This is a genomic window from Pseudoalteromonas sp. CST2 (assembly GCF_028599385.1).
Taxonomy (GTDB): domain Bacteria; phylum Pseudomonadota; class Gammaproteobacteria; order Enterobacterales; family Alteromonadaceae; genus Pseudoalteromonas; species Pseudoalteromonas atlantica.
Genome location: NZ_JAQREO010000001.1, coordinates 346,029 through 461,371, shown reverse-complemented (window position 1 = coordinate 461,371; position 115,343 = coordinate 346,029). Strand labels below are relative to the sequence as shown.

At 41.6% G+C, this 115,343-nt stretch carries 102 protein-coding genes (1 of these 102 only partly in view); 44 read left to right on the top strand and 58 right to left on the bottom strand.

The features are described from left to right. Positions 1-197 precede the first annotated feature (197 nt). Positions 198-605 (top strand): hypothetical protein, encoded by a 408-nt coding sequence (locus PSH41_RS02105; RefSeq protein WP_273588737.1) that lies wholly within the window; start codon positions 198-200, stop codon positions 603-605. Between the two features lies 1 nt (position 606). Then, the gene (locus PSH41_RS02100) at positions 607-921 is read left to right on the top strand and encodes a helix-turn-helix transcriptional regulator (protein WP_273588736.1); all 315 of its coding nucleotides are present in this window, start codon (positions 607-609) and stop codon (positions 919-921) included. 87 nt (positions 922-1,008) lie between these two features. Here PSH41_RS02100 and PSH41_RS02095 read toward each other — a convergent pair whose 3' ends face one another. Next, complete coding sequence (locus tag PSH41_RS02095; protein ID WP_273588735.1) at positions 1,009-3,888, bottom strand: M16 family metallopeptidase; 2,880 nt, start codon at positions 3,886-3,888, stop codon at positions 1,009-1,011. Between the two features lie 259 nt (positions 3,889-4,147). On the opposite strand from PSH41_RS02095, the gene PSH41_RS02090 reads away from it, so the two are divergent. After that, positions 4,148-5,104: a methylenetetrahydrofolate reductase gene (locus tag PSH41_RS02090; RefSeq protein ID WP_273588734.1), complete on the top strand. Its 957-nt coding sequence runs from the start codon at positions 4,148-4,150 to the stop codon at positions 5,102-5,104. A gap of 77 nt (positions 5,105-5,181) precedes the next feature. Here the strand turns inward: PSH41_RS02090 and PSH41_RS02085 are convergent, their stop codons facing one another. The 3 genes from PSH41_RS02085 to PSH41_RS02075 form a co-directional block, all read right to left on the bottom strand. Then, positions 5,182-6,159 (bottom strand): sensor domain-containing diguanylate cyclase, encoded by a 978-nt coding sequence (locus PSH41_RS02085; RefSeq protein WP_273588733.1) that lies wholly within the window; start codon positions 6,157-6,159, stop codon positions 5,182-5,184. 55 nt (positions 6,160-6,214) lie between these two features. After that, entirely contained in the window at positions 6,215-7,465 is a 1,251-nt protein-coding gene (locus tag PSH41_RS02080) for a DEAD/DEAH box helicase (RefSeq protein ID WP_273588732.1), read from the bottom strand. Positions 7,466-7,791: 326 nt separating this feature from the next. Next, entirely contained in the window at positions 7,792-8,493 is a 702-nt protein-coding gene (locus tag PSH41_RS02075; protein WP_096739166.1) for a DUF3581 domain-containing protein, read from the bottom strand. A gap of 167 nt (positions 8,494-8,660) precedes the next feature. On the opposite strand from PSH41_RS02075, the gene PSH41_RS02070 reads away from it, so the two are divergent. Then, entirely contained in the window at positions 8,661-9,053 is a 393-nt protein-coding gene (locus tag PSH41_RS02070; protein WP_029773896.1) for a hypothetical protein, read from the top strand. A 4-nt stretch (positions 9,054-9,057) separates the two neighbouring features. On the opposite strand, the gene PSH41_RS02065 is transcribed toward PSH41_RS02070, so the two are convergent. The 5 genes from PSH41_RS02065 to proB form a co-directional block, all read right to left on the bottom strand. Then, positions 9,058-9,357: a hypothetical protein gene (locus PSH41_RS02065; protein WP_024033163.1), complete on the bottom strand. Its 300-nt coding sequence runs from the start codon at positions 9,355-9,357 to the stop codon at positions 9,058-9,060. Between the two features lie 161 nt (positions 9,358-9,518). Then, on the bottom strand, positions 9,519-11,003 hold the full coding sequence (gene gltX, locus PSH41_RS02060) for a glutamate--tRNA ligase (protein ID WP_273588731.1): 1,485 nt from the start codon (positions 11,001-11,003) through the stop codon (positions 9,519-9,521). Positions 11,004-11,048: 45 nt separating this feature from the next. Next, entirely contained in the window at positions 11,049-11,408 is a 360-nt protein-coding gene (locus PSH41_RS02055; protein ID WP_004586118.1) for a glutaredoxin domain-containing protein, read from the bottom strand. A 55-nt stretch (positions 11,409-11,463) separates the two neighbouring features. Beyond that, positions 11,464-12,438, bottom strand: coding sequence for a GGDEF domain-containing protein (locus PSH41_RS02050; protein WP_273588730.1), 975 nt, complete (start codon positions 12,436-12,438; stop codon positions 11,464-11,466). A 330-nt stretch (positions 12,439-12,768) separates the two neighbouring features. Continuing rightward, complete coding sequence (proB, locus tag PSH41_RS02045) at positions 12,769-13,872, bottom strand: glutamate 5-kinase (protein WP_273588728.1); 1,104 nt, start codon at positions 13,870-13,872, stop codon at positions 12,769-12,771. 116 nt (positions 13,873-13,988) lie between these two features. Here proB and PSH41_RS02040 point away from each other — a divergent pair, with 116 nt between their 5' ends. After that, positions 13,989-14,954, top strand: coding sequence for a DMT family transporter (locus PSH41_RS02040; RefSeq protein ID WP_273588727.1), 966 nt, complete (start codon positions 13,989-13,991; stop codon positions 14,952-14,954). Here PSH41_RS02040 and PSH41_RS02035 read toward each other — a convergent pair. The 3 genes from PSH41_RS02035 to pdsO are packed head-to-tail and all read right to left on the bottom strand — an operon-like array spanning position 14,843 to position 18,199. After that, positions 14,843-15,442 (bottom strand): class GN sortase, encoded by a 600-nt coding sequence (locus tag PSH41_RS02035; RefSeq protein ID WP_273588726.1) that lies wholly within the window; start codon positions 15,440-15,442, stop codon positions 14,843-14,845. The genes PSH41_RS02040 and PSH41_RS02035 overlap by 112 nt on opposite strands. Beyond that, positions 15,439-17,421 (bottom strand): marine proteobacterial sortase target protein, encoded by a 1,983-nt coding sequence (locus PSH41_RS02030; RefSeq protein WP_273588724.1) that lies wholly within the window; start codon positions 17,419-17,421, stop codon positions 15,439-15,441. The genes PSH41_RS02035 and PSH41_RS02030 overlap by 4 nt, the downstream gene beginning before the upstream one ends. Before the next feature lie 46 nt (positions 17,422-17,467). Further along, positions 17,468-18,199, bottom strand: coding sequence for a sortase-associated OmpA-like protein PdsO (gene pdsO, locus PSH41_RS02025; protein WP_273588723.1), 732 nt, complete (start codon positions 18,197-18,199; stop codon positions 17,468-17,470). A 200-nt stretch (positions 18,200-18,399) separates the two neighbouring features. Between pdsO and pdsR the strand changes: the two genes are divergently transcribed. The 3 genes from pdsR to PSH41_RS02010 all read left to right on the top strand — a co-directional run bounded on the left by pdsR (position 18,400) and on the right by PSH41_RS02010 (position 21,530). Continuing rightward, a complete protein-coding gene (gene pdsR, locus PSH41_RS02020; RefSeq protein ID WP_004586111.1) occupies positions 18,400-19,089 on the top strand; it encodes a proteobacterial dedicated sortase system response regulator in 690 nt (229 codons plus the stop codon). After that, positions 19,089-21,224 carry a proteobacterial dedicated sortase system histidine kinase gene (gene pdsS / locus PSH41_RS02015; protein ID WP_273588722.1) on the top strand — a complete coding sequence of 712 codons (2,136 nt, stop codon included), beginning with the start codon at positions 19,089-19,091 and terminating at the stop codon, positions 21,222-21,224. Before pdsR ends, pdsS begins: the two co-directional genes overlap by 1 nt. 141 nt (positions 21,225-21,365) lie before the next feature. After that, positions 21,366-21,530: a hypothetical protein gene (locus tag PSH41_RS02010; protein ID WP_024033174.1), complete on the top strand. Its 165-nt coding sequence runs from the start codon at positions 21,366-21,368 to the stop codon at positions 21,528-21,530. Positions 21,531-21,538: 8 nt separating this feature from the next. Here PSH41_RS02010 and PSH41_RS02005 read toward each other — a convergent pair whose 3' ends face one another. Beyond that, positions 21,539-22,789: a multifunctional CCA addition/repair protein gene (locus tag PSH41_RS02005; protein ID WP_029773901.1), complete on the bottom strand. Its 1,251-nt coding sequence runs from the start codon at positions 22,787-22,789 to the stop codon at positions 21,539-21,541. Positions 22,790-22,914: 125 nt separating this feature from the next. On the opposite strand from PSH41_RS02005, the gene PSH41_RS02000 reads away from it, so the two are divergent. Further along, positions 22,915-23,142, top strand: a complete 228-nt coding sequence (locus PSH41_RS02000; RefSeq protein WP_004586108.1) for a hypothetical protein — start codon at positions 22,915-22,917, stop codon at positions 23,140-23,142. Positions 23,143-23,150: 8 nt separating this feature from the next. Here the strand turns inward: PSH41_RS02000 and PSH41_RS01995 are convergent, their stop codons facing one another. Genes PSH41_RS01995 through PSH41_RS01980 form a run of 4 tightly spaced genes read right to left on the bottom strand, consistent with a single transcriptional unit; the run spans position 23,151 to position 27,001 of the window. Beyond that, positions 23,151-23,651: a DUF1543 domain-containing protein gene (locus PSH41_RS01995; RefSeq protein WP_024033177.1), complete on the bottom strand. Its 501-nt coding sequence runs from the start codon at positions 23,649-23,651 to the stop codon at positions 23,151-23,153. Positions 23,652-23,671: 20 nt separating this feature from the next. Further along, positions 23,672-25,021 carry a sigma 54-interacting transcriptional regulator gene (locus PSH41_RS01990; RefSeq protein ID WP_055252807.1) on the bottom strand — a complete coding sequence of 450 codons (1,350 nt, stop codon included), beginning with the start codon at positions 25,019-25,021 and terminating at the stop codon, positions 23,672-23,674. A 2-nt stretch (positions 25,022-25,023) separates the two neighbouring features. Beyond that, the gene (locus PSH41_RS01985) at positions 25,024-25,545 is read right to left on the bottom strand and encodes a hypothetical protein (protein WP_024033179.1); all 522 of its coding nucleotides are present in this window, start codon (positions 25,543-25,545) and stop codon (positions 25,024-25,026) included. Positions 25,546-25,549: 4 nt separating this feature from the next. Continuing rightward, positions 25,550-27,001 carry a sensor histidine kinase gene (locus tag PSH41_RS01980; RefSeq protein ID WP_273588721.1) on the bottom strand — a complete coding sequence of 484 codons (1,452 nt, stop codon included), beginning with the start codon at positions 26,999-27,001 and terminating at the stop codon, positions 25,550-25,552. Between the two features lie 301 nt (positions 27,002-27,302). On the opposite strand from PSH41_RS01980, the gene PSH41_RS01975 reads away from it, so the two are divergent. The 5 genes from PSH41_RS01975 (at position 27,303) to PSH41_RS01955 (ending at position 30,368) form a co-directional block, all read left to right on the top strand. Next, entirely contained in the window at positions 27,303-27,536 is a 234-nt protein-coding gene (locus PSH41_RS01975) for an EF-hand domain-containing protein (protein ID WP_273588720.1), read from the top strand. Between the two features lie 25 nt (positions 27,537-27,561). Continuing rightward, the gene (locus tag PSH41_RS01970; protein WP_004586102.1) at positions 27,562-27,789 is read left to right on the top strand and encodes a hypothetical protein; all 228 of its coding nucleotides are present in this window, start codon (positions 27,562-27,564) and stop codon (positions 27,787-27,789) included. Positions 27,790-28,078: 289 nt separating this feature from the next. After that, positions 28,079-28,315 carry a calcium dependent protein gene (locus PSH41_RS01965; protein WP_024033183.1) on the top strand — a complete coding sequence of 79 codons (237 nt, stop codon included), beginning with the start codon at positions 28,079-28,081 and terminating at the stop codon, positions 28,313-28,315. Positions 28,316-28,323: 8 nt separating this feature from the next. Next, entirely contained in the window at positions 28,324-28,560 is a 237-nt protein-coding gene (locus tag PSH41_RS01960; RefSeq protein ID WP_029773906.1) for a calcium-binding protein, read from the top strand. 131 nt (positions 28,561-28,691) lie between these two features. Continuing rightward, on the top strand, positions 28,692-30,368 hold the full coding sequence (locus tag PSH41_RS01955; protein ID WP_273588719.1) for an amidohydrolase: 1,677 nt from the start codon (positions 28,692-28,694) through the stop codon (positions 30,366-30,368). Positions 30,369-30,386: 18 nt separating this feature from the next. Here PSH41_RS01955 and PSH41_RS01950 read toward each other — a convergent pair whose 3' ends face one another. Beyond that, on the bottom strand, positions 30,387-30,629 hold the full coding sequence (locus tag PSH41_RS01950) for a uroporphyrinogen decarboxylase (protein WP_273588718.1): 243 nt from the start codon (positions 30,627-30,629) through the stop codon (positions 30,387-30,389). Between the two features lie 489 nt (positions 30,630-31,118). Between PSH41_RS01950 and PSH41_RS01945 the strand changes: the two genes are divergently transcribed. After that, positions 31,119-31,775 (top strand): Crp/Fnr family transcriptional regulator, encoded by a 657-nt coding sequence (locus PSH41_RS01945; protein ID WP_004586096.1) that lies wholly within the window; start codon positions 31,119-31,121, stop codon positions 31,773-31,775. A gap of 143 nt (positions 31,776-31,918) precedes the next feature. Here PSH41_RS01945 and PSH41_RS01940 read toward each other — a convergent pair whose 3' ends face one another. Both PSH41_RS01940 and pepB read right to left on the bottom strand, forming a co-directional pair. Next, complete coding sequence (locus PSH41_RS01940) at positions 31,919-32,485, bottom strand: phosphoribosyltransferase (protein WP_004586095.1); 567 nt, start codon at positions 32,483-32,485, stop codon at positions 31,919-31,921. A gap of 182 nt (positions 32,486-32,667) precedes the next feature. Further along, positions 32,668-33,963 (bottom strand): aminopeptidase PepB, encoded by a 1,296-nt coding sequence (pepB, locus tag PSH41_RS01935; protein WP_054982768.1) that lies wholly within the window; start codon positions 33,961-33,963, stop codon positions 32,668-32,670. 120 nt (positions 33,964-34,083) lie between these two features. On the opposite strand from pepB, the gene sfsA reads away from it, so the two are divergent. From sfsA to PSH41_RS01895, 8 genes are all read left to right on the top strand, one after another. Continuing rightward, positions 34,084-34,800: a DNA/RNA nuclease SfsA gene (gene sfsA / locus PSH41_RS01930; RefSeq protein ID WP_256851166.1), complete on the top strand. Its 717-nt coding sequence runs from the start codon at positions 34,084-34,086 to the stop codon at positions 34,798-34,800. Between the two features lie 226 nt (positions 34,801-35,026). Next, positions 35,027-35,470: an RNA polymerase-binding protein DksA gene (dksA, locus tag PSH41_RS01925; protein WP_004586092.1), complete on the top strand. Its 444-nt coding sequence runs from the start codon at positions 35,027-35,029 to the stop codon at positions 35,468-35,470. Positions 35,471-35,486: 16 nt separating this feature from the next. Further along, complete coding sequence (gene gluQRS, locus PSH41_RS01920; RefSeq protein ID WP_273588717.1) at positions 35,487-36,431, top strand: tRNA glutamyl-Q(34) synthetase GluQRS; 945 nt, start codon at positions 35,487-35,489, stop codon at positions 36,429-36,431. A 234-nt stretch (positions 36,432-36,665) separates the two neighbouring features. Next, a complete protein-coding gene (gene pcnB / locus PSH41_RS01915; protein ID WP_004586090.1) occupies positions 36,666-37,997 on the top strand; it encodes a polynucleotide adenylyltransferase PcnB in 1,332 nt (443 codons plus the stop codon). Positions 37,998-38,001: 4 nt separating this feature from the next. Beyond that, positions 38,002-38,487 carry a 2-amino-4-hydroxy-6-hydroxymethyldihydropteridine diphosphokinase gene (folK, locus tag PSH41_RS01910; RefSeq protein WP_029773910.1) on the top strand — a complete coding sequence of 162 codons (486 nt, stop codon included), beginning with the start codon at positions 38,002-38,004 and terminating at the stop codon, positions 38,485-38,487. A 30-nt stretch (positions 38,488-38,517) separates the two neighbouring features. Further along, positions 38,518-39,312, top strand: coding sequence for a 3-methyl-2-oxobutanoate hydroxymethyltransferase (gene panB / locus PSH41_RS01905; protein WP_138611548.1), 795 nt, complete (start codon positions 38,518-38,520; stop codon positions 39,310-39,312). Continuing rightward, positions 39,312-40,160: a pantoate--beta-alanine ligase gene (panC, locus tag PSH41_RS01900; RefSeq protein ID WP_064384724.1), complete on the top strand. Its 849-nt coding sequence runs from the start codon at positions 39,312-39,314 to the stop codon at positions 40,158-40,160. The genes panB and panC overlap by 1 nt, the downstream gene beginning before the upstream one ends. Positions 40,161-40,190: 30 nt before the next feature. Continuing rightward, complete coding sequence (locus tag PSH41_RS01895) at positions 40,191-40,427, top strand: hypothetical protein (RefSeq protein WP_024033192.1); 237 nt, start codon at positions 40,191-40,193, stop codon at positions 40,425-40,427. A 93-nt stretch (positions 40,428-40,520) separates the two neighbouring features. Here PSH41_RS01895 and PSH41_RS01890 read toward each other — a convergent pair whose 3' ends face one another. From PSH41_RS01890 to PSH41_RS01830, 13 genes are all read right to left on the bottom strand, one after another. After that, complete coding sequence (locus PSH41_RS01890) at positions 40,521-41,486, bottom strand: PstS family phosphate ABC transporter substrate-binding protein (protein ID WP_004586085.1); 966 nt, start codon at positions 41,484-41,486, stop codon at positions 40,521-40,523. A 115-nt stretch (positions 41,487-41,601) separates the two neighbouring features. Continuing rightward, the gene (phoR, locus tag PSH41_RS01885) at positions 41,602-42,909 is read right to left on the bottom strand and encodes a phosphate regulon sensor histidine kinase PhoR (protein WP_004586084.1); all 1,308 of its coding nucleotides are present in this window, start codon (positions 42,907-42,909) and stop codon (positions 41,602-41,604) included. Positions 42,910-42,967: 58 nt separating this feature from the next. Continuing rightward, positions 42,968-43,657, bottom strand: coding sequence for a phosphate regulon transcriptional regulator PhoB (phoB, locus tag PSH41_RS01880; RefSeq protein ID WP_004586083.1), 690 nt, complete (start codon positions 43,655-43,657; stop codon positions 42,968-42,970). A 635-nt stretch (positions 43,658-44,292) separates the two neighbouring features. Next, positions 44,293-45,357 (bottom strand): class II fructose-bisphosphate aldolase, encoded by a 1,065-nt coding sequence (fba, locus tag PSH41_RS01875; protein ID WP_004586082.1) that lies wholly within the window; start codon positions 45,355-45,357, stop codon positions 44,293-44,295. Between the two features lie 203 nt (positions 45,358-45,560). Further along, positions 45,561-46,736: a phosphoglycerate kinase gene (locus PSH41_RS01870; protein ID WP_004586081.1), complete on the bottom strand. Its 1,176-nt coding sequence runs from the start codon at positions 46,734-46,736 to the stop codon at positions 45,561-45,563. A gap of 63 nt (positions 46,737-46,799) precedes the next feature. Beyond that, positions 46,800-47,810, bottom strand: coding sequence for an erythrose-4-phosphate dehydrogenase (gene epd / locus PSH41_RS01865; RefSeq protein WP_004586080.1), 1,011 nt, complete (start codon positions 47,808-47,810; stop codon positions 46,800-46,802). A gap of 178 nt (positions 47,811-47,988) precedes the next feature. Next, a complete protein-coding gene (locus PSH41_RS01860; RefSeq protein WP_264390037.1) occupies positions 47,989-48,651 on the bottom strand; it encodes a peroxiredoxin-like family protein in 663 nt (220 codons plus the stop codon). 79 nt (positions 48,652-48,730) lie between these two features. Then, a complete protein-coding gene (locus PSH41_RS01855) occupies positions 48,731-49,459 on the bottom strand; it encodes an SIMPL domain-containing protein (protein ID WP_273588716.1) in 729 nt (242 codons plus the stop codon). 82 nt (positions 49,460-49,541) lie between these two features. After that, positions 49,542-50,234 carry a hypothetical protein gene (locus tag PSH41_RS01850; RefSeq protein ID WP_029773917.1) on the bottom strand — a complete coding sequence of 231 codons (693 nt, stop codon included), beginning with the start codon at positions 50,232-50,234 and terminating at the stop codon, positions 49,542-49,544. Positions 50,235-50,292: 58 nt separating this feature from the next. Continuing rightward, the gene (locus PSH41_RS01845) at positions 50,293-50,916 is read right to left on the bottom strand and encodes a 3'-5' exonuclease (protein WP_273588715.1); all 624 of its coding nucleotides are present in this window, start codon (positions 50,914-50,916) and stop codon (positions 50,293-50,295) included. Positions 50,917-50,931: 15 nt separating this feature from the next. Next, on the bottom strand, positions 50,932-52,770 hold the full coding sequence (locus tag PSH41_RS01840; RefSeq protein ID WP_055252794.1) for a DUF294 nucleotidyltransferase-like domain-containing protein: 1,839 nt from the start codon (positions 52,768-52,770) through the stop codon (positions 50,932-50,934). Positions 52,771-52,883: 113 nt separating this feature from the next. Further along, positions 52,884-54,608 (bottom strand): sodium:solute symporter family protein, encoded by a 1,725-nt coding sequence (locus PSH41_RS01835; protein WP_004586075.1) that lies wholly within the window; start codon positions 54,606-54,608, stop codon positions 52,884-52,886. Positions 54,609-54,618: 10 nt separating this feature from the next. Next, positions 54,619-54,882 (bottom strand): DUF4212 domain-containing protein, encoded by a 264-nt coding sequence (locus tag PSH41_RS01830; RefSeq protein ID WP_004586074.1) that lies wholly within the window; start codon positions 54,880-54,882, stop codon positions 54,619-54,621. A gap of 392 nt (positions 54,883-55,274) precedes the next feature. Between PSH41_RS01830 and PSH41_RS01825 the strand changes: the two genes are divergently transcribed. Continuing rightward, positions 55,275-58,715 carry a PAS domain-containing hybrid sensor histidine kinase/response regulator gene (locus PSH41_RS01825; protein WP_273588714.1) on the top strand — a complete coding sequence of 1,147 codons (3,441 nt, stop codon included), beginning with the start codon at positions 55,275-55,277 and terminating at the stop codon, positions 58,713-58,715. An 80-nt stretch (positions 58,716-58,795) separates the two neighbouring features. On the opposite strand, the gene PSH41_RS01820 is transcribed toward PSH41_RS01825, so the two are convergent. From PSH41_RS01820 to PSH41_RS01805, 4 genes are all read right to left on the bottom strand, one after another. Further along, the gene (locus PSH41_RS01820) at positions 58,796-61,501 is read right to left on the bottom strand and encodes a DUF2339 domain-containing protein (RefSeq protein ID WP_273588713.1); all 2,706 of its coding nucleotides are present in this window, start codon (positions 61,499-61,501) and stop codon (positions 58,796-58,798) included. Between the two features lie 175 nt (positions 61,502-61,676). After that, the gene (locus PSH41_RS01815) at positions 61,677-63,038 is read right to left on the bottom strand and encodes a DUF4397 domain-containing protein (RefSeq protein WP_121637898.1); all 1,362 of its coding nucleotides are present in this window, start codon (positions 63,036-63,038) and stop codon (positions 61,677-61,679) included. A 153-nt stretch (positions 63,039-63,191) separates the two neighbouring features. Continuing rightward, complete coding sequence (locus PSH41_RS01810) at positions 63,192-64,049, bottom strand: GGDEF domain-containing protein (protein WP_273588712.1); 858 nt, start codon at positions 64,047-64,049, stop codon at positions 63,192-63,194. Positions 64,050-64,325: 276 nt separating this feature from the next. Beyond that, on the bottom strand, positions 64,326-64,910 hold the full coding sequence (locus tag PSH41_RS01805; RefSeq protein WP_029772950.1) for a YqaA family protein: 585 nt from the start codon (positions 64,908-64,910) through the stop codon (positions 64,326-64,328). 190 nt (positions 64,911-65,100) lie between these two features. Here PSH41_RS01805 and PSH41_RS01800 point away from each other — a divergent pair, with 190 nt between their 5' ends. Continuing rightward, positions 65,101-66,336 (top strand): TMEM143 family protein, encoded by a 1,236-nt coding sequence (locus PSH41_RS01800; protein WP_273588711.1) that lies wholly within the window; start codon positions 65,101-65,103, stop codon positions 66,334-66,336. A 74-nt stretch (positions 66,337-66,410) separates the two neighbouring features. On the opposite strand, the gene PSH41_RS01795 is transcribed toward PSH41_RS01800, so the two are convergent. The 5 genes from PSH41_RS01795 to PSH41_RS01775 form a co-directional block, all read right to left on the bottom strand. Then, positions 66,411-69,545, bottom strand: a complete 3,135-nt coding sequence (locus PSH41_RS01795) for an efflux RND transporter permease subunit (RefSeq protein WP_273588710.1) — start codon at positions 69,543-69,545, stop codon at positions 66,411-66,413. Positions 69,546-69,553: 8 nt separating this feature from the next. Continuing rightward, positions 69,554-70,813 carry an efflux RND transporter periplasmic adaptor subunit gene (locus PSH41_RS01790; protein ID WP_273588709.1) on the bottom strand — a complete coding sequence of 420 codons (1,260 nt, stop codon included), beginning with the start codon at positions 70,811-70,813 and terminating at the stop codon, positions 69,554-69,556. Then, positions 70,810-72,072, bottom strand: coding sequence for a TolC family protein (locus PSH41_RS01785; protein WP_273588708.1), 1,263 nt, complete (start codon positions 72,070-72,072; stop codon positions 70,810-70,812). Before PSH41_RS01785 ends, PSH41_RS01790 begins: the two co-directional genes overlap by 4 nt. A gap of 148 nt (positions 72,073-72,220) precedes the next feature. Next, a complete protein-coding gene (locus PSH41_RS01780; RefSeq protein ID WP_273588707.1) occupies positions 72,221-72,529 on the bottom strand; it encodes a hypothetical protein in 309 nt (102 codons plus the stop codon). Between the two features lie 80 nt (positions 72,530-72,609). Further along, positions 72,610-73,428, bottom strand: a complete 819-nt coding sequence (locus tag PSH41_RS01775) for an AraC family transcriptional regulator (RefSeq protein ID WP_273588706.1) — start codon at positions 73,426-73,428, stop codon at positions 72,610-72,612. Positions 73,429-73,540: 112 nt separating this feature from the next. Between PSH41_RS01775 and PSH41_RS01770 the strand changes: the two genes are divergently transcribed. After that, on the top strand, positions 73,541-76,639 hold the full coding sequence (locus tag PSH41_RS01770) for a beta-galactosidase (RefSeq protein WP_273588705.1): 3,099 nt from the start codon (positions 73,541-73,543) through the stop codon (positions 76,637-76,639). A 73-nt stretch (positions 76,640-76,712) separates the two neighbouring features. Here the strand turns inward: PSH41_RS01770 and PSH41_RS01765 are convergent, their stop codons facing one another. Next, the gene (locus PSH41_RS01765; RefSeq protein WP_273588704.1) at positions 76,713-77,171 is read right to left on the bottom strand and encodes a DoxX family protein; all 459 of its coding nucleotides are present in this window, start codon (positions 77,169-77,171) and stop codon (positions 76,713-76,715) included. Positions 77,172-77,465: 294 nt separating this feature from the next. On the opposite strand from PSH41_RS01765, the gene PSH41_RS01760 reads away from it, so the two are divergent. Continuing rightward, positions 77,466-79,052 (top strand): sensor domain-containing diguanylate cyclase, encoded by a 1,587-nt coding sequence (locus PSH41_RS01760; protein WP_273588702.1) that lies wholly within the window; start codon positions 77,466-77,468, stop codon positions 79,050-79,052. 25 nt (positions 79,053-79,077) lie between these two features. On the opposite strand, the gene PSH41_RS01755 is transcribed toward PSH41_RS01760, so the two are convergent. Continuing rightward, entirely contained in the window at positions 79,078-79,863 is a 786-nt protein-coding gene (locus PSH41_RS01755) for a hypothetical protein (RefSeq protein WP_273588700.1), read from the bottom strand. Between the two features lie 153 nt (positions 79,864-80,016). After that, entirely contained in the window at positions 80,017-80,436 is a 420-nt protein-coding gene (locus PSH41_RS01750; protein ID WP_273588699.1) for a VOC family protein, read from the bottom strand. Between the two features lie 270 nt (positions 80,437-80,706). On the opposite strand from PSH41_RS01750, the gene PSH41_RS01745 reads away from it, so the two are divergent. Together PSH41_RS01745 and PSH41_RS01740 are read left to right on the top strand one after the other, a co-directional pair. Then, positions 80,707-81,012 (top strand): hypothetical protein, encoded by a 306-nt coding sequence (locus PSH41_RS01745; protein WP_036963831.1) that lies wholly within the window; start codon positions 80,707-80,709, stop codon positions 81,010-81,012. Continuing rightward, a complete protein-coding gene (locus PSH41_RS01740) occupies positions 81,009-81,392 on the top strand; it encodes a hypothetical protein (RefSeq protein WP_004586056.1) in 384 nt (127 codons plus the stop codon). Before PSH41_RS01745 ends, PSH41_RS01740 begins: the two co-directional genes overlap by 4 nt. 1 nt (position 81,393) lies before the next feature. Here PSH41_RS01740 and PSH41_RS01735 read toward each other — a convergent pair whose 3' ends face one another. Then, positions 81,394-82,221 carry a sterol desaturase family protein gene (locus PSH41_RS01735; RefSeq protein WP_273588698.1) on the bottom strand — a complete coding sequence of 276 codons (828 nt, stop codon included), beginning with the start codon at positions 82,219-82,221 and terminating at the stop codon, positions 81,394-81,396. Beyond that, positions 82,218-82,664, bottom strand: coding sequence for an SRPBCC family protein (locus PSH41_RS01730; RefSeq protein WP_273588697.1), 447 nt, complete (start codon positions 82,662-82,664; stop codon positions 82,218-82,220). Before PSH41_RS01730 ends, PSH41_RS01735 begins: the two co-directional genes overlap by 4 nt. A gap of 97 nt (positions 82,665-82,761) precedes the next feature. Here PSH41_RS01730 and PSH41_RS01725 point away from each other — a divergent pair, with 97 nt between their 5' ends. The 4 genes from PSH41_RS01725 (at position 82,762) to PSH41_RS01710 (ending at position 86,836) form a co-directional block, all read left to right on the top strand. Then, positions 82,762-83,757 carry an AraC family transcriptional regulator gene (locus PSH41_RS01725; RefSeq protein WP_273588696.1) on the top strand — a complete coding sequence of 332 codons (996 nt, stop codon included), beginning with the start codon at positions 82,762-82,764 and terminating at the stop codon, positions 83,755-83,757. 94 nt (positions 83,758-83,851) lie between these two features. Next, positions 83,852-84,622, top strand: coding sequence for a substrate-binding periplasmic protein (locus PSH41_RS01720; protein ID WP_126008777.1), 771 nt, complete (start codon positions 83,852-83,854; stop codon positions 84,620-84,622). Positions 84,623-84,668: 46 nt separating this feature from the next. Further along, complete coding sequence (locus tag PSH41_RS01715) at positions 84,669-85,619, top strand: alpha/beta fold hydrolase (protein WP_248530574.1); 951 nt, start codon at positions 84,669-84,671, stop codon at positions 85,617-85,619. A 128-nt stretch (positions 85,620-85,747) separates the two neighbouring features. Continuing rightward, positions 85,748-86,836, top strand: a complete 1,089-nt coding sequence (locus PSH41_RS01710) for a polysaccharide lyase family 7 protein (RefSeq protein WP_273588695.1) — start codon at positions 85,748-85,750, stop codon at positions 86,834-86,836. Here PSH41_RS01710 and PSH41_RS01705 read toward each other — a convergent pair. Beyond that, complete coding sequence (locus PSH41_RS01705) at positions 86,826-87,230, bottom strand: nucleotide triphosphate diphosphatase NUDT15 (RefSeq protein ID WP_273588694.1); 405 nt, start codon at positions 87,228-87,230, stop codon at positions 86,826-86,828. The two genes, PSH41_RS01710 and PSH41_RS01705, sit on opposite strands and share 11 nt — an antisense overlap. A 184-nt stretch (positions 87,231-87,414) precedes the next feature. Between PSH41_RS01705 and PSH41_RS01700 the strand changes: the two genes are divergently transcribed. From PSH41_RS01700 to PSH41_RS01690, 3 genes are all read left to right on the top strand, one after another. Continuing rightward, positions 87,415-89,298 (top strand): AMP-binding protein, encoded by a 1,884-nt coding sequence (locus PSH41_RS01700; protein ID WP_273588693.1) that lies wholly within the window; start codon positions 87,415-87,417, stop codon positions 89,296-89,298. A 429-nt stretch (positions 89,299-89,727) separates the two neighbouring features. After that, on the top strand, positions 89,728-90,585 hold the full coding sequence (locus PSH41_RS01695) for an MBL fold metallo-hydrolase (RefSeq protein WP_273588692.1): 858 nt from the start codon (positions 89,728-89,730) through the stop codon (positions 90,583-90,585). 107 nt (positions 90,586-90,692) lie between these two features. Further along, positions 90,693-91,640 carry an alpha/beta hydrolase gene (locus tag PSH41_RS01690; protein ID WP_273588691.1) on the top strand — a complete coding sequence of 316 codons (948 nt, stop codon included), beginning with the start codon at positions 90,693-90,695 and terminating at the stop codon, positions 91,638-91,640. Positions 91,641-91,795: 155 nt separating this feature from the next. On the opposite strand, the gene PSH41_RS01685 is transcribed toward PSH41_RS01690, so the two are convergent. The 7 genes from PSH41_RS01685 to PSH41_RS01655 all read right to left on the bottom strand — a co-directional run bounded on the left by PSH41_RS01685 (position 91,796) and on the right by PSH41_RS01655 (position 100,540). Then, a complete protein-coding gene (locus tag PSH41_RS01685; protein WP_024033228.1) occupies positions 91,796-92,140 on the bottom strand; it encodes a PDZ domain-containing protein in 345 nt (114 codons plus the stop codon). A 77-nt stretch (positions 92,141-92,217) separates the two neighbouring features. Continuing rightward, complete coding sequence (locus tag PSH41_RS01680; RefSeq protein WP_248451228.1) at positions 92,218-92,676, bottom strand: hypothetical protein; 459 nt, start codon at positions 92,674-92,676, stop codon at positions 92,218-92,220. Positions 92,677-92,885: 209 nt separating this feature from the next. Beyond that, on the bottom strand, positions 92,886-94,172 hold the full coding sequence (locus PSH41_RS01675) for a sensor histidine kinase (RefSeq protein ID WP_273588690.1): 1,287 nt from the start codon (positions 94,170-94,172) through the stop codon (positions 92,886-92,888). Further along, entirely contained in the window at positions 94,169-94,852 is a 684-nt protein-coding gene (locus PSH41_RS01670) for a response regulator transcription factor (protein WP_029772931.1), read from the bottom strand. Before PSH41_RS01670 ends, PSH41_RS01675 begins: the two co-directional genes overlap by 4 nt. Beyond that, a complete protein-coding gene (locus PSH41_RS01665) occupies positions 94,852-98,037 on the bottom strand; it encodes an efflux RND transporter permease subunit (RefSeq protein WP_273588689.1) in 3,186 nt (1,061 codons plus the stop codon). Before PSH41_RS01665 ends, PSH41_RS01670 begins: the two co-directional genes overlap by 1 nt. Next, the gene (locus tag PSH41_RS01660) at positions 98,037-99,182 is read right to left on the bottom strand and encodes an efflux RND transporter periplasmic adaptor subunit (RefSeq protein ID WP_273588688.1); all 1,146 of its coding nucleotides are present in this window, start codon (positions 99,180-99,182) and stop codon (positions 98,037-98,039) included. The genes PSH41_RS01665 and PSH41_RS01660 overlap by 1 nt, the downstream gene beginning before the upstream one ends. Further along, positions 99,179-100,540: a TolC family protein gene (locus PSH41_RS01655; protein WP_273588687.1), complete on the bottom strand. Its 1,362-nt coding sequence runs from the start codon at positions 100,538-100,540 to the stop codon at positions 99,179-99,181. The genes PSH41_RS01660 and PSH41_RS01655 overlap by 4 nt, the downstream gene beginning before the upstream one ends. A gap of 153 nt (positions 100,541-100,693) precedes the next feature. Between PSH41_RS01655 and PSH41_RS01650 the strand changes: the two genes are divergently transcribed. From PSH41_RS01650 to PSH41_RS01635, 4 genes are all read left to right on the top strand, one after another. Next, entirely contained in the window at positions 100,694-101,386 is a 693-nt protein-coding gene (locus PSH41_RS01650) for a hypothetical protein (RefSeq protein ID WP_273588686.1), read from the top strand. A gap of 194 nt (positions 101,387-101,580) precedes the next feature. Next, complete coding sequence (locus tag PSH41_RS01645) at positions 101,581-104,325, top strand: Ig-like domain-containing protein (protein ID WP_273588685.1); 2,745 nt, start codon at positions 101,581-101,583, stop codon at positions 104,323-104,325. A gap of 16 nt (positions 104,326-104,341) precedes the next feature. Further along, positions 104,342-107,020, top strand: coding sequence for a porin (locus PSH41_RS01640; protein WP_273588684.1), 2,679 nt, complete (start codon positions 104,342-104,344; stop codon positions 107,018-107,020). Then, positions 107,013-108,080 carry a cytochrome-c peroxidase gene (locus PSH41_RS01635; protein WP_273588682.1) on the top strand — a complete coding sequence of 356 codons (1,068 nt, stop codon included), beginning with the start codon at positions 107,013-107,015 and terminating at the stop codon, positions 108,078-108,080. Before PSH41_RS01640 ends, PSH41_RS01635 begins: the two co-directional genes overlap by 8 nt. Before the next feature lie 15 nt (positions 108,081-108,095). On the opposite strand, the gene PSH41_RS01630 is transcribed toward PSH41_RS01635, so the two are convergent. Beyond that, a complete protein-coding gene (locus tag PSH41_RS01630; RefSeq protein WP_024033246.1) occupies positions 108,096-108,623 on the bottom strand; it encodes an acyloxyacyl hydrolase in 528 nt (175 codons plus the stop codon). A gap of 167 nt (positions 108,624-108,790) precedes the next feature. Further along, positions 108,791-110,128: an MATE family efflux transporter gene (locus PSH41_RS01625; protein ID WP_273588681.1), complete on the bottom strand. Its 1,338-nt coding sequence runs from the start codon at positions 110,126-110,128 to the stop codon at positions 108,791-108,793. A 172-nt stretch (positions 110,129-110,300) separates the two neighbouring features. Between PSH41_RS01625 and PSH41_RS01620 the strand changes: the two genes are divergently transcribed. The 3 genes from PSH41_RS01620 to PSH41_RS01610 all read left to right on the top strand — a co-directional run bounded on the left by PSH41_RS01620 (position 110,301) and on the right by PSH41_RS01610 (position 113,997). Further along, entirely contained in the window at positions 110,301-111,197 is an 897-nt protein-coding gene (locus tag PSH41_RS01620) for a LysR family transcriptional regulator (RefSeq protein ID WP_039972407.1), read from the top strand. Positions 111,198-111,496: 299 nt separating this feature from the next. Next, on the top strand, positions 111,497-112,792 hold the full coding sequence (locus PSH41_RS01615; RefSeq protein ID WP_273588680.1) for a YHYH protein: 1,296 nt from the start codon (positions 111,497-111,499) through the stop codon (positions 112,790-112,792). Positions 112,793-113,229: 437 nt separating this feature from the next. Continuing rightward, positions 113,230-113,997 carry a DUF6515 family protein gene (locus tag PSH41_RS01610; protein WP_121637922.1) on the top strand — a complete coding sequence of 256 codons (768 nt, stop codon included), beginning with the start codon at positions 113,230-113,232 and terminating at the stop codon, positions 113,995-113,997. A 31-nt stretch (positions 113,998-114,028) separates the two neighbouring features. Here the strand turns inward: PSH41_RS01610 and PSH41_RS01605 are convergent, their stop codons facing one another. Further along, a complete protein-coding gene (locus PSH41_RS01605; protein ID WP_004588872.1) occupies positions 114,029-114,502 on the bottom strand; it encodes a VOC family protein in 474 nt (157 codons plus the stop codon). 170 nt (positions 114,503-114,672) lie between these two features. Here PSH41_RS01605 and PSH41_RS01600 point away from each other — a divergent pair, with 170 nt between their 5' ends. Further along, positions 114,673-115,343, top strand: the 5' portion of a protein-coding gene (locus PSH41_RS01600) for a substrate-binding domain-containing protein (RefSeq protein WP_248462268.1). The gene runs 346 nt beyond the window's last position; the window shows 671 of its 1,017 coding nt (coding positions 1-671); it begins with the start codon at positions 114,673-114,675; its stop codon lies off the right edge, out of view.

Sequence of the window (115,343 nt, the reverse complement as noted above, 5' to 3'; positions counted from 1 at the left end):
AATGTTAAGTAATACACCATATGACAGTTAAATGATCTGCCTCAAATATAAAAAATTACTTTTACATTAAAAATCAGCAGGTAACAGTGCATGACACAGTTACTGTCATATGCCAAACTAGCTACTGGCATACTACTGACGGCGTAAAAAATAAAAACAAACGCTAAATTAGCATCATCAACTCAACAAGGATAACGATGATGAAAAACGATATATTAAATACAAAAAAGCTTGGTTATAAATTTTACTTTCAAGATGGCGACAATCAAATAGCCTGTTTTGGAAGCTACTTTACTGGTAAAGAAGAAGTATTTGTAAACGATGACCTATTCAGTAAAAAACGAAATATCAACTGTGCAAGCACACACTCTTTTGCTTTTGAGAGCTCTCATTATCAAGTAAAATATGACATGCTTAATATACTTACAGGGCGCATGGAGTGCACTCTTTATAAAAACGGTAACGTGATAGACAAACAAGTTCAAAGTAGTCTCCCGAACGATCCTAAAAAGGCAGCATTTTTTATTGCTGGCTGTACATTAGGTGGGGCGGTGTTTGGCTATGCAACGGCAACTATTGTTGAACTATTTGTAGGGAAGCTTTAACGTGCAATTAAATCCTACAATAGTTAAATCGCTTAGAAATAAGTTAGATTGGACGCAGCAACAACTCGCAGATGCCTGCGATGTAAGTTTGCGGACCATTCAACGGGTAGAAAAAGAAGGCGCCGCTTCTAAAGAAACTACTATGGCGCTTTGCGCGGTACTTGAAGTACGCCAAGGCGAGCTAATTAAACTTGATGAGCCTATAAATAATGACGTTAAAAGTACGCCAACTAAAAGCTTTTTAGCGGGAGTGGTTATTAGTTCCTTAATAAGCTTTGCTCTAGGCGCAGGCTCAGTGCTTTTAGCGACTAACTAATATTACGCTTTAATAGCACTAATTAAATAAAAATGCCCCAGGCTATAAGCACTGGGGCATTTTTTATATGTTAGAAAAAGAGATTAATTACTGAAACACTTTTTCAACAGCCATTACTTCAATGTTGTTAGCTGGAATAGCTAATTTATAATCGGCAATGACTTTATCCTCAGCAACAAGCGCTGCTGGTTTTTCTGTATTGTAAACCATAGGCGATGTTTGCTCTGACACTAAACGTTTTTTCATGTCTTCGCCGTCACCGGTAATAAACACGTACTGTACGTTATCTGTTTGCAGATTATCTTTAATCACGCGATTAACATCAGCAAGCGTTAGCTTTTCAAGTTTACTTGTCACGTATTTTACAAACGACTCTGTGTTATAAAATTCACTATCAAGTGCATAACCTAATTGGCGGTTTTGACTTGCGACAAGCTGCGGTACGTAGTTAATTAAAAAGTTACGTGTTGCTTCAAAGTCTTTTTCGGTTAAGCCATTTTTAATAAGCTTATCCAGCTCAAACAACGCGGTACGTGTTGCAAAGTGTGCATCGTTATTAGAGCGCAGCGGGCGTAACCAAATTTGGAATATTTGCTCAGAGCGCCCTAAGTTTGCATCAGGCTTCGTTTGAAACATGCCACGCGGGAAGTATTCAATATACGAGTAATCGCCGTAGTTCATACCACGTGTTTGACGAATTCGCTCATACAAGTATGAGTTAGAACTACGATGCTCACCAAAGTACGAACGCACCAACCAAAGGGCTGTCCAATCTTCACTACTACGAATAGTATCAATTGGGAAACCAAACGATACCGCGGTAGATTGCGCCGACTTTTCTACAATCGTTGCATGGTGACCTTTGAGCTCTGGCGCATCAGGAATACTTAAACGGCTTTGCTCGCCTTTAGGTAAGGTTGCTAAGTCGCTCATGATTTCTGCTTTAAGCGCTTTTGGCACAGCGCCAATTAAACCAAGTGTTAGTTTAGATTGGGTAAGCTCTGTGTTGTAAAATGCTTTTACATCATCAAGCGTTAGTGCTTCTAAATCCGAAATATCACCGTAATTGTAGCTTTCGTATGGGTGGCCTTTGTAAAGCGTGCTGTAAAGTACTTCTTTACCTAGCTCTTCATCGTTAGAGGCTTTTAAGCCAGACTTAATACCGTCGATCATTTCTTTTTTAAGGCGCTTAAAGTCATCGTCTCTAAAACCTGGGTTAAGTAACTGATCGCTTACAAGCGCATACCATGTGGCAGCGTTATCTTTATGAATGCGCCCTTGGAATGACAGCATTTCTTTATCTATTTGATAACCAAAGCTGCCAGCAAGCGGATAAAGCGCTTTTTGTATGTCTTTGTAACTCGTACTTTGCGAGCCACCTTGAGCAAGCATAGCGGCTGTGAGCGCAGCAACCCCTTTTTTACCTTGCGGGTCTGCAGCAGCCCCTGTATTGAATAAAAAGTTTACATCAATCAGCGGCGAGCTATTCGTTTTATCAAGCACTTTAAATACGGGTGCCTCTGGCGCTTTATCATGCTTAGCGACTAATGCGTTTAAGCTTGTTTCTTGTTCAAACCCTGGCGCTTTATCAAGTGCCGACATAGTTACGGTAGTACGCGCGTCATCTACAAAATATTTATTAGCCACGGCTTTAATATCTTGTGCTGTGATGTTGTCGGCCGATTTATAAAGCTGGTTGATAACCTCTGGGTCGCGCTCAAAATGCATATAACTTGCAAGGGTTGATGCAATCGCTTGTGATGAATCTAAGCCGTTAATAAAGCTGTATTTAAGGTTAGACTTTAAATCACTTAGTTTTTGCTCATCAACAAGTTCGGTACGTGCTTTTGCATAAGTGCGGTTAATTGCATCACGTGCTTTTGCTAAATCATCTTCGTTTTCTACTTTTACAAACACATGCAGTAAGCCAGGATCTTTTGTCTCTGGATTGTAGGTAAACATTTGACTCGCTATTTGTTTATCAACAACAAGCTCTTGGTATAAATCGGAGTTATTAGAAAAATAAAGCTGTGAGATTAAATCAAGTGCGGCTCTGTCCTTTTTAGCAGGCTCCCATGCGGCACCTTTGTAAGATACAAGCAACCAATGACCAGGCAAACCTTCGTTTTTCTCATGTACATATTTAGGTGCTTGCTGCTTTGGCTCGGCTTTTATATCGGCAACGTAATCGCCTTTTTTCCAGCCACCCCAATGCTTTTTAACCATAGCCATTGTAGCTTTAGGGTCAACATCGCCCACAATCACTAGCGATACATATTCAGGCTTATAAAACTTATCAAAAAATTCTTTACCATACGCCATTTGATCTGGCATGGCTTCTATATCTTCAAAAAAGCCCATGGTGGTATGTTTATAAGTGTGCGTATCAAACGCTTCTTCGCGTACTGCGCTCAATAACTTACGAATTGGGCTGGCGTTATTTTTTAAATACTCCCCTTTAACCGTTAGCGCTTCGGTTCTAAATTGCTCTTCGGTGTAGGTTAAGTTTTGAAAAATATCGGCTTCAATTTCAAGTACTTTATCAAGGTGCTGCTTTGAAAAGTTTAAATGGTAGTTTGTGTAATCGTTAGTGGTGTAAGCACGGTTATCGACCCCTGCATTTTTAAATATGGCAGTGTATTCGTCTTGCGGAAATTTTTTAGAGCCTTTAAACATCATGTGCTCAAAAAAGTGAGCAAAACCGGTCTTACCTGCTTTTACTTCATTACGCGAGCCAACCGATACCGGAATTTGCAGCGAGACGACATCGGGGTAATCAGTTTTAACAACCATTACGCGTAAGCCGTTATCAAGCTCTTCGATTAAGTACTCTTGCGAAAATACACGTTCGTCAGCTTTTGTTGTTTGCTGTTGTTGTGCCGTTTGGGTGTTTTCGCTTTGCTGTGTTGCGCAGCCTGTTAGTGCCAGCGATACCGCTAAGCTTGTTGCTAGTAATTTAAATTTCATTGTTGTCCCTTTTTAAATTGAGCAAATTTGTTATTAGGTTTAATACTAACTCGCTTAGATTATGCCCCAAAGCCACTAAATATAAGAGCCCATCGGCTATTTATAATGTAAACAACTGTGTCAATTCCCCATTTTAAAAACATTTAAGTATGAAAAAAGCTCAAGTTGATTGAAAAACTTTCACTAAATAAATCTATCTAGACGTCTAAATGGCTGCTATATTAAATTACATACATTGGACTAAGCTGGAATGAGGATTATGGCTTTATCACTACAAGAAAAAATAGAAGACACCAATCAAGGTGTTTATCTTATTGGTACTACTCCACCTAAAATTGGTACTGATAAAGCGCAACTAAAAATCATTGCAGAAAAACTACTTGCTCGCTTACACGAAATTGAATACGACGGCGTGATAATTTACGACATTCAAGATGAAAGTAGCCGTACAGATAAAGCACGACCATTTCCGTTTAAACAAACTGTAGACCCACGTGAATACAGCCACTTACTACGTAATTTATCTGCTCCAGATGTCATTACTTACAAAAGTGTGGCACAACGTGGTGTAGAGGAGTTTAAAGGCTGGTTGGATGAAACTAAAAACGACTACGATTTAAAAAATGTCGTTTTAGTGGGTAGCCCCTCATCGGTAGGTGATATAAAACTAAGCTTGCCCGATGCCTATAAAACGCTTGCAGAGCAAAGTGATGGCTTCTTTTTAGGGGGCGTTACCATTGCTGAGCGACATTCAAGTAAGCGAAATGAGCATGAGCGCCTTATAGAAAAAACAGCACAAGGTTGTCAGTTTTTTATATCGCAAGCTGTTTACGACGCGCAAGCAACTATAGAGCTAATCACAAGTTACGCGCGTACCTGTAGAGCACAAGGTATTACACCAAAACGGATTATTTTAACGTTTACTCCATGCGGTGGCGATAAAACCTTAGAGTTTATGCAATGGTTGGGTATCTCAGTGCCAGAGGCCACTAAATGGCGCATGCTTGATGCAGACAATACCTTAAGTGAATCCGTACGTATTTGCCGAGAAAATCTCGACCTAATACTCAAAAGCTGTGCGCACCTAGATGTGCCACTGGGCTTAAATATTGAAAGCTTAACAAACCGTAAAGAAGAAATTGACGCATCAATAAACTTATACCGTTTATTAAAAGCCATTATGGAATTAAACCTAGCCGAAAAACAAATCGCTTAACGCCTTATTCACACCCTTTATAGCAAGCCTAATGGCTTGCTTTTTTGTTGCTATGTTTAAGTGTATTACTTTTATTATTATGCTTTTTTAGCCAATTTATACGCTTGTTTATTTTTATACATTTGGTGATCGGCCAAATTTAATAACGTATCAAAAGGTTGCTTTTGTTTGTTAGTAAAACTTTCGCCTATGCTAAGTGTCAGCGCGCATACGTTGTTTTCTAATAGTGCGTTTGTATACTCAATTTTTATTTTATCAATAATATGGCTAAGCTTACTTCTATCACTAATTTGCATCACTGCTACAAATTCATCGCCGCCTAAACGCCCTACTATATCAGCCTCTCTTAAATGTGTTTTTAAGGTATTTGCTAAGAGGATTAACGCTTGATCGCCTATTTCATGGCCATAAGTGTCGTTTAGTTTTTTAAAGTCGTTTATATCAATAAACAAGCAACACACATCAAAACCTAAACGCAGCGCTAAATTAAGTTTGTGTTGGGCAAGTAAGCTAAGTGCACGGCGATTATAAATATTGGTAAGCGGGTCAAGCATGGCTATTTCGCGCATTTGCTCAAAGCTATAAATAAGCGCTAAATCGTCTTCAATTAAATCACGAAGCTGCTCTATTAGCTCAAAATATTCATCGGTGTAGCTGGTTTTTTTTGAATCTTTTAAACACAAGGTGCCAAATACTTCACCTTCAGGCCAGTGAATTGGCAAGCCTAGGTAGGATTCAACGCCATCTTCAATAACCTCGGGCATGGTATTCCACTGCGTATTGCTGCGGGTATCGCTAACATACAAAGTGTTGTTGTTTTCGGCTACATATTTACAAAATAAGGGAGTTTCGGGAGGGAGTATAGGGTTGGTTTCAAAGTGTGAGCCACCTTCATTAGCTCTAATAACTACACGATAACCTTTACTAGTAGCCTGAACTATATAACCAGAGGGGGCCGAAAAAAGCCCCGTAATAAGATCAATGGTTTTTTGCCATTTATGTAATGATATTTGGCCATCGACACCAGAAAACGCCCATTGATCTGTTTCAAACATAACTATACCTCAGCTATTTAATGGCCTTAGTATAGCCAAATAAATATGTTTAAGGCTACTTTCTGCGGCGTTTACTTGGTGCTCTTTGCCCGGTAATGCGCTTTTTATCGCGATCTTTACGCGCTTTGTTGGTGTTTTTACGGTTATCTTTAGGGGGCTTGTTTAAATCAGGCTCGTAACCTTCTAGCCATTGTGGTGCTAAGCGGGTATCCAGTAGCACTTCAATTTCTTCCAGTAACCACTGCTCGTCAATACTTACCAGCGACATGGCAAGGCCTTGCTCGCCAGCGCGTCCCGTACGGCCAATTCGGTGTACGTAATCTTCTGCTATGTAAGGTAGCTCAAAGTTTATTACATATTTAAGCGCTGGAATATCTAAACCGCGGGCAGCTACATCGGTGGCAACTAAAACCCGCGTTGTGCCTTCTTTAAAGTTTTGTAATGCACGGTCGCGTGCACCTTGAGATTTATCGCCATGGATAGACTCAGTTTTTAAGCCGTCTTTACACATTTCTTTGGCAAGTTTATCGGCCATTTGCTTTGTGCGTGTAAATATAAGTACTTGGCGCCAGTTTTTCATGCCAATCATGTGCGATACAAGCTCACGCTTTCGCTCTTCATCAACTGCGTAAATAACTTGCTCTACTTCAACGGCGGCTGAGTTACGTTTATCAACTTCAATCAGCTCGGGGTTTTTAAGTAGTTTTTTACTCAGCTCAAACACGCTGTCATCGAATGTGGCTGAGAACAATAAGGTTTGGCGATCGCCTGGAATGTGGCGCAAAATACGTTTTATTTCATCAATAAAGCCCATATCCAGCATACGGTCGGCTTCATCAAATACTAACGAATCAACATTTGAAAGCACCACACTGCCTTTAACAATATGATCAAGTAAACGCCCAGGCGTTGCGACTATCACTTGCGCCGTTTTAAGCGCTTTAATTTGCGGGCCAATACTTGCACCGCCATACGCTAAAGCGCCTTGAATATTTGTGCCTTGGGCGTATTTTTCAAAGCTTGCAAACACTTGCTGAGCAAGCTCACGCGTGGGCGTTAAAATAACCACTCGAGCTATGCCTGGCTCATCTTTTTTTGGTGTATTTAAAAGCTTATGTAGTAGTGGTAATACAAAGGCGGCTGTTTTACCTGTGCCTGTTTGCGCGCTGCCCATTACATCGCTGCCCGCTAATATGTGCGGAATAGTTTTAACCTGAATTGCGGTAGGCGTGGTGTAATTATTTTGCTCAATTGCGGTTAGTAATAACGAATCGAGTTTAAGAGATGAGAACGATGTGGCAGACATAGGCTTAGCTTTAAAATAACAAAGAGCGCTATTGTACGCATATTACGGTACTGCGTAAATTAACCAGCTCAGAAAAGTATTCAGCCTAGCTGCATTCGCTAACCAATAAAAAAGGCGCTAAATAACAATGTATTTAGCGCCCTTTTTATACCAATCCGCTTAATTAAGTGATCTATTTTGAGGGCAGATAAACGTGTTGATAGCTAGGTAAAAAATTCGCTATTTAGTTGTTCTAAATGAGAATTTTTTAACGCAGATAGCAACACTTTTAGCCTCTAAAAATGATTAAGTATTATTGCGGATTGGTATTATAATTTAATAACGTTTTAAACCGGTTTTAAGGTGGCTTTTCGCTCATTATAAAATGCGATTAAGTCATCAACCGTTGCCTGGCAGTATTCACGAATACCCGACACTACCATGTGCTTTTCACCAAAACCCACTTTTTCGCCGTTTTCTAGTAAATTAAAGCGCAAGGTAATTTTGCCGCGCTTACCCGTGTACTCAAAACTTGGCTCAGCAAACTCAAGCGTTGGCGTTTGAATATTAATGTTATCAAGGTTAATGATCATCGACTCGTAAATAACCATAGGGCGCGCTGGGTTAATCATTACATTTTGCTTACCCATTAGCGGAATAATTACGTGCGGAAATGCAGCACCAGAAAACTCAACATAGTTTTTTATTAAGCTATTTGTAAGTGTTGGGCATTTGCTGGTTTTACCTTCGCGTTTTACCTTTAAAATTACTTTGTCGCCGTTGGTTACATCAAACTCGTCATCCCCTTCTGGGAAGTTAAGTTTGGTGTTTTCATCAACCATACCGGCAAAGGTAAATTCCATTCGCTCACTTATACCGTAGCGGTCTAACACTAAAGAAAAAAGTAAGTCTCCTGGCGCGCAAAACTTTTTGGCATCTTTATCATGAAGTGGGTTGTAATCATCGGCAACGCACTTTGCGAAACGACACCCTTGCTCACGAGAGATAGAAACATAATCAGCATGCTGCTGAAAGTAAGGACTTAACATAGATTGTTCACTGCTTAAACTGCTTATAACCTGCCCATACTACCAGAAAAAATTTAAAGAGAGGTCGAATCACTTACAAATTCATACAATTAACTTAAGAGTAAATGTTGCACACACCTGTTTTAGTTAGTAATTTAGGTACCAAACTAAATAAGGGACTAATTATTATGTTACGTGTTTTTGCAGTAATAAGCGTACTCACTACTTTGGCTGGATGTTCTAGCGTGACTTTTCATACCGATATAGATAACGATGTTTTATCTGAGGAAATTGGTACGTACGTTAAAAAACGAGATTTACAACAGTTTTATAGCGACCAAGAAGCACACGAAAGTGGCGCCACACTTTTAGGCCGAATTGAAGGCGAAAGCTGCAATGGCGACGGTAGAGGCGACAATAATATAAGCTACAATCGCTTAAAATCAAATGCTATAGATTTACTTAAAGCAGATGCAATGCGCAGAGGCGGTAACGCCTTTACTATAAATTCTTGTAGCGAAATCTCTGTATCGTATTGTGACCTGTCTGTTTTATGCAGCGGACAGGCCTACGACTATTAATAAATTATATATTAAGCGCAAAGCTAAGTAGTACGCGCTTTCCCGACTCAATTTTAGAAACGCTATGCTCGTATTTGTCGGGTCTAAATAAGTACACGCGGTTAAACCAATTAATAATGCATTTTGAGCATTTAAAAACCCCACCTGCTTTAGGTTTTACTAGTACAAAATTAAGTTTGTAGTAGCGCCCTTGCTGTACTGGATCTATATGGTTCATCACACTGTGATGTGTAGGGTAAGTAACTAGGTTTATTGAAAAGGCATTACTGCTAAATAAAGCTTTGTTTTTTACAGGTGCAATCATGCTGCCTCCTTTAAATTTACATGCAGCATTATAGCATTTTCTAAAGCGCCACTGCTTGCGCGAAACAATATCAAAACGCGATGACATATAGCCAAACAGCCTGAAACAAAAAAGCCGAGCTTAATTAATAAGCTCGGCTTTTTATAAAGTATGACTAAAGATTATGCACTTGGGTATGTGCGGTACGCACGCTCAATATTTTTAGCCTGCTTTTTAGAAATGCCTAAATGAGCAAGCGCTACACGTAAACGCGCACGTGATAAATCTGAGCCCAAAATTTCCATAGCATCAAGCACAGAGGTAGATGATGTTTTACCCGTGATTGCTACAAATATTGGCTCTAAAAAGTCTTTAATTTTAAGCTCGTGGAATGTAGCAACTTCTTTTGCAATTGCAAAAATAGCTGGCTTATCAAAACTACGTAAACCTTCAAGCTGCCATACAAAAAACTGTAGCGCTTGGCGTATTACGTTTTCGTCAGCTTTGCCCGCCGTTAACAGGGCTGGGTCGTAAGTTGGAATGCCGCCTACAAAATGCCCTGCTAAATCAACCATGTCCGAAAGCGTATTAATGCGCGTTTTAGCTTCTGGTAATACTTTAGCTAGCATTTCGCCATTAAACTTCCAATCAACAAAGCGCTGTACAAGCTCTTCGTCTGTTAGGTTTTCGCGGATCCACATGCCGTTTAACCAGCTTAGCTTATCAACATCAAATACTGGGCCGCCAAGTGATACACGCTTCATATCGAAGTGTTCAATCATCTCGTTAAGAGTGAATTTTTCACGCTCATCTGGCATTGACCAACCCATACGGCCTAAGTAGTTAAGCACGGCCTCTGGTAGGTAACCCATTTCTTTATAGTAATTAATAGAAGTTGGGTTTTTACGCTTAGAAAGCTTTGATTTATCAGGATTACGCAGTAGTGGTAAGTGCCCTAGTACGGGTGCTTCCCAACCTAAATCTTCGTAAAGTTTTAATAGTTTAGGTGCTGAGTTAATCCACTCTTCGCCACGGAAAATATGGCTTATTTGCATGTGGTGGTCATCCACTACGTTTGCTAAAAAGTACGTAGGGAAACCATCGGCTTTTAATAGCACTTGCATGTCTACGTTTTCCCACCGGATCTCAATTTCGTCGCGTAGGTAGTCGTTAAATTTAAAAGTGCCTTCGCTTGGTATTTTCATACGTATAACGTAAGGCTTGCCTGCGGCTAGGTTTGCTTTAATTTCATCTTCGGTGAGGTTTAAGCCACGGCCGTCGTATTTAGGGCGCAGACCTTCTGCCATTTGCTCTTCACGCATTTGGTCAAGCTCTTCGCTGGTTGCAAAACAGTAAAATGCTTTACCTTGCTCAACTAATTGGTGTGCGTATTTTTTGTATAAATCGCTACGCTCTGATTGACGGTAAGGGCCAAATTCGCCACCTACGTCAGGGCCATGATCCCACTCAAGACCTAACCAACGTAAGCTATCCATAATCGCTTGTTCTGACTCTGGCGTGCTACGAACTTGGTCTGTATCTTCAATACGAAGCACAAACTCGCCGCCTTGTTGTTTAGCAAAACAGTAGTTAAATAAAGCAATATAAGCGGTGCCAAGATGCGGGTCACCTGTTGGAGATGGGGCAACACGAGTACGGATTGTCATGATAATGTCTCTTTTAATAAGTGAGATAAAAATTAAGGGGGTCGTTTAAGCCGCTACTTTGTTTAAGTAAGCAATAATATCGTTAGATTCGTATAGCCACTCTACTTGGCCATTTTTTTCTATACGAAGGCATGGCACTTTAATTTTGCCGCCTTGCTCTAACAGCTCTTGACGAAATTGTTGATTATTTTTTGCATCACGCGTTTCTATTTTTAAGCCTTCGCGCTTAATTGCACGGCGTACTTTTACGCAAAACGGGCATGCTTTAAATTGATAAAGTTTAAATTGTGAGGTTTGCTGATCAAGCTGCGCTTGCACATCGCTTGCACGCTTTTTACTGCGAGGAGTAAATACAAAATTAAAGAATAAAATTATACAACCTAAAAACCAACGAACGAATTTCATGTTTTGTGCCTGCCTACAACAATTTAAGGAGCCAGATATTAGCACAAATTTACAATCAAAAAAGCTCAATACTATTATCGGTGGTCACTTCTTCATTTACCTCAAGCTCGCTATAAGCAGTCACTTTATTACGGCCGCTATTTTTAGAATGATACAGCGCCATATCGGCTTGGTTTACGATACTAGATACAGTATCAATACTTGCCAGCTCTAAAAAGCCAATACTTATTGTAAGCTGCCCAACTTGCGGAAAAGGATACTCAGCAATATTTGAGCGTAAACGGTTAAGTGCTATATGTGCTTGTGCCTCGGTTTTGGTTTGAAATAACACTGCAAACTCTTCGCCTCCATATCTGAATACGTAGTCTTCTAGCCTAAAGTTATTTTTTAACAACCGCGCCACAAGTAAAATAACTTCATCGCCTATTACATGGCCGTAGCTGTCGTTTACGCGTTTAAAGTGATCGATATCTGCAATGGCTAAATACCATCGTCGCTTTTCGTTGGTATCATCACGGGGCAATAAAAAGCCTTTGCCTGAGACAATTTCGATCACTTTTTTATCAAAGGTTTGTCTATTTAAAAGCTCGGTTAAAGGGTCTAATCGCGATTTATGTAATAGCCCTAGCTGGTTGGCATAAATATTTAAAATATGCACGGCGAGCATTGTGGTGGTTTGCGCTAACTCTTTTGTGGTTTCTATTAGTAATATGCCAATTACTTTACCAAAGTAATACACTGGCACATACGTAGTTACTACACCTAAGGCGCGGCTTACTCTTATTTTGTTTTGGGTTACTTTATTAAGCAGCGCTAAGGCTTCGTTAGACTCTAATACTTCAAGGCGGGTGTGGGTGTTTATTAGCGTAGGCGGTAATTGCGCACTAAAGTGCTTATTAATATAAATAGCAAAATTTTCAATTTCGAGTAGGTCGCCAATAATCTGCACTAATGATGCATCTAAGTCACTTTCTTCTTCTTGCTGAGTTAGACTGATTATCCATTCGTGCCCGCAATTGTTTGCCTTCATTAGTTTGCCTAAACTGTTTTAACTTCAATCAGTTTAGACAAAATCATCAACTTTGCTAATTAATTAACCAATACTTTTGAATTAGGTCGCATTGAGCTATGTGGATTAAAGTTTGTTTTAGCTAAGCGCTATTAAATCGTAGCGCGAGCTTTGTAACTTAGTGAGCTCAATAACTACTGCGGTATTATTTAATAACTTACATACAGCAGAGCCTAAAACAGCCTATGCTTTGCATTTATGTTTTTGTACAACCAGTTATTCTAAACACAACATAGGCTCTGCCTTGCTTAAATACCGAATATACGGCCGCAACACGCGCTATTTAAAAAGCTAAAGCAAAACTAAGTCGTCTCTGTGTAGCACCACAGCGCCACTATCAAAGTCGAGTAGCTCGCCTATTTGCTCTGAGTGAGCGCCTTTAATTTTATTTACTTCAACTTGGTTAAAACGTGTTAACCCTCGTGCAATAACTTGGTTATTGGCGTCTATTAAATCTATTAAGTCGCCCCGCTCAAAACGGCCAAACGCATTGGTTATGCCTTTTGCCAGCAGGCTTGCCCCTTTGTTTTGTAGCGCCGAAATAGCCCCTTTATCAATCATAATTTGGCCGGTACTTTTAGGCCCAGCCATTAGCCATTTTTTACGGCCATCTTTTGGCGCAGTAAGTTTTAAAAACCGCGTACCGGGTAATTGCTCACTCATGCATTTTAAAATAACGTTGTTGCCAGCGCCTTTTGCAATAATAACCTCTACCCCTGCGCGCCTTGCTACGTCGGCGGCTTGTAGTTTTGTAGCCATACCGCCGGTGCCTAAACTTGTACCGCTACCACCAGCCAGTTGGCGTAACTCATCGTTTATATGAGTGACTTCGTCAATCAGTTTTGCATCGGTATTTGTGCGCGGATCGCTGGTAAATAAACCTTCTTGATCGGTAAGCAGTAATAGCTTGTTGGCATTAGCTAAAATAGCCACCAGCGCTGATAAATTATCGTTATCGCCTACTTTTATTTCGGCGGTTGCTACCGCGTCGTTTTCATTAATAATAGGCACCACCTCGTGGCTTAATAACGCATTTAAGGTGTCGCGCGCATTTAAATAGCGTTCGCGGTCATCTACGTCTGCACGGGTAAGCAGCATTTGCCCTACGTTTATGCCATACAAGGCAAATAAGCTTTGCCAAATATGTATAAGCTGGCCTTGCCCAACGGCTGCCAACATTTGTTTATCTATTAGGCCGCGGCCACAGGGTTTAATAAGTTGTTCGCGCCCCGCAGCAACCGCGCCACTTGATACTAATATAACTTGGTGGCCTTGCTTTTTAAGTTCGCTACATTGGCGAACCAGCTCAACCATATGGGCTTTATCTAACTTATCGGTGCCGCCGGTCAGTACACTTGTACCAAGCTTAACAACAATTACCTGTTCCCTATGCATTATTATTTACTATTAAAATGAAAGATAAATAAACTTATACCAGCTCGGTATTTTTGAACAAGTTAAAATTATTCATGCTAGGATCGGCGTTAATTTAATTTGATAAAATTTCATTTATGCCAGCCAGTTTATGCCTAATTATTGCCACCTTTTTATGGGGTAGCTCCTTTATTGCACTTAAGTATGCTATTGCCGTTTACGACCCAGCACTAGTTATATTTTTACGCATGCTAACCACCTTAGTTTTATCGCTGTGTTTATGGCGTTACGTAATTAGGTTTGAGTATTTAAAAGGCGATTGGAAGTACTTATTAGGTATGTCGCTCGCAGAGCCATGCTTGTACTTTTTATTTGAAGGCCACGCAATGGAATACACCTCGGCCTCTCAGGCGGGAGTTATTGTTTCGTGTTTGCCTATTATTGTGGCGTTGATGGCGTTTTTTATGCTTAAAGAGTATATAAGTAAAGCCATTGTGATTGGGTTTACCCTGTGTATTGGCGGCAGTATTTTACTTACTTTGCTTTCACCAAATACCGATCAGGCCCCTAATCCATTATTGGGTAACTTTTTAGAACTTATGGCCATGGTATGCGCGGCGTTTTACACCATTAGCATTAAGCACTTGGCCAATCGCTACTCGCCGTTAACACTAATTGCTTTACAAGGCATAAGCGGCAGTGTGTTTTTTGCACCGTTTTTGTTTTTTATCGACTTACCCAGCGAAAACCAGCATGACCTAACCGCCCTTATGAGTATTTTGTATTTAGGCTCGTTTGTCACCTTAGGTGGCTATGGTATGTATAACTATGCAATTGGCAAAGTGTCGGTATTAACGGCTGCAGCTTATTCAAATTTAATTCCTATTTTTACACTTATTTTATCGGCCATTATTTTGGGTGAAGTACTCGATTTTTGGCAATGGGTGAGTATATTTGTTGTTTTTGCAGGGGTGATGATAAGCCAACGACATCAAGAGCTGGTGGTAGATATACCGCTTAATGAGGCTGGCGATGACTCTATCAACTCAGCCGATACAATCCATCTTAAATCAGTACCTGATGCCAGCGAGTCAAAAGGGTAACAGGTTAATAAATAAAGGCCTGGGGTTTGTAAAAACGCCTGCTGGGATCGATGAATAACCTCAATCCCCTTCACTTTATAATGCTGTATTACGCCGCTTTGCAGCTGCAGCGTAAACGTTTCACCCACTTTGGTGTGTTTTAAAAATGCAAAGTGGGTATCGTTGTGACCCGCTATTAACGCACCGCCATGTTTATCTCCAAGCTTTGCCCCTGGTAAAAAGTGGCTTGGTGCAAATGCTAAATTACGACCACTTGCCCCAGCTAAAACGCTAAGCACTTTCTTATACTTAGGCCAGTTAAGCTGCGCGGTTACAAAGCTGTCGGCGTAAAACCACGGTTTAACACGAGCGTGTGGCGTAATAAGCGCCTCTTGCCAGGCCTGCTCTATTAATACTTGGGCAAGCCATGCCTTGGCTTGCATATAAGCACCATGAGAAAACAGCCCCAGCCCGGCGATTAATAAGCCCGCACTTAGCCACTTTTTCATTTAAGCCCTCGGTTTATTTTAAACGCGCCATAGCCAAGTAATAAAATACAGCCCAGCAATATGTACAGTCGGCTTTGCCCATCGGTTTGTGGTAAACGCATAGCCAGTCCTTGTGGCGCTGCGTTCTTGGCCTGTGCAGTTTGCTTTGCAGGCTCGTTAATTTGAGTGTGTTCAATAGCTATAAAAGCAGTAAATGGGCTCAGTAGTTGATGTGTGAGCGCAAGCCCCTGCACCTCATTTTTAACTGACTGTCGGTCATTATACAAAAGTAACGATTTAATTTTTTGGCGCGCCCACAGCTTATCAATCCCTTTTGCGTTGGCGCTATTTTGTGCGCTTAGTTTTATATTTAAAGAGCCTTGAGCGGTTTGCCCACTAAGCGTAATTTGATTCGTATCATTTAATTTTATAGCCACCATTATTGGCTCGCCAAAATATAAATCAGGCAAAGGTGATGGCCAAAAATCTAAACTGTGAGTGCTTTCATCGCGAAGTGCTAAATTAGTGATAGCGGGATGAGCAAGCTTATCAAATAACTGCTGCATTTTAGGCTGCACCTCATTTGTGCTGCCAATAAACGTAAATGACCCTTTACCTATATCAGCTGCGCGGCGCATAAAAAAGCTATTGGGTGCACTACCAATGCCTACAGTAAATAAGCGGCTATCACCCAATTTACGCTGAATATTTTTAAATAAGGCATCTTCGTTACTTACACTGCCATCCGTTAAAAACACCACTTGGCGTACAAAGCCTTCAAAGCTGCTGCCATCAAGTACCGCATCAAGTGCACCTTGTATTTCGGTACCACCGTCGGCCTCTAGGCTATAAATAAAGCGCTCAGCGCGGCGTAAGTTAAAGTCACTAGCAATAAGGGGTTTATCGCTCATGGGGGTAACCACGTTATCAAAGCCAATAATGTTAAAACTGTCGTCGCTATCAAGCAAAGACAGCGCATAAAACAGGGCCTTTTTAGCTTGCTCCATAGATTGCCCGTGCATAGAGCCAGAGGTATCTACAACAAACACCATTTCGCGTGGTAGGCGCTGCGTTTGTGTAAAGTGATCTGCTGGCGGCATTAGCATAGCAAGCCCGTATCGGTCGCCATTTTCAAACTGCTGGGTAAAAAATGCTGCTTGTGCGCTTTCTTTTTGCAGCGGTTTAAACTCAAGTACAAAGTCGCGATTGGCCCCCGCTTGCTCATTTAAAGCAACCGTATATTGCCCAAAGGCCGGGTTTTGTACTTCTACACGATGAAATTTAGACGTTATATCTACAAGCTCTAAGCCTACATCTATATCAATATTTAAACTAAATTGGCTGTTTGGCGCCTCACTGTGCTGCGTTTTGCTATACACAGGGCTTAACCACCCCTGAGGAGCATGGGTTAGGCTAGTTTGCTCAGCTTCAATATTTGCGCTTATTGTGTGATAGCGCGGCGTAATGGTACTTGGGAAGCGAATAGCAAATGTGCCATTGCTGTAATCAATGATCTCTTGGTATTCAAGCTCTATCACAATTTGCTCGCCAGGGCCTATATTTGCCACGTTAGTAATAAACATATTAGCGCTCTGCTGGCGTATAAGTGCGGCTTGCTTGCCTGCATTTTTAGCTGCCTGATACTTTTTTTCGGCCTCTACTTTTTTATCTATTTGGCCTTTTATGACTCGCTCTCCTATGCGCATCGTCATCGCATGTACGGCGCTTTCATCAGGTAGCGGAAACACATAACGCGCATTTACCGCAAACGGATTATCGTTTTGATAAGTTTGCTTAACGACCACGTGATTTATCAGCCCGGTTAGGGTCATGTTAGCATCGCTTTTTAATATAATTGCCGGCGCGACAGGTGCACCACTGCTGTCAAAAAGTTCAAGTTTGGGCGACTGTGCACGGCTATTAAAACTAACCAGAAGCACAGCCATTAAGAAAATAAAAATGCTTACTTTAGTAAGCATTTTGGTTGGGTTACTCAACATAAAATCACTCCATCGAACGCTTAACTTTACTCAAATAAAAGTGGCTTTAGTTACTTGCCGTTTGGCCATTTACTGGGTTTATTGAGCGGGTAGTCAGTGTTACGCGTCGATCAAAAAAGTTATCTTCTACGATATTGCTGCGCGCTAATGTTTGCTGCTCGCCAAAAGCGTGCGCACTTAAACGTGTATGGCTAATACCGTGCTTTATAAGGTAACTTTGCACTGCGTTTACACGTTTTTTAGACAATAAAAGGTTCGCTTGCTCATCACCGCGCTGATCGGCAAAGCCACTTAAATCTAATGCTAGTTGCGGCTGATTTTTTAACAGCACCACAAGCTGGTCTAACTGTGTAGCAAAGTGCGGGGCAATAGCACTTGAGCCGGTTTTAAATTGTACTGTCATGGCAAGTAAGTTATTTATTTGCGATTGTGTTAACTGCTCATTTTGATTAGTCAGTACATCTAACTGCTGCTCTAGCCTATTGTTTTGATTAAGCACCTGTTGGTAGTCGCTGGTTTTTTGCTGCATCACTGTTATTGCTCTCTGCTGCTGGGCAATTTTGTCATCGGCTACTTTTGAATCACCAATTAAGCCCCCGGCAAATGCGCCAATAAAAGCACCAATTGGCCCACCAACGACACCACCAATAATGGCGCCAGTACCTAAGCCGATGGCAGTTTCTTTATGTGCTTCTTTAGAAGGGGTGTTAGCGGCTGCTGCAAATGCAGGTGTACACACTGTGGCTACTAGCGTTAATGCGATTAATGTCTTCTTCATAATGTAATCCTTAAACTTGTTTTAATTTGTGATGTTTTGTTTTGATGGTTGTATTAAAACAGCTGCAAGTGGCAACAAAGGGGAGCAAAAATGGCAAACCGCTGAGCAATTGTGGCAAAAAAATGGCAATCGCCTTTTTAAGCGTACATAACTGAAAAACTTCGATATAGTGCGTTTTAAAATAAATAAGGGTGAGTAGAATGAAAAAAATAGCCATCATTGAAGATGAAACCGCCATCCGCGAAAACTATATTGAAATGCTTAGCGCCCAAGGTTACCAGGTAAGTGGTTTTGCTAACCGTGTCAGCGCAGAGATTGCATTTAAAGATGCCCTACCCGATTTAGCCATTGTTGATATTGGTTTAGGTCACGAAATAGACGGCGGTTTTTTACTTTGCCAAACCTTGCGTACGCTTTCTAAAACACTGCCTATTATTTTTTTAACCGCCCGCGATAGCGAAATAGATACCGTGTGTGGCCTGCGTATGGGCGCCGATGACTACCTAACAAAAGATATTAGCTTAGCCCACTTGGCTGCCAGAATAGGCGCGCTATTTAGACGCATGGAAGCGCTTGAGCAACCCGCCGATGCCAATGCATTAATTACACGCGGCCAGTTAACGCTCGACACCCAGCGCATGCAAGTATTTTGGCAGCAGCAATTGGTTGATTTAACCGTGACCGAATTTTGGATGTTGCACTCACTTGCGCAGCGCCCAGGCCATGTAAAAAGCCGTAACGATTTAATGAGCGATGCAAAAATTTACGTAGACGACAGCACTATCACCTCGCATGTAAAACGCATTCGTAAAAAGTTTATCGCCCTTGATAACAACTTTGACTGCATAGATACGGTGTACGGCATGGGCTACAGGTGGGAACAACGCTAATGTTACGATTTGGCCTGCGCAGTAAATTTATATTACTGTCGTGTTTTTTGTTTTTACTGCCTTGGCTTGGCTACGAGTACGTGTGGGAAATGGAAAAATTTTTACGCCAAGGCCAAGAAAAAACCCTCGTAGGCACCACACGGGCGCTCGCCACCGCCCTGCATGAACGCCCAGCCCTTTTTGATGAGCAAACCAACTTTTTAGACCAGGTAGTAAAAGGGCGCGACTTATATGCGTACAATCTTAAAAATGCCATTCAACTCGATGGCAAACTGAGCGACTGGCAAAGCTATCAACCACTCTTTTGGCATTACGATAAACGCTATTTACAAAAAGCAGACAAGGAGCATAAAGCTGAGGATTTATCGTTTGATCATATGGTTGGAAAATTTGATAACTATTTATATGCCGTGTTTAAAGTAACTGACGATCACCTTGTATATCGTGCTAAAAATAGTTTAAGCATTACTAATAACGACCATTTAATAATTGGCCTAAAAAGCCCAGCCGGAGATTTTAATACCTACATTATTGCCCCACGCCAAGATGGCTGGGTAAATGCGTTTGATGCTAATACCAAAACACCGTTTACAAAAATTCAGGGCTATTTTATACGCACTGAATCGGGATACAACGTAGAGCTGCGCTTTCCTATAAATATGCTTGGTAACAAGCTAGGCTTTGCCGTGGTCGATATTGACACAAAAAAAGCGCTGCTCGATTTTAAAACAATGTCGACCTCTAATTTAAATAACCCAAGCGATTTAGGCTCGGTATTGGTGCCTTCACCAGAAATTAACCGAATTTTAAAAGGTATGGGTCACAGTGGTAGCCGTATTTGGGTGGTTGATAATCATCATCGCGTATTAGCGCAGTCGGGCACAATTCAAAATGCCGATGGCGTATGGGCCGACGGCCTTAAAAACCAGCCGCCTAAAAATGCCTGGCAACGCTTTGAGCAAACGTATCTGCACCCGCTTTATTATAAAATTTTAACTCGCCCAGAAAACGAATTTTTAGATACCCTGCACGATGTTGCCTCAATGCAGGGCACACATTTAGCTAAGGCACTGAAGGGGCAACCAGCGTCATCTTGGCGATTAACGCCCGACAGTAAAGCCGTTATTTTATCGGCGGCTTACCCTATTTGGATAGAAGATAAAGTGATTGGCGCAGTAATCGCCGAGGAAACCACTAACGGTGTACGCACCCTGCGTAATAAATCGCTAGAAAAGCTTTTTAACGTTATTTTAGCGGTGATGCTAATTGGTACCGTTACGTTGTTCTTTTTTGCCTCGCGTATTTCGAGCCGCATTAGGCGACTGCGCGACACCGCAGAGCAAGCCATTGATGCCCAAGGGCGCATTACCGGCAGTATTAATTACAGCGACTCAAACGATGAAATTGGCGACCTTTCACGAAGTTTTGCCAATATTGTTGGCCGCTTAGGCGGGTACACTAATTATTTAGAAAATATGTCATCGCGGTTATCTCATGAGCTACGTACACCGGTGGCTGTGGTTCGCTCTTCTTTAGAAAACCTACAAAGTTTAGAGCAAAATGAGCTTAGCCAAAAATACCTAGAGCGAGCAAGTGAAGGGGTTGAGCGCTTAGGTAAAATAATAACCACCATGAGCGAAGCCACGCGCCTTGAACAAAGCATTCAAAGCAACGAGAGCGAGCCGTTTGATTTACAAAAAGTAATTAATGGCTGTATGCAAGGCTACCAGCTTACTTACCCAGAGCAGTTATTTGAGCTTGATGTATGCCAAAGCGCTTTACCCATGCAAGGTGCCCCCGAATTTATAGCTCAGCTACTTGATAAGCTTATTAATAATGCGCTGGAATTTAGTGAAGCAAATACGGCTATTAATGTAGGTCTTAAGCAGAGCGAAAATAAAGCAATATTAACAGTGAGTAATACAGGCCCCGCCCTGCCTGAAGGGCTAACTGAGCATATTTTTGATTCTATGGTGTCGGTGCGTAGCCAGCAAATGCAGCAACAACCGCACTTAGGCTTGGGACTTTATATTGTAAGGCTGGTGTGTGATTACCATAAAGGCAGTGTCACTGCACAAAACAACGAGCGCGGTAATGGCGTGGTGTTTAAAGTAACCCTGCCTTTACAAAGCTAAGCTGTGCATAAAGTGGCGCCCTACTGAGTCGCCCTTATTTTTTGCACATCGATTACAATTTACTACAACTTAAAATGTAACTATTCACTTTTAATTCAGTCAAACGGCCATACCCTGAACGCTAATTAAGGAGAATAGATCATGAACAACCCACTTGAGCGTGAAGAGATCGAATTTATTTTTGATCTATACAGGCCCCAAGAGCAAGCACCTAGCTTGCCTTCAGAGCCCGCCACCTCTACATATAAAAACTTACGACAGCCAGAACAAGTTAAAAACGAAGGCGTGTCTGAATACCTCAGCTAGGGTATTGCCTATTGCGTTGCTTGCTCGTTTTGTAAAAATGCTTTGATGCAGTTTATTTCTGCCAGTTTTACCTCTTCGCCTATTTCTGGGCCTTTTTTGCCATTTTTAAGTGCAGTTTGCACTACCTGTTTTTTATCCATTTTTTGTAATTCATTAAAAATTGCACGCAGCTTAGCCCCTTGCGGATAGGGCTTATTTACGAGCGTTTCTCCACGCCCTTGCGCATCACATTGGCATGCTTGGGTAAACGCAATAAATCGCTCTGGGTGCACTAAAGCATTTAAATTAGTAACAATTAATTTATGAATCGTTTGTGGTCTTAATTGCTCCAGCGTATGGCATAAGGTGTGATTATCGCTGGTGAGTACACCAATATCGCGAAAACGATTAGGCACTTTTAAACGCTCACAAAACTTTTCTACTACGGCTACCCCTTCGCGTTCATGGCCGCGTAAATTACCGCGTTTTTTAAAGCTCAGGGCCTTACCAAAATCATGAGTGAGTGCCGCAAACCGTGTTTCTAAATTAAAGTTTAAATCGGCAGCGCGCCTAAGTACCAACATAGTATGAACAAATACATCACCTTCGGGGTGGTGGTTTGCAGGTTGCGGCACCCCTTGCATACTCTCTATTTCAGGGAAAATACCTAAGCCATGTAATGCTTGAAAATACAGTTCAGGGTGTTTTTCACCCAGTGCTTTTTCGGTTTCGAGCCATACGCGCTCGGGCACTAAATGATTAAGCTCACCTTTGTTTTTAAGCTCGCGCATTAATGCATAAGTACTTGGGTGAATACGCCATTCACTTCCGTAGCGTGCTAAAAAACGGGCTATGCGTAATACCCTTACCGGGTCCTCTACAAAGGCTTCTGTGGTGTGGCGCAGTATTTTATTGTGTAAATCGCTTTGGCCATTGAAAGGGTCAATAACGGTGCCGTTTTCATCAAGTGCCATTGAGTTTATGGTTAAATCGCGCCGTGCTAAATCTTCTTCAAGGGTGACATTAGGGCTGGCATCTACCACAAAGCCGGTATAGCCTTTACCGCTTTTTCGCTCGGTGCGACCCAAGGCGTATTCTTCTTTTGTTTTTGGGTGTAAATAAACCGGAAAATCACTTCCTATAGGCACAAAACCAAGCGACTCCATAGTTTGGGGTGTTTCGCCTATAACAACATAGTCGTTATCTTTTGATGCTATATTAAGTAGCTGGTCGCGTACCGCGCCACCAACAAGGTAAACTTGCTTAAGGTTGTGTTTCACTGTTTATCCTAATCACACTGGGTGGTTATTTGATGTCGATCATACCATTAAAATCACCATAGTTTGCCAAGCTTAAATAAGCTCATTACAATAGCGCTTTATTTTAAGCCATAGCCTTACATTCAATGAAAAATCATTCATCAAAAAAAGAACTTATGCTACTGCCTATATTACTTGTGGTTATTGTAATGTGCGTGGCGGGTCACTTTTTACTACAGGCTAACTTTCAAGATAGCAACATGGTTGAATACATGTTGGCAGCGCTGCCCTTTGCGATGTTTGGCCTAGTTATTGTGGCATTTAAAATGGCAGCTAAAAGCGAAGCCAATGAGCAAAGCGAGCAAGACTCTTAATTTTACTGTTAAAGAATATAATACCCAAACCAATCTGGTTTTATTGGTTGAGCATGCCCACTTGGCGTAAGCTTAATATTTAGTTGGCTGTCGAGCAGGTCTATAGCAAAGCAGTCATCTACATCATGTAAATCATCTTTATGAATATGGCTAAGGCCTGCAAGCAAATCGCTTTTAGCGCGCTGCTTGGCCTCTGCAGCACTACTGGCAACATACAATGCAAAGTCGTGTTGCTCAGCCATAGAGTCGCTTCTGTAAGCGCCTAAATTAACAAAATACAGCTGCTTATTTTGCTCAACGTAGGTATCAACAACTTCTACTTTATAACCGTCGATATGGTTAATTGCCATGTAGCTGTCCATATGCACATTGTTTTTATCGCCCACCCATTGGCTTTTTAGCTTTGAATAAGTTTGCTCAATGCTTTGCCCTACGACAAAGCGAATATCGTGCATTTCTATGTGGCAGCCTTGAATTCGCCCGCCCAGATACACCATAAATAACTGCATTTAATAACCTTACTCTTAAATTACACTAAATTATCGACATCAATATTGTGTTTTTTTATTAACTTATAAAAATCCGAACGATTACGTTTGGCAAGCTTTGCGCCTTCGGCTACGTTACCGCCGGCCATTTTTAGGGTGTTTATTACATAATCGCGCTCAAACTCTTTTTTGGCATCATTTAGAGAAAGCGGCTCTGCACTGGCTTGGTTTGAGTTAAGTGCGTTTAACACTAAGTGCGCAGAAATTACCTCGCTGGCGCTCAATGCGACCACTTGCTCTACAACGTTTTGTAGCTGGCGAATATTCCCAGGCCAGTCGTAACGTACCAGCGCATGCATGGCATCGTTTGCAAAGCGCTTTTCTTTTTGGTTCATACGTTTAGCAATACTTGCGCTAAAGTGCTGGGCAAGCAGGCTTATGTCTTCTCGGCGCTCACACAGCGGCGGTAATTTTAAATTAACAACATTTAGGCGGTAGTATAAATCTTCCCTAAATTGTTGATTGCTAATCGCATCGGGTAAATTTTTGTGAGTGGCCGATACAATGCGCACATCAATAGGAATCTCTTCTTGAAAGCCCACCGGGCGTATGGTTTTTTCTTGTAGTACACGCAGTAACTTAACTTGTAAATTAAGCGGCATATCGCCAATTTCATCTAAAAATAAGGTGCCGCCTTGAGCTTGCTGAAATAAACCTTGGTGATCTTTCACCGCCCCTGTAAAGGCGCCTTTTTTATGGCCAAATAATTCTGACTCTAAAAGCTCCCCCGGCACTGCGCCACAGTTAATAGCCACAAAAGGCCCTTCACTTACATGACTGTGTTGATGAATCGCCTGAGCCAGCAGCTCCTTACCGGTACCGCTGGCGCCAGAAATAAGTACATTTACTTGGGTTGGCCCCAGTAATTTTACTTGCTCAAGGAGGTGCAACATAGCGCCACTGCGCGTTACTATATTGCTTTTTTGGGGCGATTCTTCTGCGTTTACGCCATGTATTTCAATGGCTTTGGCTAGGCTGTCAAACAGCTCGTCTTTATCAACCGGTTTTGTAATAAACGCAAAAATACCTTGTTTTGTCGCCTCCACCGCATCGGGTATAGAGCCATGCGCTGTCATCATTATAACCGGCAGTGCTGGGTAACGGCTTTGTAATTGGCGATGTAAGGCCATGCCGTCCATTTCATCCATACGCAGATCTGTTATAACTGCATCAAACACTTGGTTTTTAAGAATTTGTAGTGCAAGTATGCCGCTTTCACAGGTTGTTACGTCATACCCTTTAGACTCGATTCTTAGTGCAAGTAATTTAAGTAAACTTGCATCGTCATCAACGAGTAATACTTTTGCACCTTGTGGTGTGTGTGTTGCCATAATTACTGCTCCTTAGTGTCTTCGCGTAGTAACAGCTGCTGCTCTATGGTGGCTAAAGACGATAACGTTTGCTGCATTTTGTCATTTAACGCCTGCTGCTCTTTTAGGGCATTTATTTGCCGAGTAACATGTTGCTTTTGAAGCCATAAATATTGTTTTATTGGCTCAGGCCAAAAGTAGGCTAAATCGAGTTTTTGTAATCGTGTCATCACCTCCTCTGGTGCACTTGAGGTGTTAACACACATGAATTTAAAAAAACGTTTTAGCTCTTTTTCACCTAAATAAGTATGTAGGCTTGGCTTTACTTTAAAACCGCCACATTGATTAGCATGCCATGCAACAACACGTTCTGCGCTGGGGTAAACGGGGTCACTTTTAGGGCGCTTTTTAGGATTTGGCACCGTATTTTTTGCAGGCTCTACCTCCTGCGACACTGCTGCTGTTTGTGTGTTATTTGTTTCACACCCAGCTAAAACAACCGTACTACTGAGCACACATAAAATAGCTATTAAACGCGTACGCATGCTATTAAACTCCTTGATTAGTTAAAGGTATTTTTATTGTAAATAAGCAGCCTTGGGGCTGGTTATGCTCAACACTAAGCTGGCCTTGTAACTGCTCAACCGACTCTTTTACTATGGTTAAACCTAAGCCACTGCCTTGCAGCGTAACATCTTTATTATGCTTGCCTTGGTAAAATGCGCTGAATATCTGGTTTTTTTCTTGCTCTTTAATACCACAGCCTTCATCGTGCACTTGTATTGTTAGTAGCTTTTGCTCAAGTGCTAAGGTTACATCAACACTTTGCCCTGTATTTGAAAATTTTAACGCATTAGAAATGAGCTGAATGAGGGTCATTTCTATCAGCTCTGCGGGTAATGCAAGTGGCTGTTTTGTTATGCTGTTGTGCCAATTTAAGCGTTGCTGCTTGGCCGTTAAGCGGTGCTCAAAATGGCTGTTTATTTTATTTATTAAATTGCCAAATTCGACTTCGCTAACGCTGTCTTTACTGGTTCTGATAGCGTTATAACTAAGTAGGCTGTCAATCATAGTGCGCAAACGCACCATAGATTGGCTAATAAGCTCAAGCACAGCTTGCTGCTCTTTTGTAATGGGGCCGACTATTTCATCGCTAAGTAAATCGGTGCCCTCGACCATTGAAGCCAACGGCGTTTTAAGCTCGTGGGTTACATGGCGTAAAAAGGTATCTTTTTGTTGCTCAAGCATATGTAGCTGCTCTTGCACCCATTGTAGTTTTTCGCCTAATTCCACCAGCTCACTTGAGCCTTGCACTGCAATTTTTTGCTGCCAGTGGCCTTGCCCTAGTTTATCTATTACCGACGTAAGCCCTTTTAAACGCTTACTTATGCGCCATAAAAAGCCTCCACCCACTAGTAAAGTAAGCGGAATAAGCGCTACTAACCAGTTAATAAACGAGCTTTGTAAAGTACTTAATTCACTTTGGTTATTTTGTATTTGCGCTGCATTCGTATCGCGCAACCACACAGTAAGTTCAGCCACTAAATCGCTAATAGGCACAAACAATGCAGCATCTTGTTGGTTATTTTCAATTAAAGCTTGATGAGTACTACGCAATGTTGTTGCTAAGCGACGCCACTGCATAGTGTATTGCTGTGTGGCACTGGCTTGGCTGAGCGTGTCGATTGTTTGTAAGGAGGATTGCCATTTTTCGTTTATTAACGTGTCGAGCGACTCGCTTTTTAACACCCAGTTTTGTCGCGTTGCCCGCTCTAGGCTATTAAGCTCTTGCTTTAAAAAATTAAACGACTTAGTAACTTGGTAATTATTACTGACGATAAGCTGGGTAACAGCGAGCTGTTTGTTTAACGCATTTAAAAAAACAATAACCACTAAACTAAGCGGCAGTAACGACAGCAACATACTAATTATAAACTGACCTATTAAGTTAGGCCGCCAATTAAGCATTGCACGATACTTTTTAGCCAACGTTACAGGCATTATCATTTCCTTTTATTATTTTAAGCGCCCTATTTTAGTTACTTACCTTATACTCTCGCTGAATCAACTTCTATATTTAACCCAATATATCCACCTGTTGCCATTTAGCAACACACTAAGCTATTGATAACTCTATTAACTACTAATAGCACGTACCGCCTGTTGCAAAAATAACACACATTTAAGTAAAAAATTCCGACCAGCGCCCCTCAAACAATATAAACCATTGATTTTAAACACTTATTTAAATTGGCATCATTTTTGTAATAGTGAGTGCAACTTTAATCAATAAGGAAATTAAATGAACAACCGCTTTTTAGTAATTTTACCCATGCTGGCTTTTGGGTTTATGGGCACAGATGCAATAGCTATGGACGTTCAAGCTACATTTAATGAGCTAGATAAAGACAGTAACGGCACACTTAGCGAATCAGAAGCGGGTGAAGATGCCGTACTACACGAAAACTTTTCACAAATAGACACTAACCAAGATAGCCAGTTGTCGCTAAGTGAATTCAAAAAGTTTATTCAGTAAATTCATTTAATTAGGGAACATGATTATGAAACAACTTATCGCAGCATTTGCATTAATGTTTTTAGCCATTAGCGCCACGGCTTTAGCCTCTTCTGTCAACATTCGCTTTGCTCATTTAGACAAAGATATGGATGGAGCAGTATCGCTTGCAGAAGCCAAACAAGATAAAGAAGTAATGAGGCAATTTGCCGATTTAGACGAAAACCAAGACAAGAAAATTTCTAAAGAAGAGTTTCAAAATTTTAAACCTTAATTTTGATTAAGCGCTTTAATAACAAACTCAATAGTAACGATGTTTAAATCTTTTTCTGTGGCTAGAAATTTTAAGCCGTTAGCGCTAAAACGAGCTGCTTAAAATAGATTTATTATCCACAGCTGAAGTTAATTAAGTTTTACTTAAGCTTTTACCTAGTAAGGTAGGTTTCAAAAGCATTTGCCATAATCCCTGAGGGAATGTGTAAACGGATTTAATGTTGGGAAGTTAAATTATGGCAAGTGTTTTTTTTATTAATCTACAAGCACTGTATGTTGGAAGGAAAACCATGAAGTGTGTTTTTTTTAGTGTTATCGCTATTACTATGATCAGCTTTAATGCTGTTGCGTTAGATGTTAAACAACGTTTTGATCACCTTGATGCCAATAAAAGCGGCTTCTTAACAGAAGACGAATTAGAGCCACAGCCTCAGCTACTCAGCACCTTTACTCGCTGGGATAAAAACCAAGACAAACAAATCTCGCTTCTTGAGTTTAAAGACTATTTAACCAATAACCTTTACTGAGTATAAGTATGAAGACTGTAAGCTATTTAGCGCTTGTTGCGCTGGGCCTTTTTAGCGATGTAAGCCTTGGCCAAAGTACAGAAGTTGCCGATAAATTTAAAAAGTTTGACCGTAACCACGATGGCTTTTTAACCCGTTCAGAAACCGCCATTGACCCCGCCCTTTGGTCGCGTTTTTCAAGTTATGATAAAGATAAAGACGGCAGACTTACCCTTTCGGAATATGGCATATACGCCAGTAAGTAACTCTTTTTTATAAGCGTAAGCGCTAAATTTTTAACAGCCCTTACGCTTTTAAGCTATCTACCTCAACATATTGGTATTCTAAAAGTGAGTTTGCTAGTGTTATTTTACTAACAATAAAAAATAACCAACTTATGCAACTCAAAAAACTATTTAACCCACTACTGCTTGCCGGCTTATTTGTAAGCAGCACTGCGATTGCGCAAACGCAGGTCATTTACAACGCTAATGGTTACACTCCCTTATACCAAGGTGGCATACAAACGTTTTCTACTTTAGTGATTAAAAACGGTAAAGTTGTTAAAACTGGAGATGATACGCTTAAAAACACTTTTCCTGATGCCACACTTATTGATGCCAAAGGTAATACGTTACTGCCAGGGTTGATTGACGCTCACGGGCATGTAATTGGCCTTGGCGATAACTTATCGCAACTTGATGTACGCGGCGCTAAATCGGTCGATGAAATAACCACAAAGTTAGAGCAATTTGCGAAAAATAAACAAGGCTGGATATTAGGGCGAGGCTGGAACCAAGAGCTGTGGAGCGACACGCGCTTTCCTACCGCCAAAGACTTAGACAAAGTAGTCAATGACCGTCCAGTGGTACTTTCGCGCGTTGACAGCCATGCAATTTGGGTTAACAGCAAAGCCTTAGAGCTGGCCGGTATTACTGCAGCAACTCAAGCCCCTGACGGCGGCGAAATTATTAAAGATGAATTTGGGAATCCAACTGGTATTTTTGTTGATAAGGCCGAGTCGTTAATTACCCTGCATATGAGCGCCCCTTCAAAACAAGCTATAAGCGACTCGTTAGATGCCGCAGGCGCGCACTTATTAAGCTTAGGCATTACCTCTACTCACGATGCCGGTATTGATAAAACCACCTGGGAAGTTTACAAAGAGCGCAGCGAGCAAGGTAATTTGCCACTAAGAATTGTCGCTATGCTAAGTGCTGCTAGCCCTGATTTAAAGCACATGCTTAAGGCAGGGCGCTATCAAGATGCTGCATCGTTTATGTCTATCCGCAGTGTAAAAGTATATGCCGATGGCGCATTAGGCTCGCGCGGGGCTGCGCTAATTGATGACTACGCAGATAGAAAAAACCACCACGGCCTAATGCTAGAAACCCAAGCTAAGCTTGAAGAATTATTTACTTTAAGCTTTAAAAATGGCTTTAGCGCCAACACCCATGCAATTGGTGATAAGGCAAATAAAGTGGTACTTGACGCGTATCAAAACGTGTTTAAGCAAACAGGCGGTATGTTACTGCGTAACCGTATTGAACACGCGCAAATAGTCACCCCTGATGATATTCCACGTTTTAAAGCACTTAAAATCATTCCATCTATGCAGCCTGTGCATGCCACCTCAGATATGCATATGGCTCAGCAGCGCTTGACCGATAACCAATTACAAGGTGCATATGCATGGCAAACATTTTTAAAGCAAGGCTCTGTGATTGCAGCAGGCTCTGACTACCCAGTAGAGCTGGCAAACCCTTTTGATGGCTTGTATTCAGCCATTACCCGTATGGATCATAATATGCTGCCTGAGAACGGCTGGCGCGCAAGCGAAGTGCTAAGCCGCGAACAAGCCCTAAGAGCGTTTACCCTCGGCGGCGCGTATGCAGCACACCAAGAGTTTAAAATAGGCAGCTTAGAAAACGGAAAATGGGCAGACTTTATTTTAATAGACAAAGACTATTTTAAAGCCCCTGTCGATGAGATTTATAAAACACAGGTTTTACAGACTTGGGTAGCTGGAGAGTTACGCTATGAAAAAGAAATCGAAGAAGAGAAAATAGATTAAGCCTAAAAAAGGGAATGCTTATGCGTTCCCTTTTTTAATATTAACTTTGGGCTGTCGGTAGAGCTTTACAATATGGTACATATTTACCAGCGCTAATAAGCCATTAGTAAACGCAACAGGCACTGCACCAATAGCCACACCGTAAATAGTAAATACAATACAACCAAACATATTATACCAACGCAGTTTTACTACATCGGTCATTGTTAACGATGCAACCAAGAAAGCTGATGCAATATAACCTAAATATTCCCAACTCAATTGTTCTCTCCTACCCTTTAGGTTAGCATTACGCTAATGCTAACGTGTGGCACTTGTCAGTGTTACAACGTTTAATACCAATGCGCAATAATACTCAATCATTTTGCGGGGCTAAACGTGTCGCTACCTGTGTTAAAAAATGCTCATTTACGACTGCATGGATGCAGAAGGTAGAGCAATGCAGGAGCAATTGCCGAGAACGACTAAATAGCTATTTTTTGCCTAGCTATCAACACGCTTTCCTAGCCTTAAAATTGATCACTTAATTATTAGGCAGATTGGTATAAAATAAAAAAACTAACTTGCTTAAAAAACCTTAAAAAGTATATTGGTTGTAGCCAATAGCTTCCTAAATCATTACACGGGAAATGAAGGTATTACGTACTTAGCAAGGCTAAATACAGTAGCAAGTTAGCGTAAATTCTTAGAGCCTTAATAATATCGTCATTAAGGTGTAATAAATAGGACAATTGTCCGAAGAGCATATTGATGTTTCAATACCATTTTTCTAGTTACCTTGTTGAACAATTACTCACTTTTGCAGGGAGTAGCTATCAACAATCAAAAAAAGAAGTGCTGATCCACCAAGATCAACCACTTAGTAAACTTGTGCTGGTGCGCAGCGGTACTATTTCATTTAGTTATGATGTAGGTAACGGACGCCGCCTATTATTAGGCCAATTAGATTGCAACAACACCCTAATTGGTGAAATAGAAGCATTAAACAATAACCCATGTATTTATACGGTCACCTGTTTTAGCGATGTAACCTATAATTTAATAGAGCTTCGCCACTGGCGAGCATTACTACTCGAAAAGCCAGAGCTGAGCTTATATACCGCGCAAACCATTGCGGCTAAGTTTCAAGAAAACCAAAAAATTAATTTAGATAAGTTACTGCTGCCTTTAAGCTACAACATAGCTAAAGACTGCTTACTACGCGCCGAGAACAATAACCCAACGCTACTGCGCGCATACCCAACCGTTAACGCCGAAGCAGAGCGCTTTGCAACCACTGAGCGAGCTTATCGCCGCGTAGTTACCGAGCTTGTTGAAAAAGGCTTAGTGCAGCGCAGCTCCCATGGGCTAAAAGCGGTCGATACACAAAGTTTAAGTGATTACGTAGACAGTTTTGCGCAGCTGTAAAAAATCAGACACAAAAAAAGGCCGTAATGGCCTTTTTTAGTTTTTGTGGTATTTATTAGCACTGCGCTATAGCAGCAATTTATTTAAAACGAGTACACAAACACGCTCCCGCGCAAATAAACTCCTACTTAACGCTTTGGCAATTACTTATCTAATAAAATATCTTGGATATTTACTAAATCAGATTTACCTTCAATTATTTCATCTGGCGTTAAACCCGATAACTCATGCGGGAACACTAACCACTCTTCTGACTCATGAATAAAGTAATCTGGCACCATCTCTACTTTTGAGTTTTTAGGCTTATAGTACGGACATGCCACACGAATATCGCGTGGTAAGTTTAAGCGCATAAGCTCAGAAAGCTTTTCTTTTAGTGCAAATATACTGCGGCCAGAATCAAACACATCATCAACAATAAGCAGTGAGTCACCTGCATTAGCGTTTTCTACAATGTAGTGTAGGCCGTGTACTTTTATTTCTTTAGATTGCTTGCCAATACCGTAATAAGACGACGTACGCACCGCAATGTGATCAGTCTCAATGCCTTTGTAATCGTAGTATTCTTGCACAGCAATACCAATAGGTGCACCACCTCGCCAAATACCAATTATAAAGTCTGGACGAAAGCCATCTTTATAAACTTGTGCCGCTACGCGGAATGAATCTTCAAGTAGCTGTTGAGCTGTGATGTAGCACTTATCTGACATAGTTTAGAACCCCAGTGGTGAGTATAACATTTGAGTGTAGGCACTTTAGCCAATAATTAAACACCCAAACAGGTATTGGCGAAGGATTTTACCGTAAATAAAAATAAATTGCTTGCCTGCAAATAGCAAAATAGGCACCAATTGGTGCCTATTTTATGTATTAAACGCCTAGTTACGTACTATTAAGCTTTTTCTAACAATGTACGTGCCACTGTGCGCATACCTTGCGTAGTTGCACCTGCAGCCCATTGGCTAGTGCTACCCATATTAAATGCTGCAGCTAAATCAATGTGTACCCAACCTTTACCATCGTTTGGTACAAAGCGAGATAAAAAGCCTGCTGCATTTGATGCGCCGCCGTAACCGCCACCTTTTTGAGCGCGGCTATTTGCCGTATCAGCATATGGAGATGGGCAGTTTTGCTGGTGCCATTTTTCAAGCGGAAGAGGCCATGCAGCTTCCATTTCTTGCGATGCAAAGTCTTCTACTTCGCGAACCAGCTCTTTATCAAGGGCAAATAATGCGTTGTACTCTTGCCCTACAGCAACGAGTGCAGCACCTGTTAGTGTTGCCGCATCGATAATTAGCTCTGCGCCAGTTTCGCCTGCAGCCATTAGACCATCGGCAAGCACTAAACGCCCTTCAGCATCGGTGTTTACAATTTCAACGGTTGTGCCATTTTTGTAGGTTAAAATATCACCTAGTTTGTAAGCGTGGCCCGAAATTAAGTTCTCTGCACAGCATAAAAATAGCTTAATGCGTTTTTCTATACCGCGGTTAATAGCCAGTGCTAAACCCGCTGTTACCGTTGCCGCGCCACCCATGTCGCACTTCATTCCTAGCATACCTTCGCTAGATTTAATTGAGTAACCGCCAGAATCAAACGTAATACCTTTACCTACAAGCGCTGCGCTTACCGGTGCGTTTTCATCGCCTGTTGGGTTGTAATCAAGCTCAAGTAAAACAGGTGGACGCTCAGAGCCACGGCCCACAGCATGAATACCAATCCACTGTTGCTCTAATAACGCATCGCCTTTAATAATTTGGTAGCTTACGTGTTCAGGCGCTAACGATTGAATAAATTCGGCGGCTTTTTCAGCAAGGCTTTCAGGGTAAATGTCATCGGCTGTGCCGTTTACCATTTCTCGTGCCCACGTAGCTGAGGCTTTTAAATGCGCCAGCTCGTTTAGATCTGATTGTGCGTTATCAACAAATTCAACACCATGTAATGATTTAGGTGTTACAAAACCTTGGTAAAAAGCCCATTGGCTTTCTGTACACCATGTATCGCCCGCAAGCTCAACCTGTTTAACACCTTGGCTTGCAATTGTTCGCGCCGCTTTTTGAACATTTTTTAATGTTTCTTGCTCAGATAAATGAACCGTTGCGCCTTGCTCGTTAAAAGACAACGCCGCGTTTTCGCCCCAATGGCTTGGTGCTGCTTGCTCGCTTAGTTGAACAACAAATTTTTCACTCATGTTAGAATACCCTTACACTTAAATGTGCCACCGAGTTTACTATAGTGAGTACAAGTTCCCAACAGCTTGAGATAAATAACATAAACCAACGCATCTGCAGCGTTTAGCATTGGAATTTAAATGAAATACACCCCAGCTTTACAGCCCGCCACGTTATTAAAACGCTATAAACGCTTTTTAGCCGATCTCCAACTTAACGATGGAACTGAATTTACCGCCCACTGCGCCAACACCGGTAAAATGACAGGTTGCGCAGAGCCTGGCTTTAGCGCTTTTTATTCAACCAGCGATAACAGTAAACGAAAATACCCTCAGTCGTTAGAGCTCACTCAAAACTCCCTCTCGCAGTTAATATGCGTTAATACCGCCGTGGCAAATAAAGTGGTCGAAGAGGCTATCAACAACCAGGTTATTACAGAGCTTAACGGCTACGAGCAGCTTCAAAGTGAAGTAAAATACGGCAGCGAAAACAGCCGTATCGACTTTTTACTCACCGGCGACAATAAACCCGCTTGCTATGTAGAGGTAAAGTCAGTCACCTTGTTAAGCGAAACCGCACCACAAAGTGGGCAAGGCTACTTTCCGGATGCGCAAACCGTGCGTGGGCAAAAACACATTCGCGAATTAATAGAAATGATCGAACAAGGCCACCGCGCAGTATTACTGTTCGCTGTTTTACACCAAGGTATTAATACGGTGAGTGCAGCAAGCCACATAGATAAAAAATACAGCGACTTATTAAACCACGCGATTAAAAAAGGCGTGGAGGTATACGCTTATAAGGCATCTATTTCGCCAAGTGAAGTAACGCTTAGTGAGAAAGTGGCCTTTAAATAAAAAATTTAACTTGCTTTTAAACTTTATGCCCATATAACTAGGCAAGTTTAAATACCGAAATAACGATTAATAAAGCATCAAAATCAAAATATGAGCCTTTTTAGTCAACACACTGGTTGAAGCTAATTCGATTAATTAAAAAATAAATTTGCCTAGGGTATAAGATTCTGCTATTTATACCGCCGGCTAATGCTGAGGCATTAAATTAAGGATTTAGGAGAGAGTTATGCCAGACCAACAAAGACATGGTTTATTGGCTCAAGCCGGTTTAGAACCATACCAAGAAAAGCCGGGCGAAGAGTATATGAATGAAGCACAACGTGCTCATTTTAAAGCGATTTTAGAAGCGTGGCGTAACGACTTACGTAATGAAGTTGACCGCACGAAATCGCATATGCAAGACGAAGCTGCCAACTTTCCTGATCCAGTTGACCGCGCTGCGCAAGAAGAAGAGTTCTCTTTAGAACTTCGTACTCGCGACCGCGAACGTAAACTGATCAAAAAAATTGAAAAAACAATTATCTTAATTAAAGAAGATGATTTTGGCTTTTGTGAGTCATGCGGAATCGAAATTGGTATTCGTCGTTTAGAGGCGCGTCCAACTGCAGATTTATGCGTAGACTGTAAAACCCTTGCAGAAATTAAAGAAAAACAAGCTGGGCGCGGTTAATTAAAATTAGTTAACTATGTCTCCTACAGCCGTTACCACGCCAAAGCGTGACTATCGCGGTCGATTTGCACCGTCTCCTTCTGGGCCACTTCATTTTGGCTCACTTGTGGCGGCTGTGGGCAGCTACCTTGATGCTAAAGTAAATCAGGGTAAATGGTTAGTGCGCATTGAAGATATAGACACCACCCGCGTGGTTAAAAATGCCGACACCCATATTCTAAATACCTTACAAGCCTACGGCCTTTACTGGGACGAATCCGTTGTTTATCAAACTCAGCGCCTACCTCTTTATCAAGAGATAACAAACAAGCTGATCCACCAACAATGTGTGTATGGTTGTCGCTGTTCTCGCAAACAAATAAAAGCCATGGGTGGCATTTACCAAGGTCACTGCAAAACGCTTAACTTATCAACAGAGCAAGGCGCACTTCGTCTTAGCCAGCAGCACCCAACATGCCATTTTAACGATTTGATTCAAGGCGATATTACTGTAAATAGTGCATTAGCCCATGAAGATTACATAATAAAGCGCAGCGACGGATTATTTGCCTACCAGCTAGTGGTGGTTATTGATGACATTGAGCAAGGTATTAATCGTGTGGTACGTGGCGCCGATTTAATCGAGCCTACAGCACGGCAAATAAGTTTATTTAAACAGCTTAATGCGCCCATTCCCCAATACGCACATTTACCCCTTGCGGTGGCCGAGCCTGGTTTTAAACTCTCTAAACAAAATTATGCGCCCGCTATTAGCACAGACAACCCAAAGCCCGCGCTTATTGATGCGTTTGAATTTTTAAACTTACCTGTGCATAGCCAATTGAATGATTTGTCTGTGGAGCAATTAATGGCGTGGGCTATTAACGAATTTAGCTTAACAGCGGTGCCAAACATACCCGAAATTAAAATTTCGCAAGGTCAGCATCCAAACAGCACTAAATTTACGCATTTAAGCAAATAAAAAACTTAAAAACGGCTTAATTTCAGTCCATCAACTTAATTTTTATACCGCGCTGGTATATGATAGCCGCCTAAATAGAGGCTATTTACAATAAATACAAAGCACCGCACTATAATACCTAATTTATGTGCTTTTTGATTGCGATGACCAGCCAATCATCATTTCTGTAGGAGACAGATTATTATTTCCAAGCTTTTTCAATTTTGCAGGCAAATAATCGGCCCTAATGCCGATGTGCAAAGCACTCAAACAAGTGATGAACCGGTTGTTGTAACACGCGGCGAACATGGTATTTCACGTAAACAATTTAGCCCAAATGCAATCAAAGTACTTTACCGTTTAAAAGACGGTGGTTACGACGCTTACCTTGTAGGTGGTTGTATTCGCGATATATTGTTAGGTCAACAACCAAAAGACTTTGACGTTGTTACCAATGCCACCCCAGAGCAAGTAAAAAAACTATTTAGAAATTGCCGCCTAATTGGCCGTCGTTTTCGCTTAGCACATATTGTTTTCGGTCGCGAAATTATAGAAGTAGCCACCATGCGCGGGCACCACGAAGCGCAAGAAGACAAAAACCAAATTAGCCAATCAAGCGAGCACGGGCAGTTACTGCGCGATAACGTGTTTGGTAGCATTGAAGAAGACGCCGAGCGCCGTGATTTTTCTATCAACGCGCTGTATTACTCTATTAACGATTTTTGTATATACGATTACGCCAATGGCTTAGCGGCCATACAAGCAAAACAAATTGAGTTAATTGGCGACCCAGAAACACGCTACCGCGAAGACCCTGTACGTATGCTACGTGCGGTACGCTTTGCAACTAAGCTTGATATGAGCATAGCGCCAAAAAGCGAAAAGCCAATTACTGCGCTTGCCAGCCTACTTGATAACATACCGCCAGCGCGTTTATTTGAAGAAGTTCTAAAGCTGTTTTTAAACGGCAAAGCCGAAGCTAACTATTTAATGCTACGCCAATACGGCTTGTTTAAGTCGTTATTCCCGGTGCTTGATAAAATTTTAGATAAAAACCCTGACGGCTTAGAAGCGGCGTTTATTCAACAAATGTTTCAAAACACCGATAAACGCATTAATGCAGATAAAAAAGTAACGCCTGCGTTTATATTTGCTGCTTTAATGTGGTTTCCGCTGCTTGAGCGCACAACTAAAATTAAACAACAAGAACAGCTATCTTACTTTGATGCCTTTGCTCAAGCCATGAATAAAGTTCTGAGCGAAAATGCCCAGCATATAGCAGTACCTAAACGCTTTACCTTAGGCGCACGCGACATTTGGCATATACAGCAACGTTTAGATAAACGTGCCGGCCAACGCGCTTACAGACTTACCCAGCAGCCACGATTTAAAGCCGCTTATGACTTTTTATTATTACGTGTTGATGCCGGTGAGCACCAACATAGTGAGCTTGCCCAGTGGTGGACACAATACTTGAGCCTAGATATTAATGGCCAAAAAGAAATGGTAAAAAACCTGGGCCACCAAGGTGGGCCTAAACCACGTAAACGTCCGCGCCGCCGCACCACTAAAAAGCCAGCCGAGTAATTGCATGCAGTGTGTATATTTGGGTTTAGGTGCCAACCTAAACTCACCCAAAGAGCAGCTTGATAACGCCGTTTGTGCGCTTAAAAAGCTGCCTCATTGTGAATTTATAAGTGTATCGCATTACTATGCAAGCAAACCAATGGGCCCACAAGATCAACCCGACTATGTAAATGCCGTAGCGTGTATTAAAACCGCGCTTGAACCTGAGCAATTACTTGATTTAACTCAAGCCATAGAGCTTGAACATGGACGGGTAAGAAAAGCCGAACGTTGGGGGCCGCGTACGCTCGATATAGATACCTTACTGTTTGGTCAGCAAGTGATTAATACCCAGCGCTTAACTGTGCCACATTATGGCCTGTGCGAACGTGAGTTTGTAGTTTACCCTTTACTTGAGCTTGCCCCAGAACTGATTTTACCAAGCGGCATTGCATTAAAAACCATTGCGCAAGACTTACCGCTCAACGACTTACAACAATTACCTCTGTAATTAACCAAGGCTTATGCCTGCGAGGATATTATGTCTAAAATAACCGTTTCTACTTTAAATAAAATGAAAGCAGAAAATAACAAAATCACCGCATTAACCGCTTACGATGCCAGTTTTGCTAAGTTATTTCATGATAACGGTGTGGACGTTATTTTAGTTGGCGACTCTTTGGGCATGGTGCTGCAAGGTGGCGACGATACCCTAGCCGTAACCAATCAAGATATAGCCTATCATACCCGCTGTGTACGCGGTGGCAGCCGTGAGCTTTTTGTAATAGCCGATATGCCCTTTATGAGCTATTCAAACGTTAGCGACACCTGTAAAAATGCAGCAGAGTTAATGCGTGCAGGCGCTAATATGGTAAAACTTGAAGGCGGTGAATGGCTTTACGACAGCATTAAAAGTTTAACGCAGCAAGGTATTCCTGTTTGCGGCCATTTAGGATTAACGCCGCAATCAGTACACGTATTTGGTGGCTTTAAAATTCAAGGCCGCGAAGACGACAAAGCGCAAAAAATGATTGATGATGCAAAAGCACTAGAAGCCGCAGGCGCCCAATTATTAGTGCTTGAGTGTATCCCAAGTGTTCTCGCTAAACGCATTACCGATGCCGTCACCATTCCTACCATAGGTATTGGCGCAGGTAATGTAACGGATGGTCAAATACTGGTAATGCACGACTTAGTCGGTATTTCGGCAGGATACATTCCTAAATTTTCTAAAAACTTTTTACTGGAAACTGGCAACATGCCAGATGCAGTTAAAAAATATTGTACAGACGTTAAAAGTGGCGCGTTTCCAAGCGCCGAACATGAGTTTAAATAATGCAGTCAATTACTGAAATTAAATCATTACGTAGTCAAATTAAAGCTTGGCGCCAAGCAGGTTTAAGCGTGGCTTTAGTGCCAACCATGGGCAACTTGCACCGCGGCCACTTTTCATTGGTTGAAAAGGCAAAAACAATGGCCGATAAGGTGGTTGTGAGTATTTTTGTCAACCCAATGCAATTTGGTGCCAACGAAGACTTAGATAGCTACCCACGTACATTAAACGAAGACAAACAAGGCTTAGCCGACTTAAATACCGATATTGTGTTTACCCCAAGCGTAGACACCATTTACCCAAATGGCCTTGGTGAGCAAAGCTTTGTAGATGTACCAGGCGTATCTATGGGGTATTGTGGCGGCACGCGCCCAGGACACTTTAGAGGTGTTGCCACGGTAGTGACTAAGTTATTTAATTTAGTACAACCAGATTATGCATGCTTTGGCGAAAAAGACTTTCAGCAGCTGCAAGTGATTAAAACCATGGTACGCGATTTATCAATTCCGGTTGAAATTGTTGGTGTACCGACCATGCGCGAAGTTTCAGGCCTAGCTATGAGCTCGCGAAATGGCTATTTATCTACAGAGCAAAAAGCCACGGCGACCACATTATTTAAAACACTAAACAGTTGCGCTGAGCAGCTCAAAGCAGGCAATACCGATTACAAAGCACTTGAGCAAAGCGCACAGCTTAGTTTAGAGCAAGCCGGCTTAAAGCCTGATTATTTTGAGATAGCTCAACGAGATACACTAAAAGCTGCTACACTTGATGATACACAACTTGTTATTTTAGCTGCCGCCTTTTTAGGCAATGTTAGATTAATCGACAACTTACAAGTTGAGATTTAACAAAAGCGCAGTTCAACGTTAAGGATAAGCATGCAAACATTTATTAAAACGAGTGCCCTCGCCCTTTCATTTTCATTGTTAGCAGCTTGCCAAAATCAAGTGAAAAACCCTGAGTTAAACCAATGCGCACAACAAAACTATCAGTGCGAAAATAGTTGCGATCAGCAATCGATTGACAAAGGTTTAAAACAGCAAGTGTGCTCTGCCAAATGTGTAGAGAGCTATAATCAGTGTAAAGCACAAGCGCAAAAGCTGACTGATCTGTAATCGCTTTTTAGTAAGTTAGTCTGTTTTACGCTTTAAAGTTTTACACACAAAAAAACCGCTCATTGAGCGGTTTTTTTATTGGTTGGGCTTAAATTATAAACCTAACTTTTTAAGCTCTGCTTCTACTAACTTAGCAGATAGTGGTACGTAACCATCTTTTTCAACGATTTTTTGACCGTCTTTAGAAAGTACCATTTTTAAGAACTCAGCTTCAATTGGTGAAAGCGGCTTATTAGGGTGCTTGTTCACGTAAACATATAAGAAACGAGAAAGTGGGTATTTACCTTTAGCAACATTATCAAGCGTTGCATCTACGTAGTTAGTGCCTTTTTTAGATAAAGGAACCGTACGTACACCCGACGTTTTGTAACCAATGCCTGAGTAACCAATCGCGTTTAATGAAGATGAGATTGACTGTACAACAGAGGCTGAACCTGGTTGCTCATTTACGTTGTTACGGAAGTCACCTTTACACAGCGCTTTCTTTTTAAAGTAACCGTAAGTACCTGATACAGAGTTACGTCCGTATAATTGAATGTCTTTTGCAGCCCAGTCGCCCGTTAGGCCAACATCGCTCCAGCGGTTAACTTGCTCAGACGCACCACATTTACGAGTAGATGAAAAAATAGCATCTACTTGGTCAATACGTAAGCCTTCAATTGGGTTATCTTTGTGTACAAATACCGCTAATGCATCAATCGCTACACGCACTTCTGTAGGCTTGTAACCGTAGCGTTTTTCAAACGCTTCGATTTCTTTTGATTTCATTTTACGGCTCATAGGACCCATGTTAGAGGTGCCTTCGGTAAGCGCTGGTGGAGCAGTAGACGAACCTGCCGCTTGAATTTGAATATTTACATTTGGGTAAATACGTTTGTACTCTTCAGCCCAAAAAGTCATCATGTTAGCTAAAGTATCAGAGCCTACAGATGAAAAGTTACCTGAAACGCCGTTAATTTTTTGATATTCAGGAATTGCGTCGTCAAGAGCAACAGCCTGTGCAGATACTAATGTTGTAACAGCCACACCCATTGCGGCAACTAAGTTTTTAAATTTCATGCGGGGTTCTCCGATTTGTTCGTCCCATTTCCTAACTGTCGTCTACTGTAAAGTGAGTAGATGACAGTTACATTACTCTTAAATGACACTTTTATGACTTTGTTTTTTATTGCCTTTAACTTGCTAAGTTAACAAGCTTATCCTTTGAAAAGTCGAAAGAAAAACACGAGCCTTTACCAAGCTCACTGCTTATATTTAATTTACTATCGTGGCGTGTAAGCACATGTTTAGTAATTGCTAAGCCTAAACCTGAGCCACCGGTTGTGCGACTCCTTGCTTTATCTACGCGGTAAAAGCGCTCAGTTAAACGATTTATATGCTCTGGTGCAATACCATCGCCATTATCATTTACACTAAAGTGCGCAAGCCCCTCTTTACGCTGCCAGGTAACAACAATTTTTCCGCCCGCTTTAGTGTAATGTATAGCGTTAAACACTAAATTAGAGAACGCACTGCGTAGCTCATCTTCAGAGCCTTTAATATCAAGCTCATTATCTATATCAAAAATAAGCTCATGGCCTTTGTCTTGGTTTATAGACTGCGCTTCGGTTTTAATGTAGTTGAGCATTTGCGGCACATTAATGGCTTTGTCGTTGTCTTGCCTGCGCGCCCCTTCAATACGCGAAAGAGATAAAAGCTGATTAACTAAGCTGTCCATACGCTTACATTGCTCAAGCATGGTATTTTGCGCTTTATTCCACATTGCAGGCGGTGGCATCATATCGCCATCCATCATCTCAAGGTAGCCAGTAACAACCGTAAGCGGCGTGCGCAGCTCATGCGATACATTGGCAACAAAGTCTTTGCGCATTTGCTCTAGCTGCTTTAAGCGTGTTACATCACGTACTACCACCATAAGCTGCGTGTTGGCATACGGCATTACCCTAAACTCAAGCACTTGGTCAACAATATGCCCGTTATCAAGCTCTAATGGCTCTTCAAATTCACCGCGCAGCATGTACTTGGCAAATTTAGGTTCGCGTATTAGGTTATCTAGGCGCTGGCCATGATCGGTCGGCCATTGTAGCCCCAATACTTTAAGTGCAAGTTGGTTACACCACACAATGCTTAAATCACTTTGCAACACCACTACGGCATCGGGTACGGCTTCAGCTCCATCGCGAAAGCGACGAATTAAATCGGCCAGTTCATTGCGTTTTTTACGATTACGGTGCTGTAAATGATAAATGCCTTCAAATACTTGTTCCCAGGCACCCTCGCCCTCTGGTGGGTTAAAGCTACGTTGATTTAAAAGCCAATCGCTTAAGCGATAAAGTTGATGATAATGCCAGACTAAAAGAGAAGAAGTGCCTAAAAATAAAAGCAAAAAAGGTGCACCAATAAGCACACCAACTAATAACAGGGGTAAAAAATAGATAAACAGACGTTTTACTAACGCCTGTTTATTAATAACTCGATACATACACTCACTTTACCTTTGAGTAGTAATTTATGCGTACTCACACCCTAGCTGCGGTACCTTATAATTTACTAGAAAAACGATAACCTGCACCACGTACTGTTTGTACTAAGCGATCATGCCCCAGCGGTGCAATCGCTTTGCGTAAACGACGTATGTGCACATCAACTGTACGGTCTTCTACGTACACATTAGTTCCCCAAACATGGTCAAGCAGTTGTTCACGGCTATAAACACGCTCTGGGTGAGTCATAAAAAAATGTAATAATCTAAATTCGGTTGGGCCCATATCAAGCTCGCTTCCCTCAGAGGTAACGCGGTGCGATATTGGGTCTAAACGCAAGCCATGTACTTCTATGGCTTCTTCTAATGAGGTAGGCGATACACGGCGAATAACCGCTTTAATACGAGCCATTAACTCTTTAGGAGAAAAAGGTTTAGTGACGTAGTCATCTGCCCCTACTTCTAGGCCGCGTACTTTGTCTTCTTCTTCGCCGCGGGCTGTAAGCATAATGATTGGAATTTGGCGTGTGTATTCACTTTGCTTAAATTGCTTAGCAATTTGAATACCGCTACCGCCTGGTAACATCCAATCGAGTAAAACCATATCTGGGTATGGTTCAACCATAGCTGCAATTGCAGAATCGTAATCTTCTGCTTCAATTGCTTGAAATCCATTTTGCTCTAAAACAAAAACTAACATCTCTCTGATAGGAGCTTCATCATCTACGACTAGTACTTTACGTGACATTCCAAATTATCTCTTACGCTATCGAATTAGTTTTCATTATTATGACTAAGTATGACATTTTTATGAAAGTGTAACGTGTAAATTAAAATCCTGGTAAAAAAAACACAAAATAGTGACAAAAAACCTCATTAACGTCATATTTTTAAAACTATTTTGCAAATTACGGTTAATCAAAACATATTTACAAAAAGATGACAGTTTTATTTCTAAGTAGATACTCATGGCGGGATCATTACTTTACTAACACAGTAAAAAAACCAGATACGAAACTGAGTTTGCATTGGAAGATGTGATTACGTGGTTAAAAATAGATCTGTTTTTTACTAAGCAGTCTATAAAAAGATCAGATTTTTACTAAGCCGATCGGATTTGGGATCACGGTTATACTTAGTCAAACAACTAAGCACCTGAACTATTGTACAAATAAAAAACGATCTGATTAATTGAGCGCCTAACGTGGCGTAAATTTATGCGCTAGTTGGTAAATAAATGATCCAAATGCGGGGCGGTTAGTAAATCAGTGATCCCATTTTATTAAGTTGGTACAACAGTGATCCCAGTGCTTTGCGGTATAAAAAAACCAGCTGGATTACGCCAGCTGGTTTTTATAACGGTATTTTTTTAATTAAAGATCATTATTTAATTTGTGGGTCTAACTCACCACTTAAATATTTAAGGTGCATGTCATCAAGTGAAATTGGCTTAATTTTACCTGCTTGACCAGCTGTACCAAACGCGTTGTAACGCGCAACACAAATCTCTGTCATTGCTTTAGTTGCTTCTGCTAGGTATTTACGCGGATCGAAGTTAGATGGGTTAAGCGCCATATGACGGCGAATAGCACCGGTAGAGGCCAGGCGTAAATCGGTATCAATATTTACTTTACGTACACCGTATTTGATCCCTTCTACAATTTGCTCAACAGGTACGCCGTACGTTTCAGGAATTTCGCCACCGTATTGATTTATGATCTCTAACCATTCTTGTGGTACAGACGACGATCCGTGCATTACTAAGTGCGTGTTCGGGATACGTGCGTGAATTTCTTTAATACGATCAATCGCTAAAATGTCATCTGTGGGTGGGCGCGTAAATTTGTACGCACCGTGCGATGTTCCACAAGCAATTGCTAAGGCATCAACATGGGTTTTATTTACAAAATCAGCGGCTTCTTCTGGGTCAGTAAGCATTTGATCGGTAGTTAGTTTACCTTCTGCGCCTACACCATCTTCTTCGCCCGCTTCACCGGTTTCAAGTGAGCCAAGTACACCTAGCTCGCCCTCTACCGATACGCCACAAGCATGTGCCATAGCCACGGTTTCGCGTGTTACTTCTACATTATATTCGTAGCTTGATGGGGTTTTTCCGTCAGTCATTAATGAGCCATCCATCATAACTGATGAAAAGCCAAGTTGAATTGAGCGTTGGCAAACACCGGGTGAGGTACCGTGATCTTGGTGCATTACTACTGGAATGTGCGGCCATTCTTCAACGGCTGCTAAAATCATGTGGCGGATAAATGGAGCACCAGCATAAGCACGTGCGCCTGCTGATCCTTGAACAATTACTGGGCTGTTTGTTTTATCAGCCGCTTCCATTATTGCGCGCATTTGCTCTTGGTTATTCACGTTAAAGGCTGGAACGCCGTAACCGTGTTCAGCTGCATGATCTAAAAGTTGTCGCATACTGATTAAAGCCATTGGGTATTCTCCAATTTATCGACAGCAGTCTCCTGCCATCTAGTTTGAACGGATATGTTAGTTTGACGCAATCACTGCGCCACAAAATAAAGCAATTTACACTGCTTAGTTTTGTCTTAATTAACTATTAAATAAGGGTGAGAGGTATTTAATAATTAATCGTTGGTGAGGGTTTCCCCTCACCTAATGCGGCTAAAAGTTTATTATTTAGCGCGCGACTCTAGCATTTCTACTGCTGGAAGTTTTTTGCCTTCTAAAAACTCTAAGAACGCACCACCACCGGTAGAAATGTAAGATACTTTATCGGCAATGCCGTATTTATCAATTGCCGCTAAAGTGTCACCACCGCCTGCAATCGAAAACGCATTAGAGTTAGCAATTGCCTGGGCAATAGCACGTGTACCATTACCAAACTGATCAAACTCAAATACGCCAACTGGGCCATTCCATACAACAGTACCGGCGTTTGCAATAATTTTTGCAAGCTGGCTGGCTGTATCAGGGCCAATATCAAAAATCATGTCATCGCTTGTTACTTCGCTTACATCTTTAAGCGTAGCGACTGCAGAGTCTGAAAATTCATTACCTACCACAACATCGGTCGGTACCGGAATTTCACCATCGTTTGCTTTAGCTGCTGCACATAAACGATTTGCTTCATCCATTAAATCAGCTTCATAAAGTGATTTACCAACCGGATGACCCGCAGCTGCAATAAAGGTATTAGCAATACCGCCACCTGTTACAAGCTGATCTACAATCGTTGAAAGCGAGTCTAAAACGGTTAATTTAGTTGATACTTTAGAACCACCTACAATAGCCACCAATGGGCGTGCTGGGTTATCTAGTGCTTTACCTAGTGCTTCAAGTTCTGCTGATAATAACGGGCCAGCACAGGCAACATCTGCAAATAAGCCAACGCCATGAGTAGACGCTTGTGCGCGGTGAGCGGTGCCAAATGCATCCATTACATACACATCACACAGGGCAGCAAGTTGTTTTGATAAAGCTTCGTCGTTTTTCTTCTCGCCTTTATTAAATCGTACGTTTTCAAATACAACTACTTCGTTATCGGCAACTTCAACGCCGTTTAAGTAGTCTTTTTCAAGGCGTACATTTTGCTCAAGTGCATCGTTTAGGTAATCGGCTACAGGGGCAAGTGAAAATTCGTCATCGTACTCGCCTTCCGTAGGGCGGCCAAGGTGCGACATAACCATTACTTTAGCGCCTTTTTCAAGAGCTAGCTTAATAGTAGGCAGTGCAGCACGAATACGTGCATCTGAGGTCACTTTACCTGCTTTAACTGGTACATTTAAATCTTCACGAATTAATACGCGCTTGCCGTTTAAATCTAAATCTGCCATTTTTATGACCGACATAACATCTCCTTAGTTAACGATACTTGAACCTGAAAAATAAATTTTAAAATTATTATAAAATGCTTACTTAGCCATCATCGCACGTGCTGTATCTAGCATGCGATTGGCAAAACCCCATTCGTTATCACACCAAACAAGTAACTTTATCAGGCGTTTGTGACTAACACGTGTCTGCGTGCCATCAATAATACAAGAATGTGGGTCGTGATTAAAATCAACCGATACCAATGGCTCTTCGGTGTAACTTAAAATACCTTCTAAGCGGTCTTTTGCTTGGGCTTTAAGTGCCGTATTTACCGCCTTTAAATCTACATCGGCATTTACTGTAACACTTAAATCCATTGCCGTTACGTTAATTGTCGGCACGCGAACCGCAATGGCTTCAAAGCGCCCTTCAAATTTGGGTAAAATGCGGTCTATTCCTCGTGCTAATTTTGTATCAACCGGAATAATAGACTGACTCGCAGCGCGGGTACGACGTAAATCATGATGGTACGCATCAATCACTTGTTGATCGTTCATCGACGCGTGAATAGTGGTAATAGCACCCGATTCAATGCCAAACGCATCATCTAGCACTTTAATAACAGGCACCACACAATTTGTAGTACACGAGCCGTTAGATACAATAGTGTGCTCGCGTTTGAGCTCATCGTCGTTAATGCCATACACAATGGTGGCATCTACATCATTATCAGCTGGGTGCGAAAACAACACCTTTTTAGCACCCGCAGTAATGTGTAATTGTGCATGCTCGCGCGAGTGATAAACACCGGTACATTCAAGCACAACATCTACATCAAGGGTTTGCCAAGGTAATTCTACTGGGTTTTCTTCACAAAATAGTGCAATGGTATCGCCTGCAACGCTAATGGTGTCTTCACCAAGTTTTACAGGAAAAGAAAAACGACCGTGGGACGTGTCGTATTTTAATAAATGAGCAATAGCTTCAGGGTCAGCAAGTTCGTTAATCGCAACAATTTTTATCTCGTCGCTCAAACCTGACTCGTACAACGCGCGGACAATATTTCGACCAATACGACCAAAACCATTAATTGCAAGTTTGATTGCCATGAAATATAAAATCCACTCTCTTTACGTGCAGACAAAGGCATCGATGCCTTTTAGATGGCTGTATTGTAATCGACCTTGAACATTATTATAAGAGGGAGCGATTAGAAACTTTAAATTAACCCAAAAGTAGCTAATTTACTTGGCTACTTTTAGGCATAAAGCGAGCTTGCGTTATTGCTTACTGTAGTGCTTTTAAAGCATTAATTATATCTTGTGGCTCTGAGCGGGTGCGGTAATCAACATCAACATAGCGCCACGTCACTTTACCTTCGCTATCTAAAACAAACGTGGCAGGGATAGGTAAAATACTGCCGTTGCCGTTATTAAGCGACTCTAAATCAAGGCCGCGGTCTTCGCGCATATGATCTAATAAAAATGCAGGGACTTGCCACGCTACGCCATAGCTTGCTGCTACATCTGCATTTTGGTCACTCAGCACAACAAAATCCATATTACGTATGTCGTTTTCGCTCATTGAGCCATCGGGCGCTTGCGGGCTAATAGCCACCAGCTGTGCGCCTAATGCGTGAATTTCAGCTAGGCGTGACTGCAATGCTTTTAGCTGTAAATTACAATAAGGGCACCAACTACCACGATAAAAAGTTATAACCACAGGCCCTTTTGCAAGTAGCTCATCTAATAAAACTTGCTCACCGTGCTGGTTCGGCAGTTCAAAGCGTGGGGCATTTTGATCTAAATTAAGTGCATTTGCCCCTTCTTGAAACGCTTTTGCCTGAGCAATGGTTTCATCAACGCCTTTCATAAAATCAGGATTACCTTTTCGCCCTGCTGCTACTTTTGCCTCGGTTTGTGCTTTTAACGTGTTGCTTTCATCGCTCATAATACTGCTACCTTCAAATTAATCAAAAACATAAAACTAGCTTACAGTACGAACATGTATTTGAAATGAAATTATTAATTTAATCAGTTATCTCTAAATCAAACACCACGTTTATGGATGATTTAAAGCTTATTGTTGCCTGTAAATCGTTACTACGTATTTGAGGAAAAGAGTTATTATCATACTGCGCCCTGTGCATCTTGGTTATAGCTGTACTAAAACCACTGTCATAGTTGTTTTTAGTTGAGCGAATAGTGCGTACTTCACCTACTTTTGCATTGAATGAATCAGCAAGTAAATCCGCTTTTATTTTTGCATCTTCAATTGCTAACTGTGTGGCTTGCGCTTGTAATTGCTCAAATTTTGAAGATAAAAACGCAATATTTTGAATCGCATTTACTTCTTGGTTCAATAAAAAATCGGTTAAATCGCTCACACGCTCAATACTGTTTAGCGTTACTTCAAACGTTCTTATCGCTGCGTATTCGCTAAGTGCCTGATGCCCTGTTTCAATATAATCCATTCCTGTTTTTTCAATTTTAACGTTTGAGGCAACTACGTCATCGGCGCTTATTTCAAATTGATTGAGCCCATCTATTAATAACTTCACTTTATTCTCAAGCGCGTTATTGGCGGCATTCGGCTCATTTTTAACACTATTCACCTTAAATAGTATTTTAGCCATGTCAGGCTCAACTAATACCTCAGCAGTGCCTTGCACTGAGATATGACGATTGGCAGGTAAGCTCGAATTAGCACAAGCGATCACAGGGAATAAGGTTAGAAGAATAGTGGTAATGAGTCTCATAATTTGTCCTGAATAAGTGCCATGCTTGGTTATGCGTCCATACTAATAAATAGCAGCCAATCGTGTTTCAGCGAATGTTTAATTACTGTGTGCTTGATGCAGCTTTTGACTTTGGCTTAATCGTTTTTTCTTGGTGTAGGTTAGGTATTAATGCTGAGATATTTTCTTGTGAAATAATAAGTAACTCATCTTGTTTATTATCATAAACAAATAAATTCCGCATTGTTGAGGCTACTATTTGAACATTTTGAAGTTGAGTTACTTTACTCTGAGCAATTGGATAATTTAATGACAAGTGATAATTCATTGTTCTTTCATTTATTATATCTTTACTGTGTGAATGCGCCAACATAGTAGGGTATGTAGATATTATAAGTGCTAAAAATAACATTAATGAGTAACTAGGTTTTAATAAATAGAACGGGTAACCAAAGCCATAATAAAGTTTTTTTAACACGGTTGTTTTACTAGGATCTGGCATGTGTCCTGAGCGCCAATTTAAATAAATAGCTGTTAAAACGATGATCGTAGTATAAAGAGTAATAAGTAAAAAATTTGAAATCAGTGCCAGTAAAAAGTCACTTATTTCAATGAAATTGAATATATCAACCGAGAAGTTATTAAGTAAAACGTAAAGATACACAACGCCTGATAAACTACCCAGTAAGTAAAGAATAGTAAGAAACACACCAAAATTATTGTGAATGTACTTTTTAACTGCTTTAAGGTCATTGTTTAACTGGTTGTAATACTTACTGGCGGCTTCAATTACCATAATAAATCCTTTTAAAATTCTTATCTTAACAAAATAATTAGTAAATGCTGTAGCTTTGTTAAATTATTGACCTCAACTGCAACTCCTTCCCACGGTTTATTTGGTAGCACTGGGCTAGTAATAATTCGGCGGTGGCCTGTGCGTCTGTAAGTGCGTTATGGCAATGATAGCTTGGTAACTCATAACGTTTGCGACACGCACTTAGGGTTAAATCATCTTGTTTTATTTCTGCACCTTGGCAAATAAGGCGCTTTTTTTCTATGTGGAGGGTGTCGAGTATTAACTTAGGTTGCGCACTTATATTAGCGTTTTTAAGGGCTGCTTTTAAAAACCCCCAATCCAGTATGGCGTTATGAAAAACCAAAATATGGTCACTAAAATCACGGCTTAGCTGCGTTAATATAGTGTGCAGGCTTTGTCCTTTAGCAACGGTGTCGTCAATAATGCCGTGAAAAACAGGGCTTTGGTCTAAGCGTTTAACGTTTTTATTAATTAAATGCTGCGACTCACTCATTTTTATACATTGGTTATCTATTTTTACCCAGGCTACTGAGACAATTTCATGCTGGTTTACATCAAGCCCAGTAAGCTCTAAATCAATCACTAAATAGCGTTGCGTTAACGCATTTTGACTTAATAAATTACGCCTTTTTATATACTTACTGAGCCATTTCTTTACCACAGCGCTTACCTCTTGTTACAAACTGCCACGGGCAAATTTAAACGCCGCGGCTTGTTGCGCTTGTTTTACTAAATAAAAAGCCTCTTTAAGCTGATGACGCTCTAATGAACTTAATTTATCGGGGTTTATACAGTTACTTGGCAAACCTTCTTCGTTTATTTGCGTACTAAAACGTAACTGAGTTAAAAATCGCCAGCAATCTTTTAAATTATAAATATCGTCTTTATTTAGCAGTGAATGCTTAAGTAAAGCATCTAAGCGCTCTTGGGTATTGGCGCGTTTTATTCCGGCTTTTAACGCATATAAACGCACTATGTCGTTAATGATCACCACACCGCGTTTTTTTAAATCTATGTACTTATGGTTGTTGTCGCTTTTTTGCGTTTTAAGCTTATTAAATAAACCTATAGGCACTGAGCTGGCTCTTATATCGGTTGCCATAGCAGCATAAAATAACTCATCGCGCGATATCCTGTTTAACTGCTCGCAAAAGCCGCTGTATAGAGCATTGGAGCCTTCTATAAAGCGCAAATCAAAAAATATTTTGCAGTTAAGCATGGCGCTTGGGGTTGGGCTTTTTATCCATTTAAAAAAGCGCTCGCACCACTGGCTTACACTCATTCTGCATTCATCGCTGCTGGCCATAATATTCCCCGGGCAACGCCTAATGCCACATTCTACTAACTGCTCACATACAAACTCCCCCATGTGTTTAAAGTAAGCTTGGTGTTGCTCGCTTAAATCATTTGGGAGTAATAAGCCGTTGTCTTGATCTGAATGTAAGGTTTGCTCTTCGCGTGCTTGCGAGCCAAAACATATAAAGCAAAAACTGGTGGGCGCTGCGCCATTTTCTTCTTGAAATAAATGAATAAGACGCGAGGTGAGTGCATCGGTTAAGCCGCTGAGCAATTTACCAATTAGCGATATGTCTTCTATGTTGTACGAAAAACTACGCAGTAACTCAGGGATTTCGCCTGCATAACGTTTTAAATCGGCAATGCTGTGAGCTTTATAAATACGGCCAATAAGCTGCACAGGGTCACTTTTTTGCTGGCGCAGTAAATCGGTACTGGTAAGCATACCCAAAGGCTTATGGTTTTCATCAAGTACAGGTAAATGATGAATATTGTATTTAAGCATTAAATGCAAAGCAGAAAACACCCGATTGTTTTCAAATATAAATTTAGGCTTTGCACTCATTATGCTGCTAACCGCATCTTGTGGGTCGACTTCATCGGCCAGTACACGGTTACGTAAGTCGCGGTCGGTCACTACGCCAACTAAAATGGCGTGTTCGGTGATCATAATTGACGATACACCGTGTTTTTTCATTTTTTTAGCGGTTTGCCTAATACTGGCATCGGGGGCTAAGGTTATGGCGGTGCGGGTCATCAGCTCAGATATTCTGCGCTCAGACCAGCTATCGTTTTTACTTTTATAATGTGATGAAAGCAAACGATTGGCGTGCGCGCGTACAAAATATTGCTCAAACGGTTTGTATTGATGACGTAAAAAGTCAAAATGCGTTTGCGCAAGCATATACACTATGCCCTCTTTTTGTACCTGTAACCTATTTTGAATCGCCTCTCCGGTCAACAAAGAAGGATAGCCAAAGTAATCCCCCTGCGCTAAACGCTTCACTACATCGCCTTTTGCATCCACTAGGTCGTATAAACCGGAGCGAATTAAAAAAAGCTTTGGGGTTTGCGTTTGCAGCCACTGCGCTTGGTTTTCTCGGGTTAAATAAACACTATCAATATGGCTTACAAAATACTCACACGCACTGTCGTGTAGCATGCTAAATGGCGCCTGCATACACACAAACTGGGCAACTTCCTGCTGCTCTACACTCATTGCTGTACTCTTAAAAAGTATACACAAAACCTAATGTACTCATTATTTAAACAAATAAAAAGCCCGACTAAAGTCGGGCTTTTGGTGCTTTATTTTTAAGTAGGCTTAGCGCATTAATGTGCGTGTGCTTCACCTGACCCTTTAGGATTACGAATACCTTCCACCATTTGTTGTATTTCAAGCGGTGTCGATTTTGTTAATTTAAGTACGGTTGCAGCAACCACAAAGTTTATTATCATCCCCACTAAGCCAATTCCTTCGGGCGAAATACCTAAGAACCAATTTTCTGGACTATTAAGCTCAGGGCTTACAAATTTAAAGAAGATAATATACGCAGCGGTAAAGCCTATACCGGTTACCATGCCAGCAATTGCGCCTTCTTTATTCATTGTTTTAGAGAATATCCCCATAATAATTGCTGGGAAGAAACTCGCCGCCGCTAAACCAAAGGCAAAGGCGACCACCGATGCAACAAACCCAGGCGGGTTAATCCCAAAGTAAGCCGATATAACAATGGCAATCATCGCAGCTAACCGTGCAGCGAGTAGCTCTTGTTTATCGCTTATGTCGGGTTTAAGGGTTCGTTTAAGTAAATCGTGCGACACTGATGTTGAAATAACCAGCAATAGCCCTGCTGTGGTTGAAAGCGCAGCAGCAATACCACCGGCCGCTACTAATGCGATTACCCATGCTGGTAAATCAGCAATTTCAGGGTTAGCCAGTACCATAATATCGCGGTCTACTTTTACTTCGTTTGCGCTTGTTGGGTCTTCTACCTTGCCGGCGGTGTAAAACATTTTGCCGTCGCCGTTTTTATCATTAAAGGTAATTAAGCCCGTGCGTTCCCAGTTTTTGATCCACGCTGGTGCTTGAGCGTACTCTGTACCGCTACCATCTTTACCGTTAATGGTGTCAATCATGTTTACGCGTGCAAACGAGGCAACCGCCGGTGCAGTAGTGTAAACAATAGCAATAAATACCAATGTCCACGCTGCTGAAATACGGGTATCTTTAACGCGTGGTACAGTGAAAAAGCGAACAATTACATGCGGTAAACCAGCAGTACCCACCATTAAAGCGCCGGTAATAGCAAATACGTCAATCATGCTTTTAGAGCCTTCGGTGTATTGTGCAAAGCCCAGCTCTGCGCTTAACCCGTCTAGCTTATCAAGTACATACATGCCTGAGCCATCACTCAATGTGGCACCAAAGCCGGTTTGCGGGAAGAAGTGGCCTGTCATCATCATTGAAATAAAGATAGCGGGCACAAGGTAGGCAAACACAAGCACACAGTACTGCGCTACTTGCGTGTAGGTAATGCCTTTCATGCCGCCAAGTACCGCATAAAAGAATACAATCACCATTCCAATGTAAACACCGGTTTCAATTTCTACTTCTAAAAAGCGCGAAAATACCACGCCTACGCCACGCATTTGTCCAGCAATGTAAGTAAAACAAATAAAGATGGCACACAAAATAGCAACAACACGTGCTGTTTGTGAGTAGTAACGATCGCCTATAAAGTCAGGTACAGTGAATTTGCCAAATTTACGTAAGTAAGGCGCTAAACACATAGCGAGTAATACATAGCCGCCAGTCCACCCCATTAAGTAAACACCGCCATCGTAACCTGCAAACGAAATAATACCCGCCATTGAAATAAACGACGCTGCGCTCATCCAATCGGCTGCGGTTGCCATACCATTGGCAAGCGGAGGTACGCCGCCCCCTGCCACGTAAAACTCATTTGTAGAGCCTGCACGCGCCCAAATTGCAATGCCGATATAAAGCGCAAAACTTAAACCAACAATTATAAATGTGAGTGTTTGAACATCCATTACCTAGCTCCTATTCGTCTACGCCGTATTTTTTATCTAACGTGTTCATTTTGAAAACGTAAACAAAAATCAAAGCTACAAAGGTGTAAATAGCGCCCTGTTGTGAAAACCAGAAGCCAAGTTTAAACCCAAAAAAACGTACTTCATTCAGTACATCTACCAGTAATATGCCAAAGCCAAATGAGACCACAAACCACACTGCTAGTAACTTAAACAGTAGTGAAATGTTTTCTGCCCAATAAGCTTTTGCTTGTTCTTCATCTTTAAAAGCCATTTCTATTTTCCCCTTTAAGCATTGCATAATTGCAATGAGTGGTTTTTTTATAGTCGGTTATTAATTTAGCAACGCGGCGTGAAGAGTGAAGTGAGACCATAGTCGTAACAGCCTGTTAACCTTTACGTAAACTGCAAATGCAATTGTATGTAAAAACACAATTACACATAATTTTCAGTAGGTTAGCTTTTCCCTAAGTGCGTTAACTGCAAAATTTAAGTGGCTTTGTGTAAAAATACGACATTAGTCTAATAAACCACCAGAAATATAAATAATCATTTAAAATCAACACAATAAAAACAACGTTAATATTTTGCATAAAATTGTGCACGCACACTTAAAGTTATCTCTGTTATTGTGTGTGGGTATAAATAATAAGGTTTAATAACAACATGACTGCTGTACTGATTTTTGTAGCATTAGGCTATATTGGGGTGCTGTTTTGGCTTGCTAATTGGGGCGATAAAACAACACCACTTGCTAAACGGATTAGCCATCATCCTTTTGTGTATTCGTTATCGTTAGGGATTTATTGTACCTCGTGGACGTACTATGGTTCGGTTGGTACCGCCGCCACCAGTAGTTGGAGCTATTTACCCATTTTATTGGGCCCTTCATTGTTGTTCTTTTTTGGCCAAGGCTTTTTACGCAAACTGGTATTAGTAAGTAAAAAACAAAACATTACCACCATTGCCGATTTTATTTCTGCCCGCTATGGTAAACGTCAAACCAGTGCAATACTGGTCACTGTTATTGCCCTACTTGCTACCATTCCCTATATTGCGCTGCAGTTAAAAGCACTCAGTACCAGCTTTTTGCTTTTGCAAAACAGCAATCAAATATCTGGCGAAATGCTTACCCTCACCGCCACGTTAATTATGGCGCTGTTTGCAATATTTTTTGGTACCCGTAAGGTAGATGTTACCGAGTACCGCTCTGGGCTTATGCTAGCAGTCGCCTTTGAGTCAATGATAAAGCTCATTGCGCTTATTGCCGTCGCTGGCTTAGCCTTGTACACCTTATTTAATTTACCCACCCTTAGCGGCGACAAAGTCACAGAGTCGGTTTGGCAACACTGGGGCAACTTTAACTTTTTTAGTTTTAACTTTATTGGCCAGTCACTTATGGCTGCCGCGGCAATAATTTGTTTACCACGACAATTTCATGTCACCGTGGTAGATAACCAAGACAAACGCCATTTATTTACTGCTCGTTGGGCTTTTCCGCTGTATTTATTACTCACCGCCGCGATGATAATTCCTATTGCTACTGCCGCAATTCACCCAAGTATTGGTAGCAGTTTTTCACCCGACAGCTTTGTATTAGCGCTACCGCTTATTCACGACCAAGCTTTTTTAAGTACCTTTGTATTTATTGGCGGGCTTTCTGCAGCCACCGCCATGATCGTGGTGGCCACACTTACGCTTAGCACCATGATCTCTAACGATGTAGTGCTGCCGCTTATGCTACGCCGTAAATTTAAGCGCAACTTAATTACCAGCAGTTATAAATCGCAAATTTTATTAGTCAGGCGCTTTACCATAGCCGGCATACTTATATTGGCTTATTTTTATCAGCAATGGTTTGGCCATGGTAGTGCGCTGGCCAGCATGGGGCTGGTGGCATTTTCGTTAGTAACGCAGCTGCTCCCAGCTATTGTGGGCGGGCTTTACTGGCGAAAAGGCCATGCTTATGGTGTATATGCGGGGCTATTAGCGGGTTTTATTTGTTGGGTATTATTTTTAATGATGCCAATTTTAGATGCCGGCAGCGCGCTTGATAGCGAGCTTCAGCAAACCCTTATTACACGCGGCACTCTGATTGCCTTATTTGCTAATATTGGTTGTTATATTAGCTTTTCGTTAGGGGCAGAAGAGCGCTTGATAGATAAAATTCAGGCGGCTGCATTTGTTAACCCTAAAGATCAGGCTATTTTATCGCGCCGCTTAAACAAAAATGTTAAAGCCACGGTTTACGACTTTAAAATACTACTGCAAACCTTTTTAGGTATTCAGCGTAGCCAACAAGTACTGGCGCACTTTTCACTTTCGCACCAGCTAAGTGACAATAATGCCCACCCCGAGCCCGAATTTATAGCCTACTGCGAACGTGCGTTAACTGGGGTGTTAGGGGCGTCTTCGGCGCAGGCGCTAATCCGTACGGTTTCATCGGGTAAACGTATGGCCTTTGAAGAGGTGGTTAACTTTTTTGACGAAACCACACAAGCATTGCAGTTTAACCAAAACCTTTTGTATACCTCGCTCGAAAACTTAAGCCATGGTATTTCGGTGGTCGATAAAGACTTAAAACTGGTGGCATGGAATAAGCGCTACAGCCAAATGTTTGGCTACCCTGACGGCTTTTTAGAAGTGGGGCAACCCATTGAAGATATAATAAGGTACAACGCAGTACGCGGTGAATGTGGCCCAGGCGAAATAGAGCGCCAAGTAGAAAAACGCGTTCAGCATTTAAAAAATGGTAGCTCGCATCACTTTATTCGCCACCGCCGTAATGGCCAAGTGTACGAAATGATAGGTAACCCCCTACCCGATGGCGGCTTTGTAACGAGTTTTTCAGACATTACAAACCATATAAGTACGCAAAATGCGCTTGAAGAAATTAACATGGATCTTGAAAACCGCATTGAGGCGCGAACTCAAGAAGTGCAAACCATTAATAAAGACTTACAAGCCCAAATAGATAGCCGAGTAAAAACAGAGCAAGCACTTACTTTAGCCAAGCGCGAAGCAGAGCAAGCCAACGACAGTAAAACGCGATTCTTAGCACTGGCAAGCCACGATATTTTACAGCCCCTTAACGCGGCGCGTTTATACCTTGCCGCCATTGATGAAAAGCAGCTTGATACAACTAACCAAAATAGCTTTAATAAGCTTGGCCACAGTTTAGACTCAACCGTGCATTTAATGTCGGCCTTACTAGAAATTGCCAAGTTAGAGCAAGGCGCAATGACCCCAACCCCTCGGCACTTTTGTATAAACGATATACTTATGCCACTGCAAAGCGAGTACGCTATTTTATCAAGCGATAAAGGCTTAAAACTAACCGTGCGTTCAAACGCACAAATTGTGCATAGCGACATTACCTACTTGCGCCGAATTATACAAAACTTGGTATCTAATGCGGTTAAATACACTGAAACAGGGCGAGTATTAATAGCGTGCAGAAACCGTAAACATAATTTACGTATAGAAGTATGGGACACCGGCCCAGGTATTAGCCAAATAGAACAAGCTAAAATATTTAACGACTTTTACCGTATAGAAGCCGGTGATAACAAAGGCGTTGGTTTAGGGCTTGGCGTTGTAAAACGTATGGCCGATTTACTTAGCTTAGAGCTTGATGTGCACTCAGAGCCCGGTAAAGGCAGCCGCTTTAGTATTGAAGTCCCCTATGGCGATGCGCAGTTTGTACAACAAAAAGCAACGGCCAGCAGTTTAGTAGAAAACCGCGACGCGATTAACATAGTCGCGGTAGACGATGACCCCGAAAACCTAGCAGCAATGGCCAGTTTACTTAAAAAGTGGCAAGCCAATTACACCTTGTTTGACGATGTAAATAAAGTACTCGCGCACGCTAAACAGCACACAGCGCCCGATGTAATTTTAATGGATTACCAATTAGGTAATGATTGCGATGGTATTTCGCTTATAAAAACACTGCGTGATATATGGCAAAGCGAAGTGCCCGCCATACTTATAACTGCCGTACGCGACACCGAGCTTAAACAAGAAACCAAAGCGGCTAATATTCATTATTTAAGTAAGCCTATTAAGCCAGGTAAGCTTAAAGCTTTACTTAATCACAGCACGTAATAGCCAATTGGCAGCAAAAAATAAGCCCAGTATTAGCTGGGCTTATTTTTTGCTTAACAAAGCGTTGGAATCCTAAATTATTAGGCTGGTTTGGCTTGGCTTCGTAGTTTTTGAAATAACCAACTAAGCCCCACTAACGACAAGCCTAAGCCAATAAACGACAGCGCTTTTAAAAGCCCCGTTAAATTAGCCATGTCCACTAAGAATACTTTTAAAATAACCGCTGCCAATAATCCTAACCCTATTTTTTGGATTAATAGCTGATTTTTTAAATGCCCTAGCACCACAGTAATAGCCCCTAACACAAGCCAAATAACCGAGTAGCTATAAAGCTCTGCGTTGCTTGCACCTGTTGATAAGTAAATATAAGGGCCTTGCCAGTATTGGCGTATAAAGCCATTAATTGCCAACACACTCAATACACCCGCTACTGTGAGTATAAATGGCGCAGCTTTTGTATACAGCGGTTTAATTAACGTATAAAGCCAAAGCACGAGACCCGCAGGCACTAACCAAAGCAAAAATAGCCAATTAAATACAAAATATTCGCCAATATAAATAGAGCTTAAAAATGGATTAGCGTTTAGTAAGGTGCTCAGTGCAGTAACACCCGCAGCACCTGCTAATGCCATGCCTGCCACTTGGTATAATTTAGCTAAGCTACCGGCAATACGAGCACGGTGTAAATATACACAACCCAGTGCAAGCCAATTACAGGTGAGTAAAGCTTGTTCGTAAAAGCTCAAAGAATCAAACTGCGGATAGTGCTCTACCAGTTGATAGCTGGTTTCGGTGGTAATAAATAACGCCAAGCAATGCAGCGCTGCGCCTTCAAGCCAAACTTTTAACTGCGATGCGTTAAAGCATTTGGCTGCAGTGTAAAATAACACCACACACAAAGGATAAACTACTAAGCTCCAGTGTACACCCAATACACTAAGCGCCTCGTAACTTGGGGTCCACGGTGACAGTGTTAGGCGAAGTAGTAATGCAGCCACCAGCGCTTTAATAGGCCAATGTGGCATAGGCACCCGATAGCGGTTTATTAACACGCTAATAAGTAAAACTTGAATAGCCAGTGCAATGGTTAGCCCGCTGTCATTTAATAACATAGTGATAGCAAGCGTGATGTTGGCATTTGCCCCCACCCAATATGTAAAGCGCTGAAAAAGCGTTGCGCCACCTATTGCGCACTTAATTAAAATGGCGCTACTTGTAAGTAGTATCACTGCCCACAATGGATAGGCTGTGGCCAACGCATGGTTTGGGATTATAGCGTATAAGGTGGCAATCATTATAAATACGCTAAACGAGGCAGTAATATGAAAAGCCAATCGTTTAGGCTGCCACTTTATACCAAAATAAAGCCCATATACGCTGAGCGCTAACCCTAAAAATATAGCGCCACCATATTGGTGCCTAAATATAAATAGCGAGTCAGAATAATCAGCATAATAAGAAGGCGTGCTTAATAGCCAGAGTACAGCTATTAACATCGCCACCCCTTGCCATAAATCCCAGCGGCTATTTTTAAGCACTAAAAACAGCAATGTTAATATGCTTAACGCATTTATTATTTGCCACTGTAAGTAGTTATTACTATCAAAAAGCATAGCCAGCAACAAAGGGACAATACAGGCAAGCATTAAAGGGTTACTAGGGAGTGCGCTTATTAGGCGCTTTAAACTATGTGGGCGAGTTTCAACCACCGCAAGTTTTAACCCCAAGCGTGGCACAGCAATTAAACCAATAACACTTAATAGCCCATACGTGCCCATAAGCCAAATGGTGCTGCTGTTAGCTAAAGTAAAGCCAACAACATACCAGCTCAAATGCCCCGCCCAAAGTAAATACCACAGCCATGCACGCTGTACTTTATACGCGACCAGCGCAGCAGATAAGCTCACAAACCCAATGTACATATAAAGCGCAAATAAATTATTGCTGCCAGTGTTAATCAGCACGGGGACACAATAAGCACCAATAATACCTAGTACGGCCAATACTGGGCCAAGCATTATTGCCATAGCGCCCGCACTTATGGCAATAACCCCAAGTACAACAAATGCTGTTAAGGGGCTGATCATGTTATAGCTGCTATACGCCAATAAGGTCAGTGCAAAGCACGTAATAAAACCCCCACTGGCAAGCGCTGCAGGTATATAGTTCTTAAACCCTTCAAATACACTATTTTTGTAATGCATATAAGCTGCGGCTGCAATTAAGCCTCCACCAAATAAACCGCCTAGGGTTAATCGCATCGTAGGAGAGAGCAACCCGGCTTCTAAACTGTACTTTGCTAAAAATATACCGCCTAACGCCAATGCGATTGCGCCTATCCAGGTCATCCAGTTTTGTTCAAAGTCGCTACGCAATTTTTCAAAAAAAGAAGTAACAAGTGTGGGTTTGAGATTTTTACTGCCTTGCTTATGTTTATTGGCAGAAGCATTAGCGGGAGGCTTTATTGCTGAAGCTGGCGTTTTTACCTGCCCACGAGGCTGACTTGGCTGATTGGATTGATTAGGACTAACTTGATTAAAAGTCGCCTCATTGCTATTTGTTTGAGCCGTATCCGCATGTTCAGCTGTGGAGCAATCGGTGCTTTTATCGGCGTTTTCACCGTGGCTTTGTGCGTTGTTAGCTAATTCTAAACTAAGTACTTTTGCTTTTAATTGGGTAATTTCTTGCTTTAAATTACTAAGTTGTGCAATTGCGACAATACCGCAAATAGCACCGGCCATTATTGCAAATGCAAATAAACCCACTATCCCTAAAAACTCATCCATGGCACGCTCTTTTTATTTATTATGTTATGAGTGTACCTAAAATTTTTAAAAGTTATAGCAATCTGCTTATATATGGGTTTATTTAATGTAAACAAAATCACGCTACAGCCAGGCAAAAAAAGCCCCAAACAATAATGCTTAGGGCTTTTACTTTCTAGAACGTGTTACATGTTACTTATTCTACGCTGTCTGTAATTGTGCGCGTTACACTCATTTTAAAGCCTGAACTGGTTGTCTCATCGTGCTCTAAAATTAAGATATAGTTACCTTCTTCGGTAAAATCTATATCGCTTTGTTGAATTAACACTATTTGTTGGCCGTTATCTTCGTATACGGCATACACAGTGTAAGCTTCATCATCTACATCAATTTCTTCTTGATCGTATCTATCTAAGCCATCAATTACATTGGTGGCGTCATCAACAGTTTCACCATTTAAGGTAAAGTACACGTCAACTTCGCTTACTGTTTGCCCTGCGTAGCTTTCAATTAGGTTAACAACCGAAATAGTATGGCTATAGCTGCTAGGTGTTAGGTTTTCCTCAACACTCATCATGCGTAAACCATTATCGACATCGTTGTAAAAAACGCCTACCGCACTTTGCTCGCGCTCTAGGGTCATTAAAAAGTTATCGGCAAGCTTAGTGCCCTCTTCATCGTACATTGCAACGCTGTAACTGTTTGGCGAAAGCTCAATGTAATCGGTGTAGGTATCGCTTGCTACCGTATTGGTATCGTTAACTGTGGTGCCACGGGTCGTGCTAAAGCTAACTGGCGAGTAATCGTCAACGGTATTTATAAAGCGCAATTGGCCTAACGCTGATTGGTGCTTTAGTGCTGTAACATAGTTATTGTCAGTCACAATATCGAGCGTGATACCATTTTCTTCTGTTGCATAGCTTGGGCGGATCATGGCTACGTAGCTTTCTTCATCGTAAAAATAAACCGACTCCGACTCATACACTACATCAGTGCTACCTGCCTCAGTGATATAAATTGTGTAGTAACCCTCATCAAGGGTTTGTAAATCTAGCTCACTTAAATACTGTGTTGATGTAAATAGTTCAGCACTTTCAAATACGCCATCATCGGTTGCTAGGTAAATATCGTAGCTAGTGTCTTCACTGGTGATATTGTAAAAACCTAAGTTAAACTCGTCTGTATCACTTGAAATGGGCACGCTTAGCTCTGTGAACGTAGGTTCGTCAAAGTTACCGCTCATTACAATTAGTTCGGTTTTGTCACCTTTGATTGATACTTCTTGTTCGCTAATTGTAATGTAGCTGTCGTTTGCATCTAAGTATTCAAAGCTTAAATCGTAAGTGCCGGTGCTGTAATTATGACGCGTGGTTACATCAGCAAAATCAGTGCCTGAGCGCTCAGTTTCGTCTACAAATAAACGCGTATATGGGCTGTTATAAGAGCCATTATATAATTGTACGTAGCCTGTATCACTTGAGCCGTCGCTGCCGCCACAACCAACTAGAATAGACATTAAACTTAGAGGTAAAGCAGCTTTCAACAGAGAGTTGGTCATTAAAGTTTCCTTATTATTAAAATCACTATTATGACTTCTTTGCTGCATTTTAATTTCATAGTTTACAAAGTATTACCCTCGCTGACAGTTCTTTACGAAAACGTTTAAAAGTGTAATAAATGTGCAAATAATAAGGATATTTGCGTAGAAAGCTTAAGGGGCTATTTTATATTGATCTCGGCCATTATTTTTAGCAACGTATAAAGCCATGTCTGCCCGCTTCATTACCTTGTCGAGGGGCTCGTTAGCGCTTTGCAGCGCCATACCAATACTTACGGTAAGCTGTTTGACCTGTTTAACTTTAATATTGTGTGCAATGTCTATTAGTTGCCCACAAAATTCAGCCGCTTGGCTTATATTACCGGTAGGCAAATAGCCGCCAAACTCCTCACCGCCTAAACGAGCAAATACTGCATTATTAACAAATGCACTATTATACTTAGTAGCTAACTGCTGTAGCACTAAGTCACCCTCATCATGGCCAAACTCATCATTAATAGCCTTAAAATGATCAATATCTATAATTAAAATAACGTAAGGCGTACTAGGGGCAGTTTTAACATGTCGATAAAAATAGCGTCTATTATGTACTTGTGTTAAGTCATCAGTAATTAGTTCGTGCGCTAAACGGTTATGTATACTTTGTACAAAACGCATGGTCTTAAATAACCCATAGGCGGTAAAAAGCATTCCCATGGTTCTGCATAAGTCTTCAAAATAAACACTCATCCAATAAGGCTGCACAACTAATTCATCTATTACATCAGCTGTTGTACCCATACTCCATAGCAATAAACCTAAAGTAGAAAACACGTACGCTTGTTTTGAAAGCTCAGAGCATTGCACTATCCAAAATAAAAATACGAGCACGATGAGATTGCAAAAATCGGTAGTAAAACCGTACACGTTATTTTGCACATCTAAAGGGGGGAAAGTATTTAAAGCATAAAGTGAGAAAACAATAATGTAGAGCAGTAACGCTATACTTACCGCCTTGTTTATCCAACTCATTTTATAAAAGTTAGACAGCCTAACGGTAAGTTGTACAGTTTCAATCTTAGGGTGGCGCTTTTTAATGCGTTATTAACAAACTATAGCACACCAGAAAAAACCGTTATAAAAGGTTACCTTACCCTGTACTTGCTGGGTTATTTCACCACCTTGAATAAAAAGGGTTGAGCAAAGCAGACACAAATACAATGCAAAGCTACAAACCCACATTTGCATTATGTGCCCACACAGTTTTAGTCGTGCTGAGCAGCTTACTTATAACAACTAAGTATAAAACTATATTAAGGTGCTAAGGCCCCATAAAGCCAATATTAAAATAGTAATAGCAATCATCGCTTTAGTTTTATGTTTACTGATTATTTGCTCGGCTTTATTACCTGCGTAATATACAACAACAGCTAAACTAAAATAGCGAATTGAACGAGCAATACCAGAGGCTAATAAAAACAAACCAATAGAGTATTTTGTAGCCCCAGCGGCAAGCATCGCAATTTGAAACGGAATGGGCACAATGCCCAGCGTCATTACAAACCAAAAACCTTGGCTTTGCATTTGCTGCTTAACATTTTCAAATTGCTCTTGGCTTGAAAACATTTCAATAACCCAGTCACCTATAGCGTCAAATAGGTAATAACCCAGCGCATAACCAAATAAAGCACCAATCACGCACCCAACTGTAGCCATAAGCGCTATTAACCAAAGCTTTTCACGACGTGCTTGCATAAGAGGCACAAGCACTGCTTCAAGCGGAATAGGGACTATTGTAGATTCTAAAAACGACGCTACGGTAATGCCTGTTAGCATATGTTTAGAATCTATAAAGTGCCGTGTTTTTTCTTTTAGTTTTTTTTGAATAGCCATGTAAATCCTTTTTTTGCTTGTGATGATAAGCCGTTGCTCAATGGGTTAATTCTTACATATTTACGTTAATACACGCTGAAAACAGTTAAAGATTTAACAGCCACATAACTGTTAACAAATTAGCAATATTTATAAGAATATTTTATTATGTGCCAATGCAGTTAAATACCTATCAAAGCAGTTAAAATTTATGCAAAGTGCACGTTTTATTCCCTTTAGAAAACAAGATATTGTTGATATGTGCAGCGCTGAGCTCACAAACAACTCAGAGCAAACATCGTTTAAACAATTTTGCGATTTATTAGCAAGCCTTATCCATTACGAATACCATTCAACACTTGAGTCGCTCAAAAATAACTACGCGCCCTTTGATCCCAATAGCGATACGCGATCTTTAGCGCCAGTATCAGCTGATCAAAAAGCGCAGTGCCAACGCGAATTTGCTAAAGATTTTGCTAAGGTACTTAATGCAGCTAACTTTGAAGTGATCACCCATCAAGACCTGCAAGATGCACTCAACGAAGAGTCACTATTTAAAGTACGCCTTGAGGTAGAGTTTGACGACTTTGAAGAAGTGGTTTTTTACCGCCGTGGCGAATCCCAACTCACTGAAACCATAACCAGCTTTTGGGGCTTGCGTAAAAAGCCCCTGCACTTTACCAATTACGACCGCGTTGCAGTGTTTATTCGCTTTAAAGATAAAGCCTACTTTGAGGCTAAAAATAAAACGCCTTTAGGGTTTGAACCAAGCTCTACCATAGTTAAGCTGTTTCAAAATGTACCCAAAGCCGACCTTGAAATGCTATTTCCGAATAGCGAAGTACGCATGCGCCCTATTGATAAAGTGATTATTGGCTCATCGGCTTTAGTAGGCGGTGCTGTGGTATTAATCACTAAGCTTGGCGCATCAATTTTATTATTATTTGCTTTGTTTGCTTTTTGGGGTGGCTTTAGAAGTGAGGCCGTAGAAATGACCCAACAACACTTTATTACCTTTGCTATTGGTATGGGGGTTTTTGGCAGCTTTATTTTTAAAGAGTGGAGTAAATTTAAAAACCGTAAAATTAAATTTATGAAAGCGCTAAGCGATAACCTCTATTTTAAAAACCTAGATAACAATGCTGGTGTTTTTCATACCCTTATAGACGCCGCCGAAGAAGAAGACATAAAAGAAGCCCTGCTTGCCTATACATTTTTACTAAAATCAGAAAGTGGCCTAAGCGCACAAATGCTGGATGAGCAAATAGAGGCGTGGTTTAAAACAAAGTATAAGTGCGAACTCGACTTTGAAATTAGCGATGCGCTTGAAAAGCTCACTCGGATGCGTTTAGTAACCTGCACTAACAATTTGTATAGTGCAATAAATTTAGATCATGCCAAAACCATTTTGGATGAGCGCTGGGATAACCTGTTTCAATATAATTAATGTTCAAAGTTTACTTAACAACAAAAAAGCAGCTGAAACTTCAGCTGCTTTTTACGTTGTATTTTGAGCTGCAACTAACTAAGTTGCTTGTTAAATTTTGCATGCACTAATTTATAAAGCGCAGGCAATATTAATAGCGTAAGTAGAGTTGATGAAATAATACCGCCAACTACCACGGTTGCCAGTGGTCTTTGTAGCTCAGCGCCAGTACCTGTATTTAGCGCCATAGGAATAAACCCTAAGCTTGCTACTAAAGCCGTCATTAGTACTGGGCGCAAGCGCGAAAGTGCACCGGTTTGTATTGCATCTATCAAACTAAGCCCATCAGCTCTTAATTGCTTAATAAACGACAGCATAACCACGCCATTTAATACCGCTACACCACTTAGCGCGATAAACCCCACACCTGCCGATATTGATAACGGCATATCGCGTAGCAGTAACGCAAGCACACCACCACTAAGGGCAAGTGGTACGCCGCTAAATATAATTAACGAATCACGAAGTGAATTAAACGCGCTATAAAGCAGGCCAAATATAAGTAATAAAGTAACCGGTACCACCAGCGATAGCCGCTTACTTGCCGATTCTAGTTGTTCAAACGTGCCGCCGTATTCAATCCAATAACCACTAGGTAAATTAAGCTGCGAATTTAAAGCGGCTTGCGCGTCGCTTACAAAGCTTGCTAAATCGCGCCCTTCTACATTTGCAGTTACTACAACATTACGCTTACCGCTTTCGCGGTTGATTTGATTAGGTCCTTTATTAATACTAATATTTGCAACTTCGCCCAGCGGTACAAATGCAAGGTCGGGATTAGCACTTTTTGGCACAGCTACAGGCAAACGCGCAAGCTGTGTTATATCGCTCGACCAACGCTCATCTAAACGCACTAATAACGAAAAGCGTTTGTCGCCTTCATAAATTAGCCCAGTTTGCACACCACCTATAGCAGCACTTACACTTTGCTGTATATCGGTTACTGTTAAACCTAGCAGCGCCATGTGGTCGCGAAGCGGCGTAACCGAAAGCGTAGGCAGGCCTTCCATTTGCTCAAGGCGTACATCGGTTGCACCAGTAATGCTTTGTACCAAGACTGTGGCTTTCTCTCCGAACTGTTTTAATGTTGATAAATCATCGCCATAAATACGCACAGCCACATCGGCGCGCACGCCAGCAATTAGCTCGTTAAAGCGCATTTCTATTGGTTGGGTAAACTCATAGTTATTACCGGGTACTTCATTAACTAAATGACGAATTTGCTTAACCAGTTCTTCTTTGCTTAAAGCAGGATTTGGCCATTGATCGCGAGGTTTTAACATTAAAAAGGTGTCGGCAACGTTAGGTGGCATAGGATCGTTTGCTACATCGGGAGTACCAATTTTTGAAAATACTTTTGCCACCTCCGGCTTAGCTAAAATGGCTTGCTCAAGCTCTTTTTGCATTTTTACCGATTGCTCAATACCGGTTCCGGTAATGCGCAGCGCATGCATAGCGATATCACCCTCATCAAGCTGCGGTAAAAATTCAGCCCCCATATTTTTAACTTTAAAGCCAAGCGCAATTACAAGCACACCCGCAATACTAACCATCATCCACGGTAATTTAAGCGATAAGCCAAGTAGCGGTTTATAGCCTTTTTTAATTCCGCGCATAACCGCATTTTCGCTTTCACTCACCTTGCCACGTACAAATACCGCAATGGCGGCAGGTACAAAAGTTACTGCAAAAATAAGTGCGCCAACTAATGCAGCAACCACTGTAAACGCCATTGGCTGAAACATTTTGCCCTCAACACCACTTAATGCAAACAGCGGTAAATACACCAGCATAATAATTAAAATGCCAAATACTGCTGGGCTAAACACTTCTTTAGTGGCGGCGTTTACAACATTTAAACGCTCGTTTAGTGTAAGTAGCCTGCCATGCTTATGTTGCGCAAGGCCAAGTTGCCTTAAACAGTTTTCAACTACAATTACAGCGCCATCAACAATTAAACCAAAGTCGATTGCGCCTAGGCTCATTAAGTTACCCGACACCCTATTACCTACCATACCGGTGATGGCAAATAACATACTAAGCGGAATAACCATGGCCGTAATTAATGCGCCAGTTACATTACCCAGTAGTAGCAGTAAAATAACAACCACCAGCACCGCGCCTTCAAACAGGTTGGTTTTTACAGTGTCTATGGTTTTATCAACTAGGGTTGTACGGTCATAAACAGCCTCAACCACAACACCTTCAGGCAAGCTTAGCTGTACATCTTTGAGTTTATCAGCCATGGCTTTTGCCACTACGCGGCTGTTTTCACCAATGAGCATCATGGCGGTGCCGAGCACGGTTTCTTTACCGTTATAAGTAGCAGCGCCGGTTCTGAGCTCTTTACCTAGACGCACATTTGCTACATCTTTAATGCGTACTGGTGCATCATCGCGCTTAGCAACCACGGTATTGGCTATATCATCAAAGGTTTTTAATTGCCCTGGCGAGCGCACTAAGTATTGCCCATCAAAACGCTCTATAAATCCTGCGCCTTGGTTACTGTTATTTAATTTAAGTGCCGTAATTACATCACTTAGTGTGAGCTTATAAGCGAGTAGCTTTTCAGGCATGGGCGCTACTTGGTACTGGCGCTCAAAACCCCCTTGGCTGTTTATTTCGGTAACGCCTTTTACTTTTAATAGCTGCGGGCGAATAACCCAATCTTGCAGGGTACGTAAATCTTCTGCATTAAATGGCGTACCATCGTCTTTTAATGCACCGTTATTTGCATGCACAGAATAAGTAAAAATCTCCCCTAGCCCGCTGGCAATTGGCCCTAAGTTTGGTTCAATATTGGCTGGTAAATCTGATCGAATACTTTGAATGCGCTCTGATATTTGCTGGCGCGCCCAGTAAATATCGGTGCCTTCATTAAAAATAACGGTAACTTGCGAAAGCCCATAACGCGAAATTGAGCGGGTGTAATCAAGCTTAGGAATACCCGCCATTGCAGTTTCAATCAAATATGTAATGCGCTGCTCGGCTTCAAGCGGGGTAAAGCCCGGCGCTTTGGTATTTATTTGCACTTGCACATTAGTTATATCGGGTACGGCATCAACGGCTAAATTTTGTGTGTTGTATACACCAAACCCAGCAAATAAAAGTGTGAGTGCAAGCACCATCATGCGGCGCTTAACCGCAAACGAAACTATCCAGTTAATCATGTTGCCTCCTAGTGAGAGTGACTTGCGCCGCTTTTTAAAATATCGGCTTTAATTACATAACTATTCTCAGTTACATACTCACTGGTTGGCGAAAGCCCTTCGAGTACTTCTACCCACTGGCTATTTTTAGCACCAAGTTTTACTGGGCGTACTTCAAACACATTGCCACTTTTTATAAACACGCTAGGTTTGCCGTTAAATTCCTGAATAGCAATCGCTTTAACGCGTACAGCCGCATCTATTTTTGCAATGCTAATATCACTATTAACATGCATACCAGGTCGCCAATGGCCATCAGGGTTTTTAAGCTCGATTCGCGCACGCGCAATATGCCCGCCACTCATCATTGGGGCTATGTAAAACACCTCACCTTGGGCATTTAAATGATGATGTAAATCATACACTGTAGCGCTTTGCCCTATGGCGAGCTTTTCAATGTTATCGGGAAAGGCCGACAGCTCGACCCATACGGTTTCAAGGTTTACTATTTGCATTAGCGCGCTACTGGCAAGCTCGCCGCGCTTTAAATATTGCTCGGTAATAACGCCTGTAATTGGACTTTTTATGGTGTAATTTTGTAGGGTTTCGCGGTTGGTTATGCTGGCAAGCTTATCGCCTTTTTTAACGTTTTGACCAATGCTTACAAAAATATCGTTAACTAACCCGGTATAAGGCGCCATTACTTCAACAGTGCTCTGCGCAGTGGGCGCTATAACACCAAATAGAGTATCGGTTAGCTCAACGCTACCTGCTTTTGCAATGTCAGTTTTAATACCAGCGCGTTCAATTGCTTTCTCGCTTAGCGTTGTGCGCCCTTCTTCTTGCTCATAATGATAATTTATTTCAGCGCCTTTATAGCGAGCCATTACATCAAGCTTAAAAGAATGCGGCTCGTTTACGCTCACGGTACTTACTAAATAGTCATCTTCAGCTTTAAAGCGAATAAGCTGTGGCGCTTCACTTAAACGCTGCACGTTTATGGTTACCTCTAACTGGTTTATATCAACGGCTTTATTGTTATTAAACCCATATATTCGCAGCTCAGTATTACCGGCAAACTGGGTTAATTTAAGCTCTAAATCAAGGGCGTTATTGGTTAGTAAAAAGCCGCCGTGTGGGCCTTTTTGTGTGTGTTCGCCTTTATGGCCTTGTTCGTGACTATCATCATGACTTTCTTCGTGATTGTCATCAGATGCCATAGCCGTGCTACTTAAAAATGGGAGTGTAAGTAATTGCGTAATTAATAATGCGATAAGAGTTTTATTCATGATTGATGAGTCTCAATTAAAGGTTGGCCAGTTAAACGCTCAAGGGTAAGGAGCACTTGGTATAGCTCGCTATGCGTTATGATAAGTGCGCGTTTAGAATCAAATAAAGCTTGCTGTGCGTCGAGTAATTGCAATACCGATATTTGCCCTTGTTGATAGCTTTTTAAACTTTGCTTTATAAGCGTTTGCGCTTGTGGAATAACGCGCTGTGTTAAAAGCTGTGCTTGCGCCGCTTTACCTTGGTAATACGCATAGAGCGTGCGTATTTGCTTACGTAACTGTATACGTAATTGCCCTTGTTGCTCGTCAAGAAGCGTAAGCTGATGCTGCGCAGCCTCAATATTACCGCCATTAGCGTTACTTAATTGCAGCGGCATTGAAAACGAAAACACTAACGAGCTGGCATCAGTTTGCTGGTTGTAACGCACACCACCACCAAGGGTTAAATCACTTTGACCGCTAGAGCGTTGCAGTGCTAAGTTGGCAGTTTGTTGCATATATTGCTGCTGTAGCAGTGCAAACTCAGGCGCTGTATTTACCATATCAAGTAACGCTGCCTCACTTTTAATAGCAGCTATTTTTGATAAATCTGCCGCATAGTAATCACTCACTTGCTCCTCTTGCCAAAGCTCATTGAGTGCTAAGCGAGAGCGCTCAAATTCACTTTGTAGCATGGCCGTGTTTAAATCTACTTGGCTTAATGCATAACGCATGCGGGTTACATCAGCACTTGAGACCGCACCGGCTTTAGCGCGTTTTTCAATTGCGTTGAGTGCCTGCTTAACAGTGTTTTTACGCTCACTGTTTAGTGCAATTAACGCCTGAAATTTTAATACTTGGTAATAACGCTCAGCGGTGGTTGCTAAAAGTGCTAACCGAGTATTTTTATACTCAATTGTTTGCGCTTTTATATTTGCAGTAGCGTAATTAATACGATTTTGGCGTTTATCGCCAAGCTCAATTAACTGGCTTAAAGCCAGCGTGTACTGCGCCCCCGAAAACGCATGAGAGCCATGAGTTCCTAAAAAGTTTTCAGCTTCAAAGCTCAGCTCAGGGTTAGGTGAAAGCGCGGCTTGGCTTTTAAGCGCGGTTAATATTTTTTGATGGTACGGGTAGCGTTTAAGCTGTAAGTTTTGCTGCTCGGTATTTTTAAGCGCCTGCTTTAGCGTTAATACGTTTTGAGGCTCGCTTTTTGCCAAAGCGCTCAGTGTTGGTAATGCACACAGTAGCGCCACCAGCATAAGTAGTTTTTTGTTCATATAGCATATCCGTTTTAACAAACAGAGTTGGCTTAATCACTATGCCTATTTTAAAAACAAGCGCGATTAAGCAACCTAAATATGTACATAATCAGCCTTGTAGCGCACAGGCGCAGGCAGTTATATACAAAGTGTTTAAAATTAAAAACTAGCTATAAAAATTGGGTGGCGGAACATCTGGTGGGTAATTTAAACCATTGTAGCAAGCAGGCTGCGTTGCTTGGCTTTGCTCAGGGTTTATAGAGTGATTTAGTGTACTGTAGTAGCCACAGTGGCAATGCTGATGGGCATGAATTTCGGTAGGTGGTTGCGCGTCTTCATCGTCTGTATCGGCCACAGACTGAATGTGCGAAGCATGATCGACTTCTTCTTGTAAATGATACGCGGCAGCATCACAGCTAATAAAGCTGTGTACAAGCACAAGAAGTATCACGACTAAAAAGTAGTTTGAGCGCATCCATTACCTAAAACTATAAAATGCAATTTAAGAAACCGCACAATACCTTAAATTTATTCAAATGTAGAGAGCCGCCCACGTTATTTTCTAAATTCACTTGGTGACACGCCCACTGATTTTTTAAACCGTTTAGAAAAATTAAATATATTAGGATACCCCACATAAGCGGCAATATGGGCAACAGGCCAGCGGGTATTTAGTAGCAAGTTTTTAGCCCGTTTAATACGTAGGTAAATAAGCTGCTGCATTGGGCTTTTACCAAATTGCGCTTGGCATAACCTATGTAAATGCGGTGCTGAGTAATGTACTTGTTCGCACATAGCCTCTATTGTCCAATCAAACTGCAGGCGCTCTTCTACTTCTAAAAACAAGCTGGTTAATCTGTTGTGTGAGCCTATTTGCGGCTCGCTTTGAAGCGTAGTGTTTAAATAGTGGCTTAAAATAGGCATTACGCCTTCGCGCAAAGTAGCGTTTGCCTCGCTGTATAAAAGCTCCATCGCTAAATGTAATGGCGCTAACTGCTGATTAGTTAATACTTTAGCCTGCGCTAAGTTTAAATGTTGCCAGCGCTTAGTATTTGCAAGGTTTAGCCAAATCACATCCCATTTTTCGCTCGCTATTTTAACCTCAAAACTTTGCCTTGCAGGCAATATAGCTAAGCTATTTTCGGCAAGTGTATATTGGTTATTAATGGTTTTTAGCGAGCCCTGGCCAGCCAAAGTATAAAAAAGAGTGTGTTCAAGCGGGTTAGTACGTGCAACACAATAGTCACCCAATAAATTTGAGCAACCTGCCAGCTCTATTTCAAGGCTTGGCATTTGCGAAAGCGTGTTTAAATCAATAAACCGCTCTGTACACTCTGGGCCAATATCGAGTACATCTACAATGGTGTTGCGCATAATTTAAAATGATAGTTTTGGATAAATAAAAGAGAGCTTTAAGCATAACCGCAACGCATTATTTTAGCTATATTTAAGCCATTATAATTGCCACACATGCAATAGGACACGAATGAACTCACTACAGCACATAATTAACCGCCGCGATTGGGAAAACCCAATTTCGGTGCAAGTTAATCAAGTAAAAGCGCACAGCCCACTTAATGGTTTTAAAAGCGTTGACCATGCCCGTACCAACACACAATCACAAAAACAAAGTTTAAACGGCCAGTGGGATTTTAAATTATTTGATAAACCCGAAGCGGTTGATGAGTCATTACTAAGTGAAACACTCGCCAGCGACTGGCAAAGTATTCCAGTGCCTTCTAACTGGCAACTACACGGCTTTGATAAACCTATTTACTGTAATGTTAAATACCCCTTTGCAGTAAACCCGCCATTTGTACCAAGCGATAACCCAACAGGTTGCTACCGCACTGAGTTTACTGTTACGGCGGATCAATTAGCTCAGCGTAACCATATTATTTTTGAAGGCGTAAACTCGGCGTTTCATCTTTGGTGTAATGGTCAATGGGTGGGCTACTCGCAAGATAGCCGCTTACCCAGCGAATTTGATTTAAGCGAGCTGTTAATTGCAGGCACTAATCGCATTGCGGTTATGGTTATTCGCTGGAGCGATGGCAGTTACTTAGAAGATCAGGACATGTGGTGGCTAAGCGGCATATTTCGCGATGTTAATTTACTCACTAAACCACAACATCAAATACGCGATGTATTTATAACCCCAGATTTAGACGCCTGCTACCGCGATGCAGCGCTACATATAAAAACCGCAATTGATGCGCCATATAACTACCAAGTAGCAGTACAGGTTTTTGATGGTGAACAAGCACTGTGTGAGCCACACATACAAAGCACTAACAATAAACGCGTTGATGAAAAAGGCGGTTGGAGCGATGTCGTATTTCAAACAATTGATATACAAAACCCTAAAAAGTGGACCGCTGAAACCCCGACCTTATACCGCTGTGTTGTAAGCTTACTAGATGAGCAAGGCAACACTGTAGATGTAGAAGCCTACAACATTGGCTTTAGAAAAGTAGAAATGCTTAACGGGCAGCTTTGCTTAAACGGCAAACCGCTACTTATTCGCGGTGTTAACCGCCACGAACACCACCCAGAAAACGGCCACACGGTGAGTACCACTGACATGATTGAAGATATTAAGCTGATGAAGCAAAATAACTTTAATGCTGTACGTACCGCTCACTACCCTAACCACCCTCGTTTTTACGAGCTGTGTGACGAGCTAGGTTTATACGTAGTAGACGAAGCCAATATAGAAACTCACGGTATGTTTCCTATGGGTAAGCTTGCCAGCGATCCGCAGTGGGCTGGCGCATTTATGTCGCGCTATACGCAAATGGTTGAGCGCGATAAAAATCATCCCTCTATTATTATTTGGTCATTGGGAAATGAGTGCGGGCACGGTGCAAATCACGATGCTATGTATGGCTGGTCTAAAAGCTTTGACCCATCGCGCCCAGTGCAATACGAAGGTGGCGGCGCAAATACCACAGCAACCGATATTATTTGCCCTATGTATGCCCGTGTAGATACCCATGTTGCCGACGACGCCGTACCTAAATACTCTATTAAAAAATGGTTAAGCCTACCGGGTGAAACGCGCCCACTTATTTTATGTGAGTACGCCCATGCAATGGGTAACAGCCTAGGTAGCTTTGACGATTACTGGCAAGCATTTAGAGAATACCCGCGTTTGCAAGGCGGCTTTATTTGGGATTGGGTAGACCAAGGTTTATCTAAAACTGATGAAAACGGTAAGCATTATTGGGCTTACGGTGGCGACTTTGGTGATGAGCTAAACGACCGCCAATTTTGTATAAACGGCTTATTATTTCCAGACCGTACACCGCACCCAAGCCTGTTTGAAGCTAAATACAGTCAGCAACATTTACAATTTACGCTGCGAGAGCAAACTCAAAACCAATACACCGTTGATGTATTTAGCGATTATGTATTTAGAGCAACCGATAACGAAAAGCTTATTTGGCAGTTAATAGAAAATGGCCAATGTGTAGAGCAAGGCGAGCAAGTTATTAATATTTCTCCACAAAGTACGCAAACGCTAACTATTAATACAAAAACGGTGTTTAAAGCAGGTGCGCAATATCACCTTAATTTAGATGTTGCACTGATTAACGACTCAAGCTTTGCAAATGCCGAGCATGTATTAAACACCGAGCAATTTAAGCTTATAAATAGCCAAAGTTTAAGCGCTGATGCATTTTCGCCTGCGTTAACAAACGCCTCAACGCACGGCGCACTAAATATTAGCGAAACCAACACACAGCTAAGCATTGAAGGCGATACCTTTAAACTTGTGTTTAATAGCCAATCAGGCCTTATTGAGCAATGGCTGCACAATCAAACCCAAGTTATTAAAAGCCCATTGGTTGATAATTTTTACCGCGCCCCGCTTGATAACGACATAGGCGTAAGCGAAGTAGACAACCTAGACCCTAACGCATGGGAAGCACGCTGGTTAAGAGCAGGTATTGGGCAGTGGCAGCGTACATGCCGCTCGTTTGAAGTAGTGCAATCAAAAGTAGATATACGTATTACCTGTGTATTTAGTTATGAATTTAATGGCGCAGTACAAGCAAAAACAACTTGGCTTTATACACTTAATAATACCGGTGAAATTAACTTAAATGTTGATGTACAACTAAGCGATACTCTCCCTCCCATGCCACGCATAGGGTTAAGCACAACGCTTAATAAACCAAGCGATACACAAGTAAATTGGCTTGGTTTAGGCCCATTTGAAAACTACCCAGATCGTAAAGCGGCTGCGCGCTTAGGGTATTACAGTGCACAATATAATGAGCTACATACTCCGTATATATTCCCAACCGATAATGGCGTACGTAGTGAGTGCCAATTACTTTGCATTAATAACCTAAACATAACTGGTGCGTTTTTATTTGCCGCCAGCGAGTACTCACAAAGCATGTTAACGCAAGCAAAGCACACCAATGAGCTAGTCGCTGATGATTGCTTACATGTACATATTGACCATCAACATATGGGTGTTGGCGGCGATGACTCCTGGAGCCCAAGTACCCATAAAGAGTATTTACTAGAGCAAAAGCAATACAACTACTCTTTAAAATTTAGTGCTAAATAAAACAGCGCTTAACCCATACAAAAATAGCGGCTAATTTAGCCGCTATTTTTTAATACTGAATTGTTATTTACTACTACTGAGGCAGCGATTTGTTCGCTAACTTTTTAGCAATTACGTTATCAACTGATAAGCTACCTGCACCTTGTATAGTCAGTGCAGCCGTGGCAACTAACAAAGTAAGTGCGAACTCATAGCCGTTGTTTGCTACAAATAAACCATGACTAATGTGCACGCTAAATATCGCAATCAGCATAGTAAACGCCGTAACTACAGCTGCTGGGCGCGTTAATAAACCAATAGCTAAGGCAATACCGCCAAAAAATTCAGCGCTGCCTGCCATCATTGCAAGCCAGTAGCCAGGCTCAAGGCCAATGCTTGCCATCCACTGTCCTGTGCCTTCAAGGCCGTAGCCGCCAAACCAAGCAAATAATTTTTGTGCGCCGTGCGCTGCTAAAATTAAACCAACGGGTACACGTAAAATAAGTGCTGCCATGCCTGCGTTAGAGCTTAATAATGAGTGTAAGTATTTCATAGTGTGATCCTGTTTTATTGTTAATAAGGCTAGTAACCAATGAGTACAGTTTACTATCATCATTTAAAACAATTAATACGAATATTATTGCCAAATTATCAACATGGTGTTTTTAATTGCTTAACTAAGTTGCGGCTATTTTGTACTTAGCGGGCATAAGCACCTCAGGAGCTAGTTTAATAGCGCACTTTTAAGCGTTATTAAACAGTAAACTAATAGCTAAATAGTCCGGCTCTGCTAGTATAAAAAAAGTAGTAAAAATTGGATCCGCTTATGAGCTATAAAGGTAATAGATTGACGTTTTTCCCACCTAAAAATAAGGGGGCGCTCTTTTTTGTTTTCATTACTTTGCTCACGTTATTTATTACTTTTGATTCTCATGCTGCCGATACATGTAAAATAAAGCACTTAAACTCACCCACGCCTGCCTCTGTGCTAAAGGTAAATACTCCTTCTGAACTCACTGCTCAACGCGGTGTTAATCAATACCAAATAAGTTGCTCTGTTAAAAATGGTGGCGTACTAAGCTTTTTACGCCCGGGGCTAGATAGCTTTACTTGGCAGCAAAACAACACTGTAAAAGCGCCCTTAAAAGCAGGGCAAGTAGCCTACTTAATGGACTCGGGGGCTTTTACAGCCACAATAACATTAGAATCAAAGCTTAATTACACACCGCGGTTTAAATGGCAGCCAACTCATATTTATTTTAAAAAAGCACAGCAACATTCGCTGATTATGGGCTCATTTTATGGGTTGTGCATTACACTTATTTTTTATGTATTAATAATGGGACATAGACTTAACGAAAGTGTATTTAAGCTCTACAGCATTTACATTTTTTGTATTGGCAGCTTTATTTTACTCCAAGAAGGGCAACTGTATTTATTTGTAACGCAGCATGTCTCTGGCGTTATTTTTAACTTATACCTACTTAGCATTGGCTTAACCGTACTAAGTGCCACATGGTTTATGCTTGCGTTACTCGAGACTAATAAACGCTGGCCTAAATTAACCAAGCTGCTCAAAACATTGGCCTGTACTGTAATGCTATGCGCGGTACTTAAAATGCTCGTTACCGACCTGTTATTTTGGACAATAGCAGGGCATATAATGGCTTATTCTTCGCTGTTTATTGTGGCTGTTATATTTACTTTAGCAGCCATGCAAGCCCTCAAAGGTGTACGCGAGGCAACACTCGTATTTGTAGCGCTTAGCTTTGTATTAGTAAGTATGATTTTTAGGGTGCTGCTTATTAACCAAAGCCCGTTTATGCAGCGTTATGGGTTTGTGTTAGCGTTTGCGGTTGAATCATTTTTATTAGCTGTTGCGGTTTCAAGGCGTATAAGCCGAATGCGAATTGCACAAAAGCGCGCCGAAACCGAAGCAGACTACGACCCCCTTTGTGGTATTTTAAACCGCAGGGGCTGGGCTAAAAAATCATCCGCGCTTATCAATATGCACGCCAAAAAAGGCGGCGTATTATGTTTGATGTATATAGATTTAGACGACTTTAAACAAATAAACGACAGCTACGGCCATGCTGTAGGCGATGACGCTTTATGCAACGTTGCCCGTTGCTTAAAAAGCAGTGTTCGCAGCAGCGATGCTGTAGGGCGCTTAGGCGGTGATGAATTTGTCGTACTTGCACATTTTTATACTAATGCGCAGGTAAATCCTAAAACTCATCATTTAAAAACCGCCTTAAATAGGCTCACAATAAATCACAACAACGACCCTATAGCCATTAAAGCGAGTATGGGTACTACCGTATTTAGTGAACCTCCCCACTCTATTGATGAAATTTTAAAAGCGGGCGACACCGCCATGTACCACGAAAAAATACAACGAAAGGTTAAACCGCTCACGTTAGTAGATGGCTAAATTTAGGCAATACTGCTTATTGCTATTAAACCGTAGCCGGCTTGGCAAATTGTTTACGGTTTACATAGTGGCTCATAATAATGGTAAATAAAGTTGAGCACACTGCAGCCGCTGCATATACCTGCCAAATCACAAATTCAAACTTAAGCGCGAGTGCAATCACAGCAAAAAACACACAGCCCCCTAACGAACCAATAATGCCGCCGTTAAGCACCTTATACGCCGAGTATTTTTTATCACTTGCATGCGCAATACTGCCCATAACCGCCAAAATTACCGGAAAAGTAGAAAGTAACCCGCTCCACATTGCCCCTATTTTTGCCGATATAAACGTAACTAACATAATAAAGCAGCTGACCAGTAACATTTTTAGCGGCAGCTCCCACGCAGCGGTAAAAGGTTTGGCATCGGGTGCAAATTTTAACTTACTCGATGCCAGCGCAAGCACCAATAAAGTACTGAGCGAAAGCACCGATGCAAAGGCAATATTCACCGGCAATAACAAGGTAAATGCACTAAAAGCGCACCATAGTGTTAATGCAGCAAACAACGCTTTAACTACCCCATATTTTGCAAGCATGGCAGCATAACAAAAACAAAATAAGCCTATACCGCTCATGCCATACAACGACGCCACAGCCGAGTTACTAGCAAATAACTTACCTTGCTCAAGCGCAATAAAATACGAAATAGGGCCCGATGTAATAGGCAAGCCCGGAATAATACCGCTCACAAAACTGCCAAAGTGTTTTTGAGCAAAGTGAATAAATAATAAAAGTAATGGCGCAATGGTGAGTTTTAACAGCAACATAAATAACTATAAAGTATGAGAGTTGCGCGTTAGTCTACGTTTAAAATTCCGTACTGTAGAGTGAATAAATATCACTCATACGGTGTAATTATTTTCATCTATAGGTACAAAAAAGGCCACTACAAAAGTGGCCTATTCTTTAATAAATATTGCTTACGCTTTTTTAAATAAAACCTCAGGGTTTACCATGGTTTTCATTTCAAGCACGTTGCCGTTTGGATCTTCAATAAAAAAGGTTTCTTGTTCAAACTCATCACCAACAAAACGGCGATACGGTTTATCTAGGTATTCAAGCCCCGCATCTTCTATACGTTTTTTTAAACCGTTAAATTCATCTTCAGATAAATGAATACCAAAATGCGGTACCGCCACTGCGCCCATATCTACATAGTGGCGAACAGTGGGTAAGCGCTCTTCGCTTTGATGTAATGTGAGCTCATTACCCCAAAAGTCTATGTCTACCCAGCGCCCTTCTTCGCTGTTCCCTGTTTTACAGCCAAGCACATCACAGTAAAACGTTTTCGCTACTTTTAAATCGCCAGCGGGTATAGCCAAGTGCAAACAGTTAGACATAAATTACCTTTAATCTTTTAAATTTGTATATTAATAACCTCTATTATACATAAAATATAATTTATGAAACATTAACAGCCACAAATAAGCATAGTTAATACCAGCCCAGATTAAAAAGTAGCCTTAATAACATTTAACGCTAACACCCACATTTATTTATTAGAGATAGTTAGAAAGCGTAAAAGGATTAGTTTAAAATGCGCTGCTATGATTAAATTCTTATTTTTAAAGTTTATAACCTTCTTTTTAGGCTTTGTAGCCTGCTTTGCCATGCACACAACTTTTGCATTGCCCTTAGTTATTTCGGCGGCGCTTACAGGGCTAATTGGCTCGTTTATTCCTTTTCCTGCTCGGTTTAAAAACCATCCCTATGCGGCTATTTACGCAGGTAGTTTTGCCGGCATGTGCTCTACACACTTAATTACAAGTTATTGGGAAATAGCCATAATTTCTGTTATTGGCGCCAGTTTATATGTGCTTACCATAAATATGTTTACCGGATTTGGCGGTAAGCTTGGCAGTGTTGCCTTTGCAAGCGTGGCTTTATTTATGTTGGCCAAAGGAATGGTTTTATGAATTTAGAATACCCATTTATAGCCTTATTAGGTGCGTTTTTAACGTTTTACTTAGCCAAACATAATCGTTTTGATGGCATACGTGCATCGGCCTCGCTTTCTATTATTGCTTATTTACTATTAAGTGCTTTAAACCTAAACCCCGACTTATACTCAGTCGTGTTTTTTGGCGGCACGTTTATAGGCATGAGCGCCCCACACCGATTTGGTATTTATACCGTGGCCAGCTCATCTATTTTATTTTCGTTTCTATTTGAATACCTAGTACCAAAGCTTGATGGTTATGGCGGTGCCTTAGGTGTGAGTGCATTTTTATCTATTTGTATTTGCCACATGTTTATTTTACTCGGAGCGCCAAGAAGTAAAAAGCCACTTGGCTAAATCACTCGTTTTTAACTTTAACACTACTGGTTGGGTAGCCAAATAGTACTTTGCATTTAGCTTTTAACCCTTTCGCCGTATAGGTACTTTTTAATAAATGAGCCCACTGATGAAACGTTATTATTAGTGGGTTATTGCTATTTAGCTGCCCTACTATGCCGTATTTACAGGGCTGATTTTTGTCTTCTTCTACAAAGGTGCCAAACAACTTATCCCAAATAATAAGTACACCGGCAAAGTTTTTATCAAGATAGCGTTTATTAATTGCATGATGAACCCTGTGGTGCGATGGCGTATTAAATACGCTTTCAAACCAGCCTAACTTAGCCACTATTTGCGTGTGCACAAAAAATTGATACGCCAAATTAAGTGCCACTACGCTAAATACGGTTAAAGGGTCAAACCCTAGCAGTATCATAGGTAGCCAAAATACCCACATGCCGGCTACTGGGTACATTATGCTTTGCCTAAACGCAGTGGTAAAATTCATTTTAGTGGAGCTGTGGTGAACCACATGCGCAGCCCACAACCAATGAATATGATGCGACGCACGATGAAACCAATAGTACAAAAAATCTTGCAGTAAAAATGCAAAAGCAACGCTTAACACACTTAGCTTTATATCAAATAAGCGGTACTCGTAAAGCATGTAAAAAAATGGCATAAGTAGCAGCAGTGCTATTGCATCTACGCCTTGGTGCAACAAGGCTAAAACGGTGTTTGCTAGGCTGTCTTTTATATTGTAATAGCGCTTAAATTTTACAAATTCAAAGAATACAAACACTAAAAACACAGGGCTTAGGGCAAGTAAAATAATTTCTGAGTTCATACTTTGCCCGCCATAAAGTAATGCTGCAGTTTATTTAATGCCTGGGTTATATCTTTACTAATTAAGTGTTTTAGCAAAGCATTTGGCAGCCACCACGGCGCTTTGCAGCGTATACAATAGTTAAGCTCGGTAGTGATACTTTTAGCGCCTTTATTAGCAACTAAATAAATATCACCTTGATGGTGTGCCACAGGCTTATTGCCTACTATTTGGTAGCAAATGTGGCTGGGGTTAGCCATTATTATACGCTCATTAAACGTGGCATTTGCCATTTTCACTTGCCTAATAGCGCCTTTACCGCCTTTTAGCTCACCGCTATTTGCTGTTTTTATTAGCTCAAACTTGGCATTAAAAAAGCGATCTAACTGCTGATGATCCAACAAGGTGGTTATTATTTGCAAAGGATCTGCATTAAGCGTTTGTTTGATTGATATAAAGATCATTGTTTACAGCGAAGATAATTACTCATGTAACTAGCATATAAAAATTGAACATGGCAAGCTTGCTCATACACGACCATTTTTTAGCTTTAGACGACAAATGCATACACTGGCTGATCATTACTTTTCGAGCATTTTAGATTACTTGCAAACCCAAGATATTGATTCTAATACGGCTCTTAAGGCAATCGGGTTTACTGAATTTAGTCGCCAGCATAGTCAGCAATTAGCACCCCGTATTAGTTTACAAAGTTACAATGCGCTGCTTGTGTACGGCCAAAAAGTGCTAAACGATGCGCTGTTTGGTTTTACTTTAGGTATGCACATTCGCCCCGCAGATTACGGTATATTGGGCTATTTAATAGAATCGAGCGATACCCTAAGCAGCGCTATAAAGGCACTGTTAAATTACGACAGCTTAGTGGCAGATATTGGTAAAGCGCAGTTTTTGCAAACTACAGACACCGCTACGGTGCGCTGGCATGCTCATCCTCATTGTAATGAACAGGTTGTATTACGAAACATGACTGCGTGGGTAAGCGTTATTCGCCAATTAATAAACGCATCGCTTTGCCCAAGCAGTATCAGCTTTATACATAATTGGCCTAAAAGGCACACACAACAGTTAGAGGCCTGGTTTAAATGCCCCGTTATAAGCGGCGCAGCGCATAACCAAATAAACTTTCCGAGCAGTTATTTAAACCTTGCCTTTAAAACCGACAACGCCATTGTAAATGCTACATTTAAGCAGCTTTCACAACAGCAGCTATCGCGTTTTAAAAGTCAGCAGTGCTTAACAGAAAAAGTTAAACAGCTACTTATTGCAAAAACAACATTACAAAATTGCCAGCTTATTGCAGTTGCAAGCGCACTAAACGTAACACCGCGCACGCTACAGCGACATTTAAAAAAACAACATGTAACCTTTGCACAATTGCTAGAACAAGAAAGAAAAAACCGCTCCCACACGTTAATTGGCACGCTCCCACTTAGCGAACTAGCTAACCTGTTAGGCTTTAAAGATCAGAGCTCGTTTAATCGTGCTTTTTTACGATGGCACCATTGCACACCCACACAATTTTTAAAACATAAATGAACCGCAGAGTTATTCACATTAAATAAACATTTATGGTATACCTTTTAATCAACACTCTTTAAACTAGAGCGCATAATAATTAAAAATGTGGGTTATATTTGTGCGTGTAGTATTGAGTATTTGTGTGTTTATGCTTTATAGCGCCATGTGCAACGCACAAACCATTACCTTTGTAGCAGAAGATCTCCCGCCTTATCATTTTATAAATGAAAATAACGAACCCGACGGCGCATTAGTCGATTTAGCCAAAGCCACCATTAAACACACAAAGCTATCCGCCAAGTTTGAAATAATTCCTATGGCGCGTATTTTTACAATGCTTGAAAACAACCCAAATGCAATTGCGTTGTCTCTTTTAAAAACCCCCATTAGAGCAAGGCAATACACCTGGCTAGGTGAGTCATACTTTGCCGATGCTTATTTAGTTAGCTTAAAAAACCGTACTGATGAAGTTACCCACCTTAATCACGCAAAATTTTACCAAGTGGCCACAATACGTGGCTATTCAAGTGCCACCTATTTAAAAAACGCCGGTTTTACCGAAGACAAAAACCTAGTTCTTGTAAGCTACTATCAGCAACTGTGGCAAATGCTTTATAAAAAACGCATCGACTTTGTACTAACCAACACTCTTACGTTAAATAACGAGCTAAAGCACTCAGGCCTAAATCCCAATTTAATAACTAAGCGAATTCATTTAACCGACTACCCTTCAAAATTATATTTTAGTGCCAACAAAACCCTAGATAAACACACCGCAAGCGCTATTAGCCATGCACTTAACACGCTAAAAGAAAACGGCGAATATCAGGCTATTTTAACCAAGTGGCAGCTACCGCTTCCGGCTACTGCCAACAAGTTGTAATAAACAGGGTCTATAATTTTAGCAACGCAAACACTGCTAGTTGGCTATGCGAACAATTAAAACACCTCAGGGTATAAAACTCAGTTACCAAGACGAAGGCGATAAAAAAGCCCCTGCAATCATACTTATTATGGGTTTAGGCGCACAAATGACCGTGTGGCCGGACTCGCTTTACTACACCTTAGTAAAAAAAGGCTTTAGGGTTATACGCTTTGATAACCGCGACACTGGCCTATCTACCCATTTAGAGCATCACCCTAGCCCGAGTTTATTTAAAACGTGGTTAAGTAAACGCCTGCCCATACGCACGCAAACGCCCTATTTACTTGATGATATGGCAAACGATGTATTGGCGCTTATGGCGGCGCTTAAAATAAAAAAAGCGCATTTTGTAGGTGCTTCTATGGGCGGTATGATTGCTCAGCTAATTGCAGCTCAACATAAAAAAAAGGTGCTAAGTTTAACCACTATTATGTCAAGCTCTAGCCTGCCAAGGCTGAGTGCCAAAAGCATTGGCGTATTTATAAAGCTTGCCAAATTAAAGCCCAAAACATCCAGCCGTGATGAGGCAATAAACTACAACATTAAACTTAACCAACTTATTGGCAGCCCCGCTTACCCTCAATCAGAAGACGCACTTCGCCATCATGCAACGCAAATTGTAGAACGCTCGCATAATCCAAGTGGCTACAAACGCCAACTTATTGCTATGGCCGCGAGTAAAGATAGGCAACATTTAATTCGTAAAATTAAAACGCCCACTTTAGTAATTCATGGCAGCGACGATGTGGTAATACCCGTAAGTGCAGGCAAAAAAACGGCAAGCCTTATAAAAAAAGCCAAACTAAGAGTAGTCCCTGGGATGGGCCATAACTTTGCGCCAGAGCTTATGCCTCTTATGACAAAGTGGATAGTTAAGCATGTAAAAAAAGCGCAGCGCAAACACCTAAATAAAAAACGTAAAAAACAACAGCAACAAAAAACCACTTTGGTATAACCAAAAAGACACTATAAAAACTACAAAAACAAAAAATTGGTAATGTTGATATTTTAAATTGGTATGTTAGATTAAAGTTAAGCGAAGTTAATATCGCTCATTTTTAATATCATCACACAGAGACAACAATGAAAAATCTAACATCTACTTTTAAACTCACAGCACTGGCTGCTGTTACCCCTTTGCTATTTATGGGCTGTGCCAGCACAAGTACACCTGTTGATAATAATGTCGCAGTACCTGCGTCAAAATTTGATTTATCGCAATGGAAAATAAACGTACCTGTAGATCTCAATAACGATGGAAAAATAGATACCGTAGACGTAGAAGAGATCCAAACCTACGCGCACCCTGATTTTTTCTACCTTGATGATCAAGGTTATATGGTATTTACCTCGCCAAACAAAGCGCTTACCAGCGCCAATTCTACTAATACCCGCAGTGAACTAAGACAAATGATCCGCGGCACCAATACCAAAATAAAAACTAAAAATTCAAAGAATAACTTTGCCCTAGCAGTACACCCGCTATCGGAGCGCTTTGGCTCGGTAGGCGGAAAAATGGAAGCCACCCTAAAGGTGGATCATGTTGCACTACGCGCTAACGACCCTAATAAAAAAGCCGCTTATTCTGTGGTGGTAGGGCAAATTCACGCAGGTAAAGATCAGGCCTTAATAGATACTAAACTGGGTTTTGGCTGGGGTAACGAACCGCTTAAAATTTATTATAAAAAATGGCCTGGCCATAAAACCGGATCTGTTTTTTGGAACTACGAACGTAACTTACCAAAAAAAGATCCTAACCGTACCGACATTACATACCCTGTGTGGGGTAATACCTGGGAAAACTCGGACGATCCCGGTGCGACAGGCATAGCGCTTGGCGAAGACTTTAGTTACACAGTAAACGTGCATAAAAACATGATGTACTTAACCTTTAGCGCCCAAGGCAAAAAAGACGTTAACTACGCAATTAACTTAGGCAATAACGTAGATGCCTATGGCAAGGTAGATGAAAAAGATCACCCTAATGGCTATGCTGCCGATTGGCATTACTTTAAAGCGGGTGCATATAACCAATGTAGCACTAAAAGCGCTAAAGGCATTTGGTACCCAGGTTGTTTAGGCACTGGCGATTGGGCCACCGACAAACAAAATGGTGATTACGCCCAAGTGAGCTTTAAAAAATTAGTATTAAGCCCATCAACTAAGCCGTAAGCGTTGTTGTAGTTAAGTAGTTTTTAAGTGATGTAAACAGTGGCGATGGTAAATTATTAATGTCGCACCAGCGCCACTGCATACATTTATTTGGCTCGTTTAGCACAGGCTCGCCGCCCTCGTAATCGGCTTTTACGTATAAAGTAATGTAGTGTTTTTTCTCAGCACTAAAAATATCGTTAGTAAAATCAAGCTTAGTAATTTTACTCACATTTAGCCCTGTTTCCTCAAATACCTCGCGTATTGCGCACTGCTCAACACTTTCACCAAATTCTAAATGTCCACCAGGCGTTGCCCATGTATTTGCACCATGCGACCCTATTCGCTCACCTAATAAAATAGTGTTTTGGCGCATTATAATAACCGCAACCCCTACTCTTACTACGTTACTCATATTGCGTTTTCTCTTATTTTAATTGCTCGCCATGCTGAGCCACACGCTTTGTATTGTCAATTTTGTATTTTAAAACCCAACGTGTTGTTTAACTTTTAGCCGACCATAGTCGAATACCTATCGGTTAAAAAAAAGCCTACCTTTTGTAAGGTCTCTCACACACATTTAGTATTAGGAGCCCATTATGTTAGGCCCATATAAACAACAATACGAAAGCTTTAAACAAAACCCAGCACAATTTTGGCTTGAACAAGCAAAGCGCCTACCTTGGTATAAAAATCCCGAACACGCCTTCACACAAGACACTGACGGCCTTTACCATTGGTTTGATGATGGCCAACTAAACACCAGTTTTTTAGCGCTCGACCAACACGTTATTGCAGGTTTTGGCGAGCAAACCGCGCTTATTTACGACTCCCCCGTAACCAACACGCAGCAGAAGTATAGCTACTACCAGTTACAGCAAGAGGTAGCTAAATTTGCCGGTGTAATGCAATCGTTAGGCGTTAGTAAAGGCGACCGCGTTGTTATTTATATGCCCATGATCCCCCAAGCTGTAATAGGCATGCTGGCCTGCGCCCGATTAGGCGCTATACACTCTGTGGTATTTGGTGGCTTTGCAGCGTATGAACTCGCCGTACGTATAGACGATGCTAAACCTAAACTCATACTGAGCGCTTCGTGCGGTGTAGAGGTAGATAGCGTAATAGAATATAAACCGCTGATTGATCACGCCATAGATCTTGCCAATCATAAAATAGATCACTGCGTTATTTACCAGCGCGAACAAGTAGCTGCCACGCTTATCCCCTCAAGAGATATTAACTGGGATGAGGCAATGCAAACAGCCACTGCAGTAGAGCCAGTACCTGTAAGTGGGCGTGATCCTCTTTATATTTTATATACCTCAGGCACCACAGGTACGCCTAAAGGCGTAGTGCGTGAAAACGGCGGCCATGGTGTTGCTATGCACTACAGCATGGAAACCGTTTACGGCATGCAGCCCGGCGACGTATTTTGGGCTGCCTCAGATATAGGCTGGGTCGTTGGGCACTCCTACATAGTGTATGCCCCGCTAATTTATCGCTGCACAACAGTATTATTTGAAGGCAAACCAGTTCGCACACCTGATGCCAGTGCATTTTGGCGAGTAGTAGAGCAATACCAAGTAAATGCATTATTTACAGCGCCCACTGCGTTTAGAGCCATCAAAAAAGAAGACCCAAATGCAAAGGGCTTTAAGCAATACAACACCAGTAGTTTAAAACGACTATTTTTAGCGGGAGAGCGGCTCGACCCGCCAACGTATAACTGGCTAAAAGAAAAAACCAACCTGCCAATACTCGATCACTGGTGGCAAACAGAAACCGGCTGGGCTATTGCCTGTAACCCCGTAGGCATAGAAGAATTAGTAACAAAACCAGGTAGCTCTACCGTGCCAACCCCTGGGTTTGATGTGCAAATATTGAATATGCAAGGCGAGCAATGCGCACCAAACGAGCAAGGCGTGGTGGCTATAAAATTGCCGCTGCCGCCAGGTTGCTTACCCACCATTTGGCAAAACACAGCGCGCTTTAAAACCGGTTATTTAACTCAGTACCCGGGGTATTATCTTTCCGGCGATGGTGGTTACATAGATGACGATGGTTACCTATTTATAATGGGCCGCACCGACGATGTTATAAACGTAGCAGGCCATAGGCTTTCAACCGGCGAAATGGAAGAAATAGTCGCATCCCACCCAGCCGTTGCAGAGTGCGCGGTGTTTGGCGTTACCGATACACTAAAAGGCCAATTACCGATGGCCATGATCGTACTTAAAAACGACTTTACCGGCTCCCCTACCGATGTAGAGCAAGAGCTTGTGCAAACAGTACGCAACCAAATAGGCGCTATAGCGTGCCTTAAAACGATAGTAAGCGTAGAGCGATTACCAAAAACTCGTTCAGGTAAAATACTACGCAAAAATTTACGTCAACTGGTCGATGGCGACGAACTACAAATTCCTTCAACCATAGACGATGCCGGTATTTTTGAAGAAATAAACCAGCAGCTCACCCTGCGTTAAATCCAACCTAACAAAGCCATTTTATATTTAAAATAAAATGGCTTTTACTTTGACTGAAATTTTATACTCATTAGCACTTTCTTACTTAATGCTAGTGTCTGTTGATCTTTTAAGGTTAAATTTGCAGCTGTCTGTTTGGTATTTAGGCAAGGCAGAGCCTATATAGTGTGGTTGTTCCCCACAAATAGGCGATAACGTAGCATTAATGCCAAACAGGCGCTGCCCAAAGGGTTCTTCCTAGGGGCTATTTACTCTTTGTTGCCTACATGGATGTAGGTAAAGGGCGTGAGCAGGACGCGGAAGCTTTGCTCGGCTTTTACTTAGCCCACTAGGTTACAAACCTCGCGCCGCGATTAAATAGCCCCTAGTTTGAACAAATTTTAATCCGCAAAGGTCAACAGACCCTTAGAACATTAAACAGGATTGTGCATGCTTCGCTTAATACAAACACTACTTGCCACCAGCCTACTATTTACAGGTTTTATGGCGCAAAGTTACGAAATTGAAGATTTAGGCGATGGCCTCCACCGCTTTATTGACGACAGACACCGCTCGGTATTTTTAATCACCCCACAAGGTGCAATAGTTACCGACCCACTTAATAAAAAAGCCGCCACTTGGTTAAAGGAGCAAATTAAAACCCGCTATAACGTACCCGTTAAATACGTTGTATACAGCCATAATCACAGCGACCATATTTACGGCGCAGAGGTATTTAAAAGCCCGCACACAACCTTTGCAGCGCACAAACTTACCGCGCAAGATATTAAAAACACGAAAATAAAAACGGTTATGCCTAACCTTACTTTTGATGATGAACTAATACTTAGCCTTGGCGGCTCAACCTTAAAACTTAACTACCACGGCCCTAACGATGGCCGAGGCTCGGTAAGTATGCTGTTCGAAAAGCAAAAAACACTATTTGTGGTCGATTGGATAGTCATTGGCAGAATGCCATGGCAAAAACTGTGGAGCTACGATATTCAAGGTATGATTAATTCAACCCAAGCGGTATTAAATTACGACTTTAATACCTTTGTGGGCGGCCATGCCGATATGGGTAATAAAGCCGATGTTGCACGTTATTTAAGTTATATAGAGCAACTGTACAACCAAGTAACCGCCGCAGCGCTTGCAGGGCAAAGCCTAGAGCAAATAAAACAAAACGTTAAGCTCGATGAATTTTCAGATTTAAAGCAATATAAAGCATGGCTGCCACTTAATATTGAGGGCGTATACGAGCGCCTTATGGAAGAGTCGGGCATGGGCTGGCGCAGCGATTTATAAATTGTATGTGTATGCATTTATAGCTTAAATACAAGTGCATACGTATTCACATTGAATTAACAATGCGAGCTTGTGATAGTGCACTTTTTGTATGCTAAGGCGCCACCATGAAATTAGTTGCTTTACTGTTTAGCTTATCAATATTTGTAGTGCATACCAGCTATGCAAGCACGGCCAAAGTGCAAGTAAGCAAGGGCCAAATTGAAGTGATCGACAATATAGAATCACAGTTTGTAAAAAACCGTTTTTTAAATGTATGGTTACCGCCAGGTTACAGCAAAAACACCACCTACGATGTACTTTACATGCACGATGGCCGCATGCTGTTTGACGCCAATAGCACATGGAACAAACAAGAGTGGCGCGTAGATGAAGTAGCCGGCTCATTAATAGAGCAAGGCAAAGTACGCCCATTTATTGTGGTAGGCATTCCAAACGCCGTTGAAAACCGCCACAGCGAATACTACCCACAACAACCGTTTGAGGCCTTGAGCAAACAAAAGCAAAATGCCCTATACCAGTTAGAAAAATACCCAGGCCACAAATTATTTGCCTCTAAGGTGTACTCAGACAACTACTCACGCTTTTTAGTTAAAGAAGTTATTCCTTACATAGAGTCTAACTACAACGTAAACAAAGGCGCGCAGCACCGCTATATTGGTGGCTCTAGCATGGGTGGGCTTATATCGTGGTATACACTACTTAATTACCCTAACGAATTTGCCGGCGCTATTTGTATGTCGACCCACTGGCCGGGTATTTTTAGCCACGACGACGAAGTATTTGCCGAGTTTAAAAATTACATTGCCAACAACATCGCAAAGCTGAGTAACCAAAAAGTGTATTTTGATTACGGCGACAGCACTTTAGATTCCATGTACCCTAAGCTACAAGCGCAAATTGATGATTTATTTATGGCGCAACAATACCCAGCAAAGCTATGGCAAAGCCAGTATTTCCCGGGGGAAGATCACACCGAAAACGCGTGGGCAAAACGCTTACACATTCCCCTTGAGTTTATGTTTAGAAAAACCAAGCAAGCTGCCCCCGAATAATCATTTACAAGTATTATCCTATCAGTAATCACAAAAAAGCGGCTTAATGTTTACTACGTTAAGCCGCTTTTTTAATAGACTTTTAAACCGTTTTAAAACGTAGGTCGGAAGCGCAGCACCGTCCGACAATTAACGGCGCTTAAAGCTCATTAGTCTTACCAAGCATTCATAGGAACCTCTAAAGGAACTTGGCTACCATCCTCATTTTCTAAAACTAACTGTAAGATGTCCCCTGACTCCTTTCGCATTAATTTTTTTGCTTTACTGGCAGGGCAGCCCGGAATTTTACAGCCTTCTATAGAAATAATTTTTTGCCCTGCAACAATCCCTGCTTTTTCAGCGGGTGAATTAGGCTTTACGTTTTCAATAATAAATGACATTACTTTTGGGCTAAAAAAGCCATCCGCCCCAACGTTCCCTACAACTCCAAGCTTCACTTCTTCTGCTGCCAAGGCATTAAAAGAAATAATTGATATTAAAATAATTATAATTTTGAACATAAAAATAAACACTCCATGTTATCCAACACTAAATATGTTGGTATCGTTTTTTGTATTATTTGCTAAATATATGACTATTAATCATTCTCTGGGTCGCCGCGTTTGTTATATCGCTCTTTGAATGACTCATAGTCTTCGCTTTCAAGTAATAAAACATTTTGTAAAGTATAACTAGCCGCACCATATGTAAAATCAGCTGAAACAGAAACACTTTCCCCTATTTCAAAATCAGAACGATTAAACCCGCTAATTTCAGACTTGTTTATAGCAGCACACAACGAAGCTAACTTCTTTGGACCACTATTAATACTTATGCATAACTCAGATATTGGTTGGCCTTGCTGATCAACTTCGGGATACATTAGTATTATCCAGCTATCGTCCAAATTTTCACTATTTCCATCAACTAGTCGATGAATGTGTAATTTTTTTGCTTCATCTGAGCTCAGTACATTTTCAGAAATAACAAGCGATGTATTTTCAGCACTACATACCCAAAATGGGCAAAGTAATATAAAAACTAAAAGTATCTGCATACATCTCCTAAAATAAAACATTCAATAATCGCAACTAGTTTGTACTGGATTGCCCTGATTACTATAGAGCAATTTCCCATTCCCAGTTTCACACTCCACTATCGCATACTATTCAATCAAATGTTTAATTTCACATAAAAAACCGCGCTAACACTTTATAAAAAGCCTTAGCGCGGTTATTAATACTTTAAACCTAATTAACCAAATAACTAACTAAAATCGACCACCACTTCATAGCGCCCTGGCTTGTCGTTTACATCGTAAATCCAGCCGTGGCGTTTTATTATTTTTTCGCTTAATTGCAGGCCTAGTCCGTACCCTATGCTGGCGTGTTTTGCTGAAGGCGAGCTCGCTTTAGGGGCCTCGTCCTGCTTACTACAATTAACAATAGTCACTTTACTGCCTTGCTGCGTAATATGTACTTGGCCAAATTGGGTATGTTGGTAGGCATTACGAATTAAATTAGTCAGTACAATGTGGCACGCAGTAGCATCGGTGGTAATAACGCTCTCTTGTTGGGTGTTTAAAACCACCTCAACGTGCTTAGCATTAAGCAGGTAGTTAAGCTCATTACTCAGGGTCGTTATTTTATCACTAAGGTTTACAGGTTCTGGACTACTTTGCTGATCTTCGTTGCGGCTTAGCCATAATAACGTATCGGTTAAATCGCTCATGGTTAAACCGGCGCGCTCTATACGCTCAAGTGTAAGCTGCTGTTTATCACTTAACGGGGCTTTTTCGCTCAGCCGATTGAGTAGCTCAACGTTACTGCGAATAACCGAAATTGGCGTACGCAGCTCGTGGCTGGCATAGCTTAAAAAGCGCTGTTCACGCTCTACGCTTTCATTTGCCGAAAGTAAGCTGCTGCGTATTAATGTGGCTAAAGTGTTTAGTTCGTTATATGTAAAATCGGGCGGTGTTTGCTGTAGATTAGTTTGGTTTAACGATTTAGCCCAACCCCTTAACGACTCCACTGGCTTGGCTATTTTTTTCATTACCATAAACAAAAAAAACGCAAATAACACAATGGCAGCAATGCCTGTAATGGCAATCCATAGCATGCGTTGTTCGGGCTCTATATTAGCGAGCAATTGTGGTTTGTCTTTTTCGAGCATAATGCGCGATATATAACGCGGCTCGCCTTCGGGGTTTGGATAATACACCACAAAAAATAAATTTTGCGGCATAGAAAACATCGATGGCCTGTCTTTTGTTTTATGTAAAAGCCCCACCTCTGTTGGTTTTTTAAAACGCTGCTGAATTGACGCAGGCATGTCTTCCCAGCGACTTGCTATATTAAAGCCCACCAGCTCTTTTGTTTCCCCTGGCTTTACTTCTGTGGTTTGCGAAAGCTTTAACATAACCCCGTTTAAGCCTTTATCTAGCCCATCAATAAAGTAATTTACACTTAAAAACGAAAAGCCAATGGCCATAGCAGAGCTAAGCACCACCATACTGGCAAAAAAGTAGAGCCTTAAACTAGGCCTTATTTTCATTGTGGTTGCCCTTCATTTGCTGTTATTGCAAAGCCCACACTAGGAATGGTTTCAAGTGTAACTTGGTGTGTGGTTGCTTCTAATTGCTTGCGCAAATGATGCACATGCACTTTTAAACTGTTGCTGTCGGGCTGCTCTTCGCCCCATATAGCTTGCATAATGCTACTGCGCGTAACAGGCTGCGGCGCATGGCGTACTAAGGTTTCTAGCAATTTAAATGCAATGGGCGATAACTTTAATGTTTGCCCCTCTACATCGGCACTGCGCTTTGCTAAATCTAAATTTAAATTAGCTAAGGTGAGGCGTTTTGCCTCACCACTTTTGCGCTTTGCCAGTACTTGTACCCTCGCTACTAACTCTTTCATAGCGAAGGGTTTTACTAAATAGTCGTCGCTACCGGCGGCAAAGCCCTCAAGTTTATTATCGAGGCTATCGCGTGCGGTCAACATTAATACCGGAATATCTTTACCTTGTTCACGCAATGTTTTGCACATTGTTAAGCCGTCCATTTTGGGCATGTTTACATCTAAAATAATCATTTGATAATCATTAATTTGCAGTAAATTTAAGCCCAAAACGCCGTTGCTTGCATGGTCACACTCAATGTCTTCTATATCGAGGTAATCAACAATTGTTGTTGCCAGGTCTATGTCGTCTTCAACCAGTAGTACGTTTATCATTAAGAGGCAGCTCCTTGGGTGCGTTTACCACTTAAAAAGTCTAACACATTGGCAAGTAAGCGCTTAATGTCTATTTGAATCATTAATAATGCCGGAATAAGGATTAATGTAATAACCGTGGCAAACAAAATACCATAACCAAGTGATGCCGCAGCAGGGATTAAAAACTGTGCCTGCATTGAGGTTTCGCTTAATAACGGCACTAAGCCCGCATAGGTTGTAATTGAGGTAAGCATTACCGCGCGCAGGCGGCTTGTGCACGACTCTACAATGGCATCGTGCGTGCTCATGCCTTCATCTTTTACCAGCTCGTTAAAGCGCGATACCAATAATAGGCTGTCGTTTACAACGACCCCACTGAGCGCCAAAATACCATTTAAAGAAAGTATGCTGATGGTTAAGTCGTTCCACCAATGGCCTAAAATAGCACCCACAATACCAAACGGAATCGCCACCATAATCAACATAGGTTGAATGTACGATTTAAGTGGAATCGCCAGCAATACGTAAATAACTAATAACGCGGCTATAAACATAGTGGCCATTGAGCCTGTTGTTTCGTCTTGCTCTTCGGCTTCTCCGGCAAAGTGAATACTTAAGTTAGGAAATTGCGCGTTAAGCTCAGGTACTAAATCGCGGCTTAAGTTAGCAACTAATTCGTTAGATGCCACAATGTTTTTATCTACTTGTGCGCTTAAGTAAATTGCACGTAGGCCATCAATGCGGGTTATTTCATCTTGCTGATATTCGCTACTTATATTGGCTACGTTAACCAAAGGTACTACAGTGCCATCGGGTAATCTAATACGCGATTGCATTATATCGGCTGGTGTTTTACGGGCGTTTTCTGGGTAACGCACACGCACTTTTACTTCGTCTTTATCGCGCTGGTAACGCTGTACAATTGCTCCACCAAAAGCTTGTAAAACCTGCTCTGATAGGCTCGCCGTATCCATACCTAAAGCGCGCCCTTGTGCATTTAAGGTAAATTTAAGCTGTGGCTGACCTGGGTTTAAATTATCATCTATGCCATTAACACCAGCAGTATTTTGTAAGCGCTCTTTAAACAGTGCGCCTGCGGTCATTACGGTTTCGTCATCCCAGGCTTTTAGCTCCACTTTAAAGTTATCGACCATTTTACGTGTAGCCAATACTTGTAGCTTTTTACTGCCCTCTGGCATACCGGCAAGGCGCTGCCATTCTTGTGCAAATTCGCTTGCAGTAAAGTCGCCCTCGTTTAATAGCTCAACACTTACCGTACCGCTAGTATCGCTACTGCTCACTAATTGTAAGCTCGTTATTTCGCTCTCTTGCGAGTCAAACTTATCCATTAAATTTTGCTGGGCTTGTAGTGCACTTTGCTCAAGCGCTAACAAGTTTTTATTAGTTTGCCCATACGCTGCATCGTTTTGCATAACAAGCTCAGCGGTTACGGTATCGCCGGCAATACTTGGGAAAAAACCTACTTTTACTGCACCGGTCATAGGCATACCAACAACCAGAATAAAAAAGGCCACAAATGCAGCAACAATGGCGTATCTAAATCGTAACGAGTATTCAATAACGCGGCGGTACACTTTATCGCTAAACCAAGTTAGACCGCTGTCGGCGCCATGCTGCACCTTTGACCACAAGCCACTAAGACCCGACTTTAACTGGCGTTTAGTGCTTACGTGGGCTAAATGCGACGGTAAAATAAGTTTTGATTCAACAACCGAAAGCAGTAAACATATCGTCACTACGGTCGCAAACTGTGAGTAAATTTTACCTAAGTTGCCAGATACATTCGAAAGCGCAACAAACGCCGCTACCGTGGTTAATACCCCAAAGATGGTGGGTACAGCCACCTTCATGGTGCCTAAAATCGTGTTATTAAGGCTGTCGCCGTGTTTTTTGCGAGTGGTGTAAATACTCTCCCCCACAACCACGGCATCGTCGACCACGATCCCCAGCGCCATAATAAAACCAAAGGTGGTCATTTCATTTATGGTCAGTGCGGTGTAGCTGTCGGTCATAAAGTACAGCGTGCCAAAAAATACAAATGGCAAGCCACCCGCAACCCATAGTGCAACGCGTACATTTAAAAATATCGCTAAAATAACAAACACCATAATAATACCGGTTACGGCATTTTTAGTAAGCAGCGATAGGCGCTCGGTGATCATGGTGCTTTTGTCGTGCCAGCTTTCAAGCTCTACATTTTGCGGTAATAAGCCCCGCTCGTGCCATGTATCAATTACGCTTTGTGCTTGCTCAACTATGGTGGTTATATCGCTATTTTCATCCATTAAAATTTCAATGCCTACGGCATTTTGTTGGTTATAACGACTTAGTGAGTTGGTATCTTCTGCGAATGTGTCGGTAACGGTTGCTACATCACCTAATTTAATTTGTGTGCCTGATTGCGTTGTAAGTAACACTATATTGGCAAAGTCGCGCTGCCAATAAGCTTGGTCTGCCGCTTTTAGGCGCATTATTTTATTGCTATCGCGCAAGCTAGTAGAAAGCGGGCTCGATGATTCGTTGTTAATCACCTCGCTTACATCGCTAATTGTTAAACCGTAGGCTTGTAGTTTGCCTTCGTCGATTTCTACCGACATCATAGGGTCTAGCACGCCCGATTGCTCTACATCGCTAATGCCCGATTTAGCTAATAAATCGGCTTTTAGTTTTTCACCTAGGTTTTGCAACGTATGGCGGTCGGCATCACCAAACAATTGTAAGGTTAATGCGTGATCTTGCCTACGCGCTTTGTCGATCACCGGCTCTTCGGCATCTGCCGGAAAGTTATTTATGGCATCAACTTGGTTTTTAACATCGGTGAGTAGCTCATCAAGCGAGTAATCGGTTTTTTTCTCAATGCTTACATGACTGCCGCTGGCATCGGATGTAGAGGTAATGCGCTTAATACCCGGTACGGTTTCAAGGGCTTCTTCTACTTTTAGGGCGATGCCTTCTTCTGCTTGTAAGGCATCGCCACTGTCGTAAACCACCGATACTGAAATAGTATCTGGCTCAAGGCTTGGAAACGCCTCTTTACGCAAAGTAGAAAGCGACATTATGCCCATTACTATTACGCTAATGAGTAATAAATTGGCGGCCACTGAGTTGTTAGCAAACCAGCTAATAATGCCGTGCAAAGGGTTAGTATTATTAGGTAATTGCGGTGCTTGATGCGGGCTCATTATGGCATCTCCTCAACAATTGGGTTTACTAACATATCGTTTAAGTAGCTTACGAGTGGGCGAGCCACCACACGTAAATTAGTGTGCCCTTCAATTGGAGAGATATAAACGTAATCACCGCGCTCAAATAGTTTTTGCGCTTGAATGCTCATTAACGTGTTTTGCTCGTTTACGTACCAAATTAAGCCCTCTTGCGATACTGCTGAGGCGGGTAATTTAATTACGTTGTTAAGCGCTTTACCGGCAATTTGTACCGCTAAAAATGTACCTGGTAACAATGGTGTTGCTTGCTCAAAAGGTTTGTCTAGCGCAACCACTACACTGCGCTGACGAGAGTTATCGTCAAGATGCTGCTCAAAACGAGCAATGTAACCTTGCCACTGATTCTGTGTTGTTACATCACTTAAAATAACCTCGCCCGACTTATCGCTTGCCAGGTTTTGCCATTGGCTTAATGAAAGCGGTACGCTAATTTCTACTTTGTCGGTGCTGTTTAATGTAGCAAGTGTATCGCCGATGCTTACGTAAGTGCCTAAATCTACATCGCGCGATAAAATAACAGCATCAAACGGCGCACTTATATGGGTGTTTTTTTCATCACGCTGCGCAGTTTGGAGTGCGTATTGGGCGTTATCGGCCGTTGCTTGGGCAGCTTCTAGCTGTAGCGTTCTAAATACTAAAGGTGAGCTTGGCGCTTGTGTTACACCCGAGCGCTGCCATTCACGCTTTGCTTGGTTTCCTAAGTCTTGCTCTTCTTGTAGGGCAAGTTTGGCATCTGCCAATGTGGCTTTAGCGCTCGCGACTGCTTGTAAGTATTCGGTGTTATCTATTTGTGCAAGCACTTGGCCTTTTTTAACTACATTACCGGTAGCAAATTGCTCGCTCATATTGGTTATTTCGCCCTTAACTTGTGCTTTTAAGCTAAGTGCCCAGTGCGCTTTAGCCTCACCGTGGCCGCTAACATAGGCTTGATAGGTACTTGGCACAGCATTTATAACCGATACATTGGGTGCCACAGATTTAGCCGGCTCCGGCTTTGGGCCATTTGCTTGCTGCGCCATTTTTTGGCCGTTATATGAAATAGCAAGCCCTATACAAACAATGGCAACAAGAGTTACAACAACAGGTACTGGCGAAATTTTCATGACGATACTCCAAGGCCCAAGGCAAGGCCTAAATCTATACGGTTAGTTAAAAGGGTGTAATTTATTTGGCTAAGCTGAGCTTGTAGGTCGTACATCTGCTGCTGCACAGTGAGTAGGTCTAAAATATCAACCAAACCTTGCTGGTATTTGCTTTGGTAGTTGCTATAACTTCGCTTAGCACTGGCAAGTGCTTTACTAATTTGTAGTTGTTGCTGTGTTAATGATTGCTCTTGACCTAGCGCATTTTCTACTTCGTTTACGGCGCTAAGTAGCGTGTCTTGGTATTCCCAAAAGGCTTGTTCGGCATTTAATTTTGCAAAATCAACTTGCGCACGAAGTGCCCCGCCTTGAAACAACGGCGCACTTAAACTGCCTAGTAAGTTCCATACTGGGCTGGTTAATAATGCTTGGCTGGGTGTAGTTGCTAAATCGCTAAGCGATGCCGAAAGCGTAATGCTTGGCAGTAAATCTTTGTAAGCTACATCCACTAAATAACGTTTAGATTGAATATTGTAATAGGCACTTTGTAAATCGGGGCGACGCGCTAAATCTTGCTCTGGTAACGCGCTTAGCGGCTCAATAACCTCAGGTAAAACAGAGGTAGTAGGTAAGTTTTCAAGTTTATCAACGCCCACTAATAATACTAAAGCGCGTTTAGCTTGTGCTATTTGTTCTTGATAATCGGCAATAGTGGCTCGGGTTGAAGCGGTATTTGTACGCGCGGTATCAAGGGCTTCTAAATCACCTAAGCCGTATTGGTAACGCTCAACAATACTTTGCTCGTTATTTTCTAAAACCGTTAAGCGCTGCTGCTCTATGTTAAGTAAATCTTGCTGCAAAATAATGTTTAAATACGTGCGCATCACGCTGGCTACTAAGGTGTCTTTAGCGCCTTGGTAAGTGGCCTGATTACTGGCTATGGTCATGTCTTGCGCGGCTACGTTATCAGCAATTTTTTGCCATACGTCGGCCTCCCAGCTAACCCCTAGTAATGAGCTGTACTGTGTGCCAGTTGTTTCGTTGCGCTGAGCGTCAAAATCGGCATCTACACTAAACCACTGGCTTGCTGCGGTAACATCGCGCTGCGCATAAGCAAGTTTTAGCGCCACATGCACTTGGTTAAATGAAGGGTTATTTGCAACGGCTTGGTTAATAAGCGAATCAAGCCCCGCTATATTCACTAAATCAGTGATATAACTTACCTCGGTTGCATCATCTTGTGTGTATTGCCAATTTGCATGCTGCTTTAGCGATTGCTCGGTGCTATTACCTGTATAGCTTGGCTGGCTACTACACGCAGCAAGCGTGCAGCTAAGTGCAAGCAATAAAACCGTTGAGCGCTTTTTAAAATAAACCATTTAACTGTGCCTAATTTACATCATTACACACAGTTTATTAGGACAAGGGTTAAGGGTGGGTTAAAAGGGGTTAACTTACTTTAGACAGATTAGTATTTGCCTCATTTAGCCAAATTTCGTAGCCTTTGGCAAAAATACTCACTTAAAACTCATATGCATAAATTAATTTTTACCCTTTTTTTATTACTCCCTACGTTATTGCAGGCTCAAGTAACCTTAAGTGATAAAACCATTATATACAGTGGCCAAATCAACAAACAAAATAACAATACGGCGGCTGAGCTTTTAAAAACTAACTCTACAATTAATACATTTACGATTACCAGCGGCGGCGGAAACATTGATTTAGGGATGGATTTAGCCGAATTAATTTTGGCGCATAAGCTAACAGTAAACATAAAGCAGCTTTGCTTTTCGTCGTGTGCTAATTATGTGTTGCTTGCTGGCAACCCTACTACAATTGAGCCCAATACGATTATTGGCTGGCATGGGGATGCAGCCTCAGCTAAGTGGTTAGATAGTGATATTGATGCCATGGTAAAGCATTTAAAAGAGCCACAAAAAAGCCAAAAGTGGCAGACATTACGCGCCCATTACGATGAGGTAATTGCTAAAGCAAGCTTGCGCGAAAAAGACTTTTACACAAAGCTAAATGTAAATCACGACCTACTCACAGTAGGGCTAAAACCCAGTTTACGCAGCGCCGCCATAAAGCAACGTGCGCGTGGCTGGACGTACTCACCTAAGGTGCTTAACTATTTTGGAATTAGCAATATTAGCTATAATAATTGGCAACCTCGTTCAGTTAAAAACTTTCCGCTGCTTATTATTAGCGACTTAAACTAACAACCATCATCCTCTTTACTAATCTCATTTTTACTCACAATAAAGCCCTGTTAATAGCAGGGTTTTGTGTTTTAGCTGCCTTATAAGTACTTTGTGGATACTCACTATTAATATGACAAATACTTTACACACTTTAAAATCTAATTGATATGCGTTATCATTCGCAACATCATTAACTTTTAATATTAACAATAATGAACAAGCTAATTAAATTTACCCCAATATTATGCGCGCTTGCGTTGGCTGGTTGTGGCGGGAGCTCTGGTAATACTGCTCCACAGTTTTCTCAACCTAATTTAAGTTTTACTGTAAACGAAGACACCACTTTTTCAGGCCAAGTAACAGCCACCGACGATGACGCCTTAAGCTATACGCTTGCCAATGCACCAAGCAATGGCATCATAGCAGTTGAAGCAAACGGTGAATTTACCTACACACCATTTAGTAATTATTTTGGAGAAGACACAGCAACCATTAGCGCAAGCGATGGCAGCTTAACGGCAAATGTAGTGATACGTTTTAGCGTAGAAAATGTTAATGATGCACCGCAGCTACTAACTACTAATGTATTTGTTACCTCTTCAACCACCACTCAAGGGGTTATTACTACACAAGACTTAGATGGCGACACCGTAACTATTAGCTTAATAACACCACCGAGTAATGGCGTAATGAGCATAAATAGCACCACGGGTGAATTTACCTATGAGGCTCAATCTCTAAGCAGCATTGATGAGCAATTTGAAATTAGCTACACAGATGGCCTAATTAGCGAGCCGTTAACTGCAATTATTTCACTAAGCCCTTCTTATGTAACTAACGAAGATAAACTTAATTATTATTACAGCTCTAGTCTGTCGCACTTAAAACAAGCCGACGAGTTAAGCGCAAATATTGCCGATGAACTTTCTCGATATGAGGTATACGCAACCCAAGCTGCGGCCTATGCACGTGCAGGGTTTTTAGATACTGCTAACGACTATTTAGCGCTTATAAACGAGCAAACAGCGCGTTCTTCGGCACTAAAAGATGTGGCACAAGCACTAGACGAAATAGGCCAAACAGAACAAGCAAACGATTACCGTGACCAAGCGGTGGCGGCCTACAACCAATACTTAGCTGATAAAGGCTTTGATAACATTGCCTCATCAGACGCATCAGCGCTTTATTCTTTAGTAAAAAGCTATTTAGCTGCTGATCAAGTTTCGCAAGCAAGTAATTTGTTAAATACAATTTCATTATACGCAGAGCAAGTACGCGAAGACGAATACACCTCAAGCTATGGCTACTTTTTAAATGGCGTACGCTTATCAATAGATGACGCCCTACAAAGCTATGCGCAAAGCCTAGATGAAAGCGATTTAACGCAAGCCAAATTGCTTGCTAATAACTACGCGCAACTTGCAGTAAAAACAGGTTACAGGCTAGTACGTAGCGGCGAATACGAAGGCCAACCATACGAGCAATACAAAACGCTACATGGTGCATGGGCTGCGCAATACCTTTATAGAGCTGGCGAATTTGAAGCGGCAAAAGACTATACTAACCAGGTACTTGCCATGTATGGTTCAACGGGTTTTGATAGTAACTACGCTTACTCTGCATCGCCTTACAGCGCCGCTACTTTAGATAACTACACTTATCCTATTCAATTTTTAGCAGGCTTAATTGAAGGCCTTTACCAAAGCGACGAAAACCCAGCAATAACGCTATCAGACAGCGAAACCGATATAAACAACGCGCAAGAGCAAGTGTATGGTTTTAATATAGCTAATCGCCTGCTTGGTGGGGAAGATATAACGAGTGCCGCAGCTCAAGCTCGCAGCTTTTTTATAGAAAATGGTGATTACAACGAATTTTTTAGAGCGCTAACATCGCTTGATAACGTCCCTGGCACAGGCCTAATTTTAAGTGAAGCCGGCAGAAACGATCTAGCACAGCAAGTATTTACCTATGCTGGCGACTTTATAGCCTCGGATGACTACATAAGCAAAGAATCATCAACCACGCTTTTAACCGGTTCCAAGGGCTGTAAATTGTTAGTTGATTTAACTGCGCAAGTCGGTGGTGATACAGCAAATGCCGCTAATAAATGCTTAACCATGCTTAATACGCTCAATGCAGGCGATATACGTACGCTAAGTAATACCTCATCAATTACAGCTCATAATCAAGTAATAGTATCGCTTATTAAAGGCGGCTTATCGGAGCAAGTAGCTGGTGTACACAATCAACTCCTTAGCTACATTGCCCTAGATGAAGATACCGAAGACAGGTTTGAAGCCCGCTTAGAAACCTTAGGTTACTTAGTTAATGCAAACCAAACATCACTGGCAAGTACCACTTTAAATGATGCTATTACTGAAATAACCCCTGAGCTAAATGCATTAACAAGCGATCAGCTAGAAACTATTTTAGCCGCTGTTAAAGCCGAAGTAATTGGCTTAGAAGAAGCTCAAACAGGTGAATTTGAACGTTATTCTATGCTTTCAAGTATGGGCACTAACGCGGCGAATATTAGCGATTTTTCAGCAAACTATAGCAATGCAAAAACACAAGCTAGCACGCTTTTAAATACGCTTGAGCCTCTTATTTTAAACTTTGCCGATACAATTATTGCCGACAACATGGAAGATTTAGTAAACAGTTTTACGCTAATTAACGATACCACTAAAGCACAAAGCTTAATAAATAATGGCGTCAATGGCGAAGCCGATCAGCTTGAGCTTTACATAGGCATGACCAACTTAGTCGCCTCTCGTGATGACTTTAAAGGCATAGCTATTGCCAGCGTAGATACAGACCACGACGGCTTACCTAACTTCTTTTTACCTAACACCAGCGATGAAGATATAGCCTTAGCTGGATTAATTGCCGACCAAGACGCCGATAACGATGGCGTAATTGATAGCGAAGACACTACCCCACTAGGTATTTAACTAAGAGCCGTAATAAATGCAGACACCGACTACCCTCGCGTGTCTGCTTTTGCTTTCTCAGGGTGTATACGCCGCAGAGCAGCAACAGCAGACCGAACCAAAAACACAGCCATGTAACGGCCTTAAAAATGAGCAAAAAGAGCGTTGTGAAGCACTTGAGCACATTGAAGTAAAAGGCCAGTACATAGGCATAGAAGTACCCGAAGTTATTGGGCGTTCTTACTTAAATCGTGACTTTATAAATGCCACACCTAAAGGCAACGGCGATATAAACGAGCTTATTGCATTGCTCCCTGGTGTACAGCTAAGCAACGAGGCTTACTCTATTGGTAGTTTGGCAGAAATCAGCGCACCAGAAATATCAATCTCAGGCGCACAGCCATGGCAAACTGGCTTTTCGTTAGATGGACTAAACTACAATAACCGCATAGACCCGGGTAGCAGCAGCCGCTTAAGCTCTTCATCAAACGATGTATCGGGCGGCGTGCAAAGCATGAATGTAAACTCCGATGTAGTTGAATCAATCACAGTGTACGACCATAACATTCCGGCTGAGTTTGGTGGCTTTTCGGGTGGCATTGTTGATAGTAAAACCAAAAGCGTATTTACCAATGACAGTTTTAGCTTTGGTGTGCGGGGTAATCAAAGCAGCTGGGGGAGTTATCACTTTATAGAAGCCGATCAAGACAGCTCTCAGCAAAATGTTGATCAAAGCACACTTGAAACGCCTAAGTATGAAAAAATCAGCTATAACCTGCGTGCTAATAAACAAATTAATAAGCGCCATGGCGTAATGATGAGTGTTAGTTACTTAACCAGCGACATCAGCGATTTGTCGTTAGGAGAAGTCAAAACGCAAAGCCGTAAAAACATAAATGCCATTGTTAAATATGGTTATCGCAATGGCTGGGTAGACGCATTAGATTTAACCCTAATGTATTCACCTTACGAAGTAGATGACTTTATAACCGACGCCAAAGACAGCGACTTCCATTTAGAAGGCGGCGCAGTAGGCGCGGTCGCATCACTTACCCAGCACTTTGATTTTGCAACCTGGCGCAGCAACCTTAATTTTAGTATGAGTGATAGCAGCCGAGAAGGCCCAGCGCACTTTTATAACTGGCTGCAAGCTAAAGGCAAAGATTGGGGACAATATGCCGACCAAGGCGATGCGCAAACACGCTACTCTCGCCAAGGAGGCTATGGCGCTTTAGATAACACCCAATACACCACCAGCTGGAAAAACACGCTAAATTTCAATTCATTTGAATTTGCAGGAACTGAGCATAATATTAAGGCCGGTATAGAGCTTATTCGCCAAGAAGTAGAGCGCGAACGCATACAAAATAGCTATAACTACGACTCCCCTATTATATGGTCTAGCGCTAGTACACCACTTAATTGCAGTGGTTACACGCTTGACTGCCAAGCGCTTGAAACCACTATATCTATTGACGAACTTGCAGCGCAGTTAGGGGGCGAAATTGATTTTAACAACCAAGATCACATAACAGCGTACAGCAACAATGTAACAGCCACCGCCCAGTATTTTAATGGCCGCTTAGTAACCCCAGCAGAGTATATAAATGTAGCGTTAAATCGCGCCTCGTTTTATGCAACAGATAGCATTACCTTAGGGCAATTAAGCTTAAATTTAGGTATGCGCTACGAATACGATGACTTTTTAGCTAATCATAATATTGCGCCACGTCTATCCCTTGGTTACGATGTATTTAACAACAACCGCACTATTATTAGCGCAGGGATTAACCGCTATTACGATTCAGCCATTATTGGTTATAAAGTAAAAGAGCAGCAGCGTTTTTCATACCGAGAGTACCGCCCAATTGAAAACGGCTACCTTCAAGGGTGGCTGCCGTCTAACTATACCGGCGCGTTTAAATACCGCTTTGATGATGTAAATACCCCCTACGATGACGAACTCGCATTAGGTATTGCGCATTCATTTGAAAAAGCAGGCAATATATCGCTCAAATATGTAAAACGTAAAAAGCGTCAGCAATTTTCTCAGGTTACCGATGAAGAAGCAGCTAGTGATGGCTATAAATACATTTATATGACTAACGAGGGTGATGGCAGCTCAGAGCGCTACTCTATCTCGTGGAGTGCACAGTTTGGTAAGCACTCTTTATGGGCCAATGCCTCCTACGCTGAAAACAAAATTTCAAACGATGAATACAGCGCTAGTGCAGAAAATACCCCCCTTGATGAACTCGTTTATTATCTCAATGCACAAGGCGAAGGCGAGCTTGTAACGCTTGGGCAGCTAGAGCAAATACGTACCAACTTTGGCACCCCAGTGTCAGGTGCGCTTGGCTGGAATGTTGATTGGAACAGCTCATTTAGTACAGGCTTAAATGTTACCTACAGTGACAGCTACACCAGCGCGGTAAGTACCGGGGCTAGCGAAAGTATTGGGCTTGAGCAAAGCTGTACAAGTTGCCCTGTAGAATCAAGCTTAGTTGATGTATACGAAGAGCAAGAAATACGCGCCAGAACCATGCTAGGGCTAAGTTTACGCTATAGCCATAACCTCACAAAAACCCAATCTATTGACATAAGAGCGGATATTTCTAATTTATTAAATGCCCGCGCTTACACAGTAAACGAAGGAGCATCAGGTATTGAGCCTGGGCGTATGTTTTGGGTAGGAGTTAGCTATAACTATGATTAGGTTATTAAGCATTTTTTTACTGTGCTCATTTAGCTTAAACGCCAAATCAACAAGTAGTAACGATTTACGCTCACTTTATAGTAAAGGCCAAGCTCATTGGCCTGCTATTCAAACCAGTGACGGAAGAAGCGTTGAGCCCATGTCGCTTTTGCCTGTAGCATCGCCTAAACCGGAGCATGTTGCACTAGGCGATAAGCTTTTTCATGATGTGCAGCTTTCACGTAATAATACCGTTAGCTGCGCCACCTGCCATGAACGCGACAAAGGCTTTCATGATGGCCGTACAACCGCCATAGGCATTGACGAGCAAGTAGGCACGCGTAACACCCCCGCTATTTTTGGTATTGATCAATGGCAACATTTTTTTTGGGATGGACGCGCAAGCACCGCTGAGCAGCAAGCGCTTATGCCAATAGAAAACCCAATTGAAATGGACTTAGATCCAAAAATAGCTTTAGCCCGAGTAAATAAAGATAAGAGTTACCGTGCATTTAATAAAAGCGCTTTTAATAGCAGCACCTTAACCACAGAGCAAATGGCAAAGGCCTTAGTTGCGTTTGAGCGCACATTAGCAGCGCCAAATAGCCGCTATAAAACTTTTTTAACGCAGCTTAATAAAAATCCACAGCAAGCAGTTAGTAGCCTAAGTGATAGTGAGTTAAATGGCCTGCACCTATTTAGAACTAAAGCTAAATGTATGACTTGCCATAACGGCGCACTACTCAGTGACAACCAATTCCATGGCACAGGGCTGCATTATTACGGCCGCCGTTTTGAAGATAAAGGCCGCTACGATGCCACCCACAACCCTGAACATATTGGCCAATTTAGAACCCCATCGCTATTAGGGTTAATGCAAACATTTCCGTGGATGCATAACGGCTTATTTGACGATTTAGCCGGTATTGTCGCCTTATATAAACATGGCGGAGTAAGGCCCAGACCACGAAAAAACCAACTAAACGACCAACACTTCCCTAAAACCACCGACCTGCTTATAAAGCTTAATTTAACCAAGCAAGAACAAGCAGACCTAGTGGCATTTTTAAGGATTTTATAAATAGTAAGCTACTCACTAAAGTGCGCGTGAGTAGCTTAGCGATATAAAATCGAGGCCTGGGTTGGGCTTTTTAATACCAGCGTTTGAATAATGAAAATACTTAAGTGACACGCTATGTTGCTCAGCCTCACCAAATTTCATGGCAATGCCTAGGCGGTCTTCAAACTGGTAATGTGTGCTTATGTTTTTTCCCGCAAATTTGGTGTCGTCTAATAAGCTTAAACCAATACCAAACTCGGCAAAAACGCGGTTCCCAGCAATACTGCCAATAGGATAAAAAATAACAGGCGAAAGCGATAAGCCTAAATTAGCGTCGTAGCGTTTTGGGTCATCGTATTCAAAAAAGTTAGCATTGGCTTCTAGGTAAATCTCTAGCTCTTCAAAGCCTTCTATTTGATAATCTAAGGCATATTGATAAGCCACCTTAATCCCTCGCACGTCTCCTTCACCTTGAATATAGCTCATCGAAAAGTAATCTTGTGCAGCCGTTGCAGCGCCTGCGTATAGCGTTATAGCTATTAAAAACAATTTATAAAGTTTCATGTTATTCACCTCAAGCAGCTCTATTTTTATTGCAATTGCTTGACCTAAACACAGCAAATTTAGCTGCTATAGATTAAGCAATGATTCAATGAGGTGCATACTAATTGCATTTAACTATTTTGATAATTGCAATTTAAGTGGAATAACTTTCTTCAATATATTGATAATTAAACAGTGCTTGAGCGCACGCTAACGTGTGTTGTTAATCGCTTATATTGCTGCTTAAAAAGCTGCCAACCCACAATACCCGACAAGGTATTACCGCATGCCATACCGATAAATAACCCTGTTAAACCGTAAAAATACGAGCCTAGCCAAAGTAGTGGTAAGTAACACAAAAATAGCCGCAATATAGAGATAAATAATGCCGTGGTCGCAAAGCCCAGCGCGTTACATACCGATACCGTGATCATACATACACCCAAAGCCGCGTAGCTCAGGGGCACAAATGCAAAGTAATCTGTTAGATTAGCAACTATTTCACTATTATTGCTAAGCGCATTTGCAAGCGGGTTAGCCGCACCTAGCATAATAACCGCTAATAAAATTTGTATGCCAATTACAAAACCGCACGCAAGTTTTACTACGCTTAATATTTGCCTAAGCTCGCCCCGCCCTTTTAAATTTCCAACAATGGGGGGCAGCGCCATGGTAAGCGCTAAAATTAAAATAATCGCAATATATTCAATACGGTTTGCAAGCCCCCAAGCTGCTACAGCAAACCCATCATACGCGGCAATCAGTGCCGTTACTATCATGGCTGAAATAGGCGGAATAAACTGTGAAAGTAAAGCCGGCGCCATCATTTTTGCAATGGCTTTTATTGCCTGCTCGGTGCGGTTTTTTAAAACGTCAAAGGTTACAAGTTCTCGTTTAATAAGTGTGTAAAACACCACTGCTAAGCCTATTGCAAAAGCAACACAGCTTGCCCATGCAGCACCCGCTAACCCCATATCAAAGGTAAACATAAACAATGGATCGAGCGCTATATTTAACACACTGGTTAGCACCATAATTCGCCCAGGCAATAAGGTTTCGTTATGGGCACGGCAAATGCTGTAACCAAAATAAAGCAGCGCTCCAAGCCAGCAGCTTATTAGCCAAGGCAACCAGTAAAGCTCGGTTAAATTAAATAACGAAGGCGTTGCGCCCAGCGCTAAAATTATAGGCTGCTGAAAAAGCCACAATGCCAAGCACAATAGCGTTACTATTACGGTGCCAATAAGTACGATTAAACTACCTAAGTAACGTGCATAGTGAACTTTATTTTCCCCAAGTGCAGTAGAAATGGTCGCAGTTGCCGCAATACCTAAGCCTACTTGTACTCCCACAATTACCTGAAAAATAGCAATACTAAAGGCAACTACAGCGAGCGGCTCAGCGCCTAGCTTAGCAATAAAAATACTATCAACCAGCTGGCTTCCCATAATAGAAAACAAGCCAACCAACATAGGCCATGTCTGCTTAAATAAATACTTTAAAAGTAATGATGTATTACGGCTCATAAGGCAGGCTCACTCTAAACTTAAAAATTTAAACGAGAAAAATACCGAAAAAAAAGGCGCTTATAGTAAGCGCCACAGGAAAAGTCACAATGAATAAGCTGCTAGTATATTTACACAACTAAGTATTGATAATATAGTTGTTTAAATAATCAGTTTATTGAAAAATTTGATAATGAACATTGCCCATTTAAATCTGTTTGTCAGAATCGCAACAACACATAATATTAGCTTAGCTGGCAAGGAGTTAGGTTTGTCGGCCGCGGTTTCTAGTGCCCAAATGAATAAGCTTGAAGAAACGCTCGGCGTTAAACTTATTCATCGTACAACCCGAAAAGTATCGCTAACCGAAGAGGGCCAAGCTTTTTTACCCCACGCCGAGGAAGTGCTTGCCAATGTTGAAATGGCACGCGCCTCGGTAGGTATAGGCAGTGTAACTCCACAAGGAAAATTGCGCATTACCGCCCCTGCTTCGTTCGGGCGTATGCATATTATTCCTGCATTGGCTGGATTTATTGAGCAATACCCCGACCTGACAATTGATTTACGCTTAAGCGATAGCATTATTGATATGGTTGGCGGTGGTTTTGATATAGCAATACGCGACGCCGCCCTAAACGACTCAACCCTTATAGCCCGAAAAGTTGCCCGCGATAAACGCTTAATTTGCGCATCGCCTAATTATCTTGCAAAACACGGCACCCCAACAACACCGCAAGATTTAAAAAATCATACCTGTGTTAATTTACATGGTTTAACTACGTGGTCGTTTATTACACCCGAGGGCACACAAAACATTAAAACCAATAACGTATTACAAGCCGATAACGGTGAAGCGGTGCGCGATGCGTGCGTGCAAGGCTTAGGTATTACGCTAATGTCGAGCTGGTGTGCCTATAAAAAACTACAAAGTGGTGAGCTGGTACAAATTTTACAAGACTACCCACTTGCATCCGACACCGCTATTTGGAGTGTTTACCCAAGTTCGCGTTTATTAGCGCCAAAAGTAAGGGCCTTTATAGACTACTTTAGCGGCTACTTTGGTGACGAACCCTACTGGGAAAAAATATAATTATTTAACCGTAAAATATAAAAGCACAAACCTAGGTTTGTGCTTTTTGCGCTTTAAATATATGGAGCTTTATTGGTAAACCTTGGGCAAGTAAAAACAGCAGCTGCTAACTTGTACTTTTATACTTCGTATTTAATCGTGTAAGTTTATTAAATAACTTAATAACAACTCCCAATAATGTTAATTAAAAGCTAGCCATGCATCTCAAACATATCAATAACTCTTTTAAAACTTTCATTTTATTTGCACAATTTATTGCCATACTAAAACCTACGTATATAAATCGTTTTGGGGTAAGTATGAGAACAATTAAACGAAGTCGTTTAAAAGCGCCTAGCGTTAACACTACAAAAACTAAGCTCGCATTTTGCCTGATTAGTGCCACGGTACTTTTAACTGCATGTGGCGAGCAGATAAAAAGCGAAAGTACACCTGCCTCCCCAGAAACTAAAAGCGCTAAAAACACGCTTATAAATACCGATGAATTTAATATTAAAGCCATGGTAAAGCTGCCACAAACTGTAGAGTGTACGCTTGAAAACGGCTTACAAACTCAGTGTGCTCAAGTGGTTTTAAAATATCAGCCCGACAACATTGAAGTCGGCCCTTTTTGCCCAGAAACACTCGACGACGTAGGCGGAATTTGGGATTGGGATGGCACCGATGCAGGGCTATATAGGTTAGATAAAGCATTTTTAACCATGCTTAGCGAGCAAGGTTTTACCTTTTACGATGAAGACGGCACAGTGCATATTGTTGATAACGCGACCATTCGCCCAACCGTTGATCATGCATGTATTAATGTATCGGTAGATAAAAGCGTAGAAATTACCGCCCTTTTACCACTGCACCCTGTTATGTCTGAGCAATCAACAGCGTTAGGCACAGTGTCTAAAGTGGGTATAGCGCTTGCGGGTGTGCCTATTTTTTCGGATGCGCCAAGTGTGCAACATACTGGGCATTTACCCGCGCTTGATACCTGCGCAGGTCATATTGATCCGGGCGGTTGGTACCACTACCACGGCACCGCCAGTGATATAGACAGCGTATATAAACACGAACATGTAAACGCCAACTGTAATAATTTAACGCAAAAGCCAAGCGCCCTATTTGGTTATGGCTTTGATGGCTACCCAATTTACGGAAGCCAAGAAATTGATGGTACATCCCCAACCGAGCTTGATAGCTGTAATGGCCACACAGGCCCCGTGGGTGAAAGCGGCATAGTTACTTACCACTACCATGCAAGTAATACATTCCCTAACTTACCTAAGTGCTTAAAAGGCGTGGTTGCACAAAATAATTTTACGACCACAGCACAAGCGGGTGTAGGGGCCAAGCCACCTGAAGGCACTAAAATCACTCGCCATGAACCACCTGGTGGAGGCGGTCCAAAAGCGGGTGGCCCTAACGGCGGCATGTCGCCACCGGGGTTTGCTGAGGCAGCTAACAAACTAGGCGTTAGCGAAGAAGCGCTTATGCAAGCAATGCAAGAAGCCGGCGGCCCTAATGCCGATTTAACGGTTGTAGCAAAGGCACTTAACGTAACACCGGAGCAACTAAAAACAGCCCTACCTGAAAAACCTAAACGGTAATTAACCTAAACTCTGGTTAGAGATTTACTAACATATTGAACCATAATGATATTTAAGTTTATTTTCTCTAGCCAGAGATTTTCAGTGAAAATAAGGTAAATTTACGCGTCAATCGCTGGCCTATTGCAAGTAATTTAAACGCGGTTAGCACTGAAAATAGCTGCTCGAGATAGATTTATTATCCAATAATTCAGGCTAATTATAAATTACGGCTAGTGTTAAAAGCACTTGCTGTAACAATTAGTTACGCAACTTATAGCCTATAAAAGTTCCTAAAATCGTCAAAAATGTAAGAAAACGTTGGCTTGTGTCAAGAACAGTAAACGTTAGTAAAAAGCTGTAAACACGCCCCTGTTATCGGTTACATGTCAGTTACCATTCAGTTTAAAGCGCTAGTATTGAACCCAGTTATGTAACAACATACACGAGGCACTAGTATGAAACTGACTCAATTACTCCCTGCTCTACTTGCCATAAGTGCAGTATCTGGCGCTGCATATGCAGCACCCAATGAGCGAGAAAACGCAAAAAGTTTTAATAATGAGCGCGCAAAACGCATCGAATACAAACGAGATGAGCGCCGCGATGACAAAAAACAGCGTATAGAATATAAAAAAAACGACCGTAAAGAGCGCAAACAAGCCAAACGCGAGCACCGCAAAGAGCAAAAGCGCAAAGTTGCCCATTACAAACAGCAGCAACGCACTCGTAATTATTTTAAACATAATCGCCACAACGTAGTGACCTACCGGCCTGGGCATTATTTTAATCATTTACCGCGCAATAGTGCTTCAATCAGATTTAATGGCATTACGTTTACATTTAGTGATGGTATTTACTACAGAAAAGCAAAAAGAGGCTACCACGTAGTTAAGCCACCAAGAGGCTTAAGAATACGCTCACTACCAAGGCATTATTCACACTTTAAACGCCATAATACCACTTACTATACCTACCAAAATGTATATTACGTGGCAGATAATAATGGTTATAGAGTAGTTGATGAGCCTAAAATAGTGGTTAATCAGGCTATTAAGGTAGGCAGTGCTAAAAATTATGATTTAGGGCAAACCTACGACACCCTCCCTATTTCGGCAGAGGCTGTCACGATTAACGATCAACAATATTTTAAGTACCAAGATATTTATTTTTTACCGCAAATAAACGGTGACGAAATAAAATATTTAGCGATAAATTTAGGGTAAACAATTTAGCTCAAACGCAGGGCAAGCTGCTTTATGCATCTTGCTCTTTTGACATTAAGTCGGCCATTCTTTGGTTAATTTCTTGCTCACTTAAATCTTCTTTATGGGTGCCTATGGTCCAAATATGCCCGAATGGGTCTTGTAGGGTGCCGGCTCTATCACCATAAAACTGGTCGTGCACTGGGCGTACTTCTGTAGCGCCAAGTTCAATTGCCTTTTTAAATACGCTGTCTACATCCTCTACGTAAAGCATTAAACTTACCGGTGTGCCACCAAGTGCATTGGGGCTTTTAAATGACTCATCTGGGCATGAGTCCGAAATCATAATATGGGAGTCGCCAATTATAATTTCAGCATGAGCTATACCGCCCTCTGGCAGCGGCATTTGCATTACTAACTGCGCATTAAATGCATCACGATAAAAACAAATAGCTTGCTGAGCACCTTCTATAATTAAGTACGGTGTTACCGAGCTAAACCCTTTGGGAATTGCTGAAACAGTCATAACGCTCTCCATTATTTTTTATGGGTGTATGTATTTAGCCTATAGGTTAAAAACACTTCTTTCAACGTGTTAACTCATTTAAGTCACTATAATTAAATTAGCCAATTTGTGGTCAATAACTATACTAGCTGTAATATATATCTTACTTTTATTTGCTTAGGACTTTTATAATGTTAGCTAAAATTAGCCTAGCCGCTAAAAAGTATAAAGTTCTGAAGTATTTAGTTTTAAGCTGGTGTGCTTTATTTGCCCACCAAAGCGTGGCTAAAGTTGTGATTGCCATTGTAGGTAAAACAAAAAACGACTCTTTTTATCAGCAAGCCTTCAAAGGCTGTTTGCACTTTAGTAGTGAGCACCCTGAAATAGAATGCAAGTACGATGGACCAAAAGACTTTCAAGACATTCGTAGCCAATCTATGGTCATTAATAGGTTAGTTGACCAAGAAATAGATGGGTTAATTGTAGCAACAACCGACTCTCAGCATTTGGTCACTCGTTCATTAATGGCGCTTAAAAGTAAAAACATTCCTGTTATAACGTTTGATTCTGATCTGCTTGAAAAACACCAACAGTACCGCCTAGCCTACGTAGGCAGTAACAACTTCGACTTTGGCGTTGCCTTAGGCGAGCAAGTAAAAAAACTGACCAGCAAAGCAAATAATACGCTTTGCATGCAGTCGGGGCACCATACAACCCCTAATTTAAACAAGCGTATTGCTGGGGTTAGGTATGCGCTGTCTGATCAAGCGACAGCACACCTATCAGGTAAAAACGGCTGGCGCGAACATAGTCGCTGCCCCTTATTTAGTTTAGGTAAGCGCGAAGAGTCACTAAAGCAGTT

What these genes read in the sequence shown, in the direction of transcription:
- fba (WP_004586082.1), bottom strand. Translation starts at nt 45,357, where the DNA reads ATGGCTTTAATCAGTATGCGACAACTTTTAGATCATGCAGCTGAACAC.
- PSH41_RS01830 (WP_004586074.1), bottom strand. Translation starts at nt 54,882, where the DNA reads ATGGCTTTTAAAGATGAAGAACAAGCAAAAGCTTATTGGGCAGAAAAC.
- PSH41_RS01895 (WP_024033192.1), top strand. Translation starts at nt 40,191, where the DNA reads ATGCAAACATTTATTAAAACGAGTGCCCTCGCCCTTTCATTTTCATTG.
- PSH41_RS02075 (WP_096739166.1), bottom strand. Translation starts at nt 8,493, where the DNA reads ATGTTAAGTCCTTACTTTCAGCAGCATGCTGATTATGTTTCTATCTCT.
- PSH41_RS01680 (WP_248451228.1), bottom strand. Translation starts at nt 92,676, where the DNA reads ATGCAGATACTTTTAGTTTTTATATTACTTTGCCCATTTTGGGTATGT.
- PSH41_RS01605 (WP_004588872.1), bottom strand. Translation starts at nt 114,502, where the DNA reads ATGACTGTTTCAGCAATTCCCAAAGGGTTTAGCTCGGTAACACCGTAC.
- PSH41_RS01615 (WP_273588680.1), top strand. Translation starts at nt 111,497, where the DNA reads ATGAGAACAATTAAACGAAGTCGTTTAAAAGCGCCTAGCGTTAACACT.
- PSH41_RS01955 (WP_273588719.1), top strand. Translation starts at nt 28,692, where the DNA reads ATGCAACTCAAAAAACTATTTAACCCACTACTGCTTGCCGGCTTATTT.
- PSH41_RS01855 (WP_273588716.1), bottom strand. Translation starts at nt 49,459, where the DNA reads ATGAGACTCATTACCACTATTCTTCTAACCTTATTCCCTGTGATCGCT.
- PSH41_RS01645 (WP_273588685.1), top strand. Translation starts at nt 101,581, where the DNA reads ATGAACAAGCTAATTAAATTTACCCCAATATTATGCGCGCTTGCGTTG.
- PSH41_RS02055 (WP_004586118.1), bottom strand. Translation starts at nt 11,408, where the DNA reads ATGAAATTCGTTCGTTGGTTTTTAGGTTGTATAATTTTATTCTTTAAT.
- PSH41_RS01630 (WP_024033246.1), bottom strand. Translation starts at nt 108,623, where the DNA reads ATGAAACTTTATAAATTGTTTTTAATAGCTATAACGCTATACGCAGGC.
- PSH41_RS01640 (WP_273588684.1), top strand. Translation starts at nt 104,342, where the DNA reads ATGCAGACACCGACTACCCTCGCGTGTCTGCTTTTGCTTTCTCAGGGT.
- PSH41_RS01975 (WP_273588720.1), top strand. Translation starts at nt 27,303, where the DNA reads ATGAACAACCGCTTTTTAGTAATTTTACCCATGCTGGCTTTTGGGTTT.
- dksA (WP_004586092.1), top strand. Translation starts at nt 35,027, where the DNA reads ATGCCAGACCAACAAAGACATGGTTTATTGGCTCAAGCCGGTTTAGAA.
- PSH41_RS02035 (WP_273588726.1), bottom strand. Translation starts at nt 15,442, where the DNA reads ATGAAAAAGTGGCTAAGTGCGGGCTTATTAATCGCCGGGCTGGGGCTG.
- PSH41_RS01970 (WP_004586102.1), top strand. Translation starts at nt 27,562, where the DNA reads ATGAAACAACTTATCGCAGCATTTGCATTAATGTTTTTAGCCATTAGC.
- PSH41_RS02085 (WP_273588733.1), bottom strand. Translation starts at nt 6,159, where the DNA reads ATGTTTGAAACAGATCAATGGGCGTTTTCTGGTGTCGATGGCCAAATA.
- PSH41_RS01805 (WP_029772950.1), bottom strand. Translation starts at nt 64,910, where the DNA reads ATGGCTATTCAAAAAAAACTAAAAGAAAAAACACGGCACTTTATAGAT.
- PSH41_RS01655 (WP_273588687.1), bottom strand. Translation starts at nt 100,540, where the DNA reads ATGGTTTATTTTAAAAAGCGCTCAACGGTTTTATTGCTTGCACTTAGC.
- PSH41_RS01825 (WP_273588714.1), top strand. Translation starts at nt 55,275, where the DNA reads ATGACTGCTGTACTGATTTTTGTAGCATTAGGCTATATTGGGGTGCTG.
- PSH41_RS01740 (WP_004586056.1), top strand. Translation starts at nt 81,009, where the DNA reads ATGAATTTAGAATACCCATTTATAGCCTTATTAGGTGCGTTTTTAACG.
- PSH41_RS02010 (WP_024033174.1), top strand. Translation starts at nt 21,366, where the DNA reads ATGAACAACCCACTTGAGCGTGAAGAGATCGAATTTATTTTTGATCTA.
- PSH41_RS01725 (WP_273588696.1), top strand. Translation starts at nt 82,762, where the DNA reads ATGCATACACTGGCTGATCATTACTTTTCGAGCATTTTAGATTACTTG.
- PSH41_RS02095 (WP_273588735.1), bottom strand. Translation starts at nt 3,888, where the DNA reads ATGAAATTTAAATTACTAGCAACAAGCTTAGCGGTATCGCTGGCACTA.
- PSH41_RS01685 (WP_024033228.1), bottom strand. Translation starts at nt 92,140, where the DNA reads ATGTTCAAAATTATAATTATTTTAATATCAATTATTTCTTTTAATGCC.
- PSH41_RS01650 (WP_273588686.1), top strand. Translation starts at nt 100,694, where the DNA reads ATGCATAAATTAATTTTTACCCTTTTTTTATTACTCCCTACGTTATTG.
- PSH41_RS01610 (WP_121637922.1), top strand. Translation starts at nt 113,230, where the DNA reads ATGAAACTGACTCAATTACTCCCTGCTCTACTTGCCATAAGTGCAGTA.
- epd (WP_004586080.1), bottom strand. Translation starts at nt 47,810, where the DNA reads ATGGCAATCAAACTTGCAATTAATGGTTTTGGTCGTATTGGTCGAAAT.
- PSH41_RS01960 (WP_029773906.1), top strand. Translation starts at nt 28,324, where the DNA reads ATGAAGACTGTAAGCTATTTAGCGCTTGTTGCGCTGGGCCTTTTTAGC.
- PSH41_RS01790 (WP_273588709.1), bottom strand. Translation starts at nt 70,813, where the DNA reads ATGAATAAAACTCTTATCGCATTATTAATTACGCAATTACTTACACTC.
- PSH41_RS02070 (WP_029773896.1), top strand. Translation starts at nt 8,661, where the DNA reads ATGTTACGTGTTTTTGCAGTAATAAGCGTACTCACTACTTTGGCTGGA.
- pdsR (WP_004586111.1), top strand. Translation starts at nt 18,400, where the DNA reads ATGAAAAAAATAGCCATCATTGAAGATGAAACCGCCATCCGCGAAAAC.
- PSH41_RS01785 (WP_273588708.1), bottom strand. Translation starts at nt 72,072, where the DNA reads ATGAACAAAAAACTACTTATGCTGGTGGCGCTACTGTGTGCATTACCA.
- proB (WP_273588728.1), bottom strand. Translation starts at nt 13,872, where the DNA reads ATGCATAGGGAACAGGTAATTGTTGTTAAGCTTGGTACAAGTGTACTG.
- PSH41_RS01800 (WP_273588711.1), top strand. Translation starts at nt 65,101, where the DNA reads ATGCAAAGTGCACGTTTTATTCCCTTTAGAAAACAAGATATTGTTGAT.
- PSH41_RS01990 (WP_055252807.1), bottom strand. Translation starts at nt 25,021, where the DNA reads ATGGCAACACACACACCACAAGGTGCAAAAGTATTACTCGTTGATGAC.
- PSH41_RS01670 (WP_029772931.1), bottom strand. Translation starts at nt 94,852, where the DNA reads ATGATAAACGTACTACTGGTTGAAGACGACATAGACCTGGCAACAACA.
- PSH41_RS01765 (WP_273588704.1), bottom strand. Translation starts at nt 77,171, where the DNA reads ATGAAATACTTACACTCATTATTAAGCTCTAACGCAGGCATGGCAGCA.
- pdsS (WP_273588722.1), top strand. Translation starts at nt 19,089, where the DNA reads ATGTTACGATTTGGCCTGCGCAGTAAATTTATATTACTGTCGTGTTTT.
- PSH41_RS01730 (WP_273588697.1), bottom strand. Translation starts at nt 82,664, where the DNA reads ATGATCTTTATATCAATCAAACAAACGCTTAATGCAGATCCTTTGCAA.
- panB (WP_138611548.1), top strand. Translation starts at nt 38,518, where the DNA reads ATGTCTAAAATAACCGTTTCTACTTTAAATAAAATGAAAGCAGAAAAT.
- pepB (WP_054982768.1), bottom strand. Translation starts at nt 33,963, where the DNA reads ATGAGTGAAAAATTTGTTGTTCAACTAAGCGAGCAAGCAGCACCAAGC.
- PSH41_RS01705 (WP_273588694.1), bottom strand. Translation starts at nt 87,230, where the DNA reads ATGAGTAACGTAGTAAGAGTAGGGGTTGCGGTTATTATAATGCGCCAA.
- PSH41_RS02105 (WP_273588737.1), top strand. Translation starts at nt 198, where the DNA reads ATGATGAAAAACGATATATTAAATACAAAAAAGCTTGGTTATAAATTT.
- PSH41_RS01795 (WP_273588710.1), bottom strand. Translation starts at nt 69,545, where the DNA reads ATGATTAACTGGATAGTTTCGTTTGCGGTTAAGCGCCGCATGATGGTG.
- PSH41_RS01660 (WP_273588688.1), bottom strand. Translation starts at nt 99,182, where the DNA reads ATGAAAATTTCGCCAGTACCTGTTGTTGTAACTCTTGTTGCCATTGTT.
- PSH41_RS01745 (WP_036963831.1), top strand. Translation starts at nt 80,707, where the DNA reads ATGCACACAACTTTTGCATTGCCCTTAGTTATTTCGGCGGCGCTTACA.
- PSH41_RS01620 (WP_039972407.1), top strand. Translation starts at nt 110,301, where the DNA reads ATGAACATTGCCCATTTAAATCTGTTTGTCAGAATCGCAACAACACAT.
- PSH41_RS01715 (WP_248530574.1), top strand. Translation starts at nt 84,669, where the DNA reads ATGCGAACAATTAAAACACCTCAGGGTATAAAACTCAGTTACCAAGAC.
- phoB (WP_004586083.1), bottom strand. Translation starts at nt 43,657, where the DNA reads ATGTCACGTAAAGTACTAGTCGTAGATGATGAAGCTCCTATCAGAGAG.
- PSH41_RS01810 (WP_273588712.1), bottom strand. Translation starts at nt 64,049, where the DNA reads ATGAGTTGGATAAACAAGGCGGTAAGTATAGCGTTACTGCTCTACATT.
- PSH41_RS01860 (WP_264390037.1), bottom strand. Translation starts at nt 48,651, where the DNA reads ATGAGCGATGAAAGCAACACGTTAAAAGCACAAACCGAGGCAAAAGTA.
- phoR (WP_004586084.1), bottom strand. Translation starts at nt 42,909, where the DNA reads ATGTATCGAGTTATTAATAAACAGGCGTTAGTAAAACGTCTGTTTATC.
- PSH41_RS01850 (WP_029773917.1), bottom strand. Translation starts at nt 50,234, where the DNA reads ATGGTAATTGAAGCCGCCAGTAAGTATTACAACCAGTTAAACAATGAC.
- PSH41_RS01750 (WP_273588699.1), bottom strand. Translation starts at nt 80,436, where the DNA reads ATGTCTAACTGTTTGCACTTGGCTATACCCGCTGGCGATTTAAAAGTA.
- PSH41_RS02065 (WP_024033163.1), bottom strand. Translation starts at nt 9,357, where the DNA reads ATGATTGCACCTGTAAAAAACAAAGCTTTATTTAGCAGTAATGCCTTT.
- PSH41_RS01755 (WP_273588700.1), bottom strand. Translation starts at nt 79,863, where the DNA reads ATGTTGCTGTTAAAACTCACCATTGCGCCATTACTTTTATTATTTATT.
- PSH41_RS02050 (WP_273588730.1), bottom strand. Translation starts at nt 12,438, where the DNA reads ATGAAGGCAAACAATTGCGGGCACGAATGGATAATCAGTCTAACTCAG.
- PSH41_RS01735 (WP_273588698.1), bottom strand. Translation starts at nt 82,221, where the DNA reads ATGAACTCAGAAATTATTTTACTTGCCCTAAGCCCTGTGTTTTTAGTG.
- PSH41_RS01700 (WP_273588693.1), top strand. Translation starts at nt 87,415, where the DNA reads ATGTTAGGCCCATATAAACAACAATACGAAAGCTTTAAACAAAACCCA.
- PSH41_RS02040 (WP_273588727.1), top strand. Translation starts at nt 13,989, where the DNA reads ATGCCAGCCAGTTTATGCCTAATTATTGCCACCTTTTTATGGGGTAGC.
- PSH41_RS01710 (WP_273588695.1), top strand. Translation starts at nt 85,748, where the DNA reads ATGAAAAATCTAACATCTACTTTTAAACTCACAGCACTGGCTGCTGTT.
- gltX (WP_273588731.1), bottom strand. Translation starts at nt 11,003, where the DNA reads ATGACAATCCGTACTCGTGTTGCCCCATCTCCAACAGGTGACCCGCAT.
- PSH41_RS01815 (WP_121637898.1), bottom strand. Translation starts at nt 63,038, where the DNA reads ATGACCAACTCTCTGTTGAAAGCTGCTTTACCTCTAAGTTTAATGTCT.
- pdsO (WP_273588723.1), bottom strand. Translation starts at nt 18,199, where the DNA reads ATGAAGAAGACATTAATCGCATTAACGCTAGTAGCCACAGTGTGTACA.
- PSH41_RS01695 (WP_273588692.1), top strand. Translation starts at nt 89,728, where the DNA reads ATGCTTCGCTTAATACAAACACTACTTGCCACCAGCCTACTATTTACA.
- PSH41_RS01665 (WP_273588689.1), bottom strand. Translation starts at nt 98,037, where the DNA reads ATGAGCCCGCATCAAGCACCGCAATTACCTAATAATACTAACCCTTTG.
- PSH41_RS02030 (WP_273588724.1), bottom strand. Translation starts at nt 17,421, where the DNA reads ATGTTGAGTAACCCAACCAAAATGCTTACTAAAGTAAGCATTTTTATT.
- sfsA (WP_256851166.1), top strand. Translation starts at nt 34,084, where the DNA reads ATGAAATACACCCCAGCTTTACAGCCCGCCACGTTATTAAAACGCTAT.
- PSH41_RS02000 (WP_004586108.1), top strand. Translation starts at nt 22,915, where the DNA reads ATGAAAAATCATTCATCAAAAAAAGAACTTATGCTACTGCCTATATTA.
- PSH41_RS01980 (WP_273588721.1), bottom strand. Translation starts at nt 27,001, where the DNA reads ATGCCTGTAACGTTGGCTAAAAAGTATCGTGCAATGCTTAATTGGCGG.
- PSH41_RS01985 (WP_024033179.1), bottom strand. Translation starts at nt 25,545, where the DNA reads ATGCGTACGCGTTTAATAGCTATTTTATGTGTGCTCAGTAGTACGGTT.
- PSH41_RS01945 (WP_004586096.1), top strand. Translation starts at nt 31,119, where the DNA reads ATGTTTCAATACCATTTTTCTAGTTACCTTGTTGAACAATTACTCACT.
- PSH41_RS01965 (WP_024033183.1), top strand. Translation starts at nt 28,079, where the DNA reads ATGAAGTGTGTTTTTTTTAGTGTTATCGCTATTACTATGATCAGCTTT.
- PSH41_RS01635 (WP_273588682.1), top strand. Translation starts at nt 107,013, where the DNA reads ATGATTAGGTTATTAAGCATTTTTTTACTGTGCTCATTTAGCTTAAAC.
- folK (WP_029773910.1), top strand. Translation starts at nt 38,002, where the DNA reads ATGCAGTGTGTATATTTGGGTTTAGGTGCCAACCTAAACTCACCCAAA.
- PSH41_RS01890 (WP_004586085.1), bottom strand. Translation starts at nt 41,486, where the DNA reads ATGAAATTTAAAAACTTAGTTGCCGCAATGGGTGTGGCTGTTACAACA.
- PSH41_RS01690 (WP_273588691.1), top strand. Translation starts at nt 90,693, where the DNA reads ATGAAATTAGTTGCTTTACTGTTTAGCTTATCAATATTTGTAGTGCAT.
- PSH41_RS01820 (WP_273588713.1), bottom strand. Translation starts at nt 61,501, where the DNA reads ATGGATGAGTTTTTAGGGATAGTGGGTTTATTTGCATTTGCAATAATG.
- PSH41_RS01780 (WP_273588707.1), bottom strand. Translation starts at nt 72,529, where the DNA reads ATGCGCTCAAACTACTTTTTAGTCGTGATACTTCTTGTGCTTGTACAC.
- PSH41_RS01835 (WP_004586075.1), bottom strand. Translation starts at nt 54,608, where the DNA reads ATGGATGTTCAAACACTCACATTTATAATTGTTGGTTTAAGTTTTGCG.
- PSH41_RS01870 (WP_004586081.1), bottom strand. Translation starts at nt 46,736, where the DNA reads ATGTCGGTCATAAAAATGGCAGATTTAGATTTAAACGGCAAGCGCGTA.
- PSH41_RS02090 (WP_273588734.1), top strand. Translation starts at nt 4,148, where the DNA reads ATGGCTTTATCACTACAAGAAAAAATAGAAGACACCAATCAAGGTGTT.
- PSH41_RS01770 (WP_273588705.1), top strand. Translation starts at nt 73,541, where the DNA reads ATGAACTCACTACAGCACATAATTAACCGCCGCGATTGGGAAAACCCA.
- PSH41_RS02080 (WP_273588732.1), bottom strand. Translation starts at nt 7,465, where the DNA reads ATGTCTGCCACATCGTTCTCATCTCTTAAACTCGATTCGTTATTACTA.
- PSH41_RS01940 (WP_004586095.1), bottom strand. Translation starts at nt 32,485, where the DNA reads ATGTCAGATAAGTGCTACATCACAGCTCAACAGCTACTTGAAGATTCA.
- gluQRS (WP_273588717.1), top strand. Translation starts at nt 35,487, where the DNA reads ATGTCTCCTACAGCCGTTACCACGCCAAAGCGTGACTATCGCGGTCGA.
- PSH41_RS01775 (WP_273588706.1), bottom strand. Translation starts at nt 73,428, where the DNA reads ATGCGCAACACCATTGTAGATGTACTCGATATTGGCCCAGAGTGTACA.
- PSH41_RS01995 (WP_024033177.1), bottom strand. Translation starts at nt 23,651, where the DNA reads ATGCAGTTATTTATGGTGTATCTGGGCGGGCGAATTCAAGGCTGCCAC.
- PSH41_RS01675 (WP_273588690.1), bottom strand. Translation starts at nt 94,172, where the DNA reads ATGAAAATAAGGCCTAGTTTAAGGCTCTACTTTTTTGCCAGTATGGTG.
- PSH41_RS01625 (WP_273588681.1), bottom strand. Translation starts at nt 110,128, where the DNA reads ATGAGCCGTAATACATCATTACTTTTAAAGTATTTATTTAAGCAGACA.
- PSH41_RS01840 (WP_055252794.1), bottom strand. Translation starts at nt 52,770, where the DNA reads ATGAGTGTAGAGCAGCAGGAAGTTGCCCAGTTTGTGTGTATGCAGGCG.
- panC (WP_064384724.1), top strand. Translation starts at nt 39,312, where the DNA reads ATGCAGTCAATTACTGAAATTAAATCATTACGTAGTCAAATTAAAGCT.